This is a genomic window from Pseudomonas sp. Irchel s3a18 (genome assembly GCF_900187535.1).
In the GTDB taxonomy this organism is placed as follows: Bacteria; Pseudomonadota; Gammaproteobacteria; order Pseudomonadales; family Pseudomonadaceae; genus Aquipseudomonas.
In genome coordinates, this window is sequence record NZ_FYDV01000011.1 from 56,369 (window position 1) to 170,030 (window position 113,662).

The following is a 113,662-nucleotide window of genomic DNA, read 5'->3' on the forward strand; positions in this document are numbered from 1 at the left end:
GGGCCGGTGACGGAATGCTCCACTCCAGTCCTTCGGCACCTTCCCAGGGTTTCGCCGGGGCCGCAGGACCGCCGCGAATGGTCTTGATCACGATGAACAGGAAGAAGATTTGCGTGGCCCCGAAGGTAAAGGCACCGATGGACGACACCATGTTGAAGTCGGCGAATTGCAGGTTGTAGTCGGGAATCCGCCGCGGCATCCCCGCCAGCCCGACAAAGTGCATCGGGAAGAACGCCATGTTCATGCCGATGAAAGATAACCAGAAATGCAGCTTGCCGAGGGTTTCGTCGTACATGTGGCCGGTCCATTTCGGCAGCCAGTAATACGCCGAAGCGAAGATCCCGAAGATCGCCCCTGGCACCAGCACGTAGTGGAAGTGCGCGACCACGAAATAAGTGTCCTGGTACTGGAAGTCCGCCGGGGCAATGGCGAGCATCAACCCGGAGAAGCCGCCGATCGAGAACAGAATCACGAACGCCACCGCAAACAGCATCGGTGTCTCGAAGGTCAGCGAGCCTTGCCACATGGTACTGGCCCAGTTGAACACCTTGACCCCGGTGGGCACCGCGATCAGCAACGTCGCATACATGAAGAACAATTCGCCCACCAGCGGGATACCGACCACGAACATGTGATGGGCCCAGACGATAAACGACAGGAAGGCGATACTCGCCGTTGCGTAGACCATCGAGGTGTAGCCGAACAGCGGCTTGCGCGAGAAGGTCGGGATGATCGCGCTGACGGCACCGAAGGCCGGCAGGATCATGATGTACACCTCCGGGTGGCCGAAGAACCAGAACACGTGCTGGAACAGCACCGGATCACCACCACCGGCCGCACTGAAGAAGCTGGTGCCGAAATGGATGTCCATCAGCATCATGGTCACGCAGCCGGCCAGCACCGGCATCACCGCAATCAACAGGAACGCGGTGATCAGCCAGGTCCAGACGAACAGCGGCATTTTCATTAAGGTCATGCCCGGCGCACGCAGGTTGAGAATGGTGGCAATCACATTGATCGCCCCCATGATCGAACTGATCCCCATCATGTGAATGGCAAAGATGAAGAAGGTCACGCTTTCCGGCGCATAGGTCGTGGAGAGCGGCGCGTAGAAGGTCCAGCCGAAGTTCGGTCCGCCACTCGGCGTGAACAGCGTCGAGATCAGCAGCAAAAACGCCGCCGGCAGCAGCCAGAAACTGAAGTTGTTCATTCGCGGCAACGCCATGTCCGGCGCGCCGACCATCAGCGGAATCATCCAGTTGGCCAAGCCGACAAAGGCGGGCATCACCGCACCGAAGACCATCACCAGACCATGCATGGTGGTCATCTGGTTGAAGAACTCCGGCTGGACAATCTGCAGGCCGGGCTGGAACAGCTCGGCGCGGATCACCATGGCAAACGAGCCACCCAACAGGAACATGATGAAACTGAACCACAGATACAATGTGCCGATGTCCTTGTGGTTGGTGGTCAGTACCCAACGCATCAAGCCCTTGGCAGGACCGTGGGCGTGGTCCGCATGGCCATGGTCATCGATCACTGCACTCATGTCCTGACTCCTGGAATCGGATGGGCTGGGCGGCTCGGGCGCATTGCGCCCCAAACCTTCACGGGAACGCGCAATAGACCGGGTCATTTGCTTTGCGCCTGTTTGAGGGCCAGCACGTCTTTCGGGGTGACCATGTCGCCTTTGTTGTTGCCCCACGCATTTCGTTCGTAGGTCACGACGGCCGCGATATCGACTTCCGACAACTGCTTGCCGAATGCGGCCATGGCGGTGCCGGGTTTGCCATGGAACACGATTCCCAGGTGATCCTCTTTCGGCCCGGTGGCTATTTTCGAGCCCTTGAGCGCCGGGAACATCGGCGGCAAGCCCTGACCTTCGGCCTGGTGACAGGCCACGCAGGAGGTGTGGTACACCTTGTCGCCACGTGCCTTGAGCTCGTCCAGGGTCCATTCCTTGCTGGTCAGCTCCTTGAGCTGGGCGGCCTCGACTTTGCGTTCGGCCAGCCAGGTGTCGTAGTCGGCCTTGCTTCTGACATCGACCACAATCGGCATGAAGCCGTGATCCTTGCCACACAACTCCGCACACTGTCCCCGGTAGATGCCGGGCTTCTCGACACGGGTCCAGGCCTCGTTGACGAACCCGGGAATCGCATCGCGCTTGACCGCAAACGCCGGCACCCACCAGGAGTGGATAACGTCGGCGGACGTCACCAGGAAGCGCACCTTGGCCCCCGTCGGCAGCACCAATGGCTGGTCGACTTCCAGCAGGTAGTGTTCGCCCTTGGCGCTCTTGTTGTTGATCTGCTCTTGCGGTGTGGCCAGGTTGCTGAAGAACTCGACGTCCTGGCCCAGGTATTTGTACTGCCACTTCCACTGATAACCGGTGACCTGGATATCGATATCCGACTCACTGGCGTCGTACATCTTGATCAGGGTGGCGGTCGCCGGAACGGCCATGGCGACGAGAATGATGAAAGGCACGATGGTCCAGAGGATCTCGACCGTCGTACTTTCATGGAACTTGGCAGCTTCCTGCCCGGTGGAGCGCCGGTGCATCATCATCGACCAGAACATGGCGCCGAAAACGATGATGCCGATCACCACACAGATCCAGAAGATGGTCATGTGCAGGTCAAATACTGCGTGACTGATTTCAGTCGCTCCAGGCGCCATATTCACAGTCCAGGCCGCTTGCGCCTGACTGAAAATCGACCACAACAGGAGGCCCATCCAGACATGTGGATGTCGCATCATTGCGGGTTCCCCTTATCGTTCTTGTTATCCCGCCGGCTTTCACCTGCGGCAAGGGAGCGGCACTTTTCAGACTACGAACTTGAATCGCCGGGCCTTGCTGCCTATGCAGTCGGGCGTCATCAGCTAACTCCATTCAAGACCGAGTATAGACAGCGAGTCCGACCTCGCAACGCGATGTCGTAAATCAACTGAAACACCCGGGGCTTGCACTACAGGCCACGGATGGAGAAGGATGAGGGATAGGTGATGGCAAATCGATATAACGTAGTCGCATCAAAGGTGAAACAATTATGACAAATACGTCTTAGCGGCTTTCATAAGCAAGCTAACTTATGTCTTCCCCTATTTCCTTGCCTTCGTTTACTGGAGTTTTCATGAACACCGCCGCATTGCGCGAGCAGATCAAACTTGCCCAACAACATGAAACCGAAACCGGTCAGCTGACCCGTCAGCTGGAAGTCCAACTGCCACACCTGCACTCCGCCATCCAGATACCGGACGTCGACGCCAAGGGCGTGATGACCCGTTTTGTTGCCGCCTATATAGACCAGGTACCGGACCTGCTCGACGCCGCCAATGCGGTCGCGCGCGAAGCCGGTATCGAATCCCAGATCAAGCCGGTGCTGAAGATCGCCGAGCAATTCTTCATCCAGCCACCGGCAATCATGACCGGTCACGTAGGCCTGGATAGCCTGCTGGACGAGTCCTACCTGGCCCATCGCCTGGTAGAAGAGGTGAACGACCTCTACATCAAACATTTCGGCCAGCCACTGATCCCATTGGACATGACTGTCGCCAACCTGATTGCCCACCAACTGATCGGCGAAGCGTTCGCCAACCAGCTGGATGAGGCTGTTCATCACGCCGTTGACGAAATGCTCAGCGAAGAAAGCTTCGCACTGGAATCCGTCGAGGCCTACCGGGAAAAACTGAACAGCCCGGACACCGGTGCTGCCTGGAAGCGCTGGCCATGCCTGTCACGCCAGCTTGGCGTAGGGCTGGATCTGGATCAGCCGGCCGCCTGAGCCCCTCCAATACTTGTGGGAGCAGCCTTGCTTGCTCCCACAAGGACATTTAACCGGCTGAACCTCTTTCAGTCGCCCCCTCCATGAAAACTTCCCCCGGATTGACTCCGGTGTGGCGAAGCCTGGACGCTTTTTCAGCAGTCTCGACCAGCCAGCCTGCGAAAAGGCGGTTGCTCGGAAGATCTAGAAGCGCGCCTTGGGCGTCGCCATGGGGATCGGAAGGCTACCATCCAAAGGCAGGAAGCAGCCCTTGTCCGCGTCGTAGGCTTTTATTTCACTGGTTTCGATGCTGTAGACCCAGCCATGGATGAACAGCTGACCGTTGGCCATGCGCGAAGCCACGGAGGGGTGAGTGCGCAAATGCTGCAGCTGGGCGATCACGTTTTCTTCGGTCAGCACCTGCATACTTTCGTTTTCATCAGCGCAATTGCAGTTTTCCTGGACCATGGTTTTCGCGACTTCAGCGTGGCGCAACCAGGCCTTTACCGTGGGCATTTTTTCCAGGGTCTGCGGGTTCAGGACCGCCCGCATGGCACCACAATCGGAATGTCCGCAAATGATGATGTGCTGCACACCCAACGCCAGTACCGCGTACTCGATGGCCGTGGAAACACCGCCATTCATTTGCCCGTAAGGGGGTACGACGTTACCCACATTGCGCGCGACAAACAGGTCGCCTGGGGCGCTTTGGGTGATGAGCTCCGGGACGATGCGCGAGTCGGCACACGCGATAAACATTGCTCGTGGCCGCTGGGCCGTGGCGAGTTTCTTGAAGAGTTCTTCCTGCTCTGGAAAGACGTCGCGATGAAAATGTAAAAAGCCGTCAACGATATGCTTCAGCGCTGCATCGGCGCTTTCGACCTCTGGCAGGCCAGAAGCCGACGCAGCCAACGGCTGTTTATCCTTGTCACTCATCATTCTTCCTCTTTGACGCAGTAGGGGAATCTTCCCGTGTTCCAGGCCACACAATGCGTGACCAGCGTACAAAGTCCGCACTTTGCATACTACTCAACCATAGGCCAATAGCCGCTATAGCAGCGACATCTGGGCACCCGGCGGACAAAAGGCCTGGCAATCCAGATTGAAGCCTTCGCGCTGGTTGAGCCCTAGACGTTTTATTGTCTTGGCAAAGCGTTGCGCCAGCAAGTCGGCAAAAGGCCCTTCACCGCGCATGCGAGCCCCGAAGCGACTGTCATACAACTCACCACCACGACTTTGGCAAATCAGACTCAAGACATGGGCTGCGCGTTGCGGGTAGTGGGCCGACAGCCACTCCTCGAACAGCGGTGCAACCTCCAGCGGCAGGCGCAACATCATGTAAGCCGCACTCTGGGCACCGGCCGCATGGGCTTCGGTCAGCAGGCTTTCCAGTTCGCTGTCGTTGATCATCGGAATCATCGGCGAACACAACACACCGACCGGAATGCCAGCCTCTCGCATGACCCGAATCGCCCTCAAGCGTGCCTTGGGTGCCGCGGTTCGCGGTTCAAGAATGCGTTTGAGTTCGTCGTCCAGGCTCGTCAGGCTGATCATCACCGCCACCAATCGCCGCTCGGCCAATTCGGACAACAGATCCAGATCGCGAAGAATCAGCGACCCCTTGGTAATGATGGTCACCGGATGCCGGTAGCGCAGCAGCACTTCAAGGATGTGACGGGTAATCCTGTGTTCGCGCTCGATCGGCTGATAAGGGTCGGTGTTGGAACCGAGATTGATCGGTGCACACTGATAACCACGCTTGGATAACTGTTGCTCAAGCACGTCGGCGGCATTGCTTTTGGCAATTAGCCGGGTCTCGAAATCGAGCCCGGGCGACAGGTCCCAATAAGCATGGCTGGGCCGCGCATAACAGTAGATGCAACCGTGCTCGCAGCCCCGATAGGGATTGATCGAGCGATCGAAGGGCAGATCGGGTGAGTTGTTGCGGGTGATGATGGTTTTCGCCGTTTCGATGCGCACTTCAGTACCTTGGGTCAGCGGCACTTCCTGATACCAACCGTCGTCTTCGGCGACCGAGCGGTTCGGTGCAAAGCGGTTGTGCGGGTTGGTCGCGGTACCGCGGCCACGCGGGGGCAGGGGCGTGATCATTATTAGATCTCTCTGGCTGTACATCCATACAGTACCGGAGAATACATAGACCAGCCAGTACCGTTCGGCCCGCCATTGAGGGGTATTAACCCTTCGGGCACGGCACGTAGCACGCAACTAATAGAGAACTGTCGAGCCGTGCCTGAATATGTTTCAAGCTCTAGCCAATCGATTGAGCAAGCCGGCCCCAATAAGGGCCGGTTGCGTTTTACGGAAGGGGATTACGCGTCGTCGGTTTTTTTCTTCAGCTTCGGGTTCACAAAAAACTGCACGGTCTGGACCTTCGCGTCCGGTACCTTCAATGCGCTGGTATTCACCCGCGTACCCAACTCCTTGGGCACTGACAACCCTTGTTCATTGAGCGTATCGGAGTAACCGCAGGCCACGCACTCGCGGTGCGGCACATCGTCTTCGCTCCACATCATCAACTTGTCCGGCTCGCTGCACGCCGGGCAGACCGCGCCGGCGATAAAGCGTTTCTTGGTTTTGCTCACAGGCCCGTCACTCATGCTGCCGCGTCCTCGTCGAGGCCGCTGTGGCGCAAGAGTGCGTCAATCGACGGCGCACGTCCGCGGAAGTCGACGAACAGCACCATAGGCTCCTGAGAACCGCCGCGGGCCAGGATCGCCTCGCGGAATGCCCGACCGGTGGCGGCGTTGAGCACGCCTTCCTCTTCGAACCTGGAGAACGCGTCGGCCGACAGTACTTCAGCCCACTTGTAGCTGTAATAACCCGCCGCGTAACCGCCGGCAAAAATATGCGCGAAGCTGTTCGGGAAACGGTTGTAGGCCGGTGGCCGCATGACCGAGACCTCATCACGCACGCCTTCGAGCACCTGCAGCACGCTACGGCCATCGCCATGCGTGGCGTGCAGTTCAAAGTCGAACAACGAAAACTCCAGCTGACGGACCATCATCAGGCCGGACTGGAAATTTTTCGCCGCTAGCATCTTCTGCAACAGGTCCTGAGGCAGCGGCTCGCCGGTTTCATAATGGCCGGAGATCAGCGCCAGGCCTTCCGGCTCCCAGCACCAATTCTCCATGAACTGGCTCGGCAGCTCGACCGCATCCCAGGCAACACCATTGATACCGGACACACCCGCATGCTCGACGCGGGTCAGCAGGTGATGCAGGCCATGGCCAAACTCGTGGAACAGCGTGGTGACTTCATCGTGAGTCAGCAGCGCGGGCTTGCCGCTGTCGGCCGGGGTGAAGTTGCACACCAGGTTGGCCACCGGGCTTTGCAGCACGCCTGCGGCGGTACGGCGACGGTCGCGAGCGCCGTCCATCCAGGCACCGCCGCGCTTGTTGGCGCGCGCATAGAGGTCGAAGAAGAAACGACCGACGTGCTCACCGTTTTCCTTGATTTCGAACAGGCGAACATCCGGGTGCCAGGTGTCGAACCCTTCCTGCTCGGCGATTTCGATGCCGTACAGGCGCTGTACGATGGCGAACAGGCCGCTCAGTACCTTGTCGATCGGGAAGTATGCACGCAGTGCTTCCTGGGCAACGCTGTAGCGCTGCTCACGGAGTTTTTCCCCATAGAAACCGCTGTCCCAGCTTTGCAGGTCCGAGCAGCCCTGTTCAGCGGCGTACGCCTTCAACTGCTCCAGATCCTGTGCGGCAAATGGCTTGCTGCGTTTGGCCAGGTCGCGCAGGAAGCTCAGCACCTGATCGCTGGATTCGGCCATTTTGGTGGCCAGGCTCAGCTGCGCGAAACTGCTGTAGCCCAAGAGTTTTGCCAGCTCCTGACGCAAGTCGAGGATTTCTTCCATCACGGGGCCGTTATCGTTCTGACCGGCGTTCGGGCCTTGGTCCGACGCACGGGTGCAGTAAGCGGCGTAGACTTCTTCGCGCAGCGCGCGGTCATGGGCGTAGGTCATCACCGCGAAATAGCTCGGGAATTCCAGGCTGATCAGCCAACCGTCCAGGCCCTTGGCTTGCGCCGCGGCAGCCATCTGCGCCTTGGCCGAATCGGTCAGGCCGGCGAGGGCGGCTTCATCGGTGATGTGTTTGGTCCAGGCCTGGGTGGCATCGAGCAGTTGATTCGAGAAACGGCTGCCCAGTTCGGACAGTTTGCTCTGCACCTCAGCGTAACGCTTCTGTTCGGCTTCCGGCAGGTCGATACCCGACAGGCGGAAGTCACGCAGCGAGTGTTCGAGGATGGTTTTCTGGGCAACGTCAAAACAGGCGGCTTCCGGACTGGTGGCCAAGGCTTCGAACGCCTGGAACAGTTCACGGTTCTGGCCCAGCTCGGTGGAGTAGGCGCTCAGGGCAGGCAGGCAGGACTCGTACGCTTCACGCAACTCAGCGCTGTTGCACACCGCATTGAGGTGGCTGACGGGGCTCCAGGCGGCCCCCAGACGGTCATTGAGCTCGTCCATCACCAGCACCAGGCCGGCCCAGGTCGGTTGTTTGCCCTGGGTCTCGAGGATCCCGGCAATGGCGGCGCGGTTGTCGGCGAGGATCTGTTCGATGGCCGGTTGTACGTGCTCGGCGCGGATCGCCGAGAACGGCGGCAGGTCGTAGGACTGCAAAAGAGGGTTGTTCACGCTCACGGTTGGCACCTTGGCTGGAAGAAACATTGCCCCATCTTAATTACAATCGGCGCCAACCGCAGCTATCAGCAACAGAGAGAGAGCCTATCGTGTCCCTTCGCAAGTACCAGAACCACACCCCCATGCTCGGCAACGGCGCCTTTGTCGACGGCTCGGCGGTGGTGATCGGCGACGTCGAAATAGGCGCGGACAGCTCGGTCTGGCCGTTGACCGTGATTCGCGGTGACATGCACCGTATCCGGATTGGCCAGCGCACCAGCGTGCAGGATGGCTGCGTGCTGCACATCACCCACGCCGGCCCGTTCAACCCGGACGGCTTCCCGTTGCTGATCGGCGATGACGTGACCATTGCGCACAAGGTCATGTTGCACGGATGCACGGTGGGCAACCGGATTCTGATCGGCATGGGCAGCATCGTCATGGACGGTGCCGTCGTCGAGGACGACGTGATCGTCGGCGCCGGCAGCCTGGTGCCACCGGGCAAACGCCTGGAAAGCGGCTACCTGTATGTGGGCAGCCCGGTGAAGCAGGCTCGCCCTTTAACTGACAAGGAGCGGGCCTTTTTTACCTACAGCGCTGCCAACTACGTCAAGCTCAAAGACCTGCATCTGGCCGAAGGCTACGACCAGCTCTGACTCTCACCCAGGAATTTTCATGCATTACCAAAGCGTTTTATTCGACCTTGATGGCACCCTGACCGACCCGCGAGAGGGCATCACCCGTTCCATCCAATTCGCCCTGAGCAAGCTGGGGATCGACGAGCCGGACCTGACCAGGCTCGAACACTTCATCGGCCCGCCCTTACTGCAGGCCTTCATGCAGTTCTACGACTTCGACGAGGCCAAGGCCTGGGAAGCGGTCAATTTCTATCGCGAGCGCTTCAAGGTCACGGGACTGTATGAGAACCGTGTGTTTGACGGCGTGACACCCCTGCTGGAAACCCTCTGCGGGCAGGGCCGGCAGCTGTACATCGCGACATCAAAACCGTGGATTTTCGCCCGGGAAATTGCCCGGCACTTCGACTTCGCCCGGCACTTCAAGGTGATCTACGGCAGCGAACTGGACGGCACCCACACCGACAAGGTCGAGCTGATTGCCCACCTGATGGCCGAAGAGGGCCTGGACCCGAGCACCACCCTGATGATCGGCGACCGCAAACATGACCTGATCGGCGCTCGACGCAACGGGCTGGACGCGGCAGCCGTGGGTTATGGTTTTGGCAGCCATGAAGAGCTAAGTGCTGAACAACCGGCGTATCACTTCGAGACCCTGAGCCAGTTGCATCAGGCATTTTTGCCGCGCTAGTTCAATTGCGGGCACACCAGCACCCAGTGTGGGGCTGGCGTGCCATGCAAAGACCCGTTCAGCCACCTGGCTTTTCTGGCACTGCCAAGGCTTTCAACGCCGCCTTGCGCTGTTCGATCGGCAACCCTCCCAGTCTCTCGACCGCCGCATAAAACGTCGTCCAATCACCACCCGACTGCTTGAACAGTTCGGCAAACGCCGGCACCCATTGGTCATACAGCCCGAACGGCAGCAACCGGGCGTTGTTCATCGGGGCGTTGATCCAGGTATCGAAGCGCTTGTTACCGGCCCAAAGGCTGTCGCGCAGGGTTCGATAGTCGCTGCGCATGCGTTCGAATTCGGCGGCTTTGCGCTGGCGCATCGGCTCCGGCGCCAAGGGTAGCGCATAGAGTTTTTCCAGGCGGGTGCGGGTATCCAGAACCAGTCGGACAAACTGTTCGCGTTGCTGCTCCTGGACCTTACTGGCCGGCGGCAAGCCCCTTGCCGTGCGCCATTGGCGGGTGCCTTCCTGTTCGACAAACGTGGCGAACGACTCGTTGAACTCGGTGTCGTCCTTCACATAGCAACGCTGATGCGCCAGCTCGTGAAAAATCAGGGTCGCCAGGCGCTCATCGCCCCAACCGAGCATCGAATTCATGATCGGGTCATTGAACCAGCCCAGGGTTGAATAGGCCTCCACCCCGCCGATCGAGACATCCATGCCTTGCAGACGCTGCAACGCCGCTTCCCCCCTCGCGGCGCTCTGGCTGTAGTACCCGCGATAGGCCACGCACCCGGCTATGGGAAAGCAATAGTTCTGCGGGTTGAGGGAAAATTCCGGCGTGACGAACACATTCCACACCACATAAGGCCGGCCAATATCGGCGTAGAGGCGATAGCTCTGGTTATCCGGCAAGTGCATGTGCTGGCTGGCGAAGTCCCGGGCTTTTTGTGATTGCCTGAGATGCGCGCGCAGTGTTGCATCGCTGGCCGGGTCGCTGATCACCGTGCTCACAGGCTCGCGCGCCCGCAGCAATTGCAGCTGGCCACTGGCCAACTGGCCGTAGTAACTGACACTCGCACAACCGTTCAGCCATAAAAACAGCACAGCCGGAAACAAAACGCGCAAAACGCGATCAAGTAACCGATGGCTTGGAAGCAGCCTGATCACATCGAATCATCCTTGGGAATTCTGCCCGCAAGACTATCTCGCCTGACTGGAGCTTCGCTATGCGCGTGTTACTGCTGACTGGAGGCCTGCTGATGTTGGCCGGCTGTGCTGGACTGCCCCAACCCGACCCTACACAAGCATGGATCGACCTGGCCCCCCATCCGGAAGACACCACACTGCATGCGCTGGAAGTCGACGATAAGGCGACCCTTGATAAACGCTACTTCGAAGTCTCGCCGGGCCGTCACGAATTGAAGGTGCGCTATCAGTTTGCGGTGCAGCCGACCAACATTGGTCCCGATGCCCAGCCGCTGTGGCGCGATTGCCAGCTGAGCGTGAAGTTCAGCGAGTTCAATGCCGGCCAACGCTATCAGCTACAAGCAGGGAATATCGGTTTTCGGCCGTGGGCCAAACTTTACGATCAGCAGCGAAAAGTCGTAGGCCAGGCGCAACCGGCAGGCTGCCAGGGCACTTGATCGGCGCTATGCTTAGCCAATTACCGCCCGGAAATTGAGCATGCGAAGGTATTTGTTGTTATTTGCCGTCAGTTCGCTGGCCGCCTGTGCCAGCCCCTTGCCGGACGTCAACCCGGCGATGGCCTGGGTCGACTTCGCCATGCCCACGCCCGGCGGAAAGGTATTGATGGCTGAGCGCCTGGACAACCAGCCGCAGCGCGATGGACGGTTCTTCCAGGTCCCGCCTGGCAGTCATGAGCTTATGGTTCGATTTGATTTCGAGGTATTCGGTGGCGGGATGAGCATGAACACCGACCCACAGGAACGGCTGTGCTATCTGACCCTTCGCTATGATCATTTTGAAGCGGGCCAACGCTATCGGCTCGAAGCCCGCTCGCTCGCCTTCACACCCAGCGCCCGGCTGTACAACGCCCAGCGCAAGATCGTCGCCGAAGAACGTCAGGTCAACTGTGTGCCATAAGGCTGATCAGTTGTCGTTCTTCTGATAGATGATTTTCTTGGTGCCATTTTCGCAAGTACCGACCACCATGTTCTGGTCATGCACTTCGTCATTGCTGACGATTTCCAGCGTGTAAGAGGATACGTTGTTGGCCTGGATCTTGGCTTCGATCTCGGCCTTGAGTTCTTCGCAGGGTTTCGGCGCAGCCATGGCCGATGTGGCCAACGCACCGCAGAAAACCGCCAAGGCAAAACGTTTCATGGTTGAAGCTCCCTTGAAGCAGCGCGTACGAACATACACTTAAGCCGCTGCCATTCATTCGACCACAGTTTTGCCCGGCGAGTTCTGATTTGTGGCAACTCCACAAAGGCGCTGTCAGCTGACGAGTGTGCCATCAAGGGTAATGGTGGCATTCAGCACCTTGGACACCGGACAGCCTTCCTTGGCCTTTTTGCTCAGCTCTTCAAATTGCTGCTGGCTGGCGCCGGGGATTTTCGCCTTGAGAATCAGGTGCACCACCGTGATCGCAAAACCACCCTCGACCTGATCCAGCGTGACTTCAGCATGGGTATCGATGGTGGTGGCCTTGAGGCCAGCCTCGCCGAGGATCATCGAAAAGGCCATGGAGAAACAGCCTGCGTGAGCGGCGCCGATCAGTTCTTCCGGGTTGGTGCCTGGGCCACCTTCGAAACGCGCCTTAAAGCCATAGGGTGCATTTTTCAGGACACCGGTTTCGGTCGAGATAGAACCCAGGCCGGTTTTCAGATCGCCGACCCAATGCGCCGATGCTCTCTTCTTGATGCTCATCTTTGCCTCCTCACTGGCGCGAGCGACCGCGCCTTGATGGTTTTCGGTTGTCAGGGATTCTGAGGATAGAAGGCCGGGCAAGGTTCATCCTGTCGAATCGAGCCGTTGATCGGGTAGGCAATTTCAGCTCGGCTATTGAAACTCGGGTATATGCCCACATTGCATGAAACACGCCTTCACATTCGGCAGGTTTTCATTCGAGAGAAAAGCCTGCGCCCCCCATTGGAGAAGCAGGCCATGAAACAGCTGTCCGAGATCAAATTCTCAACCCTGGACCTGGTACCCGTTCGCGAGAACGGCAGCCCCGCCCAATCGCTGCGCAACTCGCTGGACCTGGCGCAACACGTTGAAAAATGGGGCTACAACCGCTTCTGGGTGGCTGAACACCACAACATGGACGGTATCGCCAGCTCCGCGACCTCGGTATTGCTGGGTTACCTGGCCGGCGGGACATCGAGCATCAGGGTCGGCTCAGGGGGCGTCATGCTGCCCAACCATGCACCGCTGGTGATCGCCGAGCAGTTCGGCACCCTGGAAAGCCTGTACCCAGGCCGCATCGACCTTGGACTGGGACGCGCCCCGGGTTCTGACCAAATGACCGCTCGTGCCTTGCGCCGCGAACGCGGCGGCAGCGCCGACGACTTTCCAGAAGATGTCGCCGAACTGGTCCGTTACCTCGGCCCACGTACACCCGATCAACGCATCATCGCCATGCCCGGCACCGGCACCAACGTCCCGGTCTGGTTATTGGGCTCCAGTCTGTTCAGCGCACAACTGGCGGGCGAACGGGGTCTGCCTTACGCCTTTGCCTCGCATTTCGCACCGCGCTACCTGCACGAAGCGATTCGCGTCTACCGCAATCACTTCAAGCCATCTGCAGTACTGGATAAACCCTACGTCATGCTCGGCGTGCCGCTGGTGGCCGCCGACACCGACGAGCAGGCGGACTACCTGGCCACCTCGGTCTACCAACGGATTCTGGCGCTAATGCGCGGGCAAAGCCTGGTTCAGCGCCCCCCGGTGAACAGCATGGACGGCCTGTGGCTGCCTCATGAAAAACAAGCCGTAGGCGATTTCCTGGGGCTGGCGATGGTCGGCAGCCCGGCGAAGATTCGCGGCAAGCTTGAGGTATTGATCGAACAGACCCAGGCCGATGAGCTGATCTTCACCTGCGACCTGTACGAACACGCCGACCGCTTGCACTCCTACGAATTGCTGGCGCAGGTGATGAAGGGCTAAGGCTCAGACAGCGGCCAGAAAAAAGCCGACGCGCTGGCGTCGGCTTTCAACTGCAGCGTGTACTCGGTCTACTTCTTGTAGACGATTTCCTTGGCACCGCCTTCACAGGTACCTACGACTTTTCCGCCAGCGGCAGTACCTTTGTCGACGATCTCCAGCGAATAACCGGAAACACCCTTGGCATCCAGTTTCGCGGCAATTTCGGCTTTCAGCTCTTCACACGGCTTGCCTGCCGCAAAGACTGTTCCCGCCATGCTCAGCAAACCTACAGCCAGAATCAACTTCTTCATCGGTCACGTTCCCTGGTTAGATCAAAAGGATGAACCTCGATGCTCAGGCGATGAACGCCCAAGGCCAAATAGCGCATTGCCATCTCCTGTGGCAATCGGCCAGCGCATAAGTTCAAAAGCCTAGTTCAACCTCAGCTATTGGCAATCCGGAAACCGACCTTGAGTGTCACTTGAAAATGCTCCGCCTTGCCGTCCTTGATGTGGCCCCGGGTTTCAGTCACCTCGAACCACTCCATATGCTTGATGCTCTTGCTGGCCTCGGCCAGTGCGTTATTGATGGCCTCTTCTATGCTGGTGGGGGACGAGCCAACCAGTTCGATTTTCTTGTAAGTGTGATGGTCAGTCATGGCGTTCTCCTTGAAGGTACCTACAGCCTAGCAGTGATTTTTTGTATTTCTTCTGCAGGCCACGGCCATGGACCGGTTCAGATTTTCTGCACTTTCAGGAACGGCTGGAGTCCCAACCCACACACGCCACTCAATCAATGCAGGAGAGTCACCATGGCCAACACCTCGCTACGTAAAGCCTCATTGCAAAGCATGGAAGCTGAGATCGAGAGTCTGCTCAAGTCGTTGGAAAACCTGAAGAGTGATGCCTCGGACGAGTCGCTGAAAACCCTCAAAAGCCTGAAAAGCAACGCCGAGAACGCGCTGAGACACTCGCGCAGCCTGCTCAGCGATGCGTACGAAGAAGTCAAAGTCAAAACCCGTGAAACCGGGATCGCGACCCGCGATTATGCTCAGCAACACCCATGGACCACGACCGGTGTCGCGGTCGGCGCACTGGGTTTGCTGGCGGCTTATCTGCTGTGCAAACGCAGTCGCTAAAGCGTCTGCTGCAGCTCGTTCTTGAGCCATTGCGCCAACTGCCGAGCGCGCCCATCCGCGGCGCGCTTGGGTAGCCACAATGCCAGTTGCGCCGGGGTTTCGGAAAAACCCCAGGGCGCCACCAGGCGACCGGCCTTCAAATCCTCGGCCACCAGCGGCTGCGGGGCAATCGCCACCCCCAGACCGGCCACCGCCGCCTCCAACAGGTAGTACAAATGCTCGAAGCCCTGCCCGTACTTCAACGCCCTGGCGTCGAGGTCATTACGTTGTGCCCAGCTGGGCCAGGCCTGCGGGCGTGAGGTGGTGTGCAGCAAGGGTTCGTTGAGCAGGGCGCTGGCCGGTGCCTGGCGCAGCGCTTCGTAACCAGCGAAGCGGGGGCTCAGCACCGGGCCGATGCGCTCGCTGGTCAGCTCATATACGTGCATGTCCGCCGGCCAGGGCGGCTCGGCAAACACCAACAAGGCATCCAGCCCCGGTCGACGCGGATCAAGATCGCCTTCACCCGCCGACAGGTGCAAGCGCAGATCCGGCAGGTCGGCATTCAGCCGGCCCAGGCGTGGTATGAACCAGCGCGCCAGCAAGCTGCCTGAACACCCGAGCACGAACGGCGCATCGGCATGGCCTTGGGTCAGTTCGCTGCACACCGTGCGCAAACGCTCAAAAGCCTCGCCGCTGGCATCGCGCAAACGCACACCCGCATCTGTGAGTTTCAGGCCGCGTCCGTCCTTGACGAACAGGCTGACCCCCAGATGCGCCTCCAGCACTTTCAATTGCCGGCTGACCGCACCATGGGTGACATGCAATTGCTCCGCCGCCTGACTGACGCTGTTCAAGCGGGCCGTCGCCTCGAAGGCGCGCAAGGCATTGAGCGGGGGAAGGTCGTGGCTCATTTTATCTGTGAGTTTTCCTGACAGGTTGTGGCGATCTTATCGGTTTTCAGCGCAGAACGTCAGGGGTAGAGTGAACCCCATTGTCACTTCATGCATTCACCTGGAGCGCCCCATGACCCAGACTAATCTGCGCAACGGCCCTGATGCCAACGGCCTGTTTGGCGCGTTCGGCGGCCGCTACGTTGCCGAAACCCTGATGCCGTTGATCCTCGACCTGGCCCGCGAATACGAAGCCGCCAAGGAAGATCCTGCATTCAAGGAAGAATTGGCCTACTTCCAGCGCGATTACGTCGGACGCCCAAGCCCGCTGTACTTTGCCGAACGCCTGACCGAATTCTGCGGTGGCGCCAAGATTTACCTCAAGCGCGAAGAGCTGAACCACACCGGCGCGCACAAGATCAACAACTGCATCGGCCAGATTCTGCTGGCGCGGCGCATGGGCAAGAAACGCATCATCGCCGAGACCGGCGCCGGCATGCACGGCGTGGCCACGGCCACCGTGGCCGCGCGCTTTGGCCTGGATTGTGTGATCTACATGGGCACCACGGACATCGAACGCCAACAGGCCAACGTGTTCCGCATGAAACTGCTGGGCGCCGAAGTCATCCCGGTAGTGGCGGGTACGGGCACCCTGAAAGACGCGATGAATGAAGCCCTGCGTGACTGGGTCACCAACGTCGACAGCACGTTCTACCTGATCGGCACTGTGGCCGGCCCGCATCCGTACCCGGCAATGGTCCGCGACTTCCAGGCCGTGATCGGCAAGGAAACCCGCGAGCAGCTGCAAGCCCAGGAAGGCCGCCTGCCGGACAGCCTGGTGGCGTGCATCGGCGGCGGCTCCAATGCCATGGGCCTGTTCCACCCGTTCCTTGATGACAAGAGCGTCGAGATCATCGGTGTCGAAGCCGCCGGCTACGGCATTGAAACCGGCAAGCACGCTGCCAGCCTGAACGGCGGCGTACCCGGTGTACTGCACGGCAACCGTACCTTCCTGCTACAGGACGACGATGGCCAGATCATCGACGCCCACTCGATCTCCGCTGGCCTCGACTACCCGGGCATCGGCCCTGAACACGCCTGGTTGCATGACATCGGCCGCGTTCAGTACACCTCGGTGACCGACGACGAAGCCCTCGCAGCCTTCCACCAATGCTGCCGCCTGGAAGGGATTATTCCTGCATTGGAAAGCGCCCACGCCCTGGCCGAAGTGTTCAAACGCGCACCGACCTTGCCCAAGGATCACCTGATGGTGGTCAACCTGTCCGGTCGTGGCGACAAAGACATGCAAACTGTGATGCACCATATGGAACAGTCCCAGCAGGAGAAACACTGATGAGCCGCCTGCAAAAGCGCTTTGCCGAACTCAAGGAACAGAACCGCGCGGCCCTGGTGACCTTCGTCACCGCTGGCGACCCGAGCTATGACACCTCACTGGCGATCCTCAAGGGGCTGCCAGAGGCCGGTGCCGACGTGATCGAGTTGGGCATGCCCTTCACCGATCCGATGGCCGATGGCCCGGCGATCCAGCTCGCCAACATCCGCGCCTTGGGCGCCAAGCAGAACCTGGCGAAAACCCTGCAAATGGTCCGCGAGTTCCGTGAAGGCAACAACGACACGCCACTGGTGCTGATGGGTTACTTCAACCCGATCCACCATTACGGCGTTCCGCGCTTCATCGCGGAGGCCAAGGAAGCCGGCGTTGATGGCCTGATCGTGGTCGACATGCCACCCGAGCATAACGGCGAGCTGTGCGACCCGGCACAAGCGGCTGGCATCGACTTCATCCGCCTGACCACCCCGACCACCGACGACGTGCGCCTGCCGACCGTGCTCAACGGCAGCTCCGGATTCGTTTACTACGTATCGGTGGCAGGCGTGACGGGCGCAGGTGCAGCCACGCTGGAACACGTCGAAGAAGCGGTGGCCCGTCTGCGTCGCCATACCGACCTGCCGATCAGCATCGGCTTCGGTATCCGTACCCCAGAGCAAGCGGCGTCCATCGCCCGCCTGGCCGACGGCGTGGTCGTGGGGTCGGCGCTGATCGACCATATCGCCAATGCGGCCACGCCGCAGCAAGCCATTGATGACGTATTACGCCTGTGTTCGGCGCTGTCCGAAGGCGTGCGCAACGCTCGCGTCGGTTGAAACCTGCCGGATCGTTCCCGCGTTCGCGCGTGGGAGCGATCCGGCTCGCTCAAAACATCGACAAATCCAGCGGCCGGATAGCGCCCATCCAGACGGCGTGGTCGGTGTGATCGGCCAGGTCATCACCGGTGTCGGGATGCAAGAACACCACCAAGCCTTTGCGATTGAGCGCCAGCCACGGCAACACCACGCCCAGATACTGCGGCTCGAACGCCAACTGACAACTCCAGTCCGGATGTGGGCCGACAGGCCGTTCGTGAACCCGCCCCATCTTCAGCGGAAACAGCTGCGCAGCCTGCTCACACAAGGCCCGCGCCTGGTCGATCGTGTTCGCGTCGAAATAAACGTGGGCGTGGTAGCCCTTGATCCTTTGCATAGTGCTCTCGTGTATCGGAATTCATTTCCCTGACACAACGCTACACCGCAATCGCCGGCAGGGCCAAGCCCGTCAGCGAGTCTGCGCGCGGTGAAAAAACAGAAATTCGTAACCTTTCTCGGCTGGACCCCGCACCCGATGAACGTGCAACTGAATATGCGCTACCTCAAGGGTGGCGAGGGAGCTTGCCCCCGCTCGAGCGCGAAGCGGTCGCAAACCCGAACACCGCATTGCACCCGAGAGAACCGGAGTGGGCGGTTTTTGGGTTGCTTTGCAACCCAGCGGGAGCAAGCTCCCTCGCTACAATGCTTTATCCTGTCGCCTTTGAACGATTCCGACCAAGAGGCCCCATGGCAATCCCCAGTCGCCATTCGCTCTTTCCCTTTCTTCGCTGGCTGCCCCGGCAAACCCGCGCCAGCGTTGGACGTGACCTGGTTGTAGGCCTGAGTGGGGCGATTCTTGCGTTACCGCAATCCATTGCCTATGCGCTGATCGCTGGCCTGCCGCCGGAATATGGCCTTTATGCTGCCATCGTCCCGGTCCTGATCGCCTGTCTGTGGGGCTCCTCCTGGCATTTGATCTGTGGCCCTACGGCAGCCATCTCCATTGTTCTGTACGCCAGTGTCAGTCCTCTGGCTGTGCCCGAGTCACAGGACTACATCACACTGATCCTGTTGCTGACGTTCCTCGCTGGCGTTTTCCAGTGGCTGCTCGGCCTGCTGCGCTTCGGCGCCTTGGTGAACTTCGTCTCCCATTCCGTGGTGCTGGGGTTCACCCTGGGCGCGGCGGTGGTGATCGCCCTCGGGCAGTTGCCCAACCTGCTGGGGCTGGACCTGCCGAATCAGGCGACTGCGCTCAACAGCCTGGTGTCGTTGGTCAGTCATGTCGATGCGTTGGATAAACCGTCGCTGGTGCTGGGGCTCGGCACACTGGCAGTGGGCATCGCCCTGAAACTGCTGCTGCCTCGCTGGCCGAGCCTGCTGATCACGCTGGTGCTCAGCGCAGTCGTCGTGTGGCTGTGGCCCTCGATGTTTGGCCATGTGCATCTGGTCAGTTCGTTCGTCGGCCGCTGGCCACCCCTGAGTCCACTGCCACTGGACCTGGACCTGATGTTGCGTCTGCTGCCCAGCGCGGTGGCCGTCGGCATGCTCGGGCTGGTGACCAGTCTGTCGATCGCCCGCTCGTTGTCGGCACGTTCACAACAGCTGCTCGATGCGAACCAGGAGGTTCGCGCGCAGGGCCTTTCCAATATCGTTGGCAGTTTTTTCTCAGGCTCCTTGTCGGCAGGCTCATTTACCCGTTCGGGCTTGAGTTATGAGGCAGGTGCCTGCTCACCCTTGGCCGGGGTGTTCTCCGCGCTGTGGGTTGCGTTGTTCGCCGTGGCCGGCGCTTCTCTCATCGCGCATATCCCGATCCCCGCCATGGCTGGCAGCATTTTGCTGATCTGTTGGGGGTTGGTGGATCATCGCGGCATTCGAGCCTTGTTCCGGGTCAGCCGGGCCGAATTTGTAGTAATGGCACTGACCTGCGTCGCCACGCTGTTGCTGGAACTACAAACAGCGATCTATGCCGGGGTGCTGGTGTCGCTGTTTTTCTACCTCAAGCGCACCTCGCAGCCCCGCGTGCAGCAATGGAGCGAAGGTGATGAAGAGATTCTGCGGGTTGGCGGCTCGATTTTTTTCGGCGCCAGCCATTACCTGCAAGTACGCCTGCAACGCACGAAAGGCCTGAAGGTGGTGATTGAGGCCCAGTACATCAACTTCATCGACTATTCAGGCGTGGAAATGCTGCACCAGGAAGCACGAAGGTTGCTCAGGCAGGACCGCAGCCTGACCCTGCGCCGAGCGCGTGGGCATGTGGTCGAGGAACTGAGAAAACTCGAAGGGGCGCAGAAGTGCCCGATCCGGTTTGAGGACTGATCCAGCATTGGCGTCGTGGCCATTCGCGAGCTTGCCCGCGAAGTCATTATAGCGCCAACTGGCGTCGCAACTCGGCCAGCACCGGCGCCGTGTCCGGGCGCACACCACGCCACAGGAAAAAGGCTTCGGCCGCCTGCTCGGCGAGCATGCCCAAACCATCCATCGCCACCGCAGCGCCCTGTTCGCTGGCCCAACGGCAGAACGAGGTGGGATCCTTGCCGTACATCATGTCGTAGCACACCGTCTTGCCAGGTTCGATCAGGCTGCTGGCAATGGGCGGTACATCACCTGACAGACTGGCCGACGTCGCATTGATGATCAGGTCCACCGGCTCACGCAGCCAGTCGAAGCCACTGGCAGACACAGGCCCCAGGTCGGCGAACAGTTCAGCCAGCCGCTCAGCCTTTTCTACCGTACGATTGGCGATGATCACCGACGATGGCTGCTCGGCCAGTAGCGGCTCCAGCGCACCCCGTACCGCGCCACCCGCGCCCAGCAGCAGAATGCGTTTACCGCGCAGGCTGAACCCGGCGTTGACCGTCAGGTCCCGCACCAGTCCGGCACCATCGGTGTTGTCCCCCAACAGACTGCCATCGGCCAGTTTGCTCAGGGTGTTGACCGCCCCGGCCCGCTGCGCCCGCGCTGTCAGGCTATCGGCCAGGCGATAGGCCTCTTCCTTGAACGGCACCGTGACATTGGCACCGCACCCGTCGCTGAAAAACGCCCGGGCACAGCCTGTAAAGTCATCCAGTGGCGCCAACAGGGTGTTGTAGTCCAGATGCTGAGCGGTCTGTTTCGCGAACAGGCGATGGATCAATGGCGATTTGCTGTGACCAATCGGGTTACCGAAAACGACATAACGGTCCATCGGGATTCCTCGTTCAGGCCTCAGCCAGCCAGTCGCGGTCTTGCAGGAAATACTCGGTCAGGCGCGCTTCTTCGCTACCAGGCTCGGGCTTCCAGTCATAGCCCCAACGGACTTGCGGCGGCAACGACATCAGGATCGATTCGGTACGCCCGCCCGATTGCAGGCCGAACAGGGTGCCTCGGTCGTAAACCAGGTTGAACTCGACGTAACGCCCACGGCGGAACTCCTGGAACTCACGCTGTTGCTCGGTGAAGGCCTGGGTCTTGCGCTGTTGCACAATCGGCAGATAAGCGTCGATGTAGGCGTCGCCAATGGCGCGCATAAAGGCGAAGCAGGTGTCGAAATCCCACTCGTTCAGGTCATCGAAGAACAGACCGCCGATGCCCCGGGGTTCATTACGATGCTTGATGTGGAAGTAGCTGTCGCACCAGTCCTTGTACCGGCTGTAGACGTCCGGCCCGAACGGCGCGCACGCCTCGGCAGCCACGCGATGCCAATGCACGCAGTCATCGATGTTGCCGTAGTAAGGGGTCAGGTCAAAGCCGCCGCCAAACCACCAGACCGGCTCTTCACCTTCTTTCTCAGCGATGAAAAAACGCACATTGGCGTGGGAAGTCGGCACATGAGGATTGTGCGGGTGAATCACCAGCGACACGCCGAGGGCTTCGAAGCCGCGTCCGGCCAATTCTGGCCGATGAGCACTGGCGGACGGCGGTAGACCACTGCCAAAGACGTGGGAAAAATTGACGCCGCCTTTCTCGATCACTGCACCGTTCTCGATCACCCGCGTTCGACCGCCACCGCCGGCTGGGCGGGTCCAGGCGTCTTCGACGAAGTGCGTGCCACCGTCTTCGGTTTCCAGCGCAGCACAAATGCGGTCTTGCAGGTCGAGCAGATAGGCTTTAACGGCTTCGGTGCGGGTAGTCATGGCATCACCTTGAATCGGGCAAAGCTACGCGGCGCTCGATCAGAACGGCGGCCAGCGCAAATGGGCGCGTAGCATACCACTGCACCCGTGCCCGCCGCAGTTGACGAAGATCAAGCTTAGGAGTCCGATAGGGCGCTACGCAATACCACCCAAGGAGAGTGCAGATGGCCAAACGTATCCAGTTCCGCGCCCACGGCGGCCCCGAAGTGCTTGAGTATGTGGATTATCAGCCGACCGAACCGGGCCCGCAGCAGGTGCGTGTCAGCAACAAGGCCATCGGCCTGAACTTCATCGACACCTACTTCCGTAGCGGGCTCTATGCTCCGCCGGCCCTGCCATCGGGCCTTGGCGCAGAAGGTGCTGGCGTGGTCGATGCGGTGGGCCGTGACGTGACGCGCTTCAAGGTCGGTGACCGCGTGGCATATGGCAGCGGCCCGCTGGGGGCCTACAGCGACCTGCATACCTTGCCACAAGACAACCTGGTGCACCTGCCGGATGCTATCAGCTTCGAACAGGCCGCAGGCGTCATGCTCAAAGGGCTGACCGTGCAGTACCTGTTGCGTCAGACCTATGAACTCAAGGGTGGCGAAACCATCCTGTTCCACGCCGCTGCCGGTGGTGTCGGTTCGTTGGCCTGCCAATGGGCCAAGGCCTTGGGCGTGAAGCTGATCGGCACCGTCAGCTCTCCGGAAAAAGCCGCGCTGGCCAAGGCCAACGGTGCCTGGGCAACGATTGACTACAGCCATGAAGACGTCGCTCAACGGGTGCTGGAGCTGACGGACGGCAAGAAATGTCCGGTGGTCTACGACGGCGTCGGCAAGGACACCTGGCTGACCTCGCTCGATTGCACGGCACCACGCGGGCTGGTGGTGAGCTTCGGCAACGCCTCGGGAGCGGTGGACGGGGTGAACCTGGGGATTCTGGCGGCGAAGGGCTCGCTGTATGTCACCCGTCCCACCCTGGGGACTTACGCCAACAACGCTGAAAACCTGCAAACGATGGCCGATGAGCTGTTTGCAATGATCATCGACGGCAAGCTCAGGGTCGACATCAGCCAGCGTTACTCACTGGCTGACGCGGCGAAGGCGCAGACTGAGTTGTCGGCGCGACGCACTACTGGGTCGACAGTGTTGCTGCCTTAAACCTGAAGGGCGGCGAGGGGACATCCCCCTCGTCGCAGGGCCTCAGCCCGCGCGCACCACCTGACCGGTCGCCAGGTCGCGTATCACGCTCGGATTTTTACGGCCGCCCAGATTCCCGCCGAGCACCAGGTCGACTTGCCCGCGGAAATACTGCTCGACGCGAATCCGCGTGCGCGCCGCCGGCCGCCCCTGAGGGTTGGCGGAGGTCGACACCAGTGGCCCGACCAACGCGCACAAATCCCGAACCAGCGGGTGATCGCTGACACGCAAGGCCACGGTCTCATGGACCCCGGTGATCCATTGCGGCAGCAAGTTCTGATGGGGGACCAGCCAGGTGTTCGGCCCCGGCCAGGTACTGGCCATGCGATCGAGCCACAGATCCGGAAAATCTTCGAACAGGAAGTCGAACTGGCGAATATTGTCGGCAATCAGGATCAGGCCCTTGTCCACCGAGCGCCCCTTGATCGCCAGCAAGCGATACACCGCCTCTTCGTCCCACGGGTCGCACCCCAGGCCCCACACAGCTTCGGTTGGATAGGCAATCACCGCGCCTGCGCGAACTGCTTGTGCGGCTTGTTGCACACGCCAACTGTTGACCATGACCAACTCTCCAAAATTAAGCTGCGCGCAGTTTACCGATCTTCCTTATAAAACCCAGCTCATGAAACTAGCTTAGGCGTGCAAACCAGCGTCCGCCTTCGCACACCGCTCGCCCATCCATTTCCAGCTCGGTCAGTGCAATCAGGACCTTGGGCAAGGGCCAACCGGCTGCATCAGCCAAGGCTTCGCTGGTGTGCGCAGCGGCAAACAGCAGGCACAGCAGCGGGTGATCGACAGGTTCCGGTGCCTCTGTGGATAACGGCAGGTATTGCCAACCGCGCAGGCCTTCGAGAATGTGCTCGATGGTTTCCACCAGCACTGCGCCATCGCGAATCAATTGATGACAGCCACGGGCAGCGGGATGATGGATCGACCCTGGAATCGCGTAGACCTCGCGCCCTTGCTCCGCCGCCAGCCTTGCCGTGATCAACGAGCCGCTGGCGACACTGGCCTCGACCACCAACACGCCGAGGGACAAGCCACTGATGATCCGGTTGCGACGTGGGAAGTTGCTGGCGTGCGGACCGGCATCCAGCGGGAACTCGGAAACCACCGCACTGCCGTACGCGAGCATCGCGTCAAAAATTCGCCGATTGCGCTGTGGATAAAAATTTTCCAGGCCCGTGCCGAGCACCCCGACCGTTTGCCCTCCGACATCCAGGGCGGCTTGATGGGCGACGGCATCGATACCCAGCGCCAAGCCACTGGTGATGACAAAACCGGCGCCTGCCAGGCTGCGCGAAAATGCTACGGCGGTGTCCATTCCCGGTCTCGATGCGCGCCGGCTGCCGACGATCGCCAATTGCGGTTTGTCCAGAATCGCGGGATCACCCGCGACAAACAACAGCGGTGGCGGATCACTGATCTCTGCCAGCAATGCCGGGTAGCCTGGCTGACCAAGCATCAATAAATGCTGGCCCTCATGCTCTAACCAGGCCAGTGCATGATAGGCAGCATCACGAATCAGCGGACTGCGCCGGGCCTCGGCACACGCCACTGGCAACCCCAGGGCACGCCAGGCACTGGCCGGCGCACTGATGGCTTTGGAGGCCGAGCCAAAGGCTTCCAGCAGCTTTTGAAACCGTCGCGGGCCGAGCTCCGGCAGGCGATGCAAACGTAAACGGGCTTCCAGTTCCGCCGGTGAAACCGACCCGCATGCAGACTGCGACATAAGATCATCCTTGATCGTGAGTGGCCTGTAGAGCCGGGAACAAGCTGTGGATAAGTCTGTTGGTAACTTGTTGAGTCTTTTACGGATTGCGTACCTTGTCCATCACCGCCAGGGATCGTGAAGCACTGAGCACCAGGCCATAGCTGAGCTTTTCGTAGGTCCGGAAAACCATCAACAGACCGGCGCGCTCATCGGGCATTTTCACTTCATCGCCGGCCACTTGGTCGCGCACGGTCTCACCGGTCTTCATCACCGCCAACACGTTGCCCTCGGTCAACCCGTCGCGACGCCCCTTGTTGAGGGTCACCACATCCAGCACACCGATCTGGGTCACGCCCCGCGGCACGTCGATGATCAAGCCCTGAACCTCGGAAGCGGGGGCAGCGGGCATGAAGGTCGAATTGATCGCCCGTTCCTCGCCACTCAACAGCCGATCACCGAGTCGAACCTCTTGGGTAGTACGCTGCAAGGCGAGGGTGGTGATATCACCCTGGGTATCGATGATCTCGCCCGTGCCGATGTCATCGGCGTTGATGCCTAATAGCTCCTGGCTCTGCGGATCGGTGTACACCTTGCCCTGACGGAAGATGCCGTACACCGACTGCGCTGGATCAAAGGTGCCGCGGGCGAACACCCGGTCACCGCCGCCACTGAGCACCCGCTCGTCATCACCGGCCACGACGTAGGGCGCGCGGTCGAAATCCTGCGCCTTGTCGACGATGCGGTTGCCCAGCAGGAAGCTGTTGATCGCATGCAGCGGAATGCTGGCGATGGCGTCGACCACAGGTGCGCGACGAACCTGTGGTGAAAGCTTGACGGTGCCCCGCGAGGCGCCGCGATTGAGGGTCAGGCGTGGCTGCCCGTCGATGTAGACCAGCGACAGTGTGTCGCCGGGGTAGATGAGGTTGGGGTTTTCAATGTGCGGGTTGACCTGCCAGAGCTCGGGCCATTTCCAGGGCTCACGCAGGTATTTGCCGGAGATGTCCCAGAGTGTGTCACCGACCATGACGGTGTATTGCGCAGGAAAACCCTCGCGAAGTTGTACTTGCCCATGCGCGAAACCGGCCGAGACCAGAAGCAGCAGGGCGAGTAGTGATTTCCTCATGCGGTGAATCCCTTTATTATGTAGGTTCGCGTAAAACGCCAGAGCCTCTGTGGCTCGCTCCCCAGGGGGCGACGTTTTACAGCCGTCGCCGGCCTCATCGCAGCCACCAGGCGATCGGCCCTGACCTTACTTCACACGTGCAGCAATTACGCTTATGGCCATTTTGAACATCCTCGAATTCCCCGACCCGCGCCTGCGTACGATCGCCAAACCGGTGACCGTAGTGGACGACGAAGTGCGGCAGTTGGTCGATGACATGTTTGAAACAATGTATGAAGCTCCAGGCATCGGCCTCGCAGCGACCCAGGTCAACGTGCACAAACGTATCGTGGTCATGGACCTGTCCGAAGACCGTAGCGAACCCCGGGTGTTCATCAACCCCGAATTCGAAACCCTGACCGACGAGATGGATCAGTATCAGGAAGGCTGCCTCTCGGTACCGGGCTTCTATGAAAACGTCGATCGTCCGCAGAAGGTCAAGATCAAGGCCCTGGATCGCGACGGCAAGCCGTACGAGCTCATCGCCGAAGGCCTGCTGGCGGTGTGCATCCAGCATGAATGCGACCACCTGAACGGCAAATTGTTCGTCGACTACCTGTCCACGCTCAAACGCGACCGGATCAAGAAGAAGCTGGAAAAGCTCCATCGCCAGAACGCTTGATTCCTTTCTTCCAAAGGCTTGCTGCGGCAAGCCTTTTTCTTTTGTGACCGTTTTGTAATCGAGAGTTTCAATGACTGAGCCACTGCGCATCGTCTTTGCCGGCACCCCCGAATTTGCCGCCGAACACCTCAAGGCCCTGCTCGCCAGCCCTTACGAGATCGTCGCGGTCTACACCCAGCCGGACCGTCCGGCAGGTCGCGGGCAAAAACTGATGCCCAGCCCGGTCAAGCAACTGGCTCTGGAACACAACATCCCGGTGCTGCAACCGCCGACCCTGCGCAATGCCGAGGCTCAGGCAGAACTGGCGGCGCTGAAGCCGGACTTGATGGTAGTGGTCGCCTATGGCTTGATCCTGCCGCAGGTGGTGCTGGATATCCCGCGCCTGGGTTGCATCAACAGTCACGCCTCCCTGCTGCCACGCTGGCGCGGTGCGGCGCCGATCCAGCGCGCCGTCGAAGCGGGCGATGGTGAAAGCGGCGTGACCGTGATGCGCATGGAAGCCGGCCTGGACACCGGGCCGATGCTGCTCAAGGTCAGCACACCGATCAGCGCCCAGGACACCGGCGGCATGCTGCACGACCGCCTGGCCGAAATGGGTCCGCCCGCCGTGATCCAGGCCATTGCCGGGCTGGCAGCGGGGACGCTGGAAGGTGAAGTGCAGGACGACAGCCTCGCCACCTACGCCCACAAATTGAACAAGGACGAGGCACGTATCGACTGGAGTCGCCCGGCCGTTGAGCTGGAGCGCCTGGTTCGTGCGTTCAACCCGTGGCCGATCTGCCACAGCACGCTCAATGGCGAGGCCTTGAAAGTCCTCGCAGCCAGCCTGGCCGACGGCAAAGGCGCACCGGGCGAAGTCCTGGGTGCCAGCAAGGACGGCTTGATCGTTGCCTGCGGTGAGCAGACGCTGTGCCTGACCCGCCTGCAATTGCCCGGTGGCAAGGCGCTTAACTTCAGCGATTTGTTCAACAGCCGTCGCGAGAAGTTCGCCATCGGTACCGTGCTCGGTCAAGCGGTGGACGCCCAATGAATCCACGTCTGGCCGCCGCCAAGGCATTGGCTGCCGTTCTCAGCGGAAAAGCCTCGCTCAACAGTTCTTTGCCGACGCAAATGGACAAGGTCGAAGACCGCGACCGCGGCTTCACCCAGGACCTGGCCTTTGGTACTGCACGCTGGCAGCCGCGCTTGTCGGCACTGGCGAGCAAGCTGCTGCAAAAACCGTTCAAGGCCGCCGATGCCGATGTCGAGGCGCTGCTGCTGGTGGGGTTGTATCAGCTGCTTTACACCCGAGTCCCGGCCCACGCGGCCATCGGCGAAACCGTGGGGTGCGCCGACAAGCTGAAAAAACCATGGGCCAAGGCCCTGCTCAACGCTGTACTGCGCCGCGCCCAGCGTGAGAGCGAAGCGCTGCTGGCCGAGCTTGAACACGACCCGGTGGTTCGCACCGCCCATCCGCGCTGGCTGCAAAAGTCCCTCAAGGCCTTCTGGCCCCAGCAATGGGAAGCCATTTGTGCCGCGAACAACGCGCACCCACCGATGATTCTGCGGGTCAACCGTCGCCATCATGCCCGCGATGCCTACCTCGCGTTGCTGGGCGATGCGGGTGTGGCTGCCCAGCCGTGCCTGTTCAGCCAGGACGGTATCGTGCTCGAGGAACCGGGTGACGTGCGCAAGCTACCCGGCTTTGCCGAAGGCTGGATCAGCGTGCAGGACGAGGCCGCACAACTGGCCGCTGACCTGCTGGACCTGGCACCAGGCCAACGAGTGCTCGATGCCTGCTGCGCACCGGGCGGCAAGACCTGCCACATTCTCGAAGTCGAGCCTGCACTCGCGGGCGTGGTGGCGGTGGACCTGGAAGCCAAACGCCTGGTACGGGTGAAGGAAAACCTTGAGCGACTGGGGCTGAACGCCGAACTGATCGCCGCCGATGGCCGCGACACCCAAGCCTGGTGGGACGGCAAGTCGTTCCAGCGCATCCTGCTCGATGCGCCATGCTCGGCCACTGGCGTGATTCGCCGCCATCCGGACATCAAGCTGACCCGTCAACCGGATGACATCGCGGCGTTGGCGGTGCTTCAGGGCGAACTGCTCGATGCCCTGTGGCCGACCCTGGAAGTCGGTGGCATTCTGCTTTACGCCACCTGCTCCACATTGCCCACCGAGAACACCGAAGTCATCGAAGCCTTCCTGGGCCGCACCCCGGGTGCTCGCGAACTGGACATCGCCAGCCAGGCCGGCATCAAGCAACCCCACGGCCGCCAGTTGCTCGCGCAAGAAGGTGGGCACGACGGGTTCTATTACGCCAAGCTGATCAAGATCGCCGCCACACGCGGCTAAACGGTTTTAAGGGAGTGACTGGATGAAGATCATCATCCTCGGTGCAGGTCAGGTTGGCGGTACGCTGGCAGAACACCTGGCCAGCGAAGCGAATGACATCACCGTGGTCGACACCGACGGCGAACGCCTGCGCGACCTCGGTGATCGCCTCGACATTCGGACGGTGCAAGGGCGCGGCTCGTTGCCGACCGTGCTCCGTCAGGCGGGCGCCGATGACGCCGACATGCTGGTCGCGGTGACCAACAGCGACGAAACCAACATGGTCGCCTGCCAGGTCGCCCACACCCTGTTCCACACGCCGACCAAGATCGCCCGGGTTCGCGAAGCCGCGTACCTGACCCGCGCCGGCCTGTTCGACAACGATGCGATTCCGGTGGACGTGTTGATCAGCCCGGAACAAGTGGTGACCAACTACATCAAGCGCCTGATCGAACACCCCGGTGCCCTGCAGGTGATCGACTTCGCCGAGGGCAAGGCGCAGCTGGTAGCGGTCAAGGCGTACTACGGCGGGCCGCTGGTGGGTCATCAACTGCGTCAATTGCGCGAGCACATGCCCAACGTCGACACCCGCGTCGCAGCGATTTTCCGACGCGATCGCCCGCTCCTGCCGCAAGGCGATACGGTGATCGAAGCCGATGACGAAGTATTTTTCATCGCAGCCAAAGCGAATATTCGTGCAGTGATGAGCGAAATGCGCCGCCTCGATGAAAGCTACAAACGCATCGTGATCGCCGGCGGCGGACAGATCGGCGAGCGCTTGGCCGAAGCCATCGAAAGCCGTTACCAAGTGAAGATCATCGAAATGAACCCGGCGCGCTGCCGCTACCTGTCGGACACCCTCGACAGCACGGTCGTACTGCAGGGCAGTGCCTCGGACCGCGACTTGCTGATGGAAGAGAACATCGCCGACGCCGATATCTTCCTGGCCCTGACCAACGACGACGAAGCCAACATCATGTCGTCGCTGCTGGCCAAGCGCCTGGGCGCGAAAAAGGTGATGACCATCATCAACAACCCGGCCTATGTCGACCTGATCCAGGGCGGTGACATCGACATTGCCATCAGCCCCCAGCTGGCGACCATCGGCACCTTGCTGGCGCACGTACGTCGCGGCGATATCGTCAGCGTGCACTCCCTGCGACGTGGCGCGGCAGAAGCCATCGAGGCCATTGCCCATGGCGATATGAAGTCGAGCAAGGTCATCGGCAAGGCCATCGAAAACATCGCCTTGCCGCCAGGCACCACCATCGGCGCGATTATTCGCGACGAAGAAGTGCTGATCGCCCACGACGACACCGTGATCGAAGCGGGCGACCACGTGATTCTGTTCCTTGTGGATAAAAAGCACATTCGCGATGTGGAGAAGTTATTCCACGTGGGCCTGAGCTTCTTCTGAAACACTACTGATCGTTCCCACGCTCTGCGTGGGAACGATCTCTTCAGAAGCCTTTCACTTCCAATTGAAGGACATTACCCATGCTCGAATCCCTGGAAAAAATGCTTACCAAGGGTGTGGATAACTCACTGCTGCGGTTCGGGTTGGGCAAGGGCTATCTGGATCTTGGGGAAAATGCCAAGGCTGCCGAACATTTCCAGCGCTGCGTCGAATTCGATCCGAAATACTCCGCGGCCTGGAAGCTATTGGGCAAGGCCCATCTGGCGCTGAAGGATTATCCAGCCGCGCGTCAGGCCTGGGAGCAGGGGCTTGAAGCCGCCCGCGTCCATGGCGACAAGCAGGCGGAAAAGGAAATGACCGTGTTTCTGAAAAAGCTCGAACGCCAGGCGCAGTGACTATGCTGCACCTGACCGGCCTGCGCCAGGTTATCCACAGGTCGGTCCGGCGAGCTCAATACCAGCGCGCTTCACCCGGCGGGCGTTTCTTGAAGCGCTTCATGCTCCACATGTACTGGCTCGGATAAGCGCGCACGTACCGCTCGACCACCTGGCTCATGGCCGCGCAGGAGGTCTCGGTATCGGTGCTGTACATGGCCTCTGGCGCCGCTTCCAGAATCACTTTGTAACCTGAACCATCCGGCAGGCGCAGGGCATGCAGGAACACACCAACGGCTTTGCCGCCGGCCAGCATGTTTGGCACAAACTTGCTGGTCAGGGCCTTGGTGGCGAAGAAGGGCACGAAGATACCGGCGGATTCGGCCGGCTCCGGGTCGGCCGGAATGCCAACAGCCCCGCCTTTGCGGACTTCCTTGATGACACTGAGGATGCCTTCCTTGGTCGAAGCGGCAACCCGGTTGCCCAATTGCACCCGTTGCTTGCGCAGCAACTCGTCCACGGCCTTGAGCTTGGGCGGGCGGTAGAAAATGATCGGCTTGCACTGGCTGCAGTAAAAATGGTTCAGCACTTCCCAGTTGCCCAGATGGCTGGTGATGCCGACCACGCCCTTGCCCGAGGCCAACGCCGCCTTGAGCACATCGAGGCCTTCGACTTCACGCACCAGGTCAATGGAGCGCTGAGCCGGCCAGATCCAGGCGCAGGCGCTTTCGGTCAGGGATTTACCGATGTCCTTGAGGCTCTGCCCGACCAGGCGTTCGCGCTCGGCGGCGTCCATTTCAGGGAAGCACTTGGCGAGGTTGATCCGCACCACGTCGCGGGAGCGGTTGGGGATTTTCCACATCATCCAGCCAATCGCGGCACCGACCGTTTGTACTGCCCGCCACGGAAGCAGGGCAAACAACCGCAGAGCGCCTACCAGCAAGGCGCCTTTCAACTTATCCACAGGTCACTCCTGATCTCTTGTGCTGTGTGCGAACCGCACATTCTAACCGCGTGCCGCCAATGTGGCGTAACGATCACAATCGGTGGTGTGATCCATGACCATGCCCGATGCCTGCATCAGGGCATAGCAAATGGTCGGCCCGACAAAGGTGAACCCGGCTTTTTTCAAGCCTTTGCTCATTTCCACGGCGACCGGCGTCACGGCCGGGACCTGACTGCGATCCTTGAAATGGTTGATCGCAGGCGCGTCCCCGACGAACGACCAGAGAAACGCCACCGGGTCTTCCAGCGCTAGCCAGGCCTGGGCATTGCGCCGGGCGGCGTTGAGTTTCAGACGGTTGCGAATGATCCCCGGATCGAGCATCAGATCGTCTATTTCGGCATCGCTCATTTGCGCCACGCGCTGCACGTCGAAGCCGAACAGCACCTCACGGTAGCGCTCGCGCTTCTTCAGCACGGTGATCCACGACAGGCCCGCCTGGAACCCTTCGAGCAAAAGCAACTCGAACAAGCGCTGCGCATCGCGTAGCGGTACGCCCCACTCCTGATCGTGATAAGCCATGTACAACGGATCGTCGGAACACCAAAAGCAGCGTGGCATAAGGCTCCAGGGGGCGTGCGCACGAACGAATCGGGTATACTCCCGCTCTTTAAATCGCAGCCCAAGAAACAGGTGAATTTCGTGAGCCAGCCTACGCCAGCCGTGCGTACCTTCCAAGACTTGATCCTCGCCCTCCAGCAATACTGGGCCGAGCAAGGTTGTGTGGTACTTCAGCCCTACGATATGGAAGTAGGCGCCGGCACTTTCCATACTGCCACGTTCCTGCGCGCCATCGGCCCGGAAACCTGGAACGCCGCTTATGTGCAGCCCAGTCGTCGCCCGACTGACGGCCGCTACGGCGAAAACCCGAACCGTCTGCAGCACTACTATCAGTTCCAGGTAGTCCTGAAGCCGAACCCGGACAACTTCCAGGAGCTGTACCTGGGCTCCCTCAAGCACGTGGGCCTGGACCCGCTGGTGCATGACATCCGTTTCGTCGAAGACAACTGGGAATCGCCGACCCTCGGCGCCTGGGGTCTGGGCTGGGAAGTCTGGCTCAATGGCATGGAAGTGACCCAGTTCACCTATTTCCAGCAAGCGGGCGGCATCGAGTGCTACCCGGTGACCGGCGAGATCACCTACGGCCTGGAACGCCTGGCCATGTACCTGCAAGGCGTGGACTCGGTCTACGACCTGGTCTGGGCTGACGGTCCGTTCGGCAAAGTGACCTACGGCGACGTGTTCCACCAGAACGAAGTGGAGCAGTCGACCTACAACTTCGAACACGCCAACGTCGAGAAGCTGTTCGAACTGTTCGATTTCTATGAAAGCGAAGCCAAGCGCCTGATCGAGCTGGATCAACCGCTGCCGCTGCCAAGCTACGAAATGGTCCTGAAGGCCTCGCACACCTTCAACCTGCTGGATGCGCGCCGGGCAATCTCGGTGACCGCTCGTCAGCAATACATTCTGCGTGTGCGCACCCTGGCCCGCTCCGTTGCCCAGGCCTACCTGCTGGCTCGCGCCAAGCTGGGCTTCCCGATGGCAACCCCGGATCTGCGTGATGAAGTGTTGGCTAAGCTGGAGGCTGCACAATGAGTGCTCAAGATTTCCTGGTTGAACTGGGCACCGAAGAGCTGCCACCCAAGGCCCTGAACACCCTCGCCGAGGCATTCCTGGCCGGTATCGACAAGGGCCTGCAAGCCGCTGGCCTGAATTACGAGAGCAAAACCGTATACGCCGCGCCGCGTCGCCTGGCCGTGCTGATCACCGCGCTGGCCACCCAGCAGCCGGATCGCAGCATCAACCTCGACGGCCCGCCACGCCAGGCGGCCTTCGATGCCGAAGGCAACCCGACTCAAGCCGCCCTGGGCTTCGCCAAGAAATGTGGCGTGGACCTGAGCGAAATCGACCAGAGCGGGCCCAAGCTGCGTTACAGCCAAAGCATCGCCGGCAAGCCGACCGCCAGCCTGTTGCCGACCATCGTCGAAGACTCGCTGAACGACCTGCCGATTCCCAAGCGCATGCGCTGGGGCGCTCGCAAGGAAGAGTTCGTGCGTCCGACCCAATGGCTGGTGATGCTGCTCGGCGACCAGGTGGTCGACTGCACCATCCTCGCTCAGAAGGCCGGTCGCGACTCCCGTGGTCACCGCTTCCATCACCCGGACAGCGTGCGTATCACCTCGCCTGCCAACTACCTCAATGACCTGCGCGCGGCCTATGTACTGGCCGATGCCAACGAGCGTCGCGAGCTGATCAGCAAACGTACCGCCGAGCTTGCCACGCTGCAGGAAGGCACCGCGATCGTGCCGCCGGCCTTGCTCGACGAAGTGACCGCCCTGGTTGAATGGCCGGTGCCGCTGGTCTGCTCATTCGAAGAACGCTTCCTCGATGTGCCGCAAGAAGCGCTGATCACCACCATGCAGGACAACCAGAAGTACTTCTGCCTGCTGGATGTCGACGGCAAGTTGCTGCCACGTTTCATTACCGTGGCCAACATCGAGAGCAAAGACCCGCAGCAGATCATCGACGGTAACGAGAAAGTGGTTCGCCCACGCCTGACCGACGCCGAATTCTTCTTCAAGCAAGACAAGAAGCAGAAACTCGAAGACTTCAACCTGCGCCTGCAGAACGTGGTGTTCCAGGAAAAACTCGGCAGCGTCTACGACAAGGCCGAGCGCGTTTCCAAACTCGCCGCCTTCATTGCCCCGCACATTGGCGGCAACGCACAGTGGGCGGCCCGTGCTGGCCTGTTGTCCAAGTGCGACCTGGCGACCGAGATGGTCGGTGAGTTCCCGGAGATGCAAGGCGTTGCCGGTTACTACTACGCCCTCAACGATGGCGAGCCGGAAGATGTCGCGCTGGCGCTGAACGAGCAGTACATGCCGCGCGGTGCCGGTGCTGAACTGCCAGTCACCCTGACCGGGGCGGCGGTGGCTATCGCCGACAAACTCGACACCCTGGTCGGTATCTTCGGTATCGGCATGCTGCCTACCGGCAGCAAGGACCCCTATGCCTTGCGCCGTGCCGCATTGGGCGTGCTGCGGATCCTGATCGACAAGAAGCTCGACCTGGACCTGACCGATGCCGTGGCATTCGCCGTCGCTGCGTTCGGCACCAAGGTCAAGGGCGCCGGCCTGGCCGATTCGGTCCTGGAGTTCATCTTCGACCGTCTGCGTGCCCGCTATGAAGACGAAGGCGTGGATGTGGCCACCTACCTGTCGGTACGTGCCCTGAAGCCGGGCTCTGCCCTGGACTTCGACCAGCGTGTACAAGCGGTACAAGCGTTCCGCCAGTTGCCGGAAGCGGCTGCACTGGCTGCCGTGAACAAGCGCGTGTCGAACCTGCTGAGCAAACTCGAAGGCAGCGTGCCGACCACTGTCGAAGCCAAGTATTTCGACAATGCCAACGAGTTCTCCCTGTACTCGGCGATCCAGCAAGCGGATCAAGCGGTGCAGCCGATGGCCGCGGCCCGTCAGTACAGCGAATCGCTGGCACGCCTGGCCGCCTTGCGCGAGCCGGTGGATGCGTTCTTCGAAGCCGTGATGGTCAACGCAGAAGACGCCAAGGTGCGTGCCAACCGTTATGCGCTGCTGGCACGTCTGCGTGGCCTGTTCCTGGGCGTTGCCGACATTTCGTTGCTGGGGTAAGACGGCTTGAAACTGCTGATACTCGATCGGGACGGGGTGATCAACTACGACTCCGACGCTTACATCAAGTCGGTGGAGGAGTGGATTCCTCTGCCCGGCTCGATCGAAGCCATCGCGCGGTTGAGCAAGGCCGGCTGGACGGTAGCGGTCGCTACCAACCAGTCGGGCATTGCTCGAGGCTACTACGATGTCGCCACCCTGGACGCCATGCACGCGCGCCTGCGCCAGCTTGTGGCCGAGCAGGGTGGTGAACTCGGCCTGATCGTCTATTGCCCCCACGGGCCTGACGAAGGCTGTGAATGTCGCAAGCCCAAACCCGGCATGCTTAAAACCATTGCCGCACATTACGACGTGGCGCTGACGGGCCTGTGGTTCGTCGGCGACAGTCTCGGTGACCTGAAGGCGGCAGAAGCCGTCGACTGTCAGCCAGTTTTGGTAAAAACCGGGAAAGGCGAGAAGACTCAGGGCTTGACCCTGCCGGCAGGCACTTTGATTTTTGACGATCTGGCGGCGATTGCCGCAGAACTTATCAACAACTAGGGCGATTCTGACATCCTGATCAAGGACTGTTCGGGAGCGCGCTTTTTAGAAGGCGGGCATTGCCCCGCAACGGTAAACGCGACCATGTTGATCTTGCAGGCAATCAGAACCTTTCTTTTTTACCTGCTGCTGGGCACCAGCTCGTTGCTGTGGTGCAGCCTGAGCTTTTTTATCGCGCCGTTCCTGCCGTTCAAGGCGCGTTATCGCTTCATCAACGTCTACTGGTGCCGTTGCGCACTGTGGCTGAGCAAGGTGTTCCTGGGCATCCGCTTTGAAGTCAAAGGCGCTGAAAACGTCCCTGAACAGCCCTGTGTGATTCTGTCGAACCACCAGAGCACCTGGGAAACGTTCTTCCTCTCGGCCTATTTCGAGCCCCTGAGCCAGGTGCTCAAGCGCGAACTGCTGTATGTGCCGTTCTTTGGTTGGGCGATGGCCATGCTGCGACCGATCGCCATCGATCGCGACAACCCGAAAGCCGCACTCAAGCACGTGGCGAAGAAGGGCGATGAGTTGCTCAAGGATAACGTCTGGGTGTTGATCTTCCCGGAAGGCACCCGCGTTCCGTTCGGTACGGTGGGCAAGTTCTCTCGCGGCGGGACGGCATTGGCAGTCAATGCCCAGTTGCCGGTACTGCCAATCGCCCACAACGCCGGCAAGTTCTGGCCAAAGACCGGCTGGGCGAAAACCCCCGGCACGATCACGGTGGTCATCGGTGCGCCGATGTACGCCGAGGGTAGCGGGCCACGGGCGGTTGCCGAGCTCAACGACCGCGCCGCGGCCTGGAATGAGCAGACCCAACGCGACATGGGTTCGCTGCCGCCTCTGTCCACCGCAACGGACAAGGAAGCGATCTGAGATTCTGTGGATAACCTGTGCACGGTTTCATTGGAAAAAGACATAATTGATATCTAAATCTATGATTTACATACATATTTCTTAAGCTAATAAAACGCCGTAAAACGTGCATAAGTTTTCGCAGTCATAAAAAAACCGGCACTGGATGCCGGTTTTTTATGCCCTTCTCATTCATCCAGCAACGGCAGTTGGACACTGAAGGTCGTGCCTTGCCCGACCTGGCTTTCGCAAAGGATCCGTCCGCCATGACGATCCACCACGGCTTTGACCATCGACAACCCCAGGCCCAATCCGTCACTGCCCTGCGCTGAGGCAAAACGTCGGTACTGGCTGAACAATTCCGGCAACTCCGCCGCCGATAGACCTTTGCCCTGATCGCTGATGTCGCAGGTCAACCAGCCCTGCGCACAACTCACCCGCACCGTGACCCTTGAGCCAGATGGGCTGTACTTGATGGCGTTTTCCAGCAGGTTGAACAGCGCCCGGGTCAGCAATGACTGATCCGCCAGCACCATGCCTTCGGCATCGTCATCCAGGTCATGCCGCAACTCGATCTGCTTGAGCTGCGCGATGCTCATTGCCTGATCGAAGGCATCGAGTACCAGCATCGCGAACATGCTCGGCTCGAACTGGTAGGCCTCGGACTCGGCCTTGGCCAGCTGTACAAACGCCTCGGTCAGGCCCAGGGCCTTGCGTACCTGCAACTCGATCTGGGCGAACAACTGCGTGTCTCCCGCCCCCTGGCAATGCTGGACGTCGAGCAGCGCCAGAATCGCCGAATGCGGCGCGCGCAGGTCGTGGGAGAGAAAGCGCATCAGCACTGCGCGTTGTTCCTCGGCCTCACGTTCGACGCTCAAATCCGTGAAACTGAGCAACCAGCCAATCGCCGCTCCACCTTCGGCCGGAAACAGCGATGCCACGTCCAGGCGCAGGCTTCGGCCATGGATATCACGGAACTCATTGCTTTCAAGGGCCGATAGCGCGGGACGTGCCCCTTCAAGCAGGCCTGGATAACCCAGGGTCGCGAGCTGCGACAGCAAGTTTTCGCCGACCAGGTCACCGGCAAACAGACTCCGGGCATTTCGATTGGCCAGCAGAATACGCCCATCCGGTCCACTGATCAGGGTGGCCACGGGCAAGTACTCAAGACCGTCCGAGATAAAACGCCGTGTGTCGCGGGTCCGGCTCATCGCCTGCTCCAGCGCAACGATCTGCCCCTGCAGCACATCACCGGCCGGAGAGGCCGTGCGACGACGTTCGGGGAACACTTTTGGCTCGCTGTCGAGCCGTGCCAGTTCCCAGCCGAAATAGGCGAGCACAGCGCTCAGCCGGCGCCAGTTCCAGATCAGGTAACCCAGCAACATCCCCAGCACGCTCGCGGCCGGTGACCACCACCAGCCCGCCCTGAGCATGAGTGCCGAAGTAAGCAGGGCCGTTACCATAGCGCCCAGGGTCAGCCACAAGGCTCGTCGTGGGCGGAACAACAGCAAGGCCAGCAACAAGGCGACCATGGCCGTCGACAGCGAAACCCTCCAGCCATCGCCCAGCACCACAATGCTGCGCTGCTGGAGCAGACCGTTCAGCAGGTTGGCCTGAATCTCGATACCCGCTGTCGTGCCGACACTCGCTGATTGCGGTGTGACGTAGCGATCGCCTAACCCTGGTGCGGTGGAACCGATCAGGATCAGGCGATCACGCAGCAATTGAGGCGGTACTTCACCACGCAGCACGCTGACGTACGGAACGCTGGGAAACCCTGCATTCATGCTGATAAAGGGAATTCGAATGCGGTGGGTTCGCTGCCAACCTTGCACCATCGACACCACGGACGAGCCGGGGAGGGCATCCGGGCCATCGGTGGTCGTCTCGTAGAGCAACCACGCCAATTGCGCTCTCGGGGCGCGCTCAGGGCCCTCACGCAGGTACACACTGCGCACAATGCCATCCGCGTCTGCCTCGGCATTGATATGCCCGACACCCTTGACGCAGTGGCTCAACGGTGCAACAGGTTCGATCTCACCCAATGGCTGCCCATAGCGGGCAACCCCTTCACGCAACAACGGGATAAACACATTGCCAGCCTGGCAGATCGCCTGGGCCAGGCGAAGATCATGCTCAGGGATTTTGGCCGGCTCACTGAAGATGACGTCAAACAGAACGCCCCGGGGCCCGGCGGCCGACAACCGATCAAGCAGGTCGGCGTGCATTGTCCGCGGCCAGGGCCATTGCCCTAACTGCTGCAAGCTGTAGTCGTCGATGGTGATGATGAGAATGCGCGGGTCAACTGGCAGTGGGCTCAGGCGCCGCAGGTTGTCATACAGCAGATTGCTCAGCGTCAGTCCCTGGCTCAAGGACAATACGGCCGTCAACGGCAGCAGGATCAGGCTGACCCATAGCCATTCACGGACCAACCGGCGAAACAATCGCTGCGCCTGAGTGGGCTCGCGACCTTCCTTCCTTGGCCAACGCCTCATCGGCAAAGCGCCGGACGCTTATTGAGCCCGCGTGGTCCGAGGGTAATAGAAGATGTCATATACCCCGGTTTCTCCTTCAAGCCCCTGCGCGTCAAATGCAGAGAGCCGAACATGGTAGTAGAACGCCTTCAACCCGATGAAGTTTATCTCAGGCGTACTGGAAAACTGTTCCTGCTTGATGTTCATGAATGAGGTGTCCGTGGCAACTTGCGCCCGATAGCGCGTGGCGCCTTCCACCGGTTGCATGATCAGTTGCCAGACCGGTGCCGGCCCGGTCTGTCCCGCCTGTCCGAGCAATCGTGGCGGAGGCAGCAGGTCGGTTGGTATCAACGTGCCTTCCTTCTGGATCCGTAATCCCTGGCGGGCCATCACCTGCACGTCAGCATCCGTATCGGCCTGGGGCGATGGTTTTCCCGGCGACTTTTTCAGCGGTGCGTCACCTTCATCGCGGTCAACGGCAACCTGGCCATTGAGCACTTCAATCAGTGAGTGCCCATTGTCTTCATTGCGTACCCGGAAGTGCGTGCCACGAACACCGAGCACGCCCACCGGCGTCACGATCTGGAAACGATCATAGTCGCTGGCGCGCTTGATGACATAGGACTCGACCTGGCCTTGATCAAGGATCACCTGTGCCACCTTGAGCTCTTCGTTAAGGCTCAAGGTCACCTGGGAACTGGATGGCAGGACGATGCGCGACCCATCGCCCAGCGACAGGCTGACAAAGGCCGAAGGGGAGGTCTTTACACTTTCGTGTTCATCCACCGTCATCCCTTCTTCCAGGGCAACCTGCTTGCCTTTGCGATCAAGCTTCCAGGCTTCGCCCGTCAGGTGTTCGATCGTGGCAGGCAGGGGTTGTCCGCGACACTGCTGATTATCATCAATGTACGGCAGGCGCTTGGCGGTGAAAAAAGCGGCAGATGCACTCTGGGTCAACGAACCCGACAAGCCCGCGACCAGCAACAATAGGATGCCGAAACGGCGGCAGTGCAAAGAAGTGATTGAGTTCATAGGATTCGCTTTTCACACTTTTTTTGAAGACCTGGCGGACCCACTGATTCGTCAGCCTTGCGCACCATACCTGACAGGGCTCTGCAACAGATAGCCCGTGCCTATACATAACGCCATCATCGATATAAAAAAGCTGTCGCGATTTTCCTTGAACGCGTCCCCCTCGAAAGGGGAAAGTGACACGTCCCTGTGTCGGATCGAATCCGAATCGACCCGGTTAACATGTGAGAAGGCACTCCATTTTTTCCCCTGAACTGCAGACCGCAAGCGAACCGGCGATCGGCGGTCCCGCCAGGCTGGCGATGACACTCCCTGTGTCGGGGCACATCCCAATGCCCCTGTGCCTCTCTCAACACTTGAGAAGTTACCAACACCCACACGCGGTGAGGCAATTCTCAATATTTCTTCAGAATTGCCCGTTCAGCATTTCAGAACACCCAGCGTGGTTGCTCCCCCTGCGTGTGCAGCGGTGCCGAATACGCTTCATCCCCGGACGTACTCACCGGTGCGAATCCCCGTGAGTCGCTGAAGCCTGCATACGCCACAACGGGGCTGTAGTAACGCGGCGACACGGGTTTATCCGACGCGGCATGACTTGAGTTCACCGCGGGCGAAGCGGCTCCCAGGCAGGCAATGAGCACCAACGACATACTAGCTTTCATCGCGATGCCTCGGTTCATCGTCGCCATCACTGCACGAGGATTCAGCCTGTTCCCCATCGTTCCTTCCTTGCACCTTCGAGCGGATACCTGCCGATTACCGACTAATTGATATCAGCCTACCCAGCCCTGAAGCCTCTGCAGCAAATCGCCATAATTGTTCAGATTCGAACAATCAGCCTAAACTCGGCACTGTAGGACTATTTACCCACAGCACTCTCCGAGATGAAGGAAGCACTCCGCATGCGTGTCGCAATACTGGATGATGAGCCCGCCGAGCTACGCCGGGTGGAACAGACACTGCGACAAATGCCGGAAGCCGGGGAAGATGCCTGGGGCGTGCACAGTTTCGAGCGAGGAGAGGACCTGCTGCGTCAGCTTCGCCGCGAAACCTTCGACTTGCTGATTCTCGACTGGCAACTGCCCGACATCAGTGGGCTGGCGCTACTGCGCTGGACCCGTGAGCACATGGAGGCGCCCCCGGCCGCCATCATGCTCACCAGCCGGGACGCTGAAAGCGACATCGTTCAGGCGCTCAACGCCGGAGCGGACGATTACGTCAGCAAGCCATTTCGCCCCAATGAACTCAAAGCCCGCGTTAACGCCGTGCTGCGTCGCCATGGTTTGCAGCGCGGCACGGCCAGTGAAGTATTGAGCTTCAATGACCTGGTGTTCGATGACGCAGAGCTGACCGTCACCCGTGCCGGCAACCCCATCAGCTTCACCGAACGCGAGTACCGCCTGGCGCGCTGCCTGTTTGCCAACCTCGGCCGACCGCTGTCGCGGGAGTACCTCTATGAGCGTTTCTGGTCCCATGAAGAAATGGTGTCTTCCAGGCCCCTGGATACCCACATCTATCGCCTGCGCAACAAGCTCGGCCTGACCGCTGATCGTGGCTGGCAGCTGCTGACTATCTATGGCTACGGCTACCGCCTGGAAAGCGTCACGGCGGTGAGCGAGTAACGAGTTTTTACGGTTAGAGGCGATCGAAAAAAAAGGCCAACGCTGAGCGTTGGCCTTTTTTGTTACTGCAGATCGAACCGGATCAGAAGTCCAGGTTGGACACTGCTAGGGCGTTGCTTTCGATGAAGTCACGACGTGGCTCGACCGCATCACCCATCAGGGTGTTGAAGATCTGGTCCGCGCCAATGGCGTCTTCGATGGTCACTTTCAGCATCCGGCGCGAGCCTGGGTCCATGGTGGTTTCCCACAGCTGATCCGGGTTCATCTCACCCAGACCTTTGTAGCGCTGGATGGTATGGCGCTTGGTGCTTTCGGCCATCAGCCACTCAAGAGCTTCCTTGAACTCGGTGACGGCTTTCTTGCGCTCGCCGCGCTGGATGTACGCACCGTCGTCCAGCAGGGTGCTCAGTTGAGCGCCCAGGGACACAACGGTCTTGTAGTCGTTGCTGCCGAAGAAGTCACGGTTGAAGGTGACGTAGTTCGACAGGCCATGGGAGATCAGTTCGACCTCTGGCAGCCAGACGTTACGTTCACGGTCTTCACGCAGGCTGGCCTTGTAGACCAGGCCAGATTTCTCGACGGTGCGCAGACGCACTTCAAACTGAGCCAGCCAATCCTGCATCGCAGCGTGATCGGACAGTTGCTCCAGGCTGACGGCCGGCAGGTAGATGAAGTGCTCGGTAAGCTCCTGTGGATACAGGCGCGACAGACGCTTGAGGGTCTTCATCACAAGACGGAAATCATTGACCAGACGCTCAAGGGCTTCGCCCGAGATACCCGGTGCATCTTCGTTCAAGTGCAGGCTCGCGTCTTCCAGGGCCGACTGCGTCATGTACTCTTCCATGGCGTCGTCGTCTTTGATGTATTGCTCTTGCTTGCCTTTCTTCACTTTGTACAACGGCGGCTGCGCGATGTAGATGTAGCCGCGCTCGATCAGCTCCGGCAACTGACGGAAGAAGAAGGTCAGCAGCAGGGTACGGATGTGCGAACCGTCGACGTCAGCATCGGTCATGATGATGATGTTGTGATAACGCAACTTGTCGATGTTGTACTCGTCGCGGCCGATGCCGCAACCCAGTGCGGTGATCAAGGTGCCCACTTCCTGGGAAGAGATCATCTTGTCGAAACGCGCCTTCTCGACGTTCAGGATTTTACCCTTGAGGGGCAGAATGGCCTGGGTCCGACGGTTACGACCCTGCTTGGCGGAACCGCCAGCAGAGTCACCTTCCACCAGGTACAGTTCTGAGAGGGCAGGGTCCTTTTCCTGGCAGTCCGCCAGTTTGCCCGGCAGGCCGGCGATATCCAGCGCGCCTTTACGACGAGTCATCTCACGGGCTTTACGCGCCGCTTCACGGGCACGGGCCGCGTCGATCATCTTGCCAACGACCAGCTTGGCTTCGTTCGGGTTTTCCAGCAGGAAGTCCGAGAAGTACTTGCCCATTTCCTGTTCGACAGCGGTCTTCACTTCGGAAGACACCAGCTTGTCCTTGGTCTGGGAGCTGAACTTCGGATCCGGCACTTTCACCGAAATGATCGCGGTCAGGCCTTCACGCGCATCGTCACCCGTGGTGGCGACTTTGTGCTTCTTGGCCAGGCCTTCGGCTTCGATGTAGGTGTTCAGGTTACGCGTCAGTGCGGAACGGAAACCCACCAGGTGAGTACCGCCATCGCGCTGAGGAATGTTGTTGGTGAAGCACAACAGGTTCTCGTTGAAGCTGTCGTTCCACTGCAGGGCGATTTCCACGCCGATGCCGTCTTCACGCTGGATGTTGAAGTGGAACACCTGGTTGACCGCAGTCTTGTTGGTGTTCAGGTATTCAACGAACGCACGCAAGCCACCTTCGTACTTGAACAACTCTTCCTTGCCGCTGCGCTCATCCTTGAGGACGATGCCGACACCGGAGTTGAGGAAGGACAGTTCACGAATCCGCTTGGCCAGGATGTCCCAGCTGAAGTGGATATTCTTGAAGGTTTCAGCCGAAGGCTTGAAGTGGATCTGGGTACCGGTTGACTCACTGTCGCCAACGATCTTCATCGGCTCTTGTGGTACGCCGTGGACGTAGGTCTGCTCCCAGATCTTGCCGCTGCGGCGAACGGTCAGAACCAGCTCTTCGGACAGGGCGTTCACTACCGACACACCTACACCGTGCAAGCCGCCGGATACTTTGTAGGAGTTGTCGTCGAACTTACCGCCGGCGTGCAGCACGGTCATGATGACCTCGGCTGCCGAAACGCCTTCTTCTTTATGCACGTCTACCGGAATGCCGCGACCGTTGTCGCGCACGGTGATGGATTCGTCCGGGTGGATGATGATGCTGATGTCGTCGCAGTGGCCGGCCAAAGCTTCGTCGATCGAGTTATCGACCACCTCGAACACCATGTGGTGCAGACCGCTGCCATCGTCTGTGTCACCAATGTACATACCGGGACGTTTGCGTACGGCATCCAGGCCTTTCAGCACTTTAATGCTCGTTGAGTCGTACGTATTTTCTTCGCTCATGCCTTCACTCCCGATGGTCGTGGGTCTGGGTGATACGGCCCTGTTCCACGTGGAACAAAGCGACTGGCGTTTCCGTCTGCCAGACTTCCCTCAATAATTCGTGATCTACACAAGTGATAAACACCTGGCAGCGTAAGTCTTCCAGCAAACGGCAAAGCGCGCGGCGGTGCTGCTCATCCAGCTCGGACGGCAAGTCATCCACCAGATAAATACATTGGCCGCGCCGGGCCTGGCTGACCAGATGCCCTTGGGCGATGCGCAGCGCACAGACCACCAACTTCTGCTGTCCACGGGACAAGATGTCCGCGGCATTGTGTGCGCCCAATCTAAGACGCAAATCAGCGCGTTGTGGTCCGGCCTGGGTATGCCCCATTTGCTGATCCCGGTGAACGGACGCAGCGAGCACTGCACTCAGCTCTCGCTCTTTGTCCCAACCCCGGTAATAGCTAAGCGTTAAACCCTCGAGTTCGACGAGTTCACTCAAGGTCTGTTCAAAGACAGGTTTCAAGGCTTTGATGTAAGCGCGGCGGTATTCATCAATTTCAGCGCTGGCCTGGCACAGTTCTCTGTCCCAAACCGCTTGCGAAACGGCGTCAAGTGTACCATGCCGCAGCCAAGAGTTTCTCTGACGCAGGGCCTTCTGCAGGCGCTGCCAGGTGGACATGAAACGCGGTTCCACGTGGAACACACCCCAATCCAGAAACTGTCGGCGAATCTTCGGCGCACCTTCCAACAGGCGAAAGCTGTCCGGGTTGATCAGTTGCAGTGGCAGGATCTCTGCCAGCTGAGCGGCACTACGAGCATTCTGCCCATCGATACGGATCTGAAACTCTCCCTGGCGATCCCGGGAAATTCCCAGCGCACTGTGCCCACCTTCAGCCAATTCGACCTGACCGAATACCGTGCACGCCAACTGCTCGTACTGGATCACTGGTAACAGTCGGGTACTGCGAAAGGAACGGGCGAGCCCCAGCAGATGGATGGCTTCCAGAACACTGGTTTTGCCGCTGCCGTTGGCGCCGTACAGGATGTTGATGCGGGGAGAGGGGGAGAAGGTCACCGGGTGCAGATTGCGCACCGCGGTGACCGAGACACGACTGAGGGACATCTAGCGGCTGCTAAGCATATTTACAGGCGCATCGGCATGACAACGTAAGCCGAGTCGTCGTTGTCGGACTCTTGCACCAGCGCACTGCTGTTGGAGTCAGACAGGATCAAGCGCACTTGCTCGGTAGTCATCACGCCCAACACGTCGAGCAGGTAGCTCACGTTAAAGCCGATTTCCAGCGAGCCACCGTTGTACTCAACGCCGACTTCTTCTTCCGCTTCTTCCTGCTCCGGGTTGTTGGCCTGGATCTTCAGTTGACCGTTGGCCAGCTGCAGGCGAATGCCGCGGTACTTCTCGTTGGACAGGATCGCAGTACGGCTGAACGCTTCACGCAGCGCCTGGCGATCACCCAGTACCAGCTTGTCGCCGCCTTTGGGCAACACGCGCTCGTAGTCCGGGAATTTGCCGTCGACCAGTTTCGAGGTGAAGGTGAACTCGCCGGTGGTGGCGCGAATATGGTGCTGGCCCAGAACGATGCTGACATTGCCATCCGGCTCGGTGAGCAAGCGTGCCAGTTCCAGGATACCTTTACGCGGAACGATGACCTGGTGGCGATCCGGCTGGCCGATATCGGCCTGCATCGAGCACATGGCCAGACGGTGACCGTCGGTGGCTACGGCACGGATGATCCCGGCGGACACTTCCAGCAGCATGCCGTTGAGGTAGTAACGAACATCCTGCTGGGCCATGGCGAAGCTGGTGCGCTCGATCAAACGGCGCAGCTTGCTCTGATCCAGGCTGCAGGTCAGCGAACCCGGGCCTTCTTCCACGGTCGGGAAGTCATTGGCCGGCAACGTCGACAAGGTGAAACGGCTACGGCCGGCTTTCACCACGAGCTTCTGCTCATCGACCTTGATGTCGATCAGGGCATCGTTCGGCAGGCTTTTGCAGATGTCCATCAGCTTGCGTGCCGGGACAGTGATTTCGCCCGGCTCGGCCGGCTCTTCGAGTTGCACACGACCGACCAGCTCGACTTCCAGGTCGGTACCGGTCAGCGACAGCTGCTGGCCCTCGACAACCAGCAGCACGTTGGAAAGCACCGGCAAGGTCTGTCGGCGCTCGACGACGCCTGCGACCAGTTGCAGGGGTTTCAACAGGGCTTCGCGTTGAATGGTGAAATGCATGGTCTAGTCCCTTGCCTTAATAAGCTGCGCTGGTGTTCATCAAGTGGTCAGTGTACGCAGCAGGTTCTTGTAGTCCTCGCGGATGTCCGCGTCGGATTCCTTAAGTTCATTGATCTTGCGGCAGGCGTGCAAAACCGTGGTGTGGTCGCGTCCGCCAAACACATCGCCGATTTCCGGCAGGCTGTGGTTGGTCAGCTCCTTGGACAGGGCCATGGCCACTTGCCGTGGACGTGCGACCGAACGCGAACGGCGTTTGGACAGCAAATCGGAGATCTTGATCTTGTAGTACTCGGCGACAGTGCGCTGAATGTTATCCACAGAGACCAGTTTATCCTGAAGCGCCAACAGGTCCTTCAAGGATTCGCGAATCAGCTCGATGGTGATATCGCGCCCCATGAAGTGCGAGTGGGCGATGACGCGCTTGAGTGCGCCTTCGAGTTCACGGACGTTGGAGCGAATGCGCTGGGCGATGAAAAACGCGGCGTCGTGCGGCAGGTCCACTTTGGCCTGGTCGGCTTTCTTCATCAGAATGGCGACGCGGGTTTCCAGTTCCGGAGGCTCTACGGCAACCGTCAGGCCCCAGCCGAAGCGCGACTTCAAGCGCTCTTCAAGACCCTCGATTTCTTTCGGGTAACGGTCACTGGTGAGAATGACCTGTTGGCCACCTTCAAGCAGTGCGTTGAACGTGTGGAAGAATTCTTCCTGGGAACGTTCCTTGCGGGCGAAGAACTGAATGTCATCGATGAGCAACGCGTCGACCGAACGGTAGAAGCGCTTGAACTCGTTGATCGCATTCAACTGCAACGCCTTGACCATGTCGGCCACGAAGCGCTCGGAATGCAGGTACACGACCTTGGCATTCGGGTTCTTCTTTAATAGGTGGTTACCCACTGCGTGCATCAAGTGGGTTTTACCCAAGCCAACGCCGCCATACAGGAACAGCGGGTTGTAACCGTGCTTGGGATTGTCCGCAACCTGCCAGGCCGCAGCGCGCGCCAGTTGGTTGGACTTACCCTCGACGAAGTTCTCGAAGGTGAATGTGCGGTTCAGGTAACTGGTGTGCTTGAGCGCACCTTCTACCTGCACGGTACGTTGTTCCGCACGTACCGGGGCCTGTTGCGAGCTGGCGCCAGCCATCGGGTCAAAGCTGTCACGGGACGGCTCTTCACTTTCCTCGACGACTTTTTGCGTTGCACGCTTGCTCGGCGCGGCAGGCGCGGGCGCGCTGACCGGTGTCGGTGCAGCGGCCGCCTGGGCGTGCGACGCTGCCGCAGCCAACGGTGCATTCGGTGCAGCCCGAGGGGCTGAACTGCGTTTGCTGCCTATTAATAAGGAAAGCGCGGGCGCCATGCCGTTGCCATGCTCATCCAGCAGTTCAAGCACGCGGCTCAGGTACTTTTCGTTAACCCAGTCGAGAACAAAGCGATTAGGTGCGTAGACACGCAACTCGTCGCCTTCGGCTTCGACCTGTAGTGGACGGATCCAAGTGTTGAATTGTTGGGCAGGCAGCTCATCGCGCAAAAGCTCCACGCACTGCTGCCAAAGTTCCACTGACACGGATATCCCCTAAGTTGAAAGCCGGTGAGGCAAAAACAAGCGCCCATTGTAACGGCCGGACGCAGACTTATCCACACGTAGCGTGCCCACAGGTGCAGATGAATCAACGTTTTATACGTAAAAAAGATGACCAACGGTCTGTGCATAAGCCCTGTGGATAAACCACCCTGAGCTCGTTGTACAAGTGAGGGGGAAACTCGGTGGATAACCGGCCTGTGGATAACCATCGATTCCACACACAGCTTATCCGACAGTGCAGCACAGGCTTAACACGGTTTTCCCTTGTAGTTGTCATTCTCTGTACAGCGCGGGATAGAAGGGCTCAAGCCAGTTATCCACAGATGGATGCCGCCCTAGCTTTTATAAGCTTTACAGAAAAGCTTTAAATCATTTCCTTCTTTATTTTTATATTTGACTGTCTGCCTTTCAAGGACGAACCGCCTGGATGACCATTTAAAGGAAACGCTGGTTGGAAATTGACCTAGAGGCTTGCTTTCTCTAGAATCCCCGGTCTCTTAAAACGGGGGCCATTCCGGCCCGTTGTGGACGAACCAGGTAACACGACATGAAACGTACTTTCCAACCAAGCACTATCAAACGCGCTCGTACCCACGGTTTCCGTGCTCGCATGGCTACCAAGAACGGCCGTGCCGTCCTGTCGCGTCGTCGCGCCAAAGGTCGTGCGCGTCTGGCAGTTTGATAATCCGGTACTGGAGGTGAGTCAGGACTTCAGTCGGGAAAAGCGTTTGCTGACCCCCCGGCATTTCAAGGCAGTCTTTGACTCCCCTACCGGCAAGGTTCCGGGGAAAAATCTCCTGCTCCTTGCACGCACCAACGATCTCGATCACCCCCGTCTAGGGCTGGTTATCGGGAAAAAGAGTGTGAAACTCTCCGTTGAGCGCAATCGCCTCAAACGTCTGATGCGCGAATCGTTTCGCCTCCACCAGGATTCTCTGGTTGGTTGGGATATCGTGATCGTCGCGCGCAAAGGTTTGGGCGACGTAGAAAACCCCGAATTGATTCAGCATTTCGGCAAACTCTGGAAGCGTCTGGCACGTAGCTCGCCGGTACCAGCAGTTAAAACCGAAACTGTAGGGGTAGACAGCACCGATGCGTAAACTGGCACTCGTTCCGATCCAGTTTTATCGCTATGCCATTAGTCCCCTGATGGCCAGCCACTGTCGTTTCTACCCCAGTTGTTCCTGCTACGCGTATGAAGCCATTGAAAATCATGGCCTTCTGCGCGGTGGCTGGCTGACCTTTCGTCGTTTAGGTCGCTGTCATCCGTGGAATCCCGGTGGTTATGACCCGGTTCCACCTATCCCTACCTCCCGTTCTTCTTCGATGGCCGAGTAATCATGGATATTAAACGCACGATCCTGATCGTCGCCCTGGCAATCGTGTCCTACGTCATGGTCCTGAAATGGAACCAGGACTATGGCCAGGCTGCCCTGCCGACTCAGAATGTTGCTGCCAATCAGGCTGCCCCGGCAATTGCGGACACCCCACTTGGTACCAATGCTTCCGCCAGTGCCGATGTACCCAGCGCGAATGCCGATACCAGCACCCCTACCGAAACTCCGGTAGTGACCAACAAAGACCTCATCCGCGTTAAAACGGATGTGCTCGAACTGGCTATCGATCCTCAAGGTGGTGATATCGCCCAGCTGATGCTGCCAAAATATCCACGTCGTCAGGACCACCCGGAAATTCCGTTCCAGCTGTTTGATAACGGTAGCGAACGTACTTATCTGGCCCAAAGCGGCCTGACCGGTACCAACGGTCCGGATGCGCGTCCTACCGGTCGTCCGGTTTACTCGACCGAGCAGAAGACTTATCAACTGGATAAAGATCAGAACCAACTGAATGTTGATCTGAAATTCAGCGATGCTGGCGTCAATTACATCAAGCGTTTCACCTTTACTCGCGGTCTGTACGATCTGAAAGTCACCTATCTGATCGACAACACCAGCGACAAGGCCTGGACTGGCAACCTGTTTGCCCAGCTCAAGCGTGATGCCAGTGCCGATCCTTCTTCGACTACCGCCACCGGTACCGCTACTTACCTGGGCGCTGCCCTGTGGACAAGTGCCGAGCCGTACAAAAAAGTGTCGATGAAAGATATCGACAAGGCGTCGTTGAAAGAAAGCGTTAACGGTGGCTGGGTTGCCTGGCTGCAACACTACTTCGTGACGGCCTGGATTCCAGCCAAGAACGACAGCAACGTGGTGCAGACCCGTAAAGACAGCCAAGGCAACTACATCATCGGTTTCACTGGCCCGGCGTTGACCGTTGCGCCAGGTGCCAAGGCTGAAACCAGCGCCACGTTGTACGCAGGTCCGAAAAGCCAGGCGATACTGAAAGAGTTGTCCCCAGGTCTGGAACTGACTGTCGACTACGGCATCCTGTGGTTCATTGCCCAACCGATCTTCTGGCTGCTGCAACATATCCATGAAATCGTCGGGAACTGGGGCTGGTCGATCATCTTCCTGACCATGCTGATCAAAGGGATCTTCTTCCCGCTGTCGGCTGCCAGCTACAAATCCATGGCGCGTATGCGTGCAGTGGCACCGAAACTGGCCGCGCTGAAAGAGCAACATGGCGATGACCGGCAGAAAATGTCGCAAGCCATGATGGAGCTGTACAAGAAAGAGAAGATCAATCCGCTGGGTGGCTGCTTGCCAATCCTCGTGCAGATGCCGGTTTTCCTTTCGCTGTACTGGGTACTCCTGGAAAGCGTTGAAATGCGCCAAGCGCCGTTCATGCTGTGGATTACCGACCTGTCGATCAAGGATCCGTTCTTCATTCTGCCGATCATCATGGGCGCAACCATGTTCATCCAGCAGCAGCTGAACCCGACTCCTCCGGATCCGATGCAGGCCAAAGTGATGAAAATGATGCCAATCATCTTCACCTTCTTCTTCCTGTGGTTCCCGGCGGGCCTGGTGCTGTACTGGGTTGTGAACAACGTCCTGTCGATCGCTCAACAGTGGTACATCACGCGTAAAATCGAAGCGGCGGCGAAAAAAGCCGAGGCATAACTTACGCTGTATGTAACCATTCAAAACGCCCCCTAGTGGGGCGTTTTGCTATCTGCCATTTTTATCGGGATATCGGTTTATGAGCGCTCCTCGTGAAACCATCGCCGCAGTCGCCACCGCCCAGGGCCGTGGAGGCGTCGGTATCGTGCGTATTTCCGGGCCGTTGGCCAGCAGCGCGGCGAAAGCCATCAGTGGCCGCGAACTCAAACCGCGCTACGCCCATTACGGTCCTTTTTTCAGCGCCGAAGAAGACGTGCTGGATGAAGGTATTGCCTTGTATTTCCCCGGTCCGAACTCATTTACCGGCGAAGATGTACTGGAACTACAGGGCCACGGTGGACCTGTAGTCCTGGATATGTTGCTGCAGCGCTGCCTGCAACTGGGCTGCCGATTGGCCCGGCCGGGTGAATTCAGCGAACGCGCGTTCCTCAACGATAAGCTCGACCTGGCGCAGGCCGAGGCCATCGCCGACCTTATCGAGGCCAGTTCTGCACAAGCCGCGCGCAACGCACTGCGCTCGCTGCAAGGCGCGTTTTCCCAGCGTGTGCATAACCTGACCGAGCAACTGATTGCGCTGCGCATCTACGTCGAAGCCGCCATCGACTTCCCGGAAGAGGAAATCGACTTTCTGGCCGATGGCCACGTGTTGACCATGCTCGATGCCGTGCGTGAAGCGTTATCCACTGTGCTGCGTGAAGCCGGCCAGGGCGCGTTGCTGCGTGATGGCATGACCGTGGTGATCGCCGGTCGTCCGAATGCCGGCAAGTCCAGCCTGCTCAATGCACTGGCTGGCCGGGAAGCGGCCATCGTCACCGAGATCGCCGGCACCACCCGGGACATCCTGCGTGAACATATCCACATCGACGGTATGCCGCTGCATGTGGTCGACACCGCGGGCTTGCGCGATACCGATGACCAGGTCGAGAAGATCGGTGTGGAACGGGCATTGAAGGCCATCAGCGAGGCTGACCGGGTGCTGTTGGTGGTCGACGCCACCGCCCCTGAAGCCCTTGATCCGTTTGCCTTGTGGCCTGAATTCCTGGAGCAGCGCCCGGATCCGGCCAAAGTAACCCTGATCCGTAACAAGGCGGACCTCACTGGCGAGGCCATTGAGTTGCAGGTCTGTGACGATGGCCACGTCACCATCAGCTTGAGCGCCAAGTCGGCAGGCGAAGGTCTGGAGCTACTGCGCGAGCATCTCAAGGCCTGCATGGGCTATGAGCAGACCTCGGAAAGCAGCTTCAGCGCCCGCCGACGCCACCTGGAGGCTCTGCGTCATGCCAGTGCGTCCCTTGAACACGGTCGTTCGCAGCTGACCCTGGCCGGAGCTGGCGAGTTGTTGGCTGAAGATTTACGTCAGGCGCAGCAGTCACTGGGTGAAATTACCGGTGAATTCAGCTCTGACGACCTGTTGGGCAGGATCTTTTCCAGCTTCTGCATCGGCAAATAGCGTCACTTCCCGGCTTCAACTGGGGGCCTGGCCTGCTCGCTACATGGTGTTTCCGATACGCCATGTAGGCTGATTTGCTGGCAAGCCAGTTCCTCTTCCTCTGCATCCCCCTCATTTTTCTGCATTGCCGGGCGGCATCTACCGCGTCGGTGGTTTTTCCGTGGGCGTGATTTGTGCCTTTCAGCGCTTTTCTGTGGATTAAGCCCTGTGAATAACCGCGGCTGAGCTCGGTTGATAACAGGGCTCCAAAACTGAGGAAAACCACCTCTGTGGATAACCACCCCATTCATCCACAGGCTTACAGCGGTTATCCAAGGGCCTCATGGGCACATGACCACAGACTTTTGAATCTCTGTACACATTTAAAATAAAGGCCTGTAGTAATCTATCCACAGAAAGGTAGCTGTATAGAAATAAACATAAAAACAAAGATTTAATAAATTTCTTTCTTTTTAATTTCTATTGTTCGTGACTTACCCACAGCTGGTTAAATTTTGTGCAAAGGGTTCTTTAGGAAGGGCGAAGTCCCTATACTTGTCGACCAGGTCCAGAAACCTGAGCTCAAACTATTCCTGATTACCTAACTGAAGCAGGCACGAGGTGCGTGGTGGATTTCCCTTCCCGTTTTGAAGTGATCGTCATCGGCGGCGGTCATGCCGGTACCGAGGCAGCACTGGCCTCAGCACGCATGGGTGCAAAAACCCTGTTGCTGACGCATAACGTGGAAACCCTCGGAGCAATGAGCTGCAACCCCGCGATCGGCGGGATTGGCAAAAGCCACCTGGTCAAGGAAATCGACGCCCTGGGCGGCGCGATGGCCATGGCCACCGATAAAGGTGGTATCCAGTTTCGCGTGCTCAACAGCCGTAAAGGTCCAGCCGTGCGCGCAACACGCGCCCAGGCCGATCGCGTGCTGTACAAGGCCGCTGTCCGCGAGATTCTCGAAAACCAGCCGAACCTGTGGATATTTCAACAGGCCGCCGACGATCTGATCGTCGAGCAGGAACAAGTACGCGGTGTCGTCACCCAGATGGGCCTGCGTTTCTTTGCCGACTCCGTGGTGTTGACCACCGGTACGTTCCTTGGCGGACTTATCCACATCGGCATGCAGAACTATTCCGGCGGTCGTGCCGGCGATCCGCCGTCGATCGCCCTGGCTCACCGTTTGCGTGAGTTGCCTTTGCGTGTGGGTCGCCTGAAAACCGGTACGCCTCCACGTATCGACGGTCGTTCTGTGGATTTCTCGGTGATGACCGAGCAACCGGGTGACACGCCGATCCCGGTCATGTCGTTCATGGGCTCGAAAGAGCAGCATCCGCAGCAGGTCAGTTGCTGGATCACGCATACCAACGCCCGTACCCACGAAATCATCGCCTCGAACCTCGATCGTTCGCCGATGTATTCCGGGGTGATTGAAGGTATTGGCCCGCGTTACTGCCCTTCGATCGAAGACAAGATCCACCGCTTTGCCGACAAGGAAAGCCATCAGGTCTTCATCGAACCGGAAGGCCTGACCACTCACGAGCTGTACCCGAACGGGATATCCACATCCTTGCCGTTCGACGTGCAATTGCAGATCGTGCAGTCGATCCGCGGCATGGAAAACGCGCATATCGTTCGCCCGGGCTACGCCATCGAGTACGACTACTTCGACCCGCGTGACCTGAAGTACAGCCTGGAAACCAAAGTCATTGCCGGCCTGTTCTTTGCCGGGCAAATCAACGGCACTACCGGTTATGAAGAGGCCGGCGCCCAGGGTTTGCTGGCCGGGGCCAACGCCGCCTTGCGCGCGCAGGGCAAAGACAGTTGGTGCCCGCGCCGCGACGAGGCGTACATCGGTGTGCTGGTCGACGACCTGATTACCCTGGGGACCCAGGAACCGTATCGGATGTTCACATCGCGTGCCGAATACCGGTTGATCCTGCGCGAAGACAATGCCGACCTGCGCCTGACCGAGAAAGGTCGCGAATTGGGTCTGGTGGACGACGTGCGTTGGGCGGCGTTCTGCAAAAAACGCGAAAGCATTGCCCTGGAAGAACAGCGCCTGAAAAGTACCTGGGTCCGCCCGGGTACCGAGCAGGGGGATGCGATCGCCGAAAAATTCGGCACGCCACTGACCCACGAATACAACTTGTTGAACCTGCTGAGCCGTCCGGAAATCGACTACGCTGGCCTGGTCGAAGTGACCGGGCACGGTGCGCAGGATCCACAGGTCGCCGAGCAGGTCGAAATCAAGACCAAATACGCCGGTTATATCGATCGCCAGCAAGATGAAATTGCACGCCTGCGGGCCAGTGAAGACACCAAGTTGCCTGTGGATATCGATTACACGAACATCTCCGGTCTCTCGAAAGAGATCCAGAGCAAGCTCGGTGCAACTCGTCCCGAGACGTTGGGCCAGGCTTCGCGGATCCCGGGCGTGACCCCGGCAGCGATTTCGCTGTTGATGATTCATCTGAAAAAACGCGGCGCGGGCCGTCAGTTGGAGCAAAGCGCTTGAGTTCGTTGGTCACCTCGCAACACGCCGAAGAGTTATCAACAGGTGCACGCCAGCTCGGCGTAAACCTGACCGAAGCCCAGCATGCACAGCTGCTGGGTTATCTGGCCCTGTTGATAAAATGGAACAAGGCTTACAACCTCACTGCCGTACGTGATCCCGACGAAATGGTTTCGCGGCATCTGCTCGACAGTCTGAGTGTGATGTCCTTCATCGAGAATGGTCGCTGGCTGGATGTCGGCAGCGGCGGTGGCATGCCCGGTATTCCGCTGGCGATCCTGTTTCCCGAATCGCAAGTGACCTGCCTGGACTCCAACGGCAAGAAAACCCGCTTCCTGACCCAGGTCAAACTCGAGCTCAAACTGGATAACCTGCAAGTTATCCACAGTCGCGTCGAAGCGTTCCAGCCTGAAAAGCCATTCAACGGGATCATCTCCCGGGCGTTCAGCAGCATGGAGAACTTCAGCAACTGGACTCGCCACCTGGGCGATCACGACACACGTTGGCTGGCAATGAAGGGCGTTCATCCCGCGGATGAGCTGGTAGCATTGCCGGCAGACTTCCACCTCGATAGCGAACACGCCTTGGCTGTACCCGGTTGCCAAGGCCAACGTCATCTGCTGATACTGCGCCGCACGGCATGATTGGGAACACAAGCAAGAATGGCTAAGGTATTCGCGATTGCGAACCAAAAAGGTGGTGTGGGCAAGACCACCACCTGTATCAACCTCGCAGCATCCCTGGTCGCCACCAAGCGTCGGGTGTTGTTGATCGATCTTGATCCACAGGGCAACGCCACCATGGGTAGCGGTGTGGATAAACACGGCCTGGAAAACTCGGTCTACGACCTGTTGATCGGTGAATGCGACCTGGCCCAGGCCATGCATTTCTCCGAACACGGTGGTTACCAGTTGCTGCCAGCCAACCGCGACCTGACGGCGGCTGAAGTCGTTCTGCTGGAAATGCAGATGAAGGAAAGCCGTCTGCGCAGCGCTTTGGCGCCGATCCGCGAGAATTACGATTACATTTTGATCGACTGCCCTCCGTCGCTGTCGATGCTCACGCTGAACGCACTGGTGGCCGCCGATGGGGTGATTATCCCCATGCAGTGCGAGTACTTTGCGCTCGAAGGCTTGAGTGACCTTGTGGATAACATCAAGCGTATCGCCGAACTGCTGAACCCGAACCTGAAAGTCGAAGGCCTGTTGCGGACCATGTTCGACCCGCGCCTGAGCCTGATGAACGATGTGTCGGCGCAGCTCAAGGAGCACTTCGGTGAGCAGTTGTACGACACGGTCATTCCACGCAACATTCGCCTGGCCGAAGCGCCAAGCTATGGCATGCCGGCGCTGGCGTACGACAAATCATCGCGAGGCGCCATAGCCTACCTGGCCCTGGCCGGCGAGATGGTTCGCCGTCAACGCAAAAACTCACGCACCGCCGCTGCTCAGGCAACTTAAGGAATCCCCATGGCCGTCAAGAAACGAGGTCTCGGACGTGGACTGGATGCACTGCTGAGTGGTCCGACCGTCAGCTTGTTGGAAGAACAAGCGGTGCAAGCCGACCAGCGTGAGTTGCAACATTTGCCCCTGGACCTGATCCAGCGGGGCAAATACCAGCCACGCCGGGACATGGACCCACAGGCGCTGGAAGAACTGGCTTCGTCGATCAAGGTACAGGGCGTGATGCAGCCGATCGTGGTGCGTCCCATCGGTGAAGGCCGCTTTGAAATCATCGCGGGTGAACGCCGCTGGCGCGCCAGCCAGCAAGCGGGCCAGGAAACCATCCCGGCGATGGTGCGCGATGTGCCGGATGAAACCGCGATTGCCATGGCGCTGATCGAGAACATCCAGCGTGAAGACCTCAATCCGGTCGAGGAAGCGGTTGCCCTGCAGCGTTTGCAGCAGGAATTCCAGCTGACTCAGCAGCAGGTTGCCGAAGCGGTTGGCAAATCCCGCGTGACGGTGGCCAACCTGTTGCGCCTGATTGCCCTGCCGGAGGTGATCAAGACCATGCTCTCGCATGGCGACCTGGAAATGGGTCATGCGCGTGCCTTGCTCGGGTTGCCGGAAAATCAACAGGTTGAGGGGGCGCGACACGTTGTCGCACGGGGTCTCACCGTACGCCAGACTGAAGCACTGGTTCGCCAGTGGTTGAATGGCAAACCGCAGGCGACAGAACCTGCTAAACCCGACCCGGATATCGCTCGCCTCGAGCAGCGCCTGGCTGAGCGCCTAGGCTCTGCGGTGCAGATTCGCCACGGAAAGAAGGGCAAAGGGCAGTTGGTGATTGGTTACAACTCCCTGGATGAGCTGCAAGGTGTCCTTGCACATATCCGCTGAAACATTTCCTCATGTAGCGTGCAGACGGAAATCACTACCTGACAGTTGAATAGGGGCTGAACCGCCCCTATACTCTGCGCGCATTTTGTCGGCACAAATTATGCCAAGTTATTGAATTCTGGCAGCCGACCTTTGAGGAGCAAATGTGATGGAAACACGCACGCCAAACCGCTTGCCGTTCCATCGCCTGGCAGTTTTTCCGGTGTTAGTGGCTCAATTTGTCGTTTTGCTGGTGGCTGCTTTGGCGCTCTGGCACTGGCATGGAGTCGTTGCCGGGTACTCAGGACTCTGCGGGGGCCTGATAGCCTTGCTTCCCAATGTATATTTCGCTCACAGGGCATTTCGGTTTTCCGGCGCCCGAGCAGCTCAAGCCATCGTCCGGTCTTTTTATGCCGGCGAGGCGGGCAAACTGATTTTGACGGCAGTGCTCTTTGCACTGACGTTTGCAGGTGTGAAGCCACTGGCGCCGTTAGCAGTCTTCGGCGTCTTTGTGTTGACCCAACTGGTCAGCTGGTTCGCTCCCCTGCTGATGAGAACAAGACTTTCGAGACCTTAGGGCGTTTGAGGCAACCATGGCAGAAACAACCGCTTCGGGCTATATCCAGCACCACTTGCAGAACCTGACCTTCGGTCAGCTCCCTAACGGCGGCTGGGGCTTTGCCCACACCGCAGCAGAAGCCAAAGAAATGGGCTTCTGGGCTTTCCACGTCGATACCCTCGGCTGGTCGGTCGCGTTGGGCCTGATTTTCGTTCTTCTTTTCCGCATGGCGGCGAAGAAAGCGACATCCGGTCAACCAGGTGCTTTGCAGAACTTCGTTGAAGTATTGGTCGAATTCGTCGATGGCAGCGTGAAAGACAGCTTCCATGGCCGTAGCCCGGTGATTGCACCGTTGGCACTGACCATCTTCGTCTGGGTCTTCCTGATGAACGCCGTCGACCTGATTCCGGTTGACTGGATTCCTCAAGTGGCCATGTGGATCTCCGGCGACCCGCACATTCCGTTCCGCGCCGTATCGACCACTGACCCGAACGCTACCCTGGGCATGGCCCTGTCGGTGTTCGCGTTGATCATTTTCTACAGCATCAAGGTCAAGGGCATCGGCGGCTTCCTCGGCGAACTGACCCTGCACCCGTTCGGCAGCAAGAACATCTTTGTTCAAGCCCTGCTGATTCCGGTGAACTTCCTGCTGGAGTTCGTGACGCTGATTGCCAAGCCAATCTCGCTGGCACTGCGTCTGTTCGGCAACATGTATGCCGGCGAGCTGGTGTTCATTCTGATCGCTGTGATGTTCGGCAGTGGTCTGCTCTGGCTTAGCGGCCTGGGCGTAGTTCTGCAGTGGGCGTGGGCTGTGTTCCACATCCTGATCATCACCCTGCAGGCGTTTATCTTCATGATGCTGACCATCGTCTACCTGTCGATGGCGCACGAAGAGAACCATTAAGGCCGGCTTAGGCTAGTCTGATGTCCCTCTCGTCTCGGCGGGAGGGGGCCCATAACGGGCTCGATGAAACGATTTGTTTTACCGCTTTAATCTAAAAAACCTAAACCATACGACGTAAAAGTCGGGAGGAAAGATGGAAACTGTAGTTGGTCTAACCGCTATCGCTGTTGCACTGTTGATCGGCCTGGGCGCACTGGGTACTGCAATTGGTTTCGGCCTGTTGGGCGGCAAGTTTCTGGAAGGCGCAGCGCGTCAGCCAGAAATGGTTCCAATGCTGCAAGTTAAAATGTTCATCGTTGCCGGTCTGCTCGACGCCGTAACCATGATCGGTGTTGGTATCGCTCTGTTCTTCACTTTCGCGAACCCATTCGTTGGTCAACTCGCTGGCTAATCACTCGAACCTTCGAGTGATTGGTGTGATGTGCAACGAACGAGCGAGGTGTTGGCGTGAACATTAATGCAACCCTGATTGGCCAGTCCGTTGCGTTCTTAATTTTTGTACTTTTTTGCATGAAGTTCGTGTGGCCTCCGGTCATCGCGGCTTTGCACGAACGTCAGAAGAAGATCGCGGATGGACTGGACGCTGCCGCCCGAGCAGCTCGCGACCTGGAGTTGGCCCAAGATAAAGCGGGTCAACAACTGCGCGAAGCAAAAACTCAGGCAGCCGAAATCATTGAGCAAGCCAAGAAGCGCGGTAATCAGATCGTTGAAGAGGCTGTTGAAAAAGCCCGTATCGACGCTGAACGTGTAAAGGTTCAGGCTCAGGCCGAGATCGAGCAGGAAATCAACAGTGTCAAAGACGCGCTGCGTACCCAACTGGGTGCACTGGCCGTTGGCGGCGCCGAGAAGATCCTGGGTGCCACAATCGATCAAAACGCGCACGCGGAGCTGGTTAACAAACTGGCTGCTGAAATTTAAGCGAGGGCGATCATGGCAGAATTGACCACGTTGGCCCGACCTTACGCTAAGGCAGCCTTCGAGCACGCCCAGGCCCACCAGCAACTGGCCTCTTGGTCAGCCATGCTCGGCCTGGCTGCAGCAGTGTCGCAAGACGACACGATGCAGCGCGTGCTCAAGGCCCCGCGACTGACGAGCGCAGACAAGGCCACCACGTTTATTGACGTGTGTGGCGACAAGTTCGATGTCAAAGCACAGAATTTCATCCACGTCGTTGCTGAAAACGACCGTCTCCCGCTTTTGCCGGAGATCGCCGCTCTGTTCGACCTGTACAAGGCCGAGCAAGAGAAATCGGTAGATGTGGATGTCACCAGTGCTTTTGCATTGAACCAAGAACAGCAAGACAAACTCGCCAAGGTTCTCAGTGCACGGCTCAACCGGGAAGTGCGCCTGCAAGTTGCGGAGGATGCCACCCTTATTGGTGGTGTCATCATCCGCGCCGGCGACCTGGTAATCGATGGCTCGATTCGCGGCAAACTCGCGAATCTTGCCGAAGCATTGAAATCTTGAGTTTGAAGGGGCAGCAGAGCAATGCAGCAACTCAATCCTTCCGAAATAAGTGAAATTATCAAGGGCCGCATCGAAAAGCTCGATGTGACCTCTCAAGCCCGTAACGAAGGCACTGTCGTCAGCGTATCTGACGGTATCGTGCGGATTCACGGTCTGGCCGACGTCATGTACGGCGAGATGATCGAGTTTCCGGGCGGCGTCTTCGGTATGGCCCTCAACCTGGAGCAAGACTCTGTAGGTGCCGTTGTATTGGGCGCATACCAGACTCTGGCTGAAGGCATGAGCGCCAAGTGCACCGGCCGCATCCTCGAAGTTCCGGTTGGTAAGGAACTGCTGGGTCGCGTAGTCGACGCACTGGGTAACCCAGTTGACGGCAAAGGTCCGCTGAACAACACCGAGACCGATGCGGTCGAGAAAGTTGCTCCAGGCGTGATCTGGCGTAAGTCGGTAGACCAGCCTGTACAGACTGGCTACAAGGCTGTCGATGCCATGATCCCTGTCGGCCGTGGCCAGCGTGAGCTGATCATCGGTGACCGTCAGATCGGTAAAACCGCTCTGGCGATCGACGCGATCATCAACCAGAAAAACAGCGGCATCTTCTGCGTATACGTGGCAATCGGTCAGAAACAATCGACCATCGCCAACGTGGTTCGCAAGCTGGAAGAAAACGGCGCACTGGCTAACACCATCGTCGTAGCTGCCAGTGCTTCGGAATCGGCCGCACTGCAATTCCTGGCACCGTATGCCGGTTGCACCATGGGCGAATACTTCCGTGACCGCGGTGAAGACGCGCTGATCGTTTATGACGATCTGTCCAAGCAAGCAGTGGCTTACCGCCAGATTTCCCTGCTGCTGCGCCGTCCACCAGGCCGTGAAGCTTACCCAGGCGACGTGTTCTATCTCCACTCCCGTCTGCTGGAGCGCGCATCCCGCGTTTCGGAAGAGTACGTAGAGAAGTTCACCAACGGCGCAGTGACCGGCAAAACCGGTTCCCTGACCGCACTGCCGATCATCGAAACCCAGGCTGGCGACGTTTCCGCGTTCGTTCCGACCAACGTGATTTCCATCACCGACGGTCAGATCTTCCTGGAATCGGCCATGTTCAACTCCGGGATCCGTCCTGCTGTGAACGCCGGTGTTTCGGTATCCCGTGTGGGTGGTGCCGCTCAGACCAAGATCATCAAGAAGCTGTCCGGTGGTATCCGTACCGCTCTGGCTCAGTACCGTGAACTGGCGGCATTCGCCCAGTTCGCTTCTGACCTGGACGAAGCGACCCGTAAGCAACTTGAGCATGGTCAGCGCGTTACCGAGCTGATGAAGCAGAAGCAATACGCACCAATGTCGATCGCTGACATGGCGCTGTCGCTGTATGCCGCTGAGCGTGGGTTCCTGACTGACGTTGAAATCGCCAAGATCGGCAGCTTCGAACAAGCGCTGATCGGTTTCTTCAACCGCGATCACGCCGAATTGATGGCGAAGATCAACGTGAAGGGTGACTTCAATGACGAAATCGACGCTGGCATGAAAGCCGGTATCGAGAAGTTCAAGGCCACCCAAACCTGGTAAGCCGCAGCGGGAGCCGCAAGGCTCCCGCTTGCTAACCTGATAGGTGTTACATGGCAGGCGCAAAAGAGATTCGCAGTAAGATTGCGAGCATCAAAAGCACGCAAAAAATTACCAGCGCCATGGAAAAAGTGGCGGTCAGCAAAATGCGCAAGGCACAAATGCGCATGGCAGCTAGCCGTCCTTATGCGGAGCGCATCCGCCAGGTTATTGGTCATCTGGCCAACGCCAACCCGGAATATCGCCACCCTTTCATGATCGACCGCGCCATCAAGCGCGTCGGTTACGTTGTGGTGAGCAGTGACCGTGGTCTGTGTGGTGGCTTGAACACCAACCTGTTCAAGGCCCTGGTCAAGGACATGGCGGTAAACCGCGAAAATGGCGTCGAGATCGATCTGTGTGTTGTTGGTAGCAAGGGTGCGGCTTTCTTCCGCAACTTCGGCGGTAACGTCGTAGCAGCTATCAGCCACCTGGGTGAAGAGCCGTCGATCAATGACCTGATCGGCAGCGTCAAGGTGATGCTGGATGCCTACCTGGACGGCCGTATCGACCGTCTGTGCGTGGTGTCCAACAAGTTCATCAACACCATGACGCAACAGCCTACCGTGGAGCAGTTGATTCCATTGGTGGCGACCCCGGATCAAGAACTCAAGCACCACTGGGACTATCTCTACGAACCGGATGCCAAGGAGCTGCTGGACGGCTTGATGGTCCGTTACGTTGAGTCGCAGGTCTACCAGGCGGTGGTCGAGAACAACGCAGCTGAACAAGCGGCGCGGATGATCGCAATGAAGAACGCTACCGACAACGCCGGTGATTTGATCAGCGATTTGCAGCTGGTCTACAACAAGGCGCGTCAGGCTGCGATCACCCAAGAGATCTCGGAAATCGTCGGCGGCGCTGCCGCGGTTTAACGGTTCAAATATTCAGAGGATCCAGCTATGAGTAGCGGACGTATCGTTCAAATCATCGGCGCCGTTATCGACGTGGAATTTCCACGCGACAGCGTACCGAGCATCTACGACGCCTTGAAAGTTCAAGGTGCCGAAACCACTCTGGAAGTTCAGCAGCAGCTGGGCGACGGCGTGGTACGTACCATTGCGATGGGCTCCACCGAAGGCTTGAAGCGCGGTCTGGACGTCAACAACACTGGCGCAGCCATCTCCGTACCGGTCGGTAAAGCGACTCTGGGCCGGATCATGGACGTACTGGGCAACCCGATCGACGAAGCTGGCCCGATCGGCGAAGAAGAGCGCTGGGGTATCCACCGCGCCGCTCCTTCCTTCGCAGAACAGGCAGGCGGCAACGACCTGCTGGAAACTGGCATCAAGGTTATCGACCTGGTTTGCCCGTTCGCCAAGGGTGGTAAGGTTGGTCTGTTCGGTGGTGCCGGTGTAGGCAAAACCGTAAACATGATGGAACTGATCCGTAACATCGCCATCGAGCACAGCGGTTATTCCGTGTTCGCCGGTGTGGGTGAGCGTACTCGTGAGGGTAACGACTTCTACCACGAGATGAAGGACTCCAACGTTCTGGACAAAGTGGCACTGGTTTACGGTCAGATGAACGAGCCGCCGGGAAACCGTCTGCGCGTAGCACTGACTGGCCTGACCATGGCCGAGAAGTTCCGTGACGAAGGTAACGACGTTCTGCTGTTCGTCGACAACATCTATCGTTACACCCTGGCCGGTACTGAAGTATCCGCACTGCTGGGCCGTATGCCTTCGGCAGTAGGTTACCAGCCGACCCTGGCTGAAGAGATGGGCACTCTGCAAGAGCGCATCACTTCGACCAAGAACGGTTCGATCACCTCGATCCAGGCGGTATACGTACCTGCGGACGACTTGACTGACCCGTCGCCAGCGACCACCTTCGCCCACTTGGACGCCACCGTCGTTCTGTCCCGTGACATCGCTTCCCTGGGTATCTACCCAGCGGTAGATCCACTGGACTCGACTTCGCGTCAGCTGGACCCGAACGTGATCGGCCAGGAACACTACGACACCGCTCGCGGTGTACAGTATGTTCTGCAGCGTTACAAAGAACTGAAGGACATCATTGCGATCCTGGGTATGGACGAGCTGTCGGAAGCCGACAAGCAGTTGGTAAACCGTGCTCGTAAGATCCAGCGTTTCTTGTCGCAGCCGTTCTTCGTGGCTGAAGTCTTCACCGGTGCTTCGGGTAAATACGTTTCCCTGAAAGACACCATTGCTGGCTTCAAAGGCATCCTCAACGGTGACTACGACCACCTGCCAGAACAAGCGTTCTACATGGTCGGCAGCATCGAAGAAGCGATCGAGAAAGCCAAGAAACTGTAATCCCAGCGCCCGGTAACGGGCGCTAATTTAGGTTGAGGCAATCAGATGGCTATGACAGTCCATTGCGACATCGTCAGTGCGGAAGGGGAAATCTTTTCCGGCCTGGTCGAGATGGTGGTTGCGCACGGTGAACTGGGTGATCTTGGTATCGCTCTGGGTCACGCGCCGCTGATCACTAATCTCAAGCCGGGCCCGATCCGCCTGATCAAGCAGGGCGGGGAAGCCGAGGTGTATTACATCTCGGGTGGTTTCCTCGAGGTTCAGCCGAACATGGTCAAGGTGCTTGCCGACACTGTGCAACGTGCTGCCGACCTGGACGAAGCCTCCGCTCAGGAAGCCGTCAAGGCTGCCGAGAAGGCTCTGCACGACAGAGGCGGCGAGTTCGACTACGGTGCTGCTGCCGCACGTCTGGCCGAGGCTGCAGCTCAGCTGCGCACCGTCCAGCAGATCCGCAAGAAGTTCGGCGGCTAATCAGCCTCCTGCTTGTTGTGCGATTGATTAAAAAGGGTAGCCTCGGCTACCCTTTTTCTTTTTTGCAATTCACCTCTTGGTCGCAGCCGCTGACCACCCAGGATTGGTAGCCAGTCATGTCTCTAGAAATCGTTATTCTCGCTGCCGGTCAAGGCACCCGCATGCGTTCGGCGTTGCCGAAAGTCCTTCACCCGGTCGCAGGCAACTCGATGCTGGGTCATGTTATCCACAGCGCCCGACAACTTGATCCACAGCGCATTCATGTGGTGATCGGCCATGGCGCCGATGCGGTCCGTGAGCGTCTGGCCGCTGATGATCTGAATTTCGTCCTGCAGGACAAACAGCTGGGAACCGGTCACGCCGTGGCCCAGGCTGTCCCCTTCATCAAATCCGATACCGTGCTGGTTCTTTACGGTGACGTGCCATTGATTGAAGTGGAAACCCTGCAACGCCTGCTGACACAGGTAGTGCCTGGACAGATGGGCCTGTTGACTGTCGAACTCGACGATGCGACCGGCTATGGCCGCATCGTGCGCGACGTTGACGGTAAAGTCGCAGCTATCGTTGAGCACAAGGATGCCAACGAGGCTCAACGCGCGATCCGCGAAGGCAACACCGGTATCCTCGCTGTTCCTGCCGATCGGTTGTCCGACTGGACGAGCCGCCTGTCGAACAACAATGTTCAGGGTGAGTATTACCTGACCGACGTGATCGAAATGGCGGTCAACGACGGTCTGGTGGTGGCCACCGAACAACCCCACGACGCCATGGAAGTGCAGGGCGCCAACGACCGCAAGCAGCTTTCCGAGCTCGAGCGCCACTATCAGCTGCGCGCCGGCCGTCGTTTGATGGCCCAAGGTGTGACACTGCGCGACCCGGCACGTTTCGATGTGCGCGGTGAAGTCACCGTTGGCCGCGACGTGCTGATCGATATCAACGTGATTCTCGAAGGCAAGGTCGTCATCGAAGATGACGTGGTCATCGGCCCGAACTGTGTAATCAAGGACAGTACCCTGCGCAAAGGCGTGGTGATCAAGGCCAATAGTCACATTGAGGGCGCGGTATTGGGCGAGGGCAGCGATGCCGGTCCGTTCGCCCGCCTACGGCCGGGAACGGTGCTGGAAGCACGCGCCCATGTGGGTAACTTTGTGGAGCTGAAGAACGCCCATCTGGGGGAAGGCGCCAAGGCCGGTCACCTGACATATCTGGGGGACGCCCACATCGGAGCACGCAGCAACATCGGCGCCGGTACGATCACCTGCAACTACGATGGTGCCAACAAGTGGAAAACCGTGCTGGGTGAAGACGTGTTCATCGGCTCCAACAATTCGTTGGTTGCGCCTGTGGATATCTCTGCGGGTGCAACCACCGCTGCCGGCTCGACTATTACCTCCAATGTGGATAAGTCTCAGCTGGCTGTTGGCCGGGCTCGCCAGAAGAACATCGATGGCTGGAAGCGGCCGGAGAAAATCAAGAAGGCATGAGTTATCCACAAGCAGTGGATCAGGGTGAGATATCCACAGCCTGATCGACTGGATTCGCGAGCAGCTCGCTCCCACAAGGATTTCGTAGTCCGATGGGAACGAGCTGCCTGCGATGCATTTATCCACAGATCATTTTATCGCTCCGCGCTTGACGAAGTTTCGTTGATAGGTTTTGATTGCTTCCGTTATCTTTCGAATCGAAACTTAGGCGGTCATGTCAAAACGCAACACTCCCCAGCGTCGCCACAATATCCTCGCCTTGCTCAATGAGCAGGGGGAAGTCAGTGTGGATGAATTGGCCAAGCGTTTTGAAACCTCGGAAGTGACCATCCGCAAGGATCTGGCCGCACTTGAAAGCAATGGGTTGCTGCTGCGTCGTTATGGCGGTGCAATCACCATGCCTCAAGAGCTGGTCAACGACCCGAGCCAACCGGTTTCCCAGTACAAGCAAGCCATTGCCCGGGCGGCCGTGATGCGGATTCGCGAGCATGCGCGGATCATCATCGACAGTGGCAGTACCACGGCAGCGATGATTCCCGAACTCGGCAAGTTGCCAGGATTGGTGGTCATGACCAACTCGCTGAACGTTGCCAATGCCTTGAGCGAACTGGAACACGAGCCTGTGCTGTTGATGACGGGCGGCACCTGGGACCCGCACTCCGAGTCCTTCCAGGGGCAGGTCGCCGAGCAGGTACTACGCTCATACGACTTCGACCAGCTGTTTATCGGTGCCGATGGCATCGACCTGGTTCGAGGCACCACGACCTTCAACGAACTGCTTGGCCTGAGCCGGGTGATGGCCGATGTGGCCCGTGAAGTGATCGTGATGGTCGAGTCTGACAAGATCGGCCGGAAAATTCCCAATCTGGAGCTGCCATGGAGCAGCGTCCATACCCTTATTACGGATGATCGCCTGCCCATCGATGCGCGCGATCAGATTCAGGCCCGCGGCATCACCTTGATTTGCGCGGCAGTCAGCCAGGAGAAATAGCATGTGTGGAATTGTCGGCGCGGTTGCGGAACGTAACATCACCGCCATTTTGCTCGAGGGCCTCAAGCGCCTTGAATACCGGGGCTATGACAGTGCTGGTGTTGCGGTATTTACCAACGACAACACGCTTGAGCGTATGCGTCGTCCGGGCAAGGTCAGCGAATTGGAGCAGGCTCTGGAAGCTGAGCCGCTGGCAGGTCGCCTGGGGATTGCCCACACCCGTTGGGCAACCCACGGCGCACCCTGTGAACGCAACGCTCACCCGCACTTCTCCGGCAATCTGGCCGTGGTGCACAACGGGATCATCGAAAACCACGAAGCCCTGCGCGAACAGCTCAAGGCACTGGGTTACGTGTTCACCTCCGACACCGATACCGAAGTGATCGCTCACTTGCTCGATCACAAGCTCAAAGATCTGGTCGACCTGACTGTTGCTCTTAAGGCCACCGTCAAAGAACTGCACGGTGCTTACGGTCTGGCGGTGATCAGTGCTCTGCAGCCTGATCGTCTGGTTGCGGCTCGCAGTGGCAGCCCGTTGGTGATTGGCCTGGGCCTGGGTGAGAACTTCCTCGCCTCCGACCAGTTGGCGCTGCGTCAGGTCACCGACCGCTTCATGTACCTGGAAGAGGGCGACATCGCCGAAATCGGTCGTGACAGCGTGCAGATCTGGGATATCGACGGCAAGGCGGTGGAGCGTGAATCGGTGCAGTACCGTGATGGTGCTGAAGCGGCCGAGAAGGGCGAGTTCCGTCACTTCATGCTCAAGGAAATCCACGAGCAGCCGTCGGTTGTACAACGTACCCTGGAAGGTCGCTTGAGCCAGAACCAGGTACTGGTGCAAGCGTTCGGCCCGCAAGCGGCCGAACTGTTCGCCAAAGTGCGCAATGTGCAGATCGTGGCTTGTGGCACCAGCTATCATGCCGGCATGGTTGCCCGTTACTGGCTTGAAGAACTGGCCGGTATCCCGTGCCAGATTGAAGTTGCCAGCGAGTTCCGTTACCGCAAGGTGGTGGTTCAACCCGACACCCTGTTTGTGACCATTTCCCAGTCCGGCGAAACCGCCGATACCCTGGCGGCCCTGCGCAATGCCAAAGAGTTGGGTTTCCTCGCCAGCCTGGCCATTTGCAATGTCGGCATCAGTTCGCTGGTGCGTGAATCCGACCTGACCCTGCTGACCCAGGCGGGTCGTGAAATCGGTGTGGCTTCCACCAAAGCCTTCACCACTCAACTGGTTGGTCTGCTGCTGTTGACCCTGTCTCTGGGTCAGGTCCGTGGCACCCTTGGCAACGGCGTGGAAGCTGAACTGGTCGAAGAACTGCGTCGCTTGCCCGCTCGCCTGGGCGAAGCCCTGGCCATGGACAGCACCGTGGAAAAAATCGCCGAGTTGTTCGCCGACAAGAACCACACCCTGTTCCTGGGCCGTGGTGCGCAGTTCCCGGTCGCGATGGAAGGTGCACTCAAGCTCAAGGAAATTTCCTACATTCACGCTGAAGCCTACCCGGCAGGCGAGCTGAAGCACGGCCCGCTGGCACTGGTCGATGACGACATGCCGGTGGTGACGGTGGCGCCGAACAATGAGCTGTTGGAGAAGTTGAAGTCCAACCTGCAGGAAGTTCGCGCTCGTGGTGGTCAGTTGATCGTGTTTGCTGACGAGAAAGCCGGTATGAGCAATGGCGAAGGCACCCATGTCATCAACATGCCGCATATCCACGACATCCTGTCGCCGATTCTCTACACCATTCCGCTGCAGCTGCTCTCGTACTACGTCGCGGTGCTCAAAGGCACTGACGTTGACCAGCCACGCAACCTGGCGAAGTCAGTCACAGTGGAATAAGTTATCCACAGTGATGTAAAACCAAAAAATCGCAGCCCAGGCTGCGATTTTTTTATTCATGCCGAGGACATGCCATGGACCGCTTTCAGGAAATGCAGGTGTTCGTTGCGGTTGCCCAGGACCAGGGTTTCTCGGCGGCTGCTCGACGGTTGGGGTTGTCGGCGGCCAGTGTGACTCGGGCGGTGGCGGCGGTGGAAACACGCATTGGCGCGCAGCTGTTGACGCGAACCACGCGCAGTGTGTACCTGACCGAAGCCGGGCAGCGTTATCTGGATGACTGCCGACGGATACTGGCGGACATTCAGGAGGCCGAAGCCTCTGCCGCCGGCAGCCATGCCCAGCCTCGCGGGCAACTGACCATCACCGCGCCGGTGCTGTTTGGCGAGCTGTTCGTCACCCCGGTGATGGTGGGTTTTCTTGAGCGGTTTGCAGATGTCAGCATCAACGCGTTATTGGTCGACCGGGTGGTGGGCATGGTCGAGGAGGGCGTTGACGTGGCGGTGCGTATCGGTGCACTGCCTGACAGCAATCAGCATGCGATCCGGGTGGGTGAGGTGCGTCGGGTGGTCTGTGGCTCTCCCGGGTATCTGCAGCGTCACGGTCGGCCTTTGCATCCGAATGATCTGGGGTGTGCACGGATTGTCGCGACGTCGTCGATTGGACAGCAGCGAAGCTGGTCGTTTACGGCGGCGGGTGAGCCGGTGAGCGTTCGCCTTGAGCCGCGCCTGGTGGTCACGGCCAATCAATCGGCAATCACTGCGGCTGCCTTGGGGTTGGGATTGACCCGGGTGCTGTCCTATCAGGTCGCCACCAAGGTGGCTGCCGGTGAGCTGGAAATCATCCTGAAAGACTTCGAACCGCCACCTTTACCGATCCATGTGGTGTATCAGGGGGGGCGCAAGGCGCCGACGCGGGTCCGCAGTTTTGTCGACTATGCCGTGCAGGCCTTGCGTGAACATCCTGCCTTGCGCAGCTGAGGCTTTATTGCGCCAGATGAAATGATGGATTGTATTTCATGGTCATTCTGTTGTTTTTGGCGGTGGTGGAAGATAGGGTTCCTCGGCGCGGATCTTCCCTGGACTGCGCGATTCATCTACGGAGTCGATCATGCCTGCCATCAAACTCTATCACTTCCCACGCTCAGGCCACGCCCACCGTGTGGAGCTGATGCTGTCGCTGCTTGAGTTGCCAACAGAGCTTATCTTCGTCGATCTGGTAAAAAACGAGCATAAAAAACCGGGTTTTCTTGCGCTCAATGCCTTTGGTCAGGTCCCGGTGATCGATGATCAAGGCGTGGTGCTGGCTGACTCCAACGCGATTCTGGTGTATCTGGCGCAACAGTATGGCAACGGCCATTGGCTGCCCACCGATCCGGTAGGGGCGGCCAGGGTCCAGCGCTGGTTGTCGGTAGCGGCAGGGCCGATTGCCTATGGCCCGGCGACAGCACGACTGATCACTGTGTTTGGAGCGCCCTACAACGCGCAAGAGGTGATCGCACGCTCCCATGCCCTGCTCAAGGTGATGGATCAGGAACTGGCCAGCGATCCCTATCTGGTCGGTGACCAGCCGACCATTGCCGATGTCGCCGCCTACAGCTATATCGCTCACGCACCGGAAGGCAATGTATCGCTGGTGAATTATGCCAACGTGCAGGCCTGGCTGGCGCGGATCGAGGCCTTGCCCGGCTTTGTCGGCATGCCTCGTACTGCAGTGGGTTTGCAATCCGCTTGAAGCGTCAGGCTCGCCGATGACGGGCCCTTCACACTGCGTCAGGTGCGCAGAGGAGTCGCATGATGGAGCGTTCACCCTGGCATGCCGGCGAGCAACAGTTGCAGGCTCACGTGGGGGTTGCCGAGCGCATGGAAGCGTTCGGACGAAAGGTGATCCGCAGTGAAATGCCGGATCAACACCGCCAGTTCTATCGCCAACTACCCTTCATGTTGTTGGGGGCGGTGGATGCCGAGGGAAACCCTTGGGCGAGCATCCTTGAAGGTCCACCGGGTTTCGCCCATTCCCCCGAACCTGCGAGGCTGCAACTCGACAGCCTGCCCACCGCCGATGACCCGGTCCAGTTGCAGGTCGGAGCAGCCATCGGGTTGCTCGGGATCGAGTTACACACAAGGCGGCGGAACCGGATCAATGGCCGAATCAGCGAAATCGACGCGCATGGGGTGAGCGTCACGGTTGACCAGGCCTTTGGCAATTGCCCGAAGTACATTCAATTGCGTCAGTTTCACTCGGTACCCTTGGTGGATCCTTCAACCCGTATCGCCCAGCGTTTCAATGCCCTGGATGACGCCGCCACAGCGATGATTCGGAGCGCCGACACCTTCTTTGTCGCCAGTTATGTGGATGTGGATAACTCACGGGCTGTGGATATCTCCCATCGTGGCGGTCAGGCTGGTTTCGTCAGGGTCGAGGGCAATTGCCTGACCATCCCGGATTTTGCCGGCAACCAGCATTTCAATACCTTGGGCAACCTGCTGCTCAACCCCCGTGCCGGGTTGTTGTTTATCGATTTCACCACGGGTGACCTTTTGCAGGTCAGCGGAGGCACCGAACTCATCCTCGATGGTCCGCAAGTGGAGGCCTTTCAAGGCGCAGAACGCTTGTGGAAGCTGCACGTGCAGCAGATCGTACGACGGCCTGCCGCGCTGGCGTTGCGTTGGCGCTTCGACGGGTATTCACCCAACAGCGTGATGACCGGTACCTGGGACCAAGCGGCCAGGTGAGTTATCCACAGCCCCGGCGACCGTACCTGACGCCGGGGAGGTGCTGATTTTCCGTGCGGTTTCGGCAAGGGAGGAACCGCTGCGGGGGCTGGATTTGTAGATCCAGGGTGTTCAGGCGTAGGACAGCGCTTTCTCTGCCAGTAGTTCCTGATACAGCTCGTTCCACTGACGACCCATTTCGTCGGCGGTAAACAACTGCCGGTAACGGGCTTCTGCCTTGGCTCCCATGGCGGCAGCCTGAGCCGGGTTTTCCCAGAGCGTGCGCATGGCTTCACGAAACGCCGGTGGATTGCTCGGCGGCACCACCAGGCCGGTCTCGCCGTGGATATTGATGTAGCTGGTACCGGTGCCGATTTCGCTGGAGATCATCGGCTTGCCATACATCGCCCCTTCCAGCAGCGAGATGCCAAATGCTTCAGAGCGCAGGTGGGATGGAAAGACGATCGCGTAGCTCAGTTCTAGCACGGCGGCTTTGTCTTCATCATCCAGGCGCCCGACGAAGTGAAGGTTATGCAGTCCCAGCGCGGCGGCCTGGGCGTGCAGTTCGGCTTCCAGGGGGCCTGCGCCGACGATCACGACCGGGTAATCGATGTCTTTGAGCGCCTCGATCAGGATATGCAGCCCCTTGTAGTAACGCATCACCCCCACGAACAGGAAAAAGCGCTCGCCCAGGCGCTCACGCCAACGGGCCATGCGTTCGGTGTCCGTTTTTGGATAGGCGGCCTTGTTCAGGCCGTAGGGAATGACCCGGGTCTTTTCCGGGAAGTTTTTCAGTACGTCGCTGGTGTGCAGGTAGTTCGGCGAGGCCGCGACGATCCGGTCAGCACTGGCCAGAAAACGGCTCATCAGCGGCTGATAGAGTTTGAGCAGGTGCTTTTGCCGGATGATGTCCGAGTGGTACGTGACAACACTGGGTTTGTTCAATCCACTGAGGAAATGCACCACGTCCATGAACGGCCAGGGGAAGTGATAATTGACCACGTCGGCTTCGGCAGCCAATTCACGAAACTGTTTGAAGACGCTGTAGGAGAAACCGGTGGATGCCAGTTGCACATCGAGTCTGGCGCGATGCACCTCGTGCGTCCCGAACGGGATGACCGTCGGTGTCGGGTTGGCGCTTAACGTCAGCACCTGGCTTTCGATACCGTGCTGTGCGCCGCTTTCGCAGAGTTCGAACATGACGTGTTCGATGCCACCAACGGTTTCCGACAAATAGGTTTTATAGAAATGAAGGACACGCATTCAACCTCCCAGAGCCTGGCGATAGGCGCGAGCCGTGAGCATCGCGCAACGATCCCAGGAAAAAAGCTTCGCCTGTTGCAGCCCCGCTTCCCGGCATACCTGCCAATGCGTTTGATCGTCGACCAGACGGGTCATGACGTTGCACAAATCGTGCAGGTCCTCGGGTTCAAAGTAGTTACCTGCAGCTCCCGCGACTTCCGGCATGGCCGAACGTCGAGTCAGGATCACCGGTGTACCGCTGGCCATGGCCTCCAGGACCGGCAGGCCAAAACCTTCATAAATCGACGGAAAAATCAGCGCCCGGGCGCCAGCCATCAGTTGGGCAACCTGCTCATCGGGCAGATACCCCAGCAGGCAGACATGACCACTGGCCAAGCCCTTGCGCAGCTCATCGTTAAGCTGCTGCGCCTTCCAGCCAGCCATTCCGACAACCAGTAACGGAAATTGCTGGCGCACCGCTTCAGGCAGCTCGGCGTGGGCGCGCAATGCCAGAGTGAGGTTCTTGCGCGGCTCCAGGGTTCCGACACACAGGAAATAACCTCGTGGCTCGACCCCGTGGGCTTGCAGTACCGCTTGCAACGATTCATCGGAGCGCGGATGGAATCGCGCAGCCACCCCCAGGGGGGCAACCACAAAGCGTTCTGGCCCAAGGCCGAAGTACGCCTGAGCCTCATCGGCAATGAACTGCGAGTCAGTCAGAATCAGGCTCGCCTGCTTCACACCCTGTTCCAGTCGGCGCTCGATCTCTTTCAAGCGGGCGGCCGGTTGGGTCGAGGGGTAGTGCACGTGGGTCAGGTCGTGCAGGGTAACGATGGTCGGGCCCTTGAACGCCAGTGGCCACAGACTCGGTTCGTGATACAGGTCGATGGTACGGGCACGTCCTTGATCGAAGCGCCGCTGCTCCAGCCAGCGTCGCGCTTGATAGGCACCGGGGATCTGTCGTAGCACGGGGCTGATACGCGAGTAGCCGGGCATCGCGGCCTCTGGCAGGTTTTCGCTCCAACCCCAGCCGTGGAACAACGACAGTTCAACGCCCGGCTGATGGCCAAGCGCATTGACCAGCTCAGCCAGATAATGGCCGATGCCGGTGCGTGGGGCCTGCAGGATCCGGGCATTAAGGGCAATCTGCATGCTGCCTCTCAACCGCCGCCGGGGTTTGGTTCACATGACTCTGGATGCGCTCGATCAGTTGCGCGCTTGCCTCGCGCCAGCCGAGCCACTGCCATTCGCTGACGTTACGCGGTGCCGGAAATGTCCCGGTGGTTTCCATCTGGGTGATCAGATCGACCAGGCTTTGCGGGGAGGCCAGGTCGAAGTACGCCATGAACGGGCCACCGATCTCGCGGAATACCGGAATGTCGCTGCCCATGGCTGGTAAACCGCGTTGCATGGCCTCCACCAGTGGCAAGCCGAAACCTTCGACATACGAGGGGAACACCAGCGACGTGGCGTTGGAATAGGCGTACTCCAGGCTCTTGTCGGTGAGTGAGTTGAACATGAACAGGCGTTTTTCGAGTTCCGGATGTTTGCGGATACGTTCGATCAGCGCGTCGCATTTCCAGCCAATACGGCCGGCAATGCACAGCCGTGCGCGCGAACCCCTGGCCCAGGCAAGCTCGAAGGCATCGAGCAGGTAGGCGTGGTTCTTGCGCGGTTCAATGGTGCTGACCATCAGGAACACCGGGTCCTTACTCTTGAACATCTGCTTGAGCTGCGGCTCGACCCTGGAGGCGTCGTCGCACAGGTCCAGCTCACTGCCCAGGTGGAAGTAATCGAACCAGCGCTGGGCGACCTGTTCGGGCCCGACCCGGCGCAGCATTTCATCACGCACCTGGTCGCGGATGGTCGCGGAAATCGCGACGTAGCCATCGGCCGTTTTGGCGATCCAGTCGAACCAGTCGTTGAACACCCGGACCAGCCCCGCATCGCAAAATTGTGGATGGGTCAGGGGGATCAAGTCGTAGATGACTGACACGATTCCCACGCCATCGCGCTTGAGCTGTTCGGCCAGCGGGAAAAAATCGGCATGCCAGGACGAGTCCAGCAGCACCAGTTGATCGCCTGGTTGGTGCTGAAGCGGTTTGCAGCGCGTAGGAATTTCCTGGCGTTTCAGACAGTAATTGAGAACCCTGATTGGCACACTCAAGGCAGCAAACGCCGCGAGCCGACAACCGACATACAGCACGCGGCGAGCAAAACGGGACTGGCGAAACGGTTGGCGTCGTTCCAGCGTGCGGTGCATCAGCCAGAACTTGTTGGCGATCTGTTCCAGGCGCACGCGCAAGCCCATCAGGTCCAGCTTGGGCACCGACAGTGGCGCCAGGCTTGTGACTTCGTACAGTCTTCCATTGAGCATCACCACCGGAATGCATTCCAGTGCCGCATGCTTTTTCGGCAGCTCGGTGATGACATTGCGAACCACACGCTGGATCCCGGAGTTAGCCTCTGGGTGTTCGAACACATAGGTGCATTCAACCAGCATTCGCGTCATGGGGCGATCTCCGGCGCAATGGGTTCTACAGGTGTCTGTGACGAACGGGAAATGCTGGTTTGCGCCTCCAGCCACGAGCAACCGACGAAGTCTTCCTGGCGGTTGTTGATAACGTGGAACACCAGTCCGTAATCGCGCCATTCGAAATTGCGGTCCAGGTGCGAGTCCAGGCGAGACAGGCTCAGGGCGACGGAGTAGTTGCCCTTGCCCAGGCGCATGGGGAACGCAAAGCGGTAGGTGACCCGCTCGCCGGCGTGCAGGTCCGTCAGTGCCTGATCAAGACGATGGGTATTGATGCCGTACATGGCCTGGCCGAGTCGATCCTTGATCAGGAAACCCAGCACCAGGCGCTCAATGTCTTGCCGTACGTCAACCTGAACTTCCAGCACCATGGGCTGGCCGACTTCGGCGACTTCCACCGGGCGCTGGCGCTGGTCCAGCAGGCGCACACTATGGATGGTTGCTTCACCGGTACCTGAGATGGTTTGTACCTGGCCGTTGGCGAGCATCTCCTGGCGCACGATCTGCCCTTCACGTTCGGCGAGCATGGCGTTGTAGTAGTCCATCACCTCTTCCGGCTTGCCATGCATGGCCATGCGGCCTTTTTCCAGCAGAATGGCGGTGTCGCAGATCGACTGAATGGCCGAACGATCGTGAGACACGATCAGCAAGGTAGTTCCGGCCCGACGAAAGCTGCGAATGCGCTCGAAACTCTTGTGCTGGAAGTAGGCGTCGCCCACCGACAGTGCTTCGTCGACGATCAGAATGTCGGGTCTGCGGGCGGTGGCGACACTGAAGGCCAGGCGCATCTGCATGCCGCTGGAGTAAGTGCGCACCGGGTGGTCGATGGCTTCGCCAATCTCGGCAAAGCCTTCGATTTCCGGCATCAGGGCTTCGATTTCTTCGACCTGCATGCCCAACAACTGACCGGCCATGAAGGCGTTCTGACGGCCCGTGAAGTCCGGGTGAAAGCCCATGCCCAGCTCCAGCAACGCTGCTACGCGCCCTTGCAACTGAATCTGACCGCAGGTGGGCTGGGTCGTGCCGGTGATCATTTTCAACAGGGTACTTTTACCTGCGCCGTTGACGCCGACAATGCCGACCGCTTCACCGGGCTGGATCTCAAAGTCGACGCCTTGCAGTACCCAGTGCAGTTGGTGGCGGGCACGGGTAAAGGGCACCAGCCATTCGAACAGCCGGCTCCAGCGATTGGGGTATTGCTTGTAGGCCTTGCCCAGGCCACTGACGCGTATGTGTCCCATCAGAGCTCATCCACCATTTCACCGACACGCTGGCGGAATAGCCGCAGCCCTATCACACAGAACAGCAGGCCGATCACCAGCAGCGGTGTCAGCGAACTCCAGACCGGCCACTGGTTGTAGAGAAATACGTTCTGGTAGCTGTGCATCAATGCCGTCAGCGGGTTGAGCCCCAGCACGCGCTGGATGCCTTCGGGAAGGATCGACATCGGGTAAACGATGGGCGTTAGCCAGAACCAGAATTGCAGGAATATTCCGAAGAACTGCCCGACATCGCGGAAGAATACGTTCAGTACGCCGAGAATCATCCCCAGCCCTGCCGAGAACATCACTTGCAGCATCAGCAGCGGTACCAGGGCCAGCAAGGCCATACCAGGCAAGCGCCCGCTGATCAGCAGAAACCCCAGGAACAAACCGAGGATGATCGCAAAGTTGATCCCGGCATTGAGCAGCACGATCACCGGCAGGCAGATCCTGGGGAAGCTGATCTTCTTCAGCAGGTTGGCGTTTTCCAGAAACATGCTCTGGCTACGCAGGGTGATCTCGGAGAACAGGCCCCAGGTCAGCAGACCGGCACACAGGTAAACGCTATAGGCCAACCCATCATCCACCCCCGGCAGGCGGGCACGCATGATCTGAGAGAAGATCACCGTGTAGACGATGATCATCGACAGGGGGTTGAGCACGGTCCACAGGGCGCCGAACAGTGAGTTGCGATAACGCGACTGGAACTCGCGCTTGACGCTACCGAGGATGAACCCCCGGTAGCTGCACAGCGAGCGATACAGGTTGAGCAGCATTCAGACCGTCCTGCCGTACTGATCTTCGAAGCGGACGATATCGTCCTCCCCCAGATACTCACCGCTTTGCACTTCAATGATGACCAGGTCGATCACCCCCGGGTTTTCCAGGCGATGTTTGTGTCCGGCGGCAATGAAGGTGGACTCGTTCTTGGCGACCAGATGCGAGCCCGAGCCGTTGTTGGTGACCTTGGCCATGCCTTCGACCACTACCCAGTGTTCGTTGCGGTGGTGATGCATTTGCAGGGACAGTTTGGCCCCGGGCTTGACCACGATGCGTTTGATCTTGAAGCGCGGACCTTCCTCCAGCACGGTGTAGGTGCCCCAAGGCCGGCTGACAGTGCGGTGCAGGCGGTAGCTTTCGTGTTCTTTGTCTTTGAGTTGCTTGACCACTTTGCGCACATCCTGTGCTCGGTCGGCATGGGCGACCAGCACGGCGTCAGCGGTGTCGATGACGATCAGGTTATCCACACCCACGGTCGCGACCATGCGCCCGTCGCTCTGCACGAAGTTGTTGTGGCTGTCGATGAACAGCGCTTCGCCGCTGGCGCGGTTGTTCTGCATGTCGGCGGGAATCAGCGCACTGACGGCACCCCATGATCCGATGTCGCTCCAGTCGAACCCGGCAGGTATCACCACCACTTTGTCGGAGCATTCCATCAAGGCGTAGTCGATGGAGATATCCGTCATCTCGGCGAAATGCGCCAGCGACAACTCCTGTTGCAGGCAGCCGCCGGTCTCGACCGGGGCGCTCACTGCCAGGCATGCATCGGCTTGTTCCAGTAGCTGCGGGGCATGGGTTTGCAATTCCGACAGCAAGGTGCCGACCGAGAAGCAAAACATGCCTGAGTTCCACAGGAAGTTGCCACTTTCCAGGTAGTCGGTGGCGGTCTGCAGATCGGGCTTTTCGACGAAGCGGGCAACCCTGGTGGCGCCCTGGTCATCCAGGTGATCGCCGCGCTCGATGTAGCCGAAGCCGGTTTCCGGGGCAGTCGGGATGACGCCGAAGGTCACCAGATGACCGGCTTCGGCCAGTTTCACCGCATGCTTTACGGCGGCTCTGAAGGCGTCTTCGTTCTGGATCAGATGGTCGGCGGGCATCACCACCATGATGGCTTCGTTACCGTGCAGCGCTTGCAGGGACAGGGCGGCTGCGGCAATGGCCGGGGCCGTGTTACGCCCTACCGGCTCGAGCACGAAGTGGCCGCGATGATGGCCCAGATGGGCATCCTGATAGTGATCCTTGCTTTGAAAGTAGTAGTCACGATTGGTCACGGTGACGATATCGCCGTGAGTGCCCAGCAGCGAGGCCGCGCGCCGATAGGTCTTGCCCAGGAGGCTCTCGCCATCAGGCAGGACCATGAACGGCTTGGGATGATCTTCACGCGAAACCGGCCACAGCCGTGTACCGGCACCGCCGGAAAGAATCACAGGTATCAGCATGGCCTACTCCTTGGCGACGCGCTTCATGTCCGCATCCATCATCATGCGGATCAGGGTCTGCAAATCGGTTTTTGGTTTCCAGCCCAACAGCCGCTGTGCCTTGGCCGGATTACCCAGCAGCACGTCGACTTCGGCTGGGCGGAAAAACGCCGGGTCGATCTTCACGAAGTCACGGTAATTGAGGCCGACATGCTCGAAGGCAATCTGGCACATCTCGCGCACCGTGGTGGTGACGCCCGTGGCGACCACAAAGTCGTCGGCCTTGTCCTGTTGCAGCATCAACCACATGGCCTCGACATAGTCACCGGCAAAGCCCCAGTCGCGCTTGGCATCGATGTTGCCCAGGCGCAGTTCCTGCTGTTTGCCCTGCTTGATCCGGGCGGCGGCGTCGGTGACTTTGCGGGTCACGAACTCGATCCCGCGCAGCGGCGACTCGTGATTGAACAGGATGCCGCTGCTGGCATGCAGGTTGAAACTCTCGCGGTAGTTCACGGTGATCCAGTGGCCATAGAGCTTGGCGACACCGTAAGGGCTGCGCGGATAGAAAGGGGTATTTTCGTCCTGCTGTTCGGCCTGGATCAGGCCAAACATTTCACTGGTCGAAGCCTGGTAGAAACGGGTGTGCGGGCTGAATTGACGGATGGCCTCGAGCAGGTGAGTCACGCCCAGGCCGTCGACGATCCCGGTGGTCACGGGTTGATCCCAGGAGGCCGCGACAAAGCTTTGCGCCGCCAGGTTGTAGACCTCATCGGGCGCTGACTTGATCACCGCGCGCTGCACCGAGCAGGCGTCGGCCATGTCGCCGTCCAGATAATGAATATCACCTTCGACGCCCATTTCGCGCAAGCGCCACCGCGAGTCGCTGCTGCGCCGCGCGACCAGGCCGTAGACCTGATAGCCCTTGTCGAGCAGCAATTTGGCCAGATAGGCGCCGTCTTGACCGGTGATCCCTGTGATCAATGCACTTTTTGTCATTCTTGTAGTACCCGTGACGTCCAGTCGGACAGGATCGCCCGCAAGGATTGTTGTGTTGTAAGTTCTGGTGCCCACCCTGTAGCCTGGTGCAGCTTGGCATGGTTGCCACAGACACGACGCTGCTCTGCACGGCGAAGGCGCGCAGGGTCTTGAATCAGTTGCATATCGACCTGGGCCAGATCGGCCAGTTGCTCGATCAGGCCACGGATACTCTGCTCGACCCCGGAGCAGATGTTGTAGACCTGCCCGGGCACGCCGCGTGCCAGCAATGCGAAGTAGGCGGACACCACGTCGCTGACATCGAGAAAATCGCGTGTCACATCGATGTCGCCGACCTCCAGCTCAGGCACTTGCAGGCCCTGTTTGATCCGGCAGATCTGTCGTGCGGCGCTGGCGATCACGAAGCTCTCTGCCTGCCCGGCACCGATGTGGTTGAAGGGGCGGGCGACCATGACCGGCCAGCCTTCGGTCATGCCCCATTGCAGGCACAGCATTTCCGCCGAGAGCTTGCTCACGGCATAGGGGTTGCGCGGGCAGGGTGGCTGATGTTCGTCGATCGGCAGGGCGCTCTCGCTGACCTGGCCGTAGACATCGCCGGAACTGACATACAGGAAGGTACCGTTGAAGCCACGCGCCTTGAGCGCTTGCAACAGGTTCAGCGTACCCAGCAGGTTGACCTCAAAGGTGTTGGCCGGGTCACGAAAGGCTTCGGGAACGAAGGTCTGGCCCGCCAGATGGATTACTGCGTCAGGGCGCTCTGGCCACAATCCCTCGAGGCTGTTTGGCTCACGCAGATCGTAGCGAGAGGCGACGGGCAGCAGTTCCCAGCCTGAATCGGTAGCGTTCAGGCTCGATTGGATGTGACGGCCTACAAATCCCTTAAGGCCTGTAACGAACAGACGCTTTTTCAAGCAGTAGCCCCCAAGTAGGCAAACTTCGGCAATCCCCCAGTCTTTGCTGGCTAAAACCGGAAAGCAGTGCTGCTTTCTCAGGAAAATCGGGTATGCGAAGATTTTGTTGTAGTTGTTTGGACGTCAATCTGTGCCAATTGCGCGGCAATTTCAACAGGTCCGAACGTGACTGGTGAGTTCTCATCAGAGTAGCCTGATTTATTCTCGTGCAGCTGTTCACGAATCCCCAACGGATGTGTTTAGAATGCCCCTCAGCACGATTGCCCAGCGATCAGCACGCAGGTTATCCGACCCTGCGAAGCTGACCACAAAAACAAGAACGTAGACGGGCATACAGATGATGGACGAACACCGGTATACCGGGTTTGATCCATGGCTGGACCGTCATAAGAATGAGGCTGCCGGGATGGCGGTTTCATCGTGGGATGCCATGAATTTCATTCTTTATTCAGACGTGAACGACCGCTCGATCAGCCAGAGTCTCGGCCGTCCCGAATACAGCTATTATTTCGTCCTCAAGGCCTATCGTCCGGTCCTTGAGAGCCTTGGACGAGTTCATGTGGTTGATTCGATCGGTGAGGTCGACCCACTCTATCGACGCCTTCAAGACGAGGGCGAAGAAAGCCTGTTCCTTTCATTTGCACCGCCCCACAAGACACCCGCCGACCTGCATTGCCCAACGCTCTGCGTGGTGGCCTGGGAGTTCGACTCGATCCCCGACGAGCACTGGGATAACGACCTGCGGCAGAACTGGAGCCGCACGCTGGCCAGGCAAGGCCGGGTCATTACCTTGTCCAGCCATACCGCGCAGGCCGTACGCAAAGCACTGGGGGAGGACTTCCCGGTGCTGGTCTTGCCCACACCGCTGTGGGAAACCTTCGCCAGTGTGCGCGACCAGTACCCGAGTGCCCCCATCAACCAGGGCGCGACCCTGCAGACCATCGGTTGCATCATCGACAGCCGTGTACTCGGTCTTTCAGCAGACGGCCTGGTTGCACCGATTATCCCGGAACCGGAATCGGAGACTGAACCCCTAGCACTGCCGGAGCCGGAAATCATCACCCAGGCACCCCCCCTGACCTGGCGCCGACGGCTTTTCATTGGCAAACACTATCTGCGCGAGAGTTTACGCGAGTCCGCTGGCCAGTCGCTGCCTAGGCGGTTGTTCATTTTCCGGCACTACCTGCACCAGACCTACGGTGAAGGTTTTCGTGATCTGTTGCCCGAGCGCCTTCGGGGCCTGCTTGCCCGGGTTCGTCCTGAGCAACCGCAGGTGGCCGAGCCTGTGATCGAGGTACTGTCCGCGGACCCGCATCCCCAAGCCAACCTGCCGGACACCACCGAGCGGGTGGAGACCCGGGTCGATGGCGTGGTCTACGTCAGCGTGTTCAATCCTGACGACGGCCGCAAGAACTGGCACCAACTGATCACCGCCTTCTGCTGGGCCATGCGTGAGGTCGAAGACGCCACGCTGGTGCTGAAGATGACCCAGAGCGACCTGTCCACCTATTACGTCGAAATGCTGACCCTGTTGTCGCAGTTGTCGCCGTTCTCCTGCCGAGTGGTGGTCATGCACGGCTACCTGGACGATCAGCAGTTCGCCCGCTTGTATGGCGCGGCCAGTTTCTATGTCAATGCGTCACGTTGTGAAGGGTTGTGTCTGCCGCTGATGGAGTTCATGGCCTGTGGCAAACCGGTGATTGCGCCCGCGCACACGGCCATGCAGGACTACATTGATGAGCGCGTGGCCTTTATCGTTGAGTCGAGCCAGGAGCCTGCGGTATGGCCGCAGGACACGCGCATCCTGTACCGAACCTTGCGTCATCGACCCGATTGGGGCTCGCTGAAAAACGCCTACCAGAACAGCTACCGGGTCGCCAAAGAGCAACCGGAGCACTACCAGGCGATGTCTGCTGCGGCCAGCCAGCGCATGGCTGAGTACTGCAGTTTCGCCGTCGTGCAACAACGGTTGAAGGACTTCTTCGAGCCGACCCCGACAACCCAGAGTAGGCCGGCATCTGCTGCCGCCGTGGCGGGCACAGCACCATGCTGATCATCATTCATTCGGAAACCAACAAAAGTAACATCGTGCAGAACCTTGGCCGCCCGGAGTACAGCTACTACTTTGTGCTCAAGGAGTTCCGCCCGGTACTGGAGCGTCTGGGGCAAGTCATCGAAGTCAGCAGCCCGGACGAGCTGGTCGACCGCTTGTATGTCGATTGTCAAAGCCGAGGCGAGGCGTGCATTTTCCTGTCCTTCTCTCCACCCCATCGCACGCCGATGCACTATGCCTGTCCGACCATCCCGGTGTTTGCCTGGGAATTCAGCACCATTCCCACCGACACCTGGCACGACGAGCCACGCCACGATTGGCGCGTGGTACTGGCAGCGTCGGGTGCGGCGATTACTCACTCCAGCTTTACGGTCAAGGCCGTACGCGATGCGATGGGCGCGGACTATCCCGTCAGTGCCATCCCGGCGCCGGTGTGGGACCGATTTTCCGGACGTCGCCAGGGCCTGGACAAAAAGCCCCGGGCCGAACAGGTCACGCTCAACTTGCGTGGCCTGTTGATCGACAGCCGCACCCTCGACCTGCGGCCCTATGGCCCTGAGGCGTTGCGTGAAGGTGAGGCGGTGGTGTTCGACGGACCGGCGCGCGACTGCCAGCTGGTGCTCGATGGCGTGATCTATACCTCGGTGTTCAACCCTTACGATGGCCGGAAAAACTGGCAGGACATGCTCAGCGCGTTCTGCACTACGTTCCGCGATACGCCGGACGCCACCCTGGTGTTGAAGTTGACGCACCACGATATCGCCGATGCGTTGAATGACATGCTGCATCACCTCTATAAAAACCAGTCCTATCGCTGCCGGATTGTCCTGATTCACGGATTTCTCGCCGACGCGGACTACGAACGCCTGGTGGAAGCCACCAGTTATGTGGTCAACAGTTCGTTTGGCGAAGGGCAGTGCCTGCCCCTGATGGAGTTCATGTCGTGCGGTAAACCGGCCATTGCACCCTGCAATACGGCGATGGCCGACTACATCGACAGTGAGAACACCTTCATTGTCGATTCGACGGACGAGCTCACTGCCTGGCCCCACGATCCGCGCGCAGCCTATCGGACGCTGCGCTACATCACGAATTGGGATTCATTGTGCTCGGCCTACAAGGCCAGCTTTGATGTGGCCTGGAACGATGAGGCGCGTTATGCGCGCATGTCGGCCCATGCGGTGAACAAGCTTGAGCAGTTCTGCAGCCAGGCCAGCACCGAACAACGGCTTCGGGAGTTTTTCACGACAGTGCTGGCCCGGGAAACGACCCCGGCATGATGGCTCGATTGCTTCGCTGGTTGCGTCCGGTGCCAGTGCCCGCCCCGGTGACTGTTCCGGTCAGCGCAGTGTCGCCCCGCGATTGCGGGCTGACCGACGCGGTGCTCGATGGCTGGTTCCAGGGCGATACGGGTGAGTTGCTCAAGGGGTTTGCCATCACCGCCGAAGACACGCTGCTGGACGTCGGTTGTGGTGAAGGCGTGGCGACCCTGTTTGCCGTGCGCCAGGGCGCATCCGTGATCTTTACCGACAGTGAACACGACAAGGTGCGTGATCTGGCCAGTCAGGTGAATGCCCAGACCCAGGCGCCGTCTCTCGGTCTGGTCAGCAACAGCCTGCCGCTGCCATTGGCCGACGGTTGTGCGAGCAAAGTGGTGTGCATGGAAGTGCTGGAGCACGTCGATACACCTGAGCAGTTCATGGCGGAGCTGGTGCGCATGGGACGTCCTGGTGCCCAGTACCTGCTCAGTGTGCCCGCCCCGGTGGGTGAACACTTGCAACAGGGCATCGCGCCGGCAGGCTACTTTCAGTCGCCCAATCATGTGCAGATCTTTTCCCATGAGCGTTTCGCCGCGTTGGTCGAAGACGCCGGCCTGGTGATCGAGCACCGGCAGGCCACCGGTTTTTTCTGGGTCATGGGCATGATCTTCTTCTGGGCCAGCGAACGAGCGGCCGGTCGCGACCTGGGCGGGGCGGTGCGTGACAGGATACAGCCGCCATACCCGCCGTTGATGGAAAGCTGGGCGCGCACCTGGCAGGACTTGCTGGCACAACCCGACGGGCTGGCGATCAAGCAACTGCTGGACCGGTTCATGCCCAAGAGCCAAGTGATCATTGCGCGCAAACCGGTGACTTCGCAGGAGCGATCATGACCCACAAGCGGATCATGGACATTGAACTGCTGCGTGCCATTGCCGTGCTCGGTGTGTTGTTTCATCACCTGCAAGGCAGCCTGTTTCCGGGTTCGCAGCCTCTGCTTGAGCATCTCGCGTTGCGTGGGCAGCTCTGGTGGGGCGTGGACCTGTTCTTCGCCATCTCGGGCTTTGTCATTGCCCGTAGCCTGATACCGGCGTTGCGGGGTTGCCGCTCGCGCCAGGAATACTGGGAGCAGACCCGCAACTTCTGGATTCGACGGGCCTTTCGTTTGTTGCCGTCGGGCTGGCTGTGGCTGCTGCTGACCTTGTTGTGCAGCCTGTATCTCAACCAGTCCGGGGTGTTCGGTACCTTGCGTGCCAACCTGATGGCAACGATGGCGGGCTTCCTGCAGTTTGCCAATTTCAGGTTCGCCGACAGCTTCTTCACCTACGAGTACGGAGCCAGTTTCATCTACTGGAGCCTGTCTCTCGAAGAACAGTTCTATCTGCTGTTGCCATTGCTGGCGCTGATTTTTCGGCGTCATCTGGTATGGGCGTTGCTGGCGCTGGTCGCGGCACAGTTGCTGACTTTTCGTGACCCGTTGCTGATGGTGATCAGAACCGATGCGCTGGCACTCGGGGTGTTGTTGGCGTTGTGGAGTGCACGGCCTGGCTATGGGCGATGGGAGCCGATGTTTCTGCGGCGTGCCTGGCTCGGCCCATTGGTGTTACTCGGCATCGGGGCGGCCTTGAGCGTGCTGGCGACGGATCAATTCTCCCTGACCCGCTACCGCATTGGGGCGATCGCGGTGCTCTGTGCGGTGCTGGTCTGGATTGCATCTTACAACCGCGATTACCTGTGGCCACGGGGCCGGCTGAAGACGCTGCTGACCTGGGTTGGCAGCCGCTCCTATGCGATGTACCTGACGCACATTCCGGCGTACCTGTTGGTCCGCGAGTGCGGGTTCCGCCTTGAACCCTTGGGGTTGTCGCCTGCGTTGAGCCATCCAGTGTTGATCCTGGCCTGCGCGGTGACGCTGGTCGTGGTGCTCAGCGAACTCAACTACCGATTCATCGAGCTACCCATGCGTGACCGCGGTGCAAGCCTGATTGCACGCCTGAACGCTTTCCGAACGGCTGTCACGTCCTCTGGAGTCACCTCATGTTGAGCCTGTTGAAGAAACTCACTGCGGGTGCTCCCGCCCCCATGCCCGTACCGCCAGAAGCGCCCGCAGCCAAGGCTGACCCCTACATGCTGGGCCTGCGCGACGCAGTCCTGAGCGGTTGGTTCAATCAGCAAACCGGCGAGTTGTTCACCGGCTTCCCGGTGACGGCCGACGACACCTTGCTGGATGTCGGCTGCGGTGACGGCGGCAACGTGCATTTCTGCGCCACCCGTGGGGCGAAGATCATCATCGCCGACATCGATGCGGCCAAGGTCGAGGCGACCCGCTTGCGGCTGGCGGACACCATCGCCCCGAGCGTCGAGTGCCACGTCACCGATTGCGCACCGTTGCCGATTGCCGATGGCACGGCGACACGGGTGGTGTCCACCGAGGTGATCGAGCACGTCGATGACCCGGCACAGTTCCTCGCCGAACTGGTGCGCGTGGGCAAGCCTGGTGCGTTGTATCTGCTCAGCGTCCCGCATCCAAGTTCCGAAGATCTGCAGAAAGATATCGCCGCTGCAGAGTATTTCCAGAAGCCCAACCACATCCGCATCATCAGCGAAGATCAGTTCAAGCAGATGGTCGGCGATGCCGGTCTCGACGTGATCAGCCACAGCCAGTACGGCTTTTACTGGTCGCTGTGGATGTTGCTGTTCTGGGAGGCCAAGGTCGATTTCAGCAACCCCGACCACCCGCTGCTCAATCACTGGGCCGAGACCTGGCAGGCGGTCCTGGATTCGCCGCGCGGTGCGCAGATCAAGCAGGCGCTGGATGGCGTCGTGGCGAAAAGTCAGGTGATCATTGCCCGCAAGCCGTTGGCTGAGTAGGCTGATGCGCTGAGCAACAAGGGCCCTGAGAGGCTGATGCCAGTCAGTTAAGGATGGGGGTCGCATTTGTAGGAGCGAGCGTGCTCGCGATGGACGTTAACGATAACGCGTGTTTTCTGATTAAACGCGTTGTCCTTGAGTCCATCGCGAGCGCGCTTGCTCCTACAAGGGTTGAGTTCGCTTAACTGACTGGCATTACCCTGAGAGGCCCTTTTTGCGTTTAGGGATGACCTCAGCCACAGGCCTTTATGTCAGCGACTTTTTTGCGCCGTTGCGCGCTAGTGTTCAGCGCCGCGCTGCTCGGCGGTTGCCAGCAACAGGACGCACCGCCCCTCGATCAACAGCTCTACATCTGGCAGCGTCAATGGACGACGGCCCATGAAGATGCCCTGGCTCAATCGCGCCCGGACTTTTCCACCCTGCGGGTGCTGGCTCTGCAGGCATACCCGCAAACCGGTTGGCGCCGGGCGCAGATCAATCCAGCGTTGCTGAAGGATGATGGCCGTCCGCTGATCGCGGTCATCCGGCTCGATGGTCAGCTCAAGCATCTGGATCAAGCCGAAGCCATGGCGCAGGTCCAGCGCGTGGTCGCCCAATGGCAGGCTCAGGGGCTGACGCTGGCCGGCGTTGAGATAGACCACGATGCGGGCACGGCGCGTTTGTCTGCCTATCGTGAGTTCCTCGTTGGCTTGCGCAATGTCCTGCCAGTGTCATTGAAACTGAGTATCACCGCCTTGCCGGCCTGGCTGGACAGCCCTGAGCTTGCGCCGTTGCTGGCGGCGGTCGACAGCAGTGTGTTGCAGGTGCATGCCGTCAGCCGTCCTGAGCGTGGATTGTTCGACCCCGTGCAGGCCCGGAAGTGGGCCGAGCGCTGGAGCCGAATCACCACTAAGCCTTTTTATCTGGCACTGCCAGCCTACGGTATTGCATTACTGCCCGATGACGGCGGGGCGCCGTTGATTGAAAGCGAAGTGCCAATCGAGCGCGTTGGCCTGCGCCGTGAACTGCTGGCCGATCCGCAGCAACTGTCGACCCTGGCCAGCCAGTTGCGCGCCGAGCCTCCATCCCATCTGGCCGGGTTGATCTGGTTTCGCTTGCCGCTCAAGAGCGACCGGCGTGCCTGGAGCCTTTCGACATTAAGTGCGGTGGCGCGGGGTGATCGACTGCAGAGTCAGTTGACGCTGAACCTTTCCAGCCACGACGGTCTGTACGACATCGTCGTGAGCAACACCGGCAACCTCGACGCGGCGTTGCCGGAGCGTGTGACGTTGCCGGCGACCCAGTGCGATGGGTTTGATGCACTCAACGGCTACACCGTGCAACTGACATCGGGTGTGCTCGGTTTTACCCGTCTCAAGGACGGCCGATTGCCAGCCGGTGCCGAACGCACCCTGGGATGGGCCCGCTGCGTAACTATTGATCAAGGAGGCTCACATGTTTTCCCGTAATTGGCCGCGTCATTTGCTTGCCCTCGGCCTCTGCCTGCCTTTGGGTACGGCCATGGCCTGCGGGCCGGATTTCCCGCTGCGTTTGCTCAGTGACCGGGCGCAGACCCTGGGAGAGTTGCCGGAGGGCAGTTTCCAGTTCGAGGTCAATCGCCTGGGTAAAGCCATTGCGGGCCTCAAGCCGGCGGTGGCAAGTACCTTCAACACTGATTACGGCAGTGATGAAGATCCTCATGTGCAAGCCCGAAATCTCGCCGAACAGCAGGGCTTGAGCGACGTTCAACGTACGCAAGTGGCGCAGCTGCGCAGACTGCAAAGCGCGCAACAGGTACAGGCCGAAGCAGCCGGCTTGCCACCGGAACTCAGCCTGTACACCGCCGGTGCCGTGGCGTTCAACGCGGGCGAGCCTGGCGTGGCGGCGGAGTATTTTCGTCAGGTGCTGGCGCTGCCGGCCGACCAGCGTGCGCTGCGCAGCACCTGGGCGGCGTACTCGCTGGGCCGGGCGCTATTTGCGGTCAGCCAGGCGGCGAGCGAGCTCGATGCTGCCGGTCGCCGGGACGTTCTGCAGCAGGCGCGACAGGCCTTTGTGCAAGCGCGTCAGCTGAGCATTGATGGCTTCAGCGATCCGCTGGAGCTGGGTATCGCCAGCCTCGGCGAAGAGGCACGGCTGGTGCGCCAAGCGGGGGACTGGAACAGCGCCATCGAGTTGTACGCGACCCAGAGCCTGCAAGGCTCGCCCGTGGGCTACAGCTCCCTCAAGCAGTTGGTGGAAGAACTCAATGCAATGCCTGAGGCGCAACTGCACGAACTGCTCAAGGGCAAGGCCGTTCAGCACTTGGTCACCGCAGCCCTGGTCAGCCATGTCGGCTGGTCTTACGGTGAACAACCTCCGGCGGAGCAGAAGATGATCAAGGCGCTGGTGCGCAGCGCCACGGGCAGCCTGGAAAACGCGGACCGTCTGGCCGCGCTCAATTATCAGATTGGCGACTACGCCAGCACCAACACTCTGCTTGAGCACGCAGGTGACGGCGGCCTGGCCTGGTGGCTGCGAGCGAAAATGGCGCTGCGTAATGGCGACAAAGCGGCGGCGGTGAGTGCATACGCCAACGCTGCCAAAGCCTTTCCGCAAGACGAAGATTGGGGCTATCGCGGCACCTCGGATGGCGACTATGAAACCCTGAAACCTGGTTGCCGGGTCGACGGTGAGCGTGCGTTGTTGGCGCTGGAGCGCGGTGATTATCTGCAAGCTTTCGAGCAGCTATACCGCAGCCAGGACCTGTATTGGCTGGATGCGGCGATGGTGGCCGAACGAGTGCTGACGGTCGACGAGCTCAAGCAGTTCGTCGATCAACAGGTACCGGCACCTGCGCCGCTGACCCAGCAGGAGCGCGATGATTACGTACCGCTGTCCATTGCTGCACGCTTGCGGGATCTGCTCGGACGACGGTTACTGCGTGAGCAACGCTACGACGAAGCGCCTCAGTACTTTGCGGATCCACTGATGCAGGGGCTGGCCAAGGAGTATGGTCGCTTGCGTGAAGCCGCCGAGACGGGGTGGTGGCCGAGCCGTCGGGCGGAGAACTATTTCAACGCAGCGTTGATGGCACGCAACCATGGAATGGAGTTGCTGGGCTACGAAATGGCTCCGGATTACGCCACGTTTGACGGCAACTTCAGCCTCGCAACACCTGAGCTCAAGGTCGGGCCGCTGATCAGCGAGGCGGAGGTGAAACGTCAGCAGACCAGCGCCGCCAAACCGGATGAACGCTTCCACTATCGCTACGTCGCAACGGGCTTGGCCAGCCAGGCGGCCGACTTGCTACCCCACAGCAGTCAGGCATTCGCCGCAGTGTTGTGCGCCGCAGCCGGTTGGGGCACCAGCTTTGAGGAAGAGAAAGCCTTCTATCAACGCTACGTGAAGGAAGGGCCGTATGTGGATTGGGCAGTGAATTTCGGCCATCAATGCCCTTATCCCGATTTCCAGAGCGCCGACAAACGTTATGTAACCCAGGCACTGGCGCCGGTACGCAGTGCATTGCGGCCCTATAAGCCGTGGCTGCAGATAGGCGCTTTGCTGGTGTTTACCGGGCTGGGTCTATGGCTGATCAACCGCCATAAGCGCAGGACCAGGTAGGTTCACGCCTGCTGGGCAAAGGTCAGGCGCAGCGCGAAGCCGATCAGCAGGCTGCCAAACAGCCATTGCTGAACGCGCTGCGCCGACGGGCTGCGTGTCAGCCAGCGGCCGAGCCCGGCGCCGATCAGCGCGTAGGCACTGTCGAATAGCAAACCGACCAGCACCAACACCCCGCCCAGGGTCGCGAACTGCGTCAGCACCGGGCCGGCTTGCGGGTCGATGAACTGGGGTAACAGCACGGAACAGAACAGCAGGGCCTTGGGGTTGAGCAGGTTGGTCAACAAACCGCGCTGGATTGCCTCGCGCCAGTCCAGTCTCGACGCGCGCGTGCCATTGGCGTTCAGGTTCGGCAGCATGTTCGAGCGCAGGCATTGAATCCCCAGCCATAACAGGTACGCAGCACCTGCCAGGCGCACGATGTCGAAGGTCCAGGGTGCGGCTTTGAACAAGGCCGCCAGGCCCAGCGCGGCGAGTGCTACGTGGCACCCCCGGGCGATCGCCAGGCCGATGGCGGTGGCCAATGCGGCGGCCTTGCCCTGTCTGGCGCCGGTTTGCAGGAGCAGGATCATGTCGGGGCCTGGCAGCAGATAGACCACGGCCAATGCCAGGAAAAACAGCCAGAGCTGCGTCATGTCACACCCCTTCGATTGCGATTACATGAGCAAAGTCTAGGGCCGAAGGGCAGGGCAGGTGGTTGCGTAATGAAGTGTACAAGCCGCTAGAATTGGCAGCTTCTGCCATTCGATGCAAAAAAAACGTCAGGAACTGCCAAATCATGAAACTGGATGCTTATGACCGCCGAATTCTTGCCGCGCTGCAACGTGACGGACGCCTGAGCAATGTGCAATTGGCGGACGAAATCGGCCTGTCGGCTTCGCCATGTTTGCGCCGGGTGCGGATGCTTGAGGAGGCCGGGGTGATTCGCGGCTACCAGGCCAACCTAGACCGTGACGAAGTCGGATTGGGGCTGACGGTGTTTGTCGGGGTCAAGGTCGTACGGCACAACGATGAAGAAGCCGAGGCTTTTCGTCTGGCGGTGACCGCGCTGCCGGAAGTGATTTCGGCGTTTCTGGTGTCGGGAGAATCAGACTTTCTGTTGCAAGTGGTGGTACCTGACTTGCGCGCATACGAGAGCTTCCTCACTGGCAGTCTGCTCAAGCTGCCGGGGGTGAGCGACATCCGCAGCAACTTCGCGATCCACACGGTGAAAACCCCAGGGCCATTGCCGTTGGGGCATCTGCCGGCCTGAGTTCAGGTTGCGCCTGTATCGCTAGAGCTTCGATTTTCATTGTCGTCGATCCATGCAGCCACGAGCGTAGTTCCACGTGGAACACATGAATTCGGCGGCCCGTGGGTGTCGCGGTTCAACATTTTTCTGTTTTTTTCGATACGGCTGTAACGCCGCCGGGGCGGCGCTCTCTAGTGCTATGTCGGGATTGAACACCTTTCCAGCCGACACCCCTGTCGATTATCGAGGATAAGAAAAATGACCATGAAAACCGCTGCCGCTGGTGCTGCCCTCGCGTTGGCCGCCGCCACCCTGTTTGCCGGTGTCGCCACTACGGCTTCGGCTGCCGATGCCAATGTTCACTGCTATGGAGTGAATGCCTGCAAAGGTCAGAACGACTGCAAGACCAAAGACCACGCGTGTAAAGGCATGGGTGCCTGCAAAGGCCAGGGCTTCCAGGCGATGACCCAGGCGGCCTGTGAAAAGGCGGGTGGCAAAGTCGGCGAGTAACCGACGACCGCGTGTTACCGCAGTGGTGCCTTGTTCACCACTGCGGCCACTTTGCGAGGAGTCTGCAATGTCCGCGTCCACCCCCAGCCTCGGCTACGGCCTGGGTTTGCGCAGTGCCTACTATCAACAGATTCTGGAACAGTCGCCGGCAGTGGACTGGTTTGAAGTCGTCTCCGAAAATTTCATGGTTCAGGGCGGCAAGGCCCTGTACTACCTGGATGCCATCGCCGAGCGGTATCCGCTGGTGATGCATGGCGTGTCACTGTCCATCGGTGGGCCCCATGCCCTTGACCCTGAGTATCTGCAGCAACTCAAGGCATTGGCCGAGCGGGTCAGGCCCGCGTGGATTTCCGATCATTTGTGCTGGAGCCGAGGCAGCGCCCATCAGCTGCACGACCTGCTACCGCTGCCCTACACCGAGGAAAGCCTGAGCTACGTGGCCGACCGGGTGCGACAGGTGCAGGACGTGTTGCAGCGACCTTTGGTGTTGGAGAACGTCTCCAGTTATGTACGTGCAGCCGCTGATGAGTTCAGCGAATGGGAGTTCCTGGCGACGTTGAGTGCCGTCAGCGGTTGTGAGCTATTGCTGGATGTGAACAACGTCTACGTCAGCTCCCGTAACCATGGCTTCGATGCCTGGACATTCATCGAGGCGTTGCCGGCACAGCGTATCCGGCAACTGCACCTGGCGGGCCATCACGATTACGGCGACTACGTGATCGATACCCACGACCACCCGGTCAGTGACCCGGTCTGGGCGCTGTACCAACGAACCCTCGACCACCTCGGTCCCGTTGCGACCTTGCTTGAGCGGGACGACCATTTTCCGCCGTTTGAAGAACTGCTCGCTGAGTTGAAAAAGGCTCGCGAGCTGGGCGACGCCACGCTGGCTCGGAGACTCGAATGTGCCTGAACGAGTGGCAACGGGCTTTTGCAGACTACCTGCTCGGGGAGCAGGCCGCAGTCAATTCCGCCTTGGCTTGCACGTTGATCGGAGGTCCGAGCCTGGACGTCGAGACGGGGTTGGCGATTTACCACAATGCTTATCAGGCCAGGTTGCAGGATGTCCTGCGTGATGACTTTCCGGCGATCCGACACTGGATGGGTGACGCAGAGTTCGATCAACTGACGGCGCAGTACTTGCGGCAGAATCCGTCGGCACACTATAGCTTGCGTTGGCTGGGCAGCGGCTTCGAGGCGTTCATCCGTACGCATCTGGTTGAGGCGCAGGGCGCACCCTTGGCCGAGTTGGCACATCTGGAGTGGGCGTTCACCCTGGCCTTCGATGCCGTCGAGCATGAGCCGTTGACGATGGAGAGCATGGTCAACCTGTCGCCTGAGGAGTGGCCGGCGCTGCAACTTGCGTTACGGCCGTGCGTGCAGTGGCTGGAGTGCTGCTTCAACAGTGTTGTGCTGTGGCGTTCGGTGAAGGATGGGACTGAATTCCCGGGCAGCCGGAAGCTGGATGCGCCGCAGGTGGTCGTGGTCTGGCGTGCAGGCCTGATCTGCCATTACCGCAGCCTGCCGCCCGATGAGGCGTGGGCGCTCAGTGGCATGGTCAAGGAAGGCTGGAATTTCGCCGAACTGTGCGCACAATTGACAGTCAATTATGGAGAGGGCGCACCTCTTCAGGCCGTGACCTGGCTGAAACAGTGGGTTTACGACAGCTTATTGCTCCGTCGTGATTCATAGGAAAAGGCTATTTATTCGGTAGCCAGCTTATTTTTCACGATGGTCTACCCTCAGTTCAGACGTCTGAAACAAGGGGGATTATTCATGCTCGTGCAACTTCCGCCGGCCTTACAGAATCTGCAATTGCCGCTTCGCTTGCGACTCTGGGACGGCCATGAATTCAATCTGGGCCCTGCGCCCACCGTCACGATTGTGGTCAAGGATCCGCAACTGGTGCCGCAATTCATCCATCCCAGCCTTGACCTGCTCGGTGCGGCTTTTGTTGAAGGCAAGCTTGAGCTCGAGGGTTCGATCAGCGATGTGATCCGGGTCTGTGATGAGTGGACCCAGGCACTGCTGGAGGACGTTGACGGCAATCAACCAGTGCGCACGGTCCATGACAAAGCCACTGACGCGGCGGCCATTTCCTATCACTATGACCTCTCTAACGCGTTTTATCAGCTCTGGCTCGACAGTGACATGGCGTACTCCTGTGCCTACTTCGAGACTGGGAGTGAATCCCTGGAACAAGCCCAGCAAGCGAAATTCCGTCACCTGTGTCGCAAACTACGGCTGCAACCCGGCGAGTACCTGCTGGATGTAGGCTGCGGTTGGGGAGGGTTGGCGCGTTATGCGGCGCGGGAGTTCGGGGCCAGGGTGTTTGGCATCACCCTGAGCAAGGAGCAGTTGGCGCTGGCCCGTGAACGGGTGGCCGATGAGGGGTTGCAGGATCTGATCGAGCTGCAGTTGCTCGACTACCGCGATCTGCCCCAGGACGGTCGGTTCGACAAGGTGGTGAGTGTCGGCATGTTCGAGCATGTCGGCCACGCCAACCTGCCTGAGTACTGCCAGACCCTGTTCGGCGCGGTGCGTGAAGGCGGCCTGGTGATGAACCATGGCATTACCGCCAAGCACACCGATGGCCGGCCGGTCGGGCGCGGGGCAGGGGACTTCATCGGGCGCTATGTTTTCCCGAATGGCGAGTTACCGCACCTAGCGATGATGTGTGCCCAGATCAGTGAGGTCGGGTTGGAAATCGTCGATGTCGAAAGCCTGCGCCTGCACTACGCACGTACGCTGGATCACTGGAGCGAGCGGCTGGAGGACAACCTTGAGACCGCCGCCAAAGAAGTGCCGGAACAAGCCTTGCGGATCTGGCGGCTGTACCTGGCAGGTTGCGCCTACGCGTTCGCACGGGGCTGGATCAACCTGCACCAGATCCTCGCGGTCAAGGCCCATCCCGACGGCAGTCACGAGCTCCCCTGGACCCGTGACGACATCTACAACCCTTGAATTAAAGTATCGGTGAGATAAGCCGGGCGATCCGCATGCCAAGCTGTTGCAGGCGGTGGGTCTCCTGGCCTTCGTCCTTATCGATCTCGCTGGCCAGGGCGAAGTCGTCGTTGAGCATGTGCTCCACTTCACCGGCAAATGCACTGTCGACGGTCAGCAACATCACTTCGAAGTTGAGCCTGAATGAACGGTTGTCCAGATTGGCACTGCCAATGGCGCTGATTTCGTTGTCGATCAACACAACTTTCTGATGCAGGAAACCTGGGCGATAGCGGTACACCCGGACCCCCGCGCGAACCGCTTCGAAGGCATAGAGACTGGAAGCGGCGTAGACGATCCGATGATCCGGTCGTGACGGCAGCAGAATCCGCACATCGACACCGCGCAGCACCGCCAGGCGCAGCGCGGCAAACACGGCTTCGTCAGGAATGAAATACGGACTGGTGATCCACACGCGTTCGGTGGCGGCATGGATGGCCTCGACGAAAAACAACGAGCAGGTTTCGTAGGGGTCTGCCGGGCCGCTGGCCAGTAATTGGCAGAGCACACCTTCATCGGGATAGCTCTGCGGCAGGATCAGGGGCGGGAGCGCTCGCGCCGCCCAGAACCAGTCTTCGGCGAACGACTCCTGCATGCACGCCACCACTGGGCCGCAGACGCCAACGTGCGTGTCGCGCCAGGGTGACAGCGGCGCCTTGGCGCCCATGTATTCGTCCCCGACGTTGTGCCCGCCAACGAAGCCCTGCACGCCGTCGACCACGACGATCTTGCGGTGGTTGCGGAAGTTGACCTGGAACCGGTTGAGCCAGCCACTGCGGGTGGCGAACGCCTTGACGTTCACCCCCGCGTCGCGCAATGCCTGCACATAGCTGCGGGGCAGGGAGTGGCTGCCAACACGGTCGTAGAGCAAGTAGACCGCCACGCCTTGCGCGGCTTTCTCCAGAAGCAGCGTCTGCAGGCGTCGGCCCAGATGGTCGTCATGAATGATGAAGAACTGAATCAACACCGCTTCGCGTGCGTGACGGATGGCCTCGAAAATCGCCTCGAAGGTGGCCTGGCCATTGATCAGCAGGCGCAGTTGATTGTTGGCCAGGCACGGCATGCGTCCCAGTTTGGGCATCGCCCGCAATGAGGTGTAGGCTTTCGAGGCGCGGGCAGTCAACGCTTCCTCGATCCAGGGACGCCAGTTCAGGTCGGTGATGGCCTTGCGCATTTCTTCGTTGGCCTGGCGACGGGCCTTGATGTAGGCGTCGAACGTGCTGCGACCGAACACCAGATAGGGGATGAGCGTCAGGTAAGGGATGAACACCAACGACAGGGCCCAGGCGATCGAGCCTTGGGCCGTCCTGACGGTCAGTACGGCATGAATGGCCGCGATCGTGCCCAGGGAATGAATGAGCGCGATCAGGTAAGCGAAAAGGTGGGGTCCAAAAAAATCCATGGGGCGACCTTGCTCCTGAGAGTTCAACGCTTAACAGACCATGTTCCACGACGAATGTCGCTATTTAATTGAGCATGCAACCGAAGTCGCCTGGCGACGTCTAACGGCCATTAATGAACGGGAGTTACTCGATGAACGTACGTCTGCTGGGTTTTGCCATGGCTGCTGGCTTGTCACTTCCTTTGGCTGCTCAGGCTCAGATGCTGCAGCCGGGCTTGTGGGAGCTGACGTCAAGCAACATGAAGGTCGATAACCAGAACCTGCCGGATCTGCAACTGATCCTCAGCCAGTTGGGCAATCAAATCACCCCGGAACAAAAGGCGGCACTGGAGAAACAGGGCATCAACATGGGCGGTAAAGGTATTCGCGTGTGCCTGACACAGGCGCAGGTTCAAACCGACAGTATTCCGCTACAAGATCCGCAATCGGGTTGTAAGCAGGAGATTACCGACCGCACCGGCAACCAGTGGAAATTTCGTTTCAGTTGCCCGAAAGCCCAGGGCGCCGGCGTTGCTACCTTCCTCAGCGACCGAGAGTTCAACACCACCGTCAACGGTACCTTCAACGCGACCGGTATCCAGCAAACGGGCAGCATGGACACCCGCGCCGTGTGGTTGGGACAGGACTGCGGGACCATCAAACCTCGCGCCTGAATGCTTTGCTGGTGAGCCCGTGCCTACTCGATCGAGGTTGCAGGCATGGGCTCGTCAGCGAAGGCCTGGTCATGCCCCACACCCAATCGCAATCGCTCGCATACCGCTTCGACGCTCATCTGCCCCAGATCCTCCCCCACGCTGCTGCGCAAGCTGACAAACCCACCGTCCAGTTCCTTGTCTCCGATCACTAGCAGATAGGGCACTGCCTGCTGGCGGTGCAGACGAATCTTGCTGCTGATGTGCTCGTTGCGGACATCGGAGTTGGCACGCAAACCGGCGCGACGCAGTGCATCGGTGACGGCTTGGGTGTAGTCGATCTGGCGTTCGTCAATGTTCATCACCATGACGTGTTGCGGTGCCCGCCATTCATCGAGCTCGTGCGGGCTGGCCCAGCACACGCCATAAATCCGTTGCCGTGATGTACCGCCGAGGTGGTTGAGGGTGAACGCCTGAATCACGCTGGTCGAGGGCACGTGCGGCCCTTCACTCAGCCTGAGGGGGTTCGATGGGTACCGCGACAGCAGGTGAGACATGGAATGGTTGGTCGCTGCCAGGGTGTGCATGCGGGTTTCGATGTTTTGCAGGTCATAGGCAGATAACGCGTGCTCATGGGCAAACTCACAGTAGAAGCCATCACCGACCACTGCGCCGTCTAGTACCTGTGCATGGGGATAAAGCTGCCGGATCGTCATCGCCAGCAACAGTGCGCACGAGCGGCGCAGGATTTCCAGTCCATCCGGTTCACGCACCGTGACGATGCTGACCCGCGTGTCACGGGAAATCAGAAATCCACAATCGACCAGCGAGCCATTCACCCGTCCGGCCACAGCGGCTTTGGCCAGGCCGAGACTGATGCTCGCGGCGATTTCGAAAATGGAAAGCGCTTGGTCGTACTCGCGCCGTGAGCCGTCAGGCAAAGTGATATGAATCATCGTTAGCGATCCTGTGTGTTGCACGCATAACGGGATTTAACGCATGAACCGTAATGGGAAACGCTGACATCTGTCATTAAGACGTTCGGTGTATCTGCAATGTGTTCCGATACCCTCGTTGTACTGAGCGAGAATCGACAACCACTCAACGCGCTGTTCATGCATGCTCAGAATTCGTTCTGCAGGGCTTTGTATCCGCGCACCAGATCGACGTTGGTGCGCGCGACGTCTTCGGAAAATTCCGAGGCGCTGACACTGACTGACGGGAACCTGGACAAGTCGGTGCCGGGGCCAATGCGGGTGGTGGAGGGGACATAGAAGTCACTCGGCAAGTCCCGGCCATCCACCACCGAGTTATGCCGCACCACGCAACCATCGCCCACTACACAGTTGAACAGCACGCTGTTGAAACCGATGAACACCCGATTGCCGACAGTGCACGGGCCATGGACGATGGAGCGGTGGGCAATCGAACTGTACTCACCGATGGTCACCGCCGCCCCGGATTTTGAGTGGATCACCACGCCATCCTGAATGTTCGAATTGGCGCCGATAGTGATCGGCTCCATCTGCCCTGAGTCGTCGACTTCATCGGCGCGAATCACCGCATAGGGGCCGACGAACACATTCTCTCCGATCACCACTTTACCGCAGATGATCGCAGTTTTATCCACGTAGGCCGACTCGGCAATCCACGGCAAGTCACCGGAGGGGTTCTTGCGAATCATGCGGTCTCCCCGTTCCAGTGACTCTCTGCCACCGCATCGTGAGCGTGAAGACTTTCCGCGTGCACGACCCGCAGACGGAACGACTTGATGCCTGGAGAGCGTTTTAGCGCCCGGTTCAAGCGGCGTGCGGCGTCTTCGCAGAACATCAGGTTTTGGCCATTGGCCAGGGCGAAAGCCTGTTCATCCGCGCGCTTTACCGCGGTTTGAACGGCGGTTCCCAGTGCCGCTTCGGCGTCGTTGATCGCCGCTATCAGTGGCAGGTCATCCAGGTAGTCACCCAGGCACAACTGCAACTGTGCGCTGCTGCGTTGGCTGTGGGGGGTTGCAAGGATGCCGCTGGAAGAGCCGAGCCAGGCCAGAACGTCGGTGTGCTGCAACGACTTATTGGCAAAGTCATCGACAAACTGCTGCTGAATCAGTTGCCGTGAAAGCGCTGCCGAACAGGGGCAAGTGGACGAATAGGTCACCTCAATGTTCAGTTCCACGTGGAACACTTGGTTTTCCAACCGAGCCTCAATGCTGATCGGATAGCTTTTCCAGCCGGCCAACGGGCTGATCAAGGCAGGACGTTTGAGCAGTAGATCGGCGTGAATGCGCAGGTAAGCCGAAGTGGATAAGCCCGCATGGCTGTCGAGAAACCGTTGTAGTACACCTCGCATTAGCGCCGGAGTGAGGCGCTCTTGCTCAAGCATGTCCAGCGCCAGATATAGGCGCGACATATGAATGCCACGGGCTTCGTCGTTATCAAGACTGACACCCGCATCGGCTTTTGCGCTCACGCGCTGGCCATCGAGCACCACAGGAAGAGCAATGCCGCACATGCCCACCCAGTCGAGTGGCAAGGCTTGGCGTGAGGCCTGCGCGGCGATATCCGGCAGAGTCAGCGCATTCATGGGCAGGTCCATCGTTGGAAATTATTGGGTATGTTATATAATAACATTAAAGGCGACGATAGTTTTTTCGAGCTCCCAAGAACCCGATCTAGCAGCCCGTGAGCCGGCTGCAGGTAAATTTGCCGCTGGATCCGCCGGAGCTGGAAAACCGATTAAGGGTGGTCCAGCCAACGCGGCGGCTGTAGCCGACCCAGGCTTCGCCGTCGGACGCCAGCCCGGTGAAGAAGGTCAGTTGCCCGTAGCGGCTGCTGGTCTGCACCCAATAGCGTTTACCGCTGACTTCAAACCCCCGCATATAGGTCGTGTTGCCCGCCGTGGCGACGCTGTAGGCATTACCGTCCCGGTCCATACAGGCCAGCAGATTGGCGCTGCGTGTGCAGGTGGCCAGGTCAGGGGCCTGGGCGAAGGCGCTGGCCGTGAGCATGAGGGCAAGACTCATCAGTGAGTATTTAAGGGCGATGTACATCGGGTTTCTCTTGGGGGCAAGGGGGATTGGCGCATTGGTATTGTTATACTATAACATTGTAGATTCGTTCGACTGGCCGCTCCCGATGAGGAACACCTGATGCCCAACCGTCTCCCCGTTACCGTGCTCTCCGGCTTTCTCGGTGCCGGAAAAAGCACCCTGCTGAACTACGTTTTGCGCAACCGCGACAACCTTAGGGTGGCGGTGATCGTCAATGACATGAGTGAAATCAACATCGACGGCAGTGAGGTTCAGCGTGATGTCAGCCTGAATCGTGCCGAAGAAAAACTGGTCGAGATGAGTAACGGCTGCATCTGTTGCACGCTGCGCGAAGACCTGCTCGAAGAGGTTGGCAAGCTGGCCCGGGATGGCCGCTTTGATTACTTGCTGATCGAGTCCACCGGCATTTCCGAGCCGCTGCCGGTGGCGGAAACCTTCACCTTTCGTGATGACCAGGGTCAAAGCCTGGCCGATATCGCACGACTCGACACCATGGTCACTGTGGTCGATGGCATGAACTTCCTGGTCGACTACCAGGCGGCCGAAAGCCTGGCCTCGCGCGGGGAAACCCTAGGTGACGAGGATGAGCGTTCGATCACCGATTTGCTGATCGAACAGATCGAATTCGCCGACGTGCTGCTGATCAGCAAGATCGATCTGATCAGCAGCGCCGACCGGGAGGAGTTGATGGCGATCCTCGAACGCCTCAACTCACAGGCGCAGATTATCCCGATGGTGATGGGCGAGGTGCCGCTGAACAAGATCCTCAACACGGGCCGCTTCGACTTTGAACGGGCCGCTCAGGCACCAGGCTGGTTGACGGAACTGCGCGGCGAACATGTGCCGGAAACCACCGAATACGGCATCGCCTCAATGGCATACCGGGCACGCCGGCCTTTTCACCCCCAGCGATTTTTCAGTTTCATCAACCGCCCTTGGGTGAACGGAAAACTGCTGCGCTCCAAGGGTTTTTTCTGGCTGGCCAGCAAACACCAGGACGCCGGTAGCTGGTCCCAGGCCGGTGGTTTGATGCGTCACGGGTTCGCCGGCCGCTGGTGGCGGTTTGTGCCGAAAACCCAGTGGCCACAGGATCAGGAGAGCACCGCAGCGATCATGGCGAACTGGACGGTTGCCACCGGAGATTGCCGTCAGGAACTGGTGTTCATCGGTCAGAATGTCGATTTCCCCCGGCTCACTGCAGACCTTGATGAGTGCCTGCTCAGCGATGACGAAATGGCGCTGGGCGTTGAGGGGTGGCGGCTGATGGCCGACCCGTTCGGTCCCTGGTTCGACGAGGAGGCCGCGTGATGCTGGCGTCGATGGCCGAGGCATACCCGATGATCCGTCAGGTCGCGGGCCAATCCCCTGAGGTCTTGGCGCAAATACTCGAAGACGGTACCAACCTTGCCCTTTGGCAGCGCCGGTTGCCGGTCCATATCGCTGATTTCGGCGCACTGGTGGTGTCCCGGAACCCACCGCTGGCCGAGTCGCTGGTGGTGGAGTTGGCGACGGACGAGGAGGAACCTGACCTGCGCAGTCTGGCGGCCTGCTTCAGTGATCTTGAGGGCTACACAGGCTTTATCGCCGATGTCTCATGGCTGATCAGCGCGTTTGCCTGTTTGCTCGGGGCCCGGCGCATCGGGGTGCGTGTGCGGGTGCTGGATAAAGCCATGTGCCCGCGCTTCCACGTCGATCACGTGCCGGTTCGACTGATCACCACATACGCCGGCATCGGCAGCCAGTGGCTCAAGGAGGACATGATGAGTCGCAAGCAACTGGGGCACGCCCAGGCCGAGCCCGAGGATTACCAGCAAATGCTGTGTGGCGAAGTGGCGGTGCTCAAGGGCGAGAAGTGGCAGGGCAATGAAGGTCTTGGGCTGATCCACCGGTCGCCGCAACCGGCTCCCGGTGAGCGCCGCTTGATCCTGACGCTCGACTGGCTCGCCTGAGCCAGGGTGTGAGCGAGGACTTGATAGTGAATCGCCAGGGGCTCAGGCATATTGGTGTCATTCTCTTGTGACGTTCCCTCTGCTGTGAAAACGCCAACCATGCTGCAGAACATTTCCACTCATGTCATTGCCGGTCCCTTGGGGGCTGGCAAGACCAGCCTGATCAAGCACCTGCTGGCACAGCGACCGGAAACAGAGCGCTGGGCGGTGCTGATCAATGAGTTCGGCCAGATTGGACTCGATGCCGCGCTGTTGAGCACGGGCGCCGACGGTATCGCCTTGGGTGAAGTGGCCGGCGGCTGCTTGTGTTGTGTCAACGGTGCGCCGTTCCAGATCGGCCTTGGGCGGTTGTTGCGTCAGTCACGGCCGGATCGCTTGTTTATCGAACCCTCCGGGCTGGGGCACCCGGCGCAGTTGCTCAGGCAGTTGAGCCAAGCGCCGTGGCAGGGTGTACTGGCGGTCCAGCCATGCATCCTGGTGCTCGATGCCCAGGCGCTGGCCGCTGGCAAGCCATTGCCACCCTCGCAGCAGGACGCACTGCCGAGCGTTGGATTGTTGCTGTTGAACAAGGCGGAGTCGCTCAGCCAGGGCGATCGCCAACGGATTGTCGACCAGTTGCCGCAGCGCCCGATGCTGTGGACGCAGCAGGGGCAGTTGGCGTTGAGTGAGCTGCCGGGTGTGGGGAGCCGGGCGACTACCAGTGTGGATAACATCCCTGTACCCAACGGCCTGGGGCAGATGCCGGCGGTCTGGACGGATCCGGCACAGCCGATTTGCCTGAGTCAGCAGCAGGACGGTGGCTGGAGCATCGGCTGGCGCTGGCATCCGGGGCAGACGTTCGATCTCGAACGGGTCCAGGCATGCCTGCAGGCATTGAATTGGCGTCGGGCCAAGCTGGTTATCCACAGCGACGAGGGCTGGGTTTCTGCCAATGAACTGGATAACGCGGCACTGCTGTGGAAGCCCAGTGAATGGCGTCAGGATTCGCGGCTCGAGTTGATTTTCGAGGCCCCGCAGGACGTCAACGACCTGCAGGAGAGCTTGGCCAGCTGTCGGGTGAGCCCCGAGTAAGGCTGTGCAGGCGTCAGTCACGCCACTTGTTGTGGTCCTGGCGCCACTGGCTCAGCTCGATGACCTCGGCACGGATGGGTGGCTCCGGTTTTTCTTCGAACGGAACCGGGTAGGGCGCCAGTTCGATTTGCGCGCTATGGGCACCGAACTGGGTGATGGTGCCGCAATGGCGGGTTTCACCCGTTACGGTGAACTCAAAGTTGTACACCCGGGCCAGGCGTCGTCGCCCATTGGCATCCTTGACCAAACCAATCTTTTTCAACGCAACATTGCCATCGAGCAATTCGATGTCGAGTTTGCTGCAATGCCGCTTGACCCGTTCCAGGGCCCGCTCACGCAAGCCGTGGTTGTGCCACAGCCACGCGGCACCGGTCGCCAGCAGCATCAGCACGAAGATATTTCCTAGGGTCAGCATCAACAGAACTCCACTAATTAGCGTCAGCTTAACTGCGACATTGGTCTGTCGTACAGGCTGCGTTTAGTCGCATACTGCGCGGCTCGAATTTCAATCGGTTTACGGAAATCCCGCATGAAACGTACACCTCATCTGCTCGCCATCCAGTCCCATGTGGTTTTTGGCCACGCCGGCAATAGCGCCGCGGTATTCCCGATGCAGCGGGTCGGGGTGAATGTCTGGCCGCTCAACACGGTGCAGTTCTCCAACCACACCCAGTATGGCCAGTGGACCGGTGAAATACTGGCGCCACAGCAGATTCCAGAACTGGTGGAAGGGATTGCCGCCATTGGTGAGCTGGGCAACTGCGATGGGGTATTGTCGGGCTACCTGGGCAGCGCGGCACAAGGGCGGGCGATCCTCAGCGGTGTGGCGCGGATCAAGGCCATCAACCCCCATGCGTTGTACCTGTGCGATCCGGTGATGGGGCATGCGGAGAAGGGCTGTATCGTGCCCGCCGAGGTCAGCGACTTCCTGTTGGATGAAGCGGCCGCCGTGGCGGATTTCATGTGCCCGAACCAGCTTGAGCTGGACAGCTTTTCCGGGCGTAAACCACAGTCGTTGTTCGATTGCCTGGCGATGGCGCGTGCACTGCTGGCCCATGGCCCGAAGGCGGTGCTGGTCAAGCATCTGGACTACCCTGGCAAGTTGCCGGACAGCTTCGAGATGTTGCTGGTGTCGGCCGAAGGCAGTTGGCACCTGCGCCGCCCGTTGTTGGCGTTTCCGAGGCAGCCGGTGGGCGTGGGTGACCTGACGTCGGGTCTGTTCCTGGCTCGTGTGCTGCTGGGCGATAGCCTGGTCGCCGCATTTGAGTTCGCGGCCTCCGCGGTGCATGAAGTGCTGCTGGAAACCCAGGCCTGCGCCAGCTACGAGCTGGAGCTGGTGCGGGCCCAGGACCGCATTGCCCACCCTCGGGTGAAGTTCGAGGCGACAGCGATCAGCCTTTAACGGCGCCCCTGGGGAAACCCGCTTCCCTAGGATTTCTATGATGTACACCTGTGTACATCACAGAAATCCACAGTCGGAGCGGGTTTTCCCGCGAAGACTGCCTGAAGAGCGACGTTATTCTGAAGATGCGGCTAAAGCGTCGGCTTTTATTTCTCGATAACGCAGTTCCATCTCTTGTCGTATCTGGCGGCGCTGCCTGCCCTGGACAAACCGGCGTTTGTCTTCACTGTTTTGCGGTTGCAGGGGCGGCACTTGCGCGGGTTTGCGCTGATCGTCGACCGCCACCATGGTGAAGAAACAGCTGTTGGTGTGGCGTACCGAGCGTTCGCGGATGTTTTCGGTCACCACTTTGATGCCCACCTCCATCGAGGTATTGCCGGTGTAGTTGACCGATGCCAGAAAGGTCACCAGTTCACCGACATGGATAGGCTCGCGGAAGATCACCTGATCCACCGACAGGGTCACCACGTAACGGCCGGCATAGCGGCTGGCACAGGCATAAGCGACTTCATCGAGGTATTTGAGCAGGGTGCCACCGTGGACATTGCCAGAGAAGTTGGCCATGTCGGGGGTCATCAATACCGTCATCGACAGTTGGGCGGTTCCGGGTTCCATAGCACACTCACGGTTCTAGGCAGGGATTACGGGAGCGCCTCTACGGGCACTTGAACAGTTTTCAAACCATCCTTAACGGGACGCCGCGCCAGTGCTGGCCGTCACGCCCAAATCCATCTGTTTCCATATATTGCACCGCCTTTTTGCCAGAAGTCGCGGTGTTACGCTGCAAAAGCCCGCTCAAAGGGCCTTTTCTCGCGATCCGGTCATCACGAAACGGCTTTAGTAGCCCGTCATCAAGGAGCCTTCGCCATGCATGCCGTCAGTTTCATTCAGGATTTGGCAGTGATCATGTTGGTGGCGGGCGTGGTGACCGTGCTGTTTCATCGGCTCAAACAACCGGTGGTCCTGGGCTATATCGTCGCGGGTTTCATCATCGGTCCGCACACTCCGCCGTTCGGGTTCATTCACGACGAAGACACCATCAAGACCCTGGCCGAGCTCGGGGTGATTTTCCTGATGTTTTGCCTCGGCCTGGAGTTCAGTCTGCGCAAGCTGTTCAAGGTCGGCGCGACCGCGTTCATTGCAGCGTTCCTGGAAATCGTGCTGATGATCTGGATCGGTTACGAAATCGGCCGCTGGTTCGACTGGAGCACCATGGATTCGCTGTTCCTCGGCGCGATTCTGGCGATTTCCTCGACCACCATCATCGTCAAGGCGCTGAATGACCTGAAGATGAAAAACCAGCGCTTTGCCCAGCTGATTTTTGGTGTGCTGATCGTCGAGGACATACTCGGCATCGGCATCATTGCCTTGTTATCGAGCATCGCGGTCAGTGGCACCGTGAGTTCGGGCGAGGTGTTTTCCACCGTCGGCAAGCTCTCGTTGTTCATGGTCGTGGCCTTGGTGATCGGGATTCTGCTGGTGCCGCGCCTGCTGGCTTACGTGGCCAGGTTCGATAGCAATGAAATGCTACTGATTACCGTACTGGGCCTGTGCTTTGGTTTCTGCCTGCTGGTGGTCAAGCTCGAATACAGCATGGTGCTCGGTGCGTTCCTGATTGGCGCGATCATGGCCGAGTCCCGGCAGTTGCTGAAAATCGAACGGCTGATCGAGCCGGTTCGCGACCTGTTCAGTGCGATCTTCTTTGTTGCCATCGGCCTCATGCTCGACCCGGTCATCCTCCTGCAATATGCCTGGCCGATTGCGGTGATCACCGTGGCGGTTGTGCTCGGCAAGATACTGTCCTGTGGCCTTGGGGCCTTTATCGCCGGTAATGACGGACGCACTTCACTGCGGGTCGGCATGGGCCTGTCACAAATTGGCGAGTTCTCGTTCATCATCGCGGCGCTGGGCATGACCCTGCAGGTGACCAGTCACTTTCTCTACCCGGTGGCCGTTGCCGTTTCGGTGATCACTACGTTGATGACGCCCTACCTGATTCGAGCGGCCGACCCGTTGTCGATCAGGCTCGCAGCCGTCATACCGCAGCGTCTGGGCCGTGTGCTGGGGATGTATGGCGAATGGTTGCGCAGTATCCAGCCCCAGGGCGAGGGTGCGCTGCTGGCATCGATGATCCGGCGGATTCTGTTGCAGGTGGGGGTCAATCTGGCGCTGGTGGTGGCGATCTTTTTGTCAGGGGCCTTTTTCGCCGAGCGTATGTCCGCTTACCTGCAAGACTGGATCAGCGATCCGAGCTGGCAGAAAGCGTTGATCTGGGGGGGCGCGTTGCTGTTGTCGCTGCCGTTCCTGATTGCGGCATACCGCAAGCTCAAGGCGCTCTCGATGATGCTGGCGGAAATGGGGGTGAAGCCGGAGATGGCCGGCCGCCACACTCAGCGAGTGCGTCGGGTGATCGCCGAAGTGATCCCGATTCTCTCGCTGCTGGTGATCTTCCTGCTGCTGGCAGCCTTGTCGGCCAGTATTTTGCCGACCAACAAGTTGCTGGTGCTGGTTGCTGTCGTGGCAGCTGCGGTGGCCGCGTTGCTGTGGCGTTGGTTCATCCGTGTGCACACACGGATGCAGATCGCCCTGCTGGAAACCCTGGACAACCACAAGGATTCGTCCGGGCATTGATCAAGCAGGGCGTCCGGCCAATCAGCTCTCCAGCCAGACGTCCCGCGCCCAGTGCCACACCGATTCCCAGGTTTCTTCGGCGAGCAGTTCTTCTTCGGCCAGCCACAGCACTACGGTGCCGTCTTCTTCGACGCAGTAGTAGTTGTCGCCATCCTGGCAGATCGGGATCAGGCTGCGCTCCACGCCCGCGTCCCAGGCGTTGGCGGCAACGTCCGGCAGGTAGGTGTGGGATTGCGGGTCGGTGACGGTCACCGGCTCCAGGCTGCCGTAAACCACGTCACTGACCGTCAGCAGGAATTCTCTGAAGACAAACGGGATGTCGATGAACAGTTGTTCTTCGATTTCCACCAGCAGGTCTTCGTCAGGCAACTCCAAGGGCACCGGTACCGGTTCGTTGGCTTCACGCAGTTGTTCGATGATTTCTTCCACGTCCGGGATCCTCTTGCTCATTGGCGCGGTTTGGTTGGGCCGGTTTATACAGTAGCTTGCTATAGATGCAACCGCGAAATAGAAAACCCCAGCCGAGGCTGGGGTTTTATGTGCTGCAGGCAACCGCGGGAGCGGTATTAGCCGTTCTGGCGGATACCGGCCACCAGCCAAGGCTGGTTCTCGCCTTGCGGACGTTCCATGTTCCAGCTTTCGCTGAACACTTCGCCCTGGTCGAAACGCGAGGTTTTCGACACGCCGCTGAATGTCAGGGTGGCGATGGTCTTGTCGGCACGATCATCCACGCCGTCCAGCTGAACGGTGAGGTTGTCGATGTAGGTCGACTGGAAGCCGTCACCCAGGTCGGCACGTTCTCGCTTGAGGAACTCCAGCAATTGCGGGGTCACGAACTCGCTGATCTTGTCCATTTCGTTGGCGTCCCAGTGCTGTTGCAGGGACTGGAAGTGGCTGCGCGCCGCTTCAATGAAGCGCTCTTCGTTGAACCAGGCCGGAGCATTGATCACCGGACGAGCGGCAGCGGGGGCTGCTGAGCCACCGAAGATCGACCCCATGGATGGCTTCTGTTCGAAAGCTTCACGCTGCATTGGCGCGTGGCCGGCAGGGGCCATGTGCGCTTGTTGCTTGCGGCGACGAGCGGCGATGAAACGGAAGATAACGAAGGCCAGGACGGCCATGATCAGGATGTCGAGGATCTGCATGCCCTCGAAGCCACCGCCCATGAACATGGAGGCCAGCAGGCCACCTGCCGCGATACCGGCCAGAGGGCCGAGCCAGCGCGAAGCACCACCGGCCTTGGCGGCAGCGCCAGCGGCACCGGCGGCGCCGGCAGTCGCGGCGGCGCCGCCCATGCCAGGAGAAGAAGGGGCCATTTGGCTAGTCTGGTGCGTCGGCGCAGCGCCGGAGCTTTTGCCGCCACCAAAGCGCTTGGCGTTGGCGTCCAGGCTCATCGTCAGGCCGATGCACAACGCCATGGCGATGCTAAGAAAACGTTTCATAAAGGGAATTCCCATTTGTGGATGGCACGCGCGCCATGTTGCACAGGTGAAGTGTTACTGGCTAGCGGCAGAGTGTTTCGGGCTTTTGCCTGACAGGCTGTATTCAGCTCGATCGGCACAAGACGGGTATGTACTTTTGTCCATAGGACAATTGGATTGGCTCAGCGGGAAAGTCGCTTGGCGTCGTAACACCAACAGGATCACGCCTGTCGTGATCAGGCCGATTGCACCCCATTGGCGCAGGTCGAGCTTCTCGCCCAGCAGGATCACGCCCAGTACCGCCACCAGCACGACGCTGAGCTTGTCCACCGGGGCTACCAGCGCGGCGGGTCCGAGTTTCAGCGCCCGGAAGTAGCATATCCACGAAGCACCGGTTGCCAGCCCGGACAGCAGGAGAAACAGGTAACTTTTGGTGGATATCGATCCCAGGGACTGATATTGGCCCGTGGCGTACAAAATCAAGGCCAGGCTGACCAGGACCACCACGGTGCGCAGTAGTGTCGCGAAGTCGGAGTTGACGTTCTCGATGCCTACTTTGGCGAAAATCGCGGTCAGGGCGGCAAACACCGCCGATAACAGAGCCCAGAATGTCCAGGAAGAAAAGAAGCCCGAGCCCATGTCTTGTGCCTTCTACTGGGGTTGACCGTTCCCGGCCAGAGCGCGGGAACGATCAGCCATGCAGGACTAGACCGCTTCCAGCTTGGCGTAGCCGAGCATCAGCCATTTGCTGCCTTCGCTGAAGTTCACTTGCACTCGGGCCTGCGCGCCGGCGCCTTCAAAGTTGAGAATAACCCCTTCGCCGAAGACCGCATGCTGGACTTGCTGGCCGAGGCTGAACGCGGTTTCCGGAATTTCCGTACCCGCGAACAGGCTGCTCGAATTCTGCTTCTGGCCACCGCCAAACGGACGGCTGACGCTGTTGGACAGCCGCACTTCCTGGATCAGGCCCTTCGGCACTTCGCGGACGAAGCGCGACACCTTGTTGTAGGTCTCGCTGCCGTACAAGCGTCGGGTCTCAGCGTAGGTCATCACCAGATTTTGCATGGCACGGGTGATGCCCACGTAGGCCAGGCGACGCTCTTCTTCAAGACGGCCGGGCTCTTCCAGGCTCATCTTGTGCGGGAACAGGCCTTCTTCCATGCCCACCAGGAACACATAAGGGAACTCCAGGCCCTTGGCGCTGTGCAAGGTCATCAGTTGGATGCTGTCTTCATGCTCGTCGGCCTGGGTGTCGCCGGCCTCCAGTGAGGCGTGGCCGAGGAAGGCGACCAATGGCGTCAGGTCTTCGTCTTCTTCGGCGCTTTCAAAGTTGCGCGCCGCGCTGACCAGTTCCTCAAGGTTATCTACCCGTGCCTGGCCTTTCTCGCCTTTTTCCGCTTCGTGGTAGGCAATCAGGCCGGACTGCTCAATGACCGTTTGGGTCATCAGGTGCAGGGGCATCTCGGTGGTCTTGGCCGCCAGGTTCTCGATCAACTCGATGAACGCGCCCAAGGCACCGGCCGCGCGACCGGTGAGGCCTTTGTTGGCGATCAGTTGGCGCATGGCTTCCCACATCGACACATCGCTGTGGCGGGCGTGGTCACGGATGGCCTCGACGGTTTTTTCGCCAATGCCACGGGCCGGAACGTTGATCACCCGCTCCAGTGCCGCATCATTGCCGCGCCCTTCGAGCAAGCGCAGGTAGGCCATGGCGTTCTTGATCTCCGCCCGCTCGAAGAAGCGTTGGCCACCATAGATACGGTACGGAATGCGCTCGCGCAGCAGCGCTTCTTCCAAAACTCGTGATTGGGCGTTGGAGCGGTACAAAATCGCGATATCGCTGCGGGCTATGCCGGTTTTCAGCGCGCTTTCGATGGTTTCCACCACGTAGCGTGCTTCGTCATGTTCGTTGAACGCGGCGTAGAGATTGATGGCCTCGCCTTCGCCACCATCGGTCCATAGCTCTTTGCCCAGGCGTCCGGTGTTATTGGCAATCAAGGCGTTGGCGGCCTTGAGAATCCCGGCGGTGGAGCGGTAGTTCTGTTCCAGGCGGATGACTTCCGCGTCCGGGAAGTCGGCCGAATACTGATGAATGTTCTCGATTTTCGCGCCGCGCCAGCCGTAGATCGACTGGTCGTCGTCACCCACTACCATCAGGCTGTCGCCGCCTTTGGCCAGCAGTCGCAACCAGGCGTACTGCACGGCGTTGGTGTCCTGGAACTCGTCGACCAGAACGTGGCGGAAGCGCTTTTGATAATGCGCCAACAGGCCTGGGTGGTCGCGCCACAGGTCGAGGGCGCGCAGCAGCAGTTCGGAGAAGTCGATGACGCCCGCGCGCAGGCACGCGGCCTCGTAGGCCTCGTAGATGCTGCGCATGGTGGCCAGGTACAGATCGCCGCTGGCTTGAATGTGTTGTGGGCGCAGACCTTCGTCTTTCTGCCCGTTGATGAACCACTGGGCCTGACGGGCCGGCCAGCGTTGCTCGTCCAGTCCCAGTTCGCGGATCACCCGTTTGACCAGGCGTTGCTGGTCGTCGCTGTCGAGGATCTGGAAGGTCTGGCTCAGGCCGGCTTCCTGCCAGTGTGCCCGCAACAGGCGGTGCGCCAGGCCGTGGAAAGTGCCGACCCACATGCCGGCCGGGTTGATACCCATCAACTGCTCGATGCGGTGACGCATCTCGGCAGCGGCCTTGTTGGTGAAGGTCACCGACAGGATCGAGTGTGGCGAGGCGTTTTCGACCTGGATCAACCAGGCGATACGGTGCACCAGCACACGGGTTTTACCGGAACCAGCACCGGCCAGGACCAACTGACGACCCACGGAGGCAGCTACGGCCTGACGTTGGGCATCGTTGAGGGAGTTCAGCAGAAGGGAGAGATCATCGCGCATCAGCGCATTCTAGGGTGCTGCGTCACACCGGGCAAACCGAGCGTTGCATTAACCGATGAAAGATACGCCAAGGGCGACCGGCCGGTCACTCGTCAGCAGCCCTGACAGGCCGTGGCTCTGGGGTTTCGAGCGGTTTCGCAAGCCCATTGGTTTCGTCGATTTTGTGCGTTGGATCAGTTTGGTCCGGGGCATAGCTTGTGTATGCTCCGTCGACGTTTCGGGCCTGCACGCCCACCCTCATAAAAACAAGAATATTGCCTATGACCCTCAGCTCCAGTCTGCCGGGGCCCATTGTGGAACCGCAGGTTATCCGCAAGCAGTACGCCATGGAGATGGCGGTCGAACGCACACGTCTGCTGTATCAGGGCTCGTTGCTGCCCACGTTGTTCATGTTGATCAATGGGCTGGTCTGCGCCGGATTGCTCTGGAGTCCGCAGCGCTATTGGCTGGTGAGCGTCTGGCTGGTGTGGTTGCTGGCGCTGGTGGCGTTGCGGGTGATTCAGGTTGCCGCATTCGATTCGGCGATACCCGGTCGCCAGGCGCAACCCATCTGGCACCGCATGTTTTTGCTGGGCTCGGCCGTGAGCGGCCTGACCCTGGCTGCCGCCGGTATCGCCCTGGTGCCCACCGACAGTTTCTTGCAACAAGCCTGGGTATTCGGCCTGATTGGCGCCGCCACACTGTCGGCCAGCGTCGCCTATGCGGTCAGCCTCCCGGCTTTCCTGTCCTTTACCTTGCCATGTCTGTTACCCGCCATTGGCTATCTGTTCTGGGGCGGTGATGAGCGGCAGCAGGGCTGGGGCTGGCTCGGGCTCATTCTGTTGGGCTCCCTGAGCGTGGTGGCCTGGCAGGTCAACCGGTTGATCCAGCGTGGCATGATGCGGCGCTTCCAGAATCAGGCGCTGATCGAGCATCTGCAGCAGGCGCAAAGTCGCAGTGAACGGCTTAATCAGGCGCTGGCGCGGGAAGTCGAGCAGCGCCGCCAGGCCGAAGAAGAGCTGCGGGAGGCCCAGGTCGGTCTTGAAAACCGCGTGGCTCAACGCAGCCTTGATCTGGATGCCGCCAATCAGGCCTTGAGCAAGAGCGAGGCGCGGCTGGCGCTGGCGTTGAAGGCCAGTGAGCTGGGGCTCTGGGACTGGAACCTGCAGACCGACGAAGTGCATCACACCCAGCTCAAGGAACTGTTCGGGCTGGAGCCGGAATTCATCACGGCCATGCTCCGGCACCTGAAACCGCGTCTGCACCCCAAGGACCTGCCCGCGCTACGACGGGCGCTGGTGGAACATTTGAAGGGGCGCACCGAGGATTATCAGATCGAATACCGTGTGCGTCATGGTGATGGCCACTGGGTGTGGATCGAAGACCGTGGGCGAGCCGTGGAGCGCAGCGCCAGCGGGCGGGTCCTGCGAATGGTCGGCACTCGGCGCGACATCAGCGCCAGCAAGGACCTGGAAGAGCAACGGCAATTGGCGGCGACGGTGTTTGAGGCGGCCAGTGAAGGGATCGTGATTTTTGACCCCGATTACGCGCTGATCGCGGTCAATCAGGCGTTCAGCCGGGTGACCGGCTATCAGATCGAGGACCTGCTGGGGCGCAATGTGGTCGAGTTGCCGTGCAGCCGCGATGCGCGCCGGCACTACCCGATCATTC

109 protein-coding genes and 3 pseudogenes (2 of these 112 cut by a window edge) are annotated in these 113,662 nt (G+C 59.5%); 65 read left to right on the plus strand and 47 right to left on the minus strand.

The window, feature by feature from the left end:
* Together ctaD and coxB are read right to left on the minus strand one after the other, a co-directional pair.
* Positions 1-1,549, minus strand: partial view of a cytochrome c oxidase subunit I gene (gene ctaD / locus CKW29_RS16235; protein ID WP_095147039.1) — the 5' portion only. It extends 38 nt beyond the left edge of the window; 1,549 of the gene's 1,587 nt are visible here — the first part of the coding sequence; the start codon lies at positions 1,547-1,549; its stop codon lies off the left edge, out of view.
* Positions 1,550-1,632: 83 nt separating this feature from the next.
* A complete protein-coding gene (gene coxB, locus CKW29_RS16240) occupies positions 1,633-2,760 on the minus strand; it encodes a cytochrome c oxidase subunit II (RefSeq protein WP_095147038.1) in 1,128 nt (375 codons plus the stop codon).
* 374 nt (positions 2,761-3,134) lie between these two features.
* Here coxB and CKW29_RS16245 point away from each other — a divergent pair, with 374 nt between their 5' ends.
* The gene (locus tag CKW29_RS16245; protein WP_095147037.1) at positions 3,135-3,785 is read left to right on the plus strand and encodes a hypothetical protein; all 651 of its coding nucleotides are present in this window, start codon (positions 3,135-3,137) and stop codon (positions 3,783-3,785) included.
* 183 nt (positions 3,786-3,968) lie between these two features.
* On the opposite strand, the gene CKW29_RS16250 is transcribed toward CKW29_RS16245, so the two are convergent.
* The 4 genes from CKW29_RS16250 to prlC all read right to left on the minus strand — a co-directional run bounded on the left by CKW29_RS16250 (position 3,969) and on the right by prlC (position 8,430).
* Positions 3,969-4,700, minus strand: coding sequence for a carbonic anhydrase (locus tag CKW29_RS16250; RefSeq protein WP_095147036.1), 732 nt, complete (start codon positions 4,698-4,700; stop codon positions 3,969-3,971).
* Between the two features lie 114 nt (positions 4,701-4,814).
* Positions 4,815-5,873 (minus strand): PA0069 family radical SAM protein, encoded by a 1,059-nt coding sequence (locus CKW29_RS16255; protein WP_095147035.1) that lies wholly within the window; start codon positions 5,871-5,873, stop codon positions 4,815-4,817.
* A 221-nt stretch (positions 5,874-6,094) separates the two neighbouring features.
* On the minus strand, positions 6,095-6,382 hold the full coding sequence (locus tag CKW29_RS16260; RefSeq protein WP_095147034.1) for a YheV family putative zinc ribbon protein: 288 nt from the start codon (positions 6,380-6,382) through the stop codon (positions 6,095-6,097).
* Entirely contained in the window at positions 6,379-8,430 is a 2,052-nt protein-coding gene (prlC, locus tag CKW29_RS16265) for an oligopeptidase A (protein ID WP_095147079.1), read from the minus strand. Before prlC ends, CKW29_RS16260 begins: the two co-directional genes overlap by 4 nt.
* 89 nt (positions 8,431-8,519) lie before the next feature.
* On the opposite strand from prlC, the gene CKW29_RS16270 reads away from it, so the two are divergent.
* Both CKW29_RS16270 and CKW29_RS16275 read left to right on the plus strand, forming a co-directional pair.
* A complete protein-coding gene (locus CKW29_RS16270) occupies positions 8,520-9,065 on the plus strand; it encodes a gamma carbonic anhydrase family protein (protein ID WP_095147033.1) in 546 nt (181 codons plus the stop codon).
* Between the two features lie 19 nt (positions 9,066-9,084).
* Positions 9,085-9,735 (plus strand): HAD family hydrolase, encoded by a 651-nt coding sequence (locus CKW29_RS16275; protein WP_095147032.1) that lies wholly within the window; start codon positions 9,085-9,087, stop codon positions 9,733-9,735.
* Between the two features lie 58 nt (positions 9,736-9,793).
* On the opposite strand, the gene CKW29_RS16280 is transcribed toward CKW29_RS16275, so the two are convergent.
* Positions 9,794-10,885, minus strand: a complete 1,092-nt coding sequence (locus CKW29_RS16280; RefSeq protein WP_095147031.1) for an aminopeptidase — start codon at positions 10,883-10,885, stop codon at positions 9,794-9,796.
* A gap of 59 nt (positions 10,886-10,944) precedes the next feature.
* Between CKW29_RS16280 and CKW29_RS16285 the strand changes: the two genes are divergently transcribed.
* The gene (locus CKW29_RS16285; protein WP_095080955.1) at positions 10,945-11,361 is read left to right on the plus strand and encodes a hypothetical protein; all 417 of its coding nucleotides are present in this window, start codon (positions 10,945-10,947) and stop codon (positions 11,359-11,361) included.
* A 40-nt stretch (positions 11,362-11,401) separates the two neighbouring features.
* Positions 11,402-11,821, plus strand: a complete 420-nt coding sequence (locus tag CKW29_RS16290) for a hypothetical protein (RefSeq protein WP_095147030.1) — start codon at positions 11,402-11,404, stop codon at positions 11,819-11,821.
* Between the two features lie 6 nt (positions 11,822-11,827).
* Here CKW29_RS16290 and CKW29_RS16295 read toward each other — a convergent pair whose 3' ends face one another.
* Positions 11,828-12,061 carry a DUF1161 domain-containing protein gene (locus CKW29_RS16295; RefSeq protein WP_095080959.1) on the minus strand — a complete coding sequence of 78 codons (234 nt, stop codon included), beginning with the start codon at positions 12,059-12,061 and terminating at the stop codon, positions 11,828-11,830.
* A gap of 114 nt (positions 12,062-12,175) precedes the next feature.
* Positions 12,176-12,607, minus strand: coding sequence for an OsmC family protein (locus tag CKW29_RS16300; protein WP_095147029.1), 432 nt, complete (start codon positions 12,605-12,607; stop codon positions 12,176-12,178).
* Between the two features lie 237 nt (positions 12,608-12,844).
* Here CKW29_RS16300 and CKW29_RS16305 point away from each other — a divergent pair, with 237 nt between their 5' ends.
* A complete protein-coding gene (locus tag CKW29_RS16305; RefSeq protein WP_095148831.1) occupies positions 12,845-13,846 on the plus strand; it encodes an LLM class flavin-dependent oxidoreductase in 1,002 nt (333 codons plus the stop codon).
* Positions 13,847-13,914: 68 nt separating this feature from the next.
* On the opposite strand, the gene CKW29_RS16310 is transcribed toward CKW29_RS16305, so the two are convergent.
* Complete coding sequence (locus CKW29_RS16310) at positions 13,915-14,136, minus strand: DUF1161 domain-containing protein (RefSeq protein WP_095147027.1); 222 nt, start codon at positions 14,134-14,136, stop codon at positions 13,915-13,917.
* 131 nt (positions 14,137-14,267) lie between these two features.
* The gene (locus CKW29_RS16315; RefSeq protein ID WP_095147026.1) at positions 14,268-14,483 is read right to left on the minus strand and encodes a dodecin; all 216 of its coding nucleotides are present in this window, start codon (positions 14,481-14,483) and stop codon (positions 14,268-14,270) included.
* A 153-nt stretch (positions 14,484-14,636) separates the two neighbouring features.
* Between CKW29_RS16315 and CKW29_RS16320 the strand changes: the two genes are divergently transcribed.
* On the plus strand, positions 14,637-14,963 hold the full coding sequence (locus CKW29_RS16320) for a YqjD family protein (protein WP_095147025.1): 327 nt from the start codon (positions 14,637-14,639) through the stop codon (positions 14,961-14,963).
* Here the strand turns inward: CKW29_RS16320 and CKW29_RS16325 are convergent.
* On the minus strand, positions 14,960-15,853 hold the full coding sequence (locus CKW29_RS16325; protein ID WP_095147024.1) for a LysR family transcriptional regulator: 894 nt from the start codon (positions 15,851-15,853) through the stop codon (positions 14,960-14,962). The genes CKW29_RS16320 and CKW29_RS16325 overlap by 4 nt on opposite strands.
* A 112-nt stretch (positions 15,854-15,965) precedes the next feature.
* Here CKW29_RS16325 and trpB point away from each other — a divergent pair, with 112 nt between their 5' ends.
* Both trpB and trpA read left to right on the plus strand, forming a co-directional pair.
* Positions 15,966-17,186: a tryptophan synthase subunit beta gene (gene trpB / locus CKW29_RS16330; RefSeq protein WP_095147023.1), complete on the plus strand. Its 1,221-nt coding sequence runs from the start codon at positions 15,966-15,968 to the stop codon at positions 17,184-17,186.
* Entirely contained in the window at positions 17,186-17,998 is an 813-nt protein-coding gene (gene trpA, locus CKW29_RS16335; RefSeq protein ID WP_095147022.1) for a tryptophan synthase subunit alpha, read from the plus strand. The genes trpB and trpA overlap by 1 nt, the downstream gene beginning before the upstream one ends.
* A gap of 49 nt (positions 17,999-18,047) precedes the next feature.
* Here the strand turns inward: trpA and CKW29_RS16340 are convergent, their stop codons facing one another.
* Complete coding sequence (locus CKW29_RS16340; protein WP_095147021.1) at positions 18,048-18,374, minus strand: DOPA 4,5-dioxygenase family protein; 327 nt, start codon at positions 18,372-18,374, stop codon at positions 18,048-18,050.
* Between the two features lie 84 nt (positions 18,375-18,458).
* On the opposite strand from CKW29_RS16340, the pseudogene CKW29_RS16345 reads away from it, so the two are divergent.
* A pseudogene (locus CKW29_RS16345) lies at positions 18,459-18,558 on the plus strand (glycine betaine ABC transporter substrate-binding protein); the annotation flags it as partial.
* 166 nt (positions 18,559-18,724) lie between these two features.
* A complete protein-coding gene (locus tag CKW29_RS16350) occupies positions 18,725-20,293 on the plus strand; it encodes a SulP family inorganic anion transporter (RefSeq protein ID WP_095147020.1) in 1,569 nt (522 codons plus the stop codon).
* Positions 20,294-20,339: 46 nt separating this feature from the next.
* Here CKW29_RS16350 and aroE read toward each other — a convergent pair whose 3' ends face one another.
* The gene (aroE, locus tag CKW29_RS16355; RefSeq protein ID WP_095147019.1) at positions 20,340-21,161 is read right to left on the minus strand and encodes a shikimate dehydrogenase; all 822 of its coding nucleotides are present in this window, start codon (positions 21,159-21,161) and stop codon (positions 20,340-20,342) included.
* Between the two features lie 13 nt (positions 21,162-21,174).
* On the minus strand, positions 21,175-22,089 hold the full coding sequence (gene hemF, locus CKW29_RS16360) for an oxygen-dependent coproporphyrinogen oxidase (protein ID WP_095147018.1): 915 nt from the start codon (positions 22,087-22,089) through the stop codon (positions 21,175-21,177).
* 164 nt (positions 22,090-22,253) lie between these two features.
* Between hemF and CKW29_RS16365 the strand changes: the two genes are divergently transcribed.
* Positions 22,254-23,231, plus strand: a complete 978-nt coding sequence (locus tag CKW29_RS16365; RefSeq protein ID WP_095147017.1) for an NADPH:quinone reductase — start codon at positions 22,254-22,256, stop codon at positions 23,229-23,231.
* A 42-nt stretch (positions 23,232-23,273) separates the two neighbouring features.
* On the opposite strand, the gene CKW29_RS16370 is transcribed toward CKW29_RS16365, so the two are convergent.
* From CKW29_RS16370 to CKW29_RS16380, 3 genes are all read right to left on the minus strand, one after another.
* Entirely contained in the window at positions 23,274-23,831 is a 558-nt protein-coding gene (locus tag CKW29_RS16370) for an L-threonylcarbamoyladenylate synthase (protein WP_095147016.1), read from the minus strand.
* A gap of 67 nt (positions 23,832-23,898) precedes the next feature.
* A complete protein-coding gene (gene dprA / locus CKW29_RS16375; protein ID WP_095147015.1) occupies positions 23,899-25,002 on the minus strand; it encodes a DNA-processing protein DprA in 1,104 nt (367 codons plus the stop codon).
* Between the two features lie 79 nt (positions 25,003-25,081).
* Positions 25,082-26,107 carry a LysM peptidoglycan-binding domain-containing protein gene (locus CKW29_RS16380; protein WP_095147014.1) on the minus strand — a complete coding sequence of 342 codons (1,026 nt, stop codon included), beginning with the start codon at positions 26,105-26,107 and terminating at the stop codon, positions 25,082-25,084.
* Positions 26,108-26,261: 154 nt separating this feature from the next.
* Here CKW29_RS16380 and def point away from each other — a divergent pair, with 154 nt between their 5' ends.
* The 5 genes from def to CKW29_RS16405 all read left to right on the plus strand — a co-directional run bounded on the left by def (position 26,262) and on the right by CKW29_RS16405 (position 30,896).
* Entirely contained in the window at positions 26,262-26,768 is a 507-nt protein-coding gene (gene def, locus CKW29_RS16385) for a peptide deformylase (protein WP_095080986.1), read from the plus strand.
* Positions 26,769-26,838: 70 nt separating this feature from the next.
* Positions 26,839-27,798: a methionyl-tRNA formyltransferase gene (gene fmt / locus CKW29_RS16390; RefSeq protein WP_095147013.1), complete on the plus strand. Its 960-nt coding sequence runs from the start codon at positions 26,839-26,841 to the stop codon at positions 27,796-27,798.
* Complete coding sequence (rsmB, locus tag CKW29_RS16395) at positions 27,795-29,105, plus strand: 16S rRNA (cytosine(967)-C(5))-methyltransferase RsmB (protein WP_095147012.1); 1,311 nt, start codon at positions 27,795-27,797, stop codon at positions 29,103-29,105. The genes fmt and rsmB overlap by 4 nt, the downstream gene beginning before the upstream one ends.
* A 22-nt stretch (positions 29,106-29,127) precedes the next feature.
* Positions 29,128-30,501, plus strand: coding sequence for a Trk system potassium transporter TrkA (gene trkA / locus CKW29_RS16400; RefSeq protein ID WP_095148832.1), 1,374 nt, complete (start codon positions 29,128-29,130; stop codon positions 30,499-30,501).
* Positions 30,502-30,581: 80 nt separating this feature from the next.
* Entirely contained in the window at positions 30,582-30,896 is a 315-nt protein-coding gene (locus CKW29_RS16405) for a tetratricopeptide repeat protein (protein WP_095148833.1), read from the plus strand.
* Between the two features lie 55 nt (positions 30,897-30,951).
* Here the strand turns inward: CKW29_RS16405 and CKW29_RS16410 are convergent, their stop codons facing one another.
* The gene (locus CKW29_RS16410; RefSeq protein WP_095147010.1) at positions 30,952-31,839 is read right to left on the minus strand and encodes a lysophospholipid acyltransferase; all 888 of its coding nucleotides are present in this window, start codon (positions 31,837-31,839) and stop codon (positions 30,952-30,954) included.
* 42 nt (positions 31,840-31,881) lie between these two features.
* Positions 31,882-32,439 carry a DNA-3-methyladenine glycosylase I gene (locus CKW29_RS16415; RefSeq protein ID WP_095080994.1) on the minus strand — a complete coding sequence of 186 codons (558 nt, stop codon included), beginning with the start codon at positions 32,437-32,439 and terminating at the stop codon, positions 31,882-31,884.
* Positions 32,440-32,520: 81 nt separating this feature from the next.
* Between CKW29_RS16415 and glyQ the strand changes: the two genes are divergently transcribed.
* From glyQ to CKW29_RS16435, 4 genes are all read left to right on the plus strand, one after another.
* A complete protein-coding gene (glyQ, locus tag CKW29_RS16420) occupies positions 32,521-33,474 on the plus strand; it encodes a glycine--tRNA ligase subunit alpha (RefSeq protein ID WP_003213601.1) in 954 nt (317 codons plus the stop codon).
* Positions 33,471-35,525, plus strand: a complete 2,055-nt coding sequence (gene glyS / locus CKW29_RS16425; RefSeq protein ID WP_095148834.1) for a glycine--tRNA ligase subunit beta — start codon at positions 33,471-33,473, stop codon at positions 35,523-35,525. The genes glyQ and glyS overlap by 4 nt, the downstream gene beginning before the upstream one ends.
* A gap of 6 nt (positions 35,526-35,531) precedes the next feature.
* Positions 35,532-36,065 carry a D-glycero-beta-D-manno-heptose 1,7-bisphosphate 7-phosphatase gene (gene gmhB, locus CKW29_RS16430; RefSeq protein WP_095147008.1) on the plus strand — a complete coding sequence of 178 codons (534 nt, stop codon included), beginning with the start codon at positions 35,532-35,534 and terminating at the stop codon, positions 36,063-36,065.
* Between the two features lie 84 nt (positions 36,066-36,149).
* Entirely contained in the window at positions 36,150-36,920 is a 771-nt protein-coding gene (locus tag CKW29_RS16435) for a 1-acyl-sn-glycerol-3-phosphate acyltransferase (RefSeq protein ID WP_095147007.1), read from the plus strand.
* Positions 36,921-37,087: 167 nt separating this feature from the next.
* Here the strand turns inward: CKW29_RS16435 and CKW29_RS16440 are convergent, their stop codons facing one another.
* The 3 genes from CKW29_RS16440 to CKW29_RS16450 all read right to left on the minus strand — a co-directional run bounded on the left by CKW29_RS16440 (position 37,088) and on the right by CKW29_RS16450 (position 41,055).
* Positions 37,088-39,394, minus strand: coding sequence for a CHASE2 domain-containing protein (locus CKW29_RS16440; protein WP_095147006.1), 2,307 nt, complete (start codon positions 39,392-39,394; stop codon positions 37,088-37,090).
* An 18-nt stretch (positions 39,395-39,412) separates the two neighbouring features.
* Positions 39,413-40,405, minus strand: a complete 993-nt coding sequence (locus CKW29_RS16445) for a FecR domain-containing protein (RefSeq protein WP_095147005.1) — start codon at positions 40,403-40,405, stop codon at positions 39,413-39,415.
* Positions 40,406-40,833: 428 nt separating this feature from the next.
* Positions 40,834-41,055 carry a hypothetical protein gene (locus tag CKW29_RS16450; protein WP_141234470.1) on the minus strand — a complete coding sequence of 74 codons (222 nt, stop codon included), beginning with the start codon at positions 41,053-41,055 and terminating at the stop codon, positions 40,834-40,836.
* Positions 41,056-41,307: 252 nt separating this feature from the next.
* On the opposite strand from CKW29_RS16450, the gene CKW29_RS16455 reads away from it, so the two are divergent.
* Positions 41,308-42,027 (plus strand): response regulator transcription factor, encoded by a 720-nt coding sequence (locus CKW29_RS16455; protein ID WP_095147003.1) that lies wholly within the window; start codon positions 41,308-41,310, stop codon positions 42,025-42,027.
* A gap of 82 nt (positions 42,028-42,109) precedes the next feature.
* Here CKW29_RS16455 and gyrB read toward each other — a convergent pair whose 3' ends face one another.
* Genes gyrB through dnaA form a run of 4 tightly spaced genes read right to left on the minus strand, consistent with a single transcriptional unit; the run spans position 42,110 to position 48,316 of the window.
* Positions 42,110-44,527 carry a DNA topoisomerase (ATP-hydrolyzing) subunit B gene (gene gyrB / locus CKW29_RS16460; RefSeq protein ID WP_095146170.1) on the minus strand — a complete coding sequence of 806 codons (2,418 nt, stop codon included), beginning with the start codon at positions 44,525-44,527 and terminating at the stop codon, positions 42,110-42,112.
* 4 nt (positions 44,528-44,531) lie between these two features.
* Complete coding sequence (gene recF, locus CKW29_RS16465; RefSeq protein WP_095146172.1) at positions 44,532-45,635, minus strand: DNA replication/repair protein RecF; 1,104 nt, start codon at positions 45,633-45,635, stop codon at positions 44,532-44,534.
* Between the two features lie 20 nt (positions 45,636-45,655).
* Positions 45,656-46,759, minus strand: a complete 1,104-nt coding sequence (gene dnaN, locus CKW29_RS16470) for a DNA polymerase III subunit beta (RefSeq protein WP_095146173.1) — start codon at positions 46,757-46,759, stop codon at positions 45,656-45,658.
* A gap of 39 nt (positions 46,760-46,798) precedes the next feature.
* On the minus strand, positions 46,799-48,316 hold the full coding sequence (dnaA, locus tag CKW29_RS16475) for a chromosomal replication initiator protein DnaA (RefSeq protein ID WP_095146175.1): 1,518 nt from the start codon (positions 48,314-48,316) through the stop codon (positions 46,799-46,801).
* Between the two features lie 565 nt (positions 48,317-48,881).
* Between dnaA and rpmH the strand changes: the two genes are divergently transcribed.
* The 24 genes and pseudogenes from rpmH to CKW29_RS16595 all read left to right on the plus strand — a co-directional run.
* Positions 48,882-49,016 carry a 50S ribosomal protein L34 gene (rpmH, locus tag CKW29_RS16480; RefSeq protein WP_003213577.1) on the plus strand — a complete coding sequence of 45 codons (135 nt, stop codon included), beginning with the start codon at positions 48,882-48,884 and terminating at the stop codon, positions 49,014-49,016.
* 16 nt (positions 49,017-49,032) lie between these two features.
* Complete coding sequence (gene rnpA / locus CKW29_RS16485) at positions 49,033-49,434, plus strand: ribonuclease P protein component (protein WP_218192034.1); 402 nt, start codon at positions 49,033-49,035, stop codon at positions 49,432-49,434.
* Positions 49,427-49,672 (plus strand): membrane protein insertion efficiency factor YidD, encoded by a 246-nt coding sequence (gene yidD / locus CKW29_RS16490; RefSeq protein WP_010465488.1) that lies wholly within the window; start codon positions 49,427-49,429, stop codon positions 49,670-49,672. Before rnpA ends, yidD begins: the two co-directional genes overlap by 8 nt.
* Positions 49,673-49,674: 2 nt before the next feature.
* Positions 49,675-51,357, plus strand: a complete 1,683-nt coding sequence (yidC, locus tag CKW29_RS16495; protein ID WP_095146177.1) for a membrane protein insertase YidC — start codon at positions 49,675-49,677, stop codon at positions 51,355-51,357.
* 79 nt (positions 51,358-51,436) lie between these two features.
* Complete coding sequence (gene mnmE, locus CKW29_RS16500) at positions 51,437-52,807, plus strand: tRNA uridine-5-carboxymethylaminomethyl(34) synthesis GTPase MnmE (RefSeq protein ID WP_095146179.1); 1,371 nt, start codon at positions 51,437-51,439, stop codon at positions 52,805-52,807.
* Positions 52,808-53,414: 607 nt separating this feature from the next.
* Entirely contained in the window at positions 53,415-55,307 is a 1,893-nt protein-coding gene (gene mnmG / locus CKW29_RS16505; RefSeq protein ID WP_095146181.1) for a tRNA uridine-5-carboxymethylaminomethyl(34) synthesis enzyme MnmG, read from the plus strand.
* On the plus strand, positions 55,304-55,948 hold the full coding sequence (gene rsmG / locus CKW29_RS16510; RefSeq protein ID WP_095146183.1) for a 16S rRNA (guanine(527)-N(7))-methyltransferase RsmG: 645 nt from the start codon (positions 55,304-55,306) through the stop codon (positions 55,946-55,948). Before mnmG ends, rsmG begins: the two co-directional genes overlap by 4 nt.
* Before the next feature lie 18 nt (positions 55,949-55,966).
* Entirely contained in the window at positions 55,967-56,764 is a 798-nt protein-coding gene (locus tag CKW29_RS16515; protein WP_095146185.1) for a ParA family protein, read from the plus strand.
* A 9-nt stretch (positions 56,765-56,773) separates the two neighbouring features.
* The gene (locus CKW29_RS16520; protein WP_095146187.1) at positions 56,774-57,646 is read left to right on the plus strand and encodes a ParB/RepB/Spo0J family partition protein; all 873 of its coding nucleotides are present in this window, start codon (positions 56,774-56,776) and stop codon (positions 57,644-57,646) included.
* A gap of 148 nt (positions 57,647-57,794) precedes the next feature.
* A complete protein-coding gene (locus tag CKW29_RS16525; protein WP_095146189.1) occupies positions 57,795-58,202 on the plus strand; it encodes a F0F1 ATP synthase subunit I in 408 nt (135 codons plus the stop codon).
* A gap of 16 nt (positions 58,203-58,218) precedes the next feature.
* Positions 58,219-59,088: a F0F1 ATP synthase subunit A gene (atpB, locus tag CKW29_RS16530; RefSeq protein ID WP_095081071.1), complete on the plus strand. Its 870-nt coding sequence runs from the start codon at positions 58,219-58,221 to the stop codon at positions 59,086-59,088.
* 133 nt (positions 59,089-59,221) lie between these two features.
* Positions 59,222-59,479, plus strand: coding sequence for a F0F1 ATP synthase subunit C (gene atpE, locus CKW29_RS16535; protein WP_002555987.1), 258 nt, complete (start codon positions 59,222-59,224; stop codon positions 59,477-59,479).
* A gap of 56 nt (positions 59,480-59,535) precedes the next feature.
* Entirely contained in the window at positions 59,536-60,006 is a 471-nt protein-coding gene (locus CKW29_RS16540) for a F0F1 ATP synthase subunit B (RefSeq protein ID WP_095146191.1), read from the plus strand.
* A 12-nt stretch (positions 60,007-60,018) separates the two neighbouring features.
* A complete protein-coding gene (locus CKW29_RS16545; protein WP_095146193.1) occupies positions 60,019-60,555 on the plus strand; it encodes a F0F1 ATP synthase subunit delta in 537 nt (178 codons plus the stop codon).
* 21 nt (positions 60,556-60,576) lie between these two features.
* Complete coding sequence (gene atpA / locus CKW29_RS16550; protein ID WP_095146194.1) at positions 60,577-62,121, plus strand: F0F1 ATP synthase subunit alpha; 1,545 nt, start codon at positions 60,577-60,579, stop codon at positions 62,119-62,121.
* 50 nt (positions 62,122-62,171) lie between these two features.
* Positions 62,172-63,032 (plus strand): F0F1 ATP synthase subunit gamma, encoded by an 861-nt coding sequence (gene atpG / locus CKW29_RS16555; RefSeq protein WP_095146196.1) that lies wholly within the window; start codon positions 62,172-62,174, stop codon positions 63,030-63,032.
* 27 nt (positions 63,033-63,059) lie between these two features.
* Positions 63,060-64,436, plus strand: coding sequence for a F0F1 ATP synthase subunit beta (atpD, locus tag CKW29_RS16560; protein WP_095146198.1), 1,377 nt, complete (start codon positions 63,060-63,062; stop codon positions 64,434-64,436).
* A 45-nt stretch (positions 64,437-64,481) separates the two neighbouring features.
* Complete coding sequence (locus tag CKW29_RS16565) at positions 64,482-64,907, plus strand: F0F1 ATP synthase subunit epsilon (RefSeq protein ID WP_095146200.1); 426 nt, start codon at positions 64,482-64,484, stop codon at positions 64,905-64,907.
* A 116-nt stretch (positions 64,908-65,023) separates the two neighbouring features.
* Positions 65,024-66,391 (plus strand): bifunctional UDP-N-acetylglucosamine diphosphorylase/glucosamine-1-phosphate N-acetyltransferase GlmU, encoded by a 1,368-nt coding sequence (glmU, locus tag CKW29_RS16570; RefSeq protein WP_095146202.1) that lies wholly within the window; start codon positions 65,024-65,026, stop codon positions 66,389-66,391.
* 214 nt (positions 66,392-66,605) lie between these two features.
* Positions 66,606-67,382 (plus strand): DeoR/GlpR family DNA-binding transcription regulator, encoded by a 777-nt coding sequence (locus tag CKW29_RS16575; RefSeq protein WP_095146204.1) that lies wholly within the window; start codon positions 66,606-66,608, stop codon positions 67,380-67,382.
* Position 67,383: 1 nt separating this feature from the next.
* Positions 67,384-69,216: a glutamine--fructose-6-phosphate transaminase (isomerizing) gene (gene glmS / locus CKW29_RS16580; RefSeq protein ID WP_095146205.1), complete on the plus strand. Its 1,833-nt coding sequence runs from the start codon at positions 67,384-67,386 to the stop codon at positions 69,214-69,216.
* 74 nt (positions 69,217-69,290) lie between these two features.
* A complete protein-coding gene (locus tag CKW29_RS16585; RefSeq protein WP_095146207.1) occupies positions 69,291-70,193 on the plus strand; it encodes a LysR family transcriptional regulator in 903 nt (300 codons plus the stop codon).
* 130 nt (positions 70,194-70,323) lie between these two features.
* Positions 70,324-70,947 (plus strand): glutathione S-transferase family protein, encoded by a 624-nt coding sequence (locus CKW29_RS16590; protein WP_095146209.1) that lies wholly within the window; start codon positions 70,324-70,326, stop codon positions 70,945-70,947.
* 62 nt (positions 70,948-71,009) lie between these two features.
* A pseudogene (locus tag CKW29_RS16595) lies at positions 71,010-71,939 on the plus strand (pyridoxamine 5'-phosphate oxidase family protein); the annotation flags it as partial.
* 120 nt (positions 71,940-72,059) lie between these two features.
* Here the strand turns inward: CKW29_RS16595 and CKW29_RS16600 are convergent.
* The 8 genes from CKW29_RS16600 to CKW29_RS16635 are packed head-to-tail and all read right to left on the minus strand — an operon-like array spanning position 72,060 to position 81,069.
* Complete coding sequence (locus CKW29_RS16600) at positions 72,060-73,190, minus strand: glycosyltransferase family 4 protein (protein ID WP_095146212.1); 1,131 nt, start codon at positions 73,188-73,190, stop codon at positions 72,060-72,062.
* On the minus strand, positions 73,191-74,321 hold the full coding sequence (locus CKW29_RS16605; RefSeq protein WP_095146214.1) for a glycosyltransferase family 1 protein: 1,131 nt from the start codon (positions 74,319-74,321) through the stop codon (positions 73,191-73,193).
* Positions 74,305-75,681 carry a glycosyltransferase family 1 protein gene (locus CKW29_RS16610; RefSeq protein WP_095146216.1) on the minus strand — a complete coding sequence of 459 codons (1,377 nt, stop codon included), beginning with the start codon at positions 75,679-75,681 and terminating at the stop codon, positions 74,305-74,307. Before CKW29_RS16610 ends, CKW29_RS16605 begins: the two co-directional genes overlap by 17 nt.
* Complete coding sequence (locus tag CKW29_RS16615; RefSeq protein ID WP_095148835.1) at positions 75,678-76,943, minus strand: ABC transporter ATP-binding protein; 1,266 nt, start codon at positions 76,941-76,943, stop codon at positions 75,678-75,680. Before CKW29_RS16615 ends, CKW29_RS16610 begins: the two co-directional genes overlap by 4 nt.
* The gene (locus CKW29_RS16620) at positions 76,943-77,740 is read right to left on the minus strand and encodes an ABC transporter permease (protein WP_095148836.1); all 798 of its coding nucleotides are present in this window, start codon (positions 77,738-77,740) and stop codon (positions 76,943-76,945) included. Before CKW29_RS16620 ends, CKW29_RS16615 begins: the two co-directional genes overlap by 1 nt.
* On the minus strand, positions 77,741-79,183 hold the full coding sequence (locus CKW29_RS16625; RefSeq protein WP_095148837.1) for a mannose-1-phosphate guanylyltransferase/mannose-6-phosphate isomerase: 1,443 nt from the start codon (positions 79,181-79,183) through the stop codon (positions 77,741-77,743).
* A gap of 3 nt (positions 79,184-79,186) precedes the next feature.
* A complete protein-coding gene (gene gmd, locus CKW29_RS16630) occupies positions 79,187-80,158 on the minus strand; it encodes a GDP-mannose 4,6-dehydratase (RefSeq protein WP_095146224.1) in 972 nt (323 codons plus the stop codon).
* A complete protein-coding gene (locus CKW29_RS16635) occupies positions 80,155-81,069 on the minus strand; it encodes a GDP-mannose 4,6-dehydratase (protein WP_095148838.1) in 915 nt (304 codons plus the stop codon). The genes gmd and CKW29_RS16635 overlap by 4 nt, the downstream gene beginning before the upstream one ends.
* 430 nt (positions 81,070-81,499) lie before the next feature.
* On the opposite strand from CKW29_RS16635, the gene CKW29_RS16640 reads away from it, so the two are divergent.
* From CKW29_RS16640 to CKW29_RS16670, 7 genes are all read left to right on the plus strand, one after another.
* Positions 81,500-83,122, plus strand: coding sequence for a glycosyltransferase (locus CKW29_RS16640; RefSeq protein ID WP_095148852.1), 1,623 nt, complete (start codon positions 81,500-81,502; stop codon positions 83,120-83,122).
* Positions 83,116-84,402, plus strand: coding sequence for a glycosyltransferase (locus CKW29_RS16645; protein WP_095148839.1), 1,287 nt, complete (start codon positions 83,116-83,118; stop codon positions 84,400-84,402). Before CKW29_RS16640 ends, CKW29_RS16645 begins: the two co-directional genes overlap by 7 nt.
* On the plus strand, positions 84,399-85,274 hold the full coding sequence (locus tag CKW29_RS16650; protein ID WP_095148840.1) for a bifunctional 2-polyprenyl-6-hydroxyphenol methylase/3-demethylubiquinol 3-O-methyltransferase UbiG: 876 nt from the start codon (positions 84,399-84,401) through the stop codon (positions 85,272-85,274). Before CKW29_RS16645 ends, CKW29_RS16650 begins: the two co-directional genes overlap by 4 nt.
* Positions 85,271-86,425, plus strand: coding sequence for an acyltransferase (locus CKW29_RS16655; protein ID WP_095148841.1), 1,155 nt, complete (start codon positions 85,271-85,273; stop codon positions 86,423-86,425). The genes CKW29_RS16650 and CKW29_RS16655 overlap by 4 nt, the downstream gene beginning before the upstream one ends.
* On the plus strand, positions 86,419-87,252 hold the full coding sequence (locus CKW29_RS16660) for a bifunctional 2-polyprenyl-6-hydroxyphenol methylase/3-demethylubiquinol 3-O-methyltransferase UbiG (RefSeq protein WP_095081117.1): 834 nt from the start codon (positions 86,419-86,421) through the stop codon (positions 87,250-87,252). The genes CKW29_RS16655 and CKW29_RS16660 overlap by 7 nt, the downstream gene beginning before the upstream one ends.
* 248 nt (positions 87,253-87,500) lie before the next feature.
* A complete protein-coding gene (locus CKW29_RS16665) occupies positions 87,501-88,700 on the plus strand; it encodes a DUF3142 domain-containing protein (protein WP_095146235.1) in 1,200 nt (399 codons plus the stop codon).
* Positions 88,687-90,831, plus strand: coding sequence for a hypothetical protein (locus CKW29_RS16670; RefSeq protein ID WP_095146237.1), 2,145 nt, complete (start codon positions 88,687-88,689; stop codon positions 90,829-90,831). The genes CKW29_RS16665 and CKW29_RS16670 overlap by 14 nt, the downstream gene beginning before the upstream one ends.
* Positions 90,832-90,833: 2 nt before the next feature.
* On the opposite strand, the gene CKW29_RS16675 is transcribed toward CKW29_RS16670, so the two are convergent.
* Entirely contained in the window at positions 90,834-91,463 is a 630-nt protein-coding gene (locus CKW29_RS16675) for a LysE family translocator (protein ID WP_095146239.1), read from the minus strand.
* A gap of 143 nt (positions 91,464-91,606) precedes the next feature.
* On the opposite strand from CKW29_RS16675, the gene CKW29_RS16680 reads away from it, so the two are divergent.
* From CKW29_RS16680 to cfaB, 5 genes are all read left to right on the plus strand, one after another.
* A complete protein-coding gene (locus CKW29_RS16680) occupies positions 91,607-92,080 on the plus strand; it encodes an Lrp/AsnC family transcriptional regulator (protein ID WP_095081125.1) in 474 nt (157 codons plus the stop codon).
* Positions 92,081-92,317: 237 nt separating this feature from the next.
* Entirely contained in the window at positions 92,318-92,569 is a 252-nt protein-coding gene (locus CKW29_RS16685) for a hypothetical protein (protein ID WP_095146240.1), read from the plus strand.
* Positions 92,570-92,636: 67 nt separating this feature from the next.
* Complete coding sequence (locus CKW29_RS16690) at positions 92,637-93,482, plus strand: DUF692 domain-containing protein (RefSeq protein WP_095146242.1); 846 nt, start codon at positions 92,637-92,639, stop codon at positions 93,480-93,482.
* A complete protein-coding gene (locus CKW29_RS16695; protein WP_095146244.1) occupies positions 93,473-94,261 on the plus strand; it encodes a DNA-binding domain-containing protein in 789 nt (262 codons plus the stop codon). The genes CKW29_RS16690 and CKW29_RS16695 overlap by 10 nt, the downstream gene beginning before the upstream one ends.
* Before the next feature lie 84 nt (positions 94,262-94,345).
* Positions 94,346-95,533, plus strand: a complete 1,188-nt coding sequence (gene cfaB, locus CKW29_RS16700) for a C17 cyclopropane fatty acid synthase CfaB (RefSeq protein ID WP_095146246.1) — start codon at positions 94,346-94,348, stop codon at positions 95,531-95,533.
* Between the two features lies 1 nt (position 95,534).
* Here the strand turns inward: cfaB and cls are convergent, their stop codons facing one another.
* Positions 95,535-96,974 carry a cardiolipin synthase gene (cls, locus tag CKW29_RS16705; RefSeq protein WP_095146248.1) on the minus strand — a complete coding sequence of 480 codons (1,440 nt, stop codon included), beginning with the start codon at positions 96,972-96,974 and terminating at the stop codon, positions 95,535-95,537.
* A gap of 131 nt (positions 96,975-97,105) precedes the next feature.
* Between cls and CKW29_RS16710 the strand changes: the two genes are divergently transcribed.
* Entirely contained in the window at positions 97,106-97,627 is a 522-nt protein-coding gene (locus CKW29_RS16710; protein ID WP_095146250.1) for a DUF3617 domain-containing protein, read from the plus strand.
* Between the two features lie 23 nt (positions 97,628-97,650).
* On the opposite strand, the gene CKW29_RS16715 is transcribed toward CKW29_RS16710, so the two are convergent.
* From CKW29_RS16715 to CKW29_RS16730, 4 genes are all read right to left on the minus strand, one after another.
* Positions 97,651-98,562 (minus strand): His/Gly/Thr/Pro-type tRNA ligase C-terminal domain-containing protein, encoded by a 912-nt coding sequence (locus tag CKW29_RS16715; protein WP_095146251.1) that lies wholly within the window; start codon positions 98,560-98,562, stop codon positions 97,651-97,653.
* 167 nt (positions 98,563-98,729) lie between these two features.
* Complete coding sequence (locus tag CKW29_RS16720) at positions 98,730-99,290, minus strand: DapH/DapD/GlmU-related protein (protein WP_095146253.1); 561 nt, start codon at positions 99,288-99,290, stop codon at positions 98,730-98,732.
* Positions 99,287-100,183, minus strand: coding sequence for a GTP cyclohydrolase FolE2 (gene folE2 / locus CKW29_RS16725; protein WP_095146254.1), 897 nt, complete (start codon positions 100,181-100,183; stop codon positions 99,287-99,289). The genes CKW29_RS16720 and folE2 overlap by 4 nt, the downstream gene beginning before the upstream one ends.
* A gap of 88 nt (positions 100,184-100,271) precedes the next feature.
* On the minus strand, positions 100,272-100,649 hold the full coding sequence (locus tag CKW29_RS16730; protein WP_095148842.1) for a glutamine synthetase: 378 nt from the start codon (positions 100,647-100,649) through the stop codon (positions 100,272-100,274).
* A gap of 99 nt (positions 100,650-100,748) precedes the next feature.
* Here CKW29_RS16730 and zigA point away from each other — a divergent pair, with 99 nt between their 5' ends.
* The 3 genes from zigA (at position 100,749) to CKW29_RS16745 (ending at position 103,669) form a co-directional block, all read left to right on the plus strand.
* Complete coding sequence (gene zigA, locus CKW29_RS16735; protein ID WP_095148843.1) at positions 100,749-101,957, plus strand: zinc metallochaperone GTPase ZigA; 1,209 nt, start codon at positions 100,749-100,751, stop codon at positions 101,955-101,957.
* Entirely contained in the window at positions 101,957-102,598 is a 642-nt protein-coding gene (locus CKW29_RS16740) for a DUF1826 domain-containing protein (RefSeq protein WP_095148844.1), read from the plus strand. The genes zigA and CKW29_RS16740 overlap by 1 nt, the downstream gene beginning before the upstream one ends.
* A gap of 99 nt (positions 102,599-102,697) precedes the next feature.
* Positions 102,698-103,669 (plus strand): GTP-binding protein, encoded by a 972-nt coding sequence (locus CKW29_RS16745; protein WP_095148845.1) that lies wholly within the window; start codon positions 102,698-102,700, stop codon positions 103,667-103,669.
* Positions 103,670-103,682: 13 nt separating this feature from the next.
* Here the strand turns inward: CKW29_RS16745 and CKW29_RS16750 are convergent, their stop codons facing one another.
* Positions 103,683-104,084, minus strand: a complete 402-nt coding sequence (locus CKW29_RS16750) for a DUF3301 domain-containing protein (protein WP_095081163.1) — start codon at positions 104,082-104,084, stop codon at positions 103,683-103,685.
* A 114-nt stretch (positions 104,085-104,198) separates the two neighbouring features.
* Here CKW29_RS16750 and pdxY point away from each other — a divergent pair, with 114 nt between their 5' ends.
* Positions 104,199-105,071, plus strand: a complete 873-nt coding sequence (gene pdxY, locus CKW29_RS16755; RefSeq protein WP_095148846.1) for a pyridoxal kinase PdxY — start codon at positions 104,199-104,201, stop codon at positions 105,069-105,071.
* Positions 105,072-105,185: 114 nt separating this feature from the next.
* Here pdxY and CKW29_RS16760 read toward each other — a convergent pair whose 3' ends face one another.
* A complete protein-coding gene (locus CKW29_RS16760) occupies positions 105,186-105,686 on the minus strand; it encodes an acyl-CoA thioesterase (RefSeq protein ID WP_095146261.1) in 501 nt (166 codons plus the stop codon).
* Positions 105,687-105,938: 252 nt separating this feature from the next.
* On the opposite strand from CKW29_RS16760, the gene CKW29_RS16765 reads away from it, so the two are divergent.
* Positions 105,939-107,702 (plus strand): cation:proton antiporter, encoded by a 1,764-nt coding sequence (locus tag CKW29_RS16765; protein WP_095148847.1) that lies wholly within the window; start codon positions 105,939-105,941, stop codon positions 107,700-107,702.
* Between the two features lie 21 nt (positions 107,703-107,723).
* Here the strand turns inward: CKW29_RS16765 and CKW29_RS16770 are convergent, their stop codons facing one another.
* The 4 genes and pseudogenes from CKW29_RS16770 to uvrD all read right to left on the minus strand — a co-directional run bounded on the left by CKW29_RS16770 (position 107,724) and on the right by uvrD (position 112,012).
* Positions 107,724-108,131 carry an SMI1/KNR4 family protein gene (locus tag CKW29_RS16770; RefSeq protein WP_095081169.1) on the minus strand — a complete coding sequence of 136 codons (408 nt, stop codon included), beginning with the start codon at positions 108,129-108,131 and terminating at the stop codon, positions 107,724-107,726.
* Positions 108,132-108,268: 137 nt separating this feature from the next.
* Entirely contained in the window at positions 108,269-109,144 is an 876-nt protein-coding gene (locus tag CKW29_RS16775; RefSeq protein WP_095146263.1) for a Tim44 domain-containing protein, read from the minus strand.
* 180 nt (positions 109,145-109,324) lie between these two features.
* Positions 109,325-109,762, minus strand: a pseudogene (locus tag CKW29_RS16780) (EamA family transporter); the annotation flags it as partial.
* Positions 109,763-109,828: 66 nt separating this feature from the next.
* Entirely contained in the window at positions 109,829-112,012 is a 2,184-nt protein-coding gene (gene uvrD, locus CKW29_RS16785) for a DNA helicase II (protein ID WP_095148848.1), read from the minus strand.
* Positions 112,013-112,272: 260 nt separating this feature from the next.
* Here uvrD and CKW29_RS16790 point away from each other — a divergent pair, with 260 nt between their 5' ends.
* Positions 112,273-113,662: the beginning of a GGDEF domain-containing phosphodiesterase gene (locus CKW29_RS16790; RefSeq protein WP_095148849.1), read on the plus strand. 1,481 nt of this gene lie beyond the right edge of the window; the window shows 1,390 of its 2,871 coding nt (coding positions 1-1,390); the start codon lies at positions 112,273-112,275; its stop codon lies beyond the right edge, outside the window.

Coding starts and splice junctions, on each gene's coding strand:
- CKW29_RS16750 (WP_095081163.1), bottom strand. CDS start 104,084: ATGCTGACCCTAGGAAATATCTTCGTGCTGATGCTGCTGGCGACCGGT.
- CKW29_RS16250 (WP_095147036.1), bottom strand. CDS start 4,700: ATGAGTGACAAGGATAAACAGCCGTTGGCTGCGTCGGCTTCTGGCCTG.
- CKW29_RS16665 (WP_095146235.1), top strand. CDS start 87,501: ATGTCAGCGACTTTTTTGCGCCGTTGCGCGCTAGTGTTCAGCGCCGCG.
- atpB (WP_095081071.1), top strand. CDS start 58,219: ATGGCAGAAACAACCGCTTCGGGCTATATCCAGCACCACTTGCAGAAC.
- CKW29_RS16440 (WP_095147006.1), bottom strand. CDS start 39,394: ATGAGGCGTTGGCCAAGGAAGGAAGGTCGCGAGCCCACTCAGGCGCAG.
- glmU (WP_095146202.1), top strand. CDS start 65,024: ATGTCTCTAGAAATCGTTATTCTCGCTGCCGGTCAAGGCACCCGCATG.
- CKW29_RS16605 (WP_095146214.1), bottom strand. CDS start 74,321: ATGCAGATTGCCCTTAATGCCCGGATCCTGCAGGCCCCACGCACCGGC.
- gmd (WP_095146224.1), bottom strand. CDS start 80,158: ATGACAAAAAGTGCATTGATCACAGGGATCACCGGTCAAGACGGCGCC.
- rpmH (WP_003213577.1), top strand. CDS start 48,882: ATGAAACGTACTTTCCAACCAAGCACTATCAAACGCGCTCGTACCCAC.
- CKW29_RS16720 (WP_095146253.1), bottom strand. CDS start 99,290: ATGATTCGCAAGAACCCCTCCGGTGACTTGCCGTGGATTGCCGAGTCG.
- CKW29_RS16745 (WP_095148845.1), top strand. CDS start 102,698: ATGCTGCAGAACATTTCCACTCATGTCATTGCCGGTCCCTTGGGGGCT.
- CKW29_RS16660 (WP_095081117.1), top strand. CDS start 86,419: ATGTTGAGCCTGTTGAAGAAACTCACTGCGGGTGCTCCCGCCCCCATG.
- CKW29_RS16615 (WP_095148835.1), bottom strand. CDS start 76,943: ATGGGACACATACGCGTCAGTGGCCTGGGCAAGGCCTACAAGCAATAC.
- CKW29_RS16520 (WP_095146187.1), top strand. CDS start 56,774: ATGGCCGTCAAGAAACGAGGTCTCGGACGTGGACTGGATGCACTGCTG.
- CKW29_RS16650 (WP_095148840.1), top strand. CDS start 84,399: ATGATGGCTCGATTGCTTCGCTGGTTGCGTCCGGTGCCAGTGCCCGCC.
- gyrB (WP_095146170.1), bottom strand. CDS start 44,527: ATGAGCGAAGAAAATACGTACGACTCAACGAGCATTAAAGTGCTGAAA.
- CKW29_RS16765 (WP_095148847.1), top strand. CDS start 105,939: ATGCATGCCGTCAGTTTCATTCAGGATTTGGCAGTGATCATGTTGGTG.
- CKW29_RS16525 (WP_095146189.1), top strand. CDS start 57,795: ATGGAAACACGCACGCCAAACCGCTTGCCGTTCCATCGCCTGGCAGTT.
- CKW29_RS16590 (WP_095146209.1), top strand. CDS start 70,324: ATGCCTGCCATCAAACTCTATCACTTCCCACGCTCAGGCCACGCCCAC.
- zigA (WP_095148843.1), top strand. CDS start 100,749: ATGCCCAACCGTCTCCCCGTTACCGTGCTCTCCGGCTTTCTCGGTGCC.
- uvrD (WP_095148848.1), bottom strand. CDS start 112,012: ATGCGCGATGATCTCTCCCTTCTGCTGAACTCCCTCAACGATGCCCAA.
- CKW29_RS16370 (WP_095147016.1), bottom strand. CDS start 23,831: ATGGTCAACAGTTGGCGTGTGCAACAAGCCGCACAAGCAGTTCGCGCA.
- CKW29_RS16710 (WP_095146250.1), top strand. CDS start 97,106: ATGAACGTACGTCTGCTGGGTTTTGCCATGGCTGCTGGCTTGTCACTT.
- CKW29_RS16730 (WP_095148842.1), bottom strand. CDS start 100,649: ATGTACATCGCCCTTAAATACTCACTGATGAGTCTTGCCCTCATGCTC.
- CKW29_RS16775 (WP_095146263.1), bottom strand. CDS start 109,144: ATGAAACGTTTTCTTAGCATCGCCATGGCGTTGTGCATCGGCCTGACG.
- CKW29_RS16325 (WP_095147024.1), bottom strand. CDS start 15,853: ATGAGCCACGACCTTCCCCCGCTCAATGCCTTGCGCGCCTTCGAGGCG.
- CKW29_RS16315 (WP_095147026.1), bottom strand. CDS start 14,483: ATGACTGACCATCACACTTACAAGAAAATCGAACTGGTTGGCTCGTCC.
- trpB (WP_095147023.1), top strand. CDS start 15,966: ATGACCCAGACTAATCTGCGCAACGGCCCTGATGCCAACGGCCTGTTT.
- rsmB (WP_095147012.1), top strand. CDS start 27,795: ATGAATCCACGTCTGGCCGCCGCCAAGGCATTGGCTGCCGTTCTCAGC.
- CKW29_RS16600 (WP_095146212.1), bottom strand. CDS start 73,190: ATGCGTGTCCTTCATTTCTATAAAACCTATTTGTCGGAAACCGTTGGT.
- CKW29_RS16610 (WP_095146216.1), bottom strand. CDS start 75,681: ATGACGCGAATGCTGGTTGAATGCACCTATGTGTTCGAACACCCAGAG.
- hemF (WP_095147018.1), bottom strand. CDS start 22,089: ATGACTACCCGCACCGAAGCCGTTAAAGCCTATCTGCTCGACCTGCAA.
- CKW29_RS16290 (WP_095147030.1), top strand. CDS start 11,402: ATGCGAAGGTATTTGTTGTTATTTGCCGTCAGTTCGCTGGCCGCCTGT.
- dnaN (WP_095146173.1), bottom strand. CDS start 46,759: ATGCATTTCACCATTCAACGCGAAGCCCTGTTGAAACCCCTGCAACTG.
- CKW29_RS16300 (WP_095147029.1), bottom strand. CDS start 12,607: ATGAGCATCAAGAAGAGAGCATCGGCGCATTGGGTCGGCGATCTGAAA.
- CKW29_RS16435 (WP_095147007.1), top strand. CDS start 36,150: ATGTTGATCTTGCAGGCAATCAGAACCTTTCTTTTTTACCTGCTGCTG.
- CKW29_RS16445 (WP_095147005.1), bottom strand. CDS start 40,405: ATGAACTCAATCACTTCTTTGCACTGCCGCCGTTTCGGCATCCTATTG.
- CKW29_RS16380 (WP_095147014.1), bottom strand. CDS start 26,107: ATGAGGAAATCACTACTCGCCCTGCTGCTTCTGGTCTCGGCCGGTTTC.
- atpE (WP_002555987.1), top strand. CDS start 59,222: ATGGAAACTGTAGTTGGTCTAACCGCTATCGCTGTTGCACTGTTGATC.
- CKW29_RS16320 (WP_095147025.1), top strand. CDS start 14,637: ATGGCCAACACCTCGCTACGTAAAGCCTCATTGCAAAGCATGGAAGCT.
- yidD (WP_010465488.1), top strand. CDS start 49,427: ATGCGTAAACTGGCACTCGTTCCGATCCAGTTTTATCGCTATGCCATT.
- CKW29_RS16680 (WP_095081125.1), top strand. CDS start 91,607: ATGAAACTGGATGCTTATGACCGCCGAATTCTTGCCGCGCTGCAACGT.
- CKW29_RS16365 (WP_095147017.1), top strand. CDS start 22,254: ATGGCCAAACGTATCCAGTTCCGCGCCCACGGCGGCCCCGAAGTGCTT.
- coxB (WP_095147038.1), bottom strand. CDS start 2,760: ATGATGCGACATCCACATGTCTGGATGGGCCTCCTGTTGTGGTCGATT.
- CKW29_RS16695 (WP_095146244.1), top strand. CDS start 93,473: ATGTGCCTGAACGAGTGGCAACGGGCTTTTGCAGACTACCTGCTCGGG.
- CKW29_RS16415 (WP_095080994.1), bottom strand. CDS start 32,439: ATGCCACGCTGCTTTTGGTGTTCCGACGATCCGTTGTACATGGCTTAT.
- recF (WP_095146172.1), bottom strand. CDS start 45,635: ATGTCCCTCAGTCGTGTCTCGGTCACCGCGGTGCGCAATCTGCACCCG.
- CKW29_RS16340 (WP_095147021.1), bottom strand. CDS start 18,374: ATGCAAAGGATCAAGGGCTACCACGCCCACGTTTATTTCGACGCGAAC.
- CKW29_RS16760 (WP_095146261.1), bottom strand. CDS start 105,686: ATGGAACCCGGAACCGCCCAACTGTCGATGACGGTATTGATGACCCCC.
- CKW29_RS16625 (WP_095148837.1), bottom strand. CDS start 79,183: ATGCTGATACCTGTGATTCTTTCCGGCGGTGCCGGTACACGGCTGTGG.
- atpG (WP_095146196.1), top strand. CDS start 62,172: ATGGCAGGCGCAAAAGAGATTCGCAGTAAGATTGCGAGCATCAAAAGC.
- CKW29_RS16310 (WP_095147027.1), bottom strand. CDS start 14,136: ATGAAGAAGTTGATTCTGGCTGTAGGTTTGCTGAGCATGGCGGGAACA.
- trpA (WP_095147022.1), top strand. CDS start 17,186: ATGAGCCGCCTGCAAAAGCGCTTTGCCGAACTCAAGGAACAGAACCGC.
- def (WP_095080986.1), top strand. CDS start 26,262: ATGGCCATTTTGAACATCCTCGAATTCCCCGACCCGCGCCTGCGTACG.
- CKW29_RS16245 (WP_095147037.1), top strand. CDS start 3,135: ATGAACACCGCCGCATTGCGCGAGCAGATCAAACTTGCCCAACAACAT.
- mnmE (WP_095146179.1), top strand. CDS start 51,437: ATGAGCGCTCCTCGTGAAACCATCGCCGCAGTCGCCACCGCCCAGGGC.
- CKW29_RS16275 (WP_095147032.1), top strand. CDS start 9,085: ATGCATTACCAAAGCGTTTTATTCGACCTTGATGGCACCCTGACCGAC.
- aroE (WP_095147019.1), bottom strand. CDS start 21,161: ATGGACCGTTATGTCGTTTTCGGTAACCCGATTGGTCACAGCAAATCG.
- yidC (WP_095146177.1), top strand. CDS start 49,675: ATGGATATTAAACGCACGATCCTGATCGTCGCCCTGGCAATCGTGTCC.
- CKW29_RS16585 (WP_095146207.1), top strand. CDS start 69,291: ATGGACCGCTTTCAGGAAATGCAGGTGTTCGTTGCGGTTGCCCAGGAC.
- atpD (WP_095146198.1), top strand. CDS start 63,060: ATGAGTAGCGGACGTATCGTTCAAATCATCGGCGCCGTTATCGACGTG.
- glmS (WP_095146205.1), top strand. CDS start 67,384: ATGTGTGGAATTGTCGGCGCGGTTGCGGAACGTAACATCACCGCCATT.
- CKW29_RS16685 (WP_095146240.1), top strand. CDS start 92,318: ATGACCATGAAAACCGCTGCCGCTGGTGCTGCCCTCGCGTTGGCCGCC.
- trkA (WP_095148832.1), top strand. CDS start 29,128: ATGAAGATCATCATCCTCGGTGCAGGTCAGGTTGGCGGTACGCTGGCA.
- CKW29_RS16565 (WP_095146200.1), top strand. CDS start 64,482: ATGGCTATGACAGTCCATTGCGACATCGTCAGTGCGGAAGGGGAAATC.
- CKW29_RS16690 (WP_095146242.1), top strand. CDS start 92,637: ATGTCCGCGTCCACCCCCAGCCTCGGCTACGGCCTGGGTTTGCGCAGT.
- CKW29_RS16515 (WP_095146185.1), top strand. CDS start 55,967: ATGGCTAAGGTATTCGCGATTGCGAACCAAAAAGGTGGTGTGGGCAAG.
- CKW29_RS16405 (WP_095148833.1), top strand. CDS start 30,582: ATGCTCGAATCCCTGGAAAAAATGCTTACCAAGGGTGTGGATAACTCA.
- CKW29_RS16545 (WP_095146193.1), top strand. CDS start 60,019: ATGGCAGAATTGACCACGTTGGCCCGACCTTACGCTAAGGCAGCCTTC.
- dprA (WP_095147015.1), bottom strand. CDS start 25,002: ATGTCGCAGTCTGCATGCGGGTCGGTTTCACCGGCGGAACTGGAAGCC.
- CKW29_RS16350 (WP_095147020.1), top strand. CDS start 18,725: ATGGCAATCCCCAGTCGCCATTCGCTCTTTCCCTTTCTTCGCTGGCTG.
- glyS (WP_095148834.1), top strand. CDS start 33,471: ATGAGTGCTCAAGATTTCCTGGTTGAACTGGGCACCGAAGAGCTGCCA.
- fmt (WP_095147013.1), top strand. CDS start 26,839: ATGACTGAGCCACTGCGCATCGTCTTTGCCGGCACCCCCGAATTTGCC.
- CKW29_RS16285 (WP_095080955.1), top strand. CDS start 10,945: ATGCGCGTGTTACTGCTGACTGGAGGCCTGCTGATGTTGGCCGGCTGT.
- CKW29_RS16740 (WP_095148844.1), top strand. CDS start 101,957: ATGCTGGCGTCGATGGCCGAGGCATACCCGATGATCCGTCAGGTCGCG.
- CKW29_RS16715 (WP_095146251.1), bottom strand. CDS start 98,562: ATGATTCATATCACTTTGCCTGACGGCTCACGGCGCGAGTACGACCAA.
- CKW29_RS16295 (WP_095080959.1), bottom strand. CDS start 12,061: ATGAAACGTTTTGCCTTGGCGGTTTTCTGCGGTGCGTTGGCCACATCG.
- CKW29_RS16670 (WP_095146237.1), top strand. CDS start 88,687: ATGTTTTCCCGTAATTGGCCGCGTCATTTGCTTGCCCTCGGCCTCTGC.
- CKW29_RS16645 (WP_095148839.1), top strand. CDS start 83,116: ATGCTGATCATCATTCATTCGGAAACCAACAAAAGTAACATCGTGCAG.
- folE2 (WP_095146254.1), bottom strand. CDS start 100,183: ATGAATGCGCTGACTCTGCCGGATATCGCCGCGCAGGCCTCACGCCAA.
- atpA (WP_095146194.1), top strand. CDS start 60,577: ATGCAGCAACTCAATCCTTCCGAAATAAGTGAAATTATCAAGGGCCGC.
- CKW29_RS16640 (WP_095148852.1), top strand. CDS start 81,500: ATGAATTTCATTCTTTATTCAGACGTGAACGACCGCTCGATCAGCCAG.
- CKW29_RS16455 (WP_095147003.1), top strand. CDS start 41,308: ATGCGTGTCGCAATACTGGATGATGAGCCCGCCGAGCTACGCCGGGTG.
- cfaB (WP_095146246.1), top strand. CDS start 94,346: ATGCTCGTGCAACTTCCGCCGGCCTTACAGAATCTGCAATTGCCGCTT.
- pdxY (WP_095148846.1), top strand. CDS start 104,199: ATGAAACGTACACCTCATCTGCTCGCCATCCAGTCCCATGTGGTTTTT.
- CKW29_RS16655 (WP_095148841.1), top strand. CDS start 85,271: ATGACCCACAAGCGGATCATGGACATTGAACTGCTGCGTGCCATTGCC.
- CKW29_RS16620 (WP_095148836.1), bottom strand. CDS start 77,740: ATGCTGCTCAACCTGTATCGCTCGCTGTGCAGCTACCGGGGGTTCATC.
- CKW29_RS16675 (WP_095146239.1), bottom strand. CDS start 91,463: ATGACGCAGCTCTGGCTGTTTTTCCTGGCATTGGCCGTGGTCTATCTG.
- CKW29_RS16260 (WP_095147034.1), bottom strand. CDS start 6,382: ATGAGTGACGGGCCTGTGAGCAAAACCAAGAAACGCTTTATCGCCGGC.
- CKW29_RS16575 (WP_095146204.1), top strand. CDS start 66,606: ATGTCAAAACGCAACACTCCCCAGCGTCGCCACAATATCCTCGCCTTG.
- CKW29_RS16305 (WP_095148831.1), top strand. CDS start 12,845: ATGAAACAGCTGTCCGAGATCAAATTCTCAACCCTGGACCTGGTACCC.
- CKW29_RS16255 (WP_095147035.1), bottom strand. CDS start 5,873: ATGATCACGCCCCTGCCCCCGCGTGGCCGCGGTACCGCGACCAACCCG.
- cls (WP_095146248.1), bottom strand. CDS start 96,974: ATGGATTTTTTTGGACCCCACCTTTTCGCTTACCTGATCGCGCTCATT.
- CKW29_RS16450 (WP_141234470.1), bottom strand. CDS start 41,055: ATGTCGTTGGTGCTCATTGCCTGCCTGGGAGCCGCTTCGCCCGCGGTG.